The organism is Nonomuraea sp. NPDC059023, from assembly GCF_042740095.1.
GTDB lineage: Bacteria > Actinomycetota > Actinomycetes > Streptosporangiales > Streptosporangiaceae > Nonomuraea.
In genome coordinates this window covers 321,322-434,279 of record NZ_JBHYIO010000002.1, presented here as the reverse complement: position 1 = coordinate 434,279, position 112,958 = coordinate 321,322, and the positions used below count along the sequence as shown (strand labels likewise).

Sequence of the window (112,958 nt, the reverse complement as noted above, 5' to 3'; positions counted from 1 at the left end):
TATCCGCACCGACCAGCCCCGAGAACGCCAGCACCAGCACCGCCAGGATGGTCACCGTCGTACGCTGGCGCACCTCTACGTCCCCCCGCTCCTGATCGTCGGCCAAGCGTGCCAGCTTCCGATCACGCCCCGGTGACGCTTCTCAGCGTGAAACGTGAACGCTTCATTGCTCGCGGCGTCAGAGGCGGTGGCAGTCATCCCCAGCACACCGCTGCTCGTCGTGAAGAAGAACACGAACTCGCAGAAGTACTTCCCCGCGTCCGGGCCGGACTTGAGGACCACCTCCGCGTCGGCGGCCCCGGTCCAGATACCCCGCAGGTCGAGCCATGCACGCGAAGAGCGCCGAAGCCGTCTTCGCGCACACCCCCGCTCTCGCAGGTGAAGGTGGGGGGCGGGAGCGCTTGAGCCGGTACTGCCAGCGTGGAGGTCGCCAGCAGCATCGCGCCCAGGATGGTGGCGAAGCGTTTGACCATGTCCGAACGGTAGGACGGGGGCGATCCGCGGCCTAGAGGCGTTCGTCACCACCGTTCGTGTATTGCTCACACAGCGGGGGCTTCCGCGTCGCGGGTGGGGCCTCTCGGATGCGGCTCAGGCTGACGGTTCCCACGCGAAGCCGTCCGGATCGGTGAAGGGCTCGGCGTCACTGCCGAGGAGCAGCCGGTGCGACCCGCTCCCCTCGGGCGGAACCCCGGCGACCTTGGCCAGGGCCTTGCGCTTGTAGAGCGACAGCGCGAGAGGACTGGACGGCGGCGAGAACTCGACGTACTTGCTCCCGTAGCTCTTCGTCACCTCGAATCCGTGCTCGACGTAGAACCGCTTGGTCGCCGCCACGTCCTGTACGCCCAGTTGCAGCACCATCTCGTCGATCTTCCGTGTCGCCGGGCCGGTGTCCTTCTTCGACGCGCTCGCGATCGTCCAGATCGTGCCGTCCGGGGCCTGCAAGACGCCGCCGTAGCCCCACAGGGACTTCGCGACCGGCTTCAGGGGCGTGGCACCGGCCTCGACGGCGGTGCCGTAGAGGCTGTCGGCGGTGGAGGGCTGGGCGACGACGAGCGACATGGCGAAGCCGCGGAAGCCTGACGTGGGCGCGTCCGAGGCTCGCAGGCGCAGCCGCTCGTCCAGGCCGAAGGCGGCGGCGTAGAAGCGCTCTGCGTCCGCGGGGTCGGGCACCTCTAGGGTGACGAATTCCAGGTGGGCCATGGCGCCCACGTTAGGTGCGCCGGGATGGGCCCGCTTCTCGAATCCTGCTCGATGTGCCGCGCCTCTAGTCCTTGTCCTTGTTGGCTCTGGCCTTGCTGGGCTGGACGCGCATCGGCTCGCCGGGCATCTTCGGGTAGTTGGGCGGGTAGGGCATGTCGCCGCGGTCGTCCTTGGTGTACCACTCCAGGAGCTGGTCCAGAGGGTAGGCCTCGTCGTCGATGGCGGCGTGGACGTCGCCCTTGTCGGCGAAGCGGGCGGGCATCGTACGCAGGTCGAAGTCGGCGGGTTCCGCGTCGGCCAGTTCGTCCCAGGTGACGGGGGCGGAGACGAGCGCCTCCGGGCGGGCGCGGACGGAGTAGGCGCTGACGACGGTACGGTCGCGGGCGTTCTGGTTGAAGTCGATGAACACCCGATCGCCCCGCTCCTCCTTCCACCAGGCGGTGGTGACCAGGTCGGGCGCGCGGTCGGCCACGGCTCTGGCCAGGGCGATCCCGGCGTGCCGCACCTCGACGAAGTCCCAGTTCGGCTGGATACGAACGGCGACGTGGACGCCGCGGTTGCCGGACGTCTTCGCGAACCCGGTCATGCCCAGTTCGTCGAGCACCTCCCGGGTGAGGAACGCGGCCTTCCGCACGGCGTCGAAGGGCAGACCGGGCTGCGGGTCGAGGTCGATGCGGAGCTCGTCGGGGTGTTCGACGTCCTGGGCCCGCACCTGCCAGGGGTGGAAGTCGATGGTGCCGAGGTTGGCGCAGTAGGCGATGGCGGCGACCTCGGTCACCCGCAGCGAGTCGGCCTTTCGCCCGCTCGGAAACGTGACCGTGGCCGTCCGCAGCCAGTCGGGATGCTTGGGCGGCATGCGCTTCTGGTAGATGGCCTCGGTCTGGATGCCGTCGGGATGGCGCTTGAGGTTGGTGGGGCGATCCTTCATGGCCCGCAGGGCGCCTTCGCCCACGCTGATGTAGTACTCCACCAGCTCCCGCTTGGTGAGCCCAATGTCAGGGAAGTACACCTTGTCGGGGTTGGTGACCTTGACGATCCGCTCTCCGACTTCAAGCTCTATGTACGGCGATGCCATGCCCACGACCATACTCGCCACCCCCGTCAAGAAACCGACACCAGGCTCCAGGCACCGGCGGCGGGTTCCCGGTCGGGTGGTCAAGGAAGGGCCGTGGCGGCGCGGTAGGTGTCCGACGTGAGAGGCGATCCCCACGATCGGCGCCCGCGCACGGCGGCGGGTGGCGGGTGGGTGGCGACAGCCGTAACGGAAACTCGCAGTGACAACAGATCGCGGCGGCAAAGCGCCGCGACGACAGCTCGCCGCGAGAAAGGCGACAAAAGAGAAGCATCAGGAAAAGAGATAGGGGCGCCGTCCGGAGCCCGGCCGGTGGCGGGACCGGGGGCTCGACGGACGGACAGAAGATCACTCGACACCGTTCCGGGCGCTGGCGCGTCGCCCGGCCGGCCTTACGGTCGTCGGCGACGCCAGCACGGGCGTGGGCTGTGCCGCTCGGACGACCAGACGGGTGATCTCACCCCAGTACAGGAGGCGATGACGCCCCCCATACTGATAAAGACGCAGATTCGCCCCAGAAAGGATGCTTCCCCCTGCGGAGATCTCTTTTTGCCGGATCTCGTACGCTGGACTCATGGACAAGGTGGTCAAGAGCGAGGCCGAGTGGCGAGTGAAGCTCTCGCCCGAGGAGTTCCACGTGCTGCGCGAGGCCGGCACCGAGCGGCCCTTCACCGGCGAGTACGTCGACACCAAGACCGAGGGTGTCTACTCCTGCCGCGCGTGCGGGGCGGAGCTGTTCCGGTCGCAGGCCAAGTTCGAATCGCACTGCGGGTGGCCGAGCTTCTTCGAGCCGTCGGAGTCGGACGCCGTCACCCTGATCGAGGACCACAGCCACAGCATGGTCCGCACCGAGGTGCGCTGCGCGCGCTGCGACTCCCACCTCGGGCACGTCTTCCACGGCGAGGGCTACGCCACGCCCACCGACGACCGATACTGCATCAACTCCGTCTCGCTCAAACTCGAACCCACCGAGTGATCAGCTGGCGACAGCGCGTACCGACCGCCCGGCGCGGGTAGGGAAATCTATGTGAGCCTTGTCCATTTTCGTCATCGCTGGGTGACGATTGAGGCGATCGGCCGCGTCATCACGCAGCGGTGCGAGGTTTGCCTCAAAACCCGCGTCCGTATCCGCTGAGCCCCCAGGGCAGCACCCCACGGGTTCAGTCGGTGTCGGGGTGGGTGACACGGCAGGTCGTGTCGGCGGGGCCGAGGATGTTGGCGAGGATCGGGTTGCCGTTCTCCCCGAACTCCGCCTGGACGAAGACCACGGGGTCGGTGACGCCCTGCTCGCGGAGGTAGTCGAGGCCGCGTTCGCACAGGGTGAGGGCCTTCTTCGAGTTGTCCGCCTCTTCCGGCAGGTCGGTGTAGATGCGCAGATATCCGCCGACGGTGCGGATGTCCTTGAGGTGTTTGACGGCCGGGTCGCCGGATCCCCAGCGGGTCCGGAAGTGCTCGGCGGCCTTCTTGTCGGTGTGCTGTCCCTCGGCCTTGATCGCGGAGGGCTCCGCCACACTCGCCTGGCTCGCCGCGCCGGTCGCGACCGGCGCGTCCGTCACGACCGGCATGTCCGTCACGACCGGCATGTCCGTCACGACCGGCATGTCCGTCACGACCGGCTTTCCGGCACGACCGGCTTTCCGGCACCGGCCGCGGCGGGCGTGGCCCACGGCAGCGCCCCTCCTCCGCCCGCGTCCGGGCGCTCCAGGGCGAACCACCCAGCCAGGCTCCCGAGCACCAGCACCACCCCACCGGCGCCCGCCCGCCACCGCCGCCGCGGCTTCGCCCGGCGCCGTCCGTGTCTTCCGGGAGTTCTGGAACGTGCCACCCGTACACCCCCGCTCCCAAGGGATTTCCTTCCCGATTGTGACAAGAACCAGGAGATCAGGTATGGGAGACGGAGGTTTTGCCCGGCCAGTCAGAAAACACCGCCTACGGCAGCGCGTTGACCAGTTCCCCGACCGGCTTGCGGACGCCGGTGTAGAAGGGGATCTCGATCCGGGTGTGCTCGCGGGCCTTCGCGCCCCGCAGGTGCCGCATCAGGTCGACGATCCGGTGCAGCTCGTCGGCCTCGAAGGCCAGCATCCACTCGTAGTCGTTCAGCGCGAAGCAGGCCACCGTGTTGGCCCGCACGTCCGGGTAGTCGCGGGCCATCAGCCCGTGCTCGGCCAGCATCGTCCGCCGCTCGGCGTCGTCCAGGAGGTACCACTCCAGCGAGCGCACGAACGGATAGACGCACACGTAGCCCCGGGGCTCCTCCTCGGCCAGGAAGGCCGGGATGTGCGACTTGTTGAACTCCGCCGGCCGGTGCAGCGCCATCGCCGACCACACCGGCTCGCTGCCCCGGCCGAGGCCGGTGCGGCGGAAGCGCGAGTACACGTCCTGCAGGTCCTCCGGCGAGGCCGCGTGCCACCAGAACATGTAGTCGGCGTCCGCCCTGAACCCGGCCACGTCGTAGAGGCCGCGGGTGACGACGCCCTTGCGCGCCTCCTGCTCCAGCAGTTCGGTGACCTCGTCGGCCAGCCCCTCGCGGTTGCCGGGGCACGGCTCGGTGACCTTGAACACCGACCACATGGTGTAGCGGATCACCTGGTTAAGATCGCGGGCCTTCGGCCTCTGCGCACCCTCAGTCATGTGTCAATTCTCCCAGTATCCGGGCGGCCGCCGTGCGAGCCGTGGCGACGCACGCGGGGATCCCGAGCCCGTCGTAGGCCGCGCCGCAGACGGCGAGCCCCGGCTGCACGGCCACCGCCGCGCGAACCCTGGCCACCCGATCCAGGTGGCCCACGTTGTACTGCGGCAGCGCGCCGCCCCACCGGGTGACGCGGGTGTCCACGGGCAGCCCGCGTACCCCCATCACCTCCGCCATCTCCGCCGTGGCCAGGGAGACCAGTTCGGAGTCGGCGCGCTGCAGAAGGTGCTCCTCGCCGATCCGGCCCACCGAGCAGCGCACGATGAGCAGGTCGTCGGACAGGTGCGGCCACTTGACGGAGCTGAACGTGGCCGCCTTGACCGGCCGCCCCTCGACCGGGGGCACCAGATAGCCGCTGCCGGTCGGCAGCTCGGGAAAGGCGTCGGGGGTGTAGGCGAGGGTGACGATGGCCATGCTGGCGTACTCGATCCTGGCCAGCTCGGCGGCGGCCTTCGGGACCTCCTCGCGCAGCAGCCGCGCGGCGGGCGCGGCGGGGACGGCGAGGATCACCGCGTCCGCCTCGATCACCTCGGGCCGCGGCACCGGCCCGGTCACCAGCCGCCATCCCGACTCGGTACGGCGCAGCTCCCTGACCGTCACCCCGGTCCTGATGTCGGCGCCGCAGGCCTTGGCCACCGCCTCGGGCAGGCTGCCCAGCCCGCCGCGCAGCGAGTTGAAGACCGGTCCCGCCGCCTTGGGCGTGTCTCCGACGATCTCGCGGGTCGCGCCGAGCAGGGAACGCTCCGTGCGGGCGGCGATCGCGATGCCCGGCATCGTGGCTTCCAGGGAGAGCCGGTCGGAGCGCCCGGCGTAGACGCCGCCGAGCAGCGGCTCCACCAGCCGGTCGAGGACCTCGGCGCCCATGCGGGCCCGGATGTAGGCGGCGACGGAGACGTCCGTACGCACGAGCGTGGCCGGGAGCACCTGGTCGAGCGGGACCCGCAGGAGCCCGGCCGGCGAGATGATGCCCGACCTGGCCAGCTCGGTGAGATCGGCGGGCACGCCCATGACCTGGCCCTTGGGCATCGTCCGCAGCGCGCCGCGCGAGTAGATGGCGGCCGAGGTGGTGCCGGGGCTGACCAGGTCGTCGCCGAGCCCCACGGCCTTGGCCAGGTCCTTGCCCTCGGGCCGCCTGGCCAGCATCGCCTCGGCGCCCTCGTCCACCCGGACCCCCGCCACCTCGGAGGCGTGCAGCTTGCCCCCGATGCGCGGGCTGCCTTCGAGCACGGTCACCTTGACGCGTTCGCCGCCGTTGTGCCGCAGGTGCCACGCCGCGGCCAGCCCTGAGATCCCGCCTCCGACGATGACGACGTGCGCCCGGTTCCCTTCCACGCCTCCTGACGCTACCGCCTGCCGGCGCCGGTCGGACGCGTGACCCTATCGAGACGCCCCCGTGAGAACCGGCGCCGGGCGCGACCCGTCCTTATGGTCATGAAGACAATGGCGTTGGCGGCGGCACTGGCCGTCGTGTTGCTGTCCGGCTGCGGCGGCAGCGGCGGTGTCGCCCAGAGCGGCGAGGCCTCCCGGCCCGAGAGCGCGGCGGCCGGACCGGCCCGCGCGGATGATGCCGACTACTCGGCGAAGGACGAAGCGGCCGGCAAGACGATCACCTCGGACGTGAAGGTGACCGCCGAGGAACGTCAGATCATCTACGTCGCCACCCTGACCGTGCGGGCCAAGGACGTCACGGCCGCCGCCGACCGGGCCAAGACGCTCGTCACCGGCGCCGGCGGACACCTGTCGAAGGAGGAGTCCAGCGCCGCCGAACAGCAGGAGGCCAGCGCGGTCCTCGAGTTCAAGGTCCCGCCCGCCCGCTACCAGGAGGTCCTGACCGTCCTCGGCCGCGACCTCGGCAAGCGGCTGTCCATGACCCAGGGCACCCAGGACGTGACCATGGAGGTCGCCGACGTCAACAGCCGGCTGAAGTCGGCCGAGGGCGCGCTCGCCTCGCTCCGCTCGCTGCTGGGCAAGGCCAAGACCATCGGCCAGGTGCTCCAGGTCGAGCGTGAGATCCAGAACCGCGAGGCCGAGCTGGAGTCTCTCCAGGCCCGGCAGAAGGAGCTGGCCGCGCAGGTCGGCATGGCCACGGTGACACTGCGGCTCGTGGGCCCGGCCGCCGAGGTGCTGCCGCCCGACGACGACCCGCCCGGTTTCCTGGGCGGCCTCGCCGCGGGGTGGCGGGCGCTCGTGGACTTCCTCAAGGTCGTGGTGACCGTCGTGGGCGTGGCGCTGCCCTGGTTGCTGATCGTCGCGCCCGTGGCGCTGCTCATGATCTTTCTGGTACGGCGCCGCCGTACCGGCGGACCGGCCACCCCGGCGGCGCCGGAGGAGACGCCCGCCGCATAGCTCACACCACGCAGAGCTTGGAGGAGATGGTCCGGCGGCGGCCCATCGGGGAGGCCATGGCGCGGGCCACGGCCTGTTCGCGCAGGCGGGCGGGCACCTCGGCGGCGGCCCGCTCGGCCGCGAACAGCCGGACCAGGTGGTACATCCGGTAGCGCTCCCAGCCCTGCTCGTCGGCGCGCTCGTGGCGCAGGAGCTGCTCGTCGGCGAGGCGGTCCAGCAGCCCGCCGGCCTCCTCGATGCCCGCGCCGAGCATGACGGTGGCCAGCCACGGGGTGCACTCGACGGCCGCGGGCAGCAGGCCGAGCAGGCAGAAGAGCAGGCGCTCGCGCTCGCCGACGGCGTCGTAGCCGGACGCGATGGCGGCGCGGACGTCCAGGTCGCCGGCGCGCAGCTCGTCGAGGCGGCTGTGCTCGGCGCGCATCCGTCCGGCCAGGAGCCCGGCGGTCCAGCCGGGGCGGGTGGCGAGCCGGGCGGCGGCGATGCGCAGCGCCAGCGGCAGCCCGTCGCACAGCTCGGCGAGCCGCGCGAGGCCCTCGTCCCCGCGCGCCGGAGGCGAGGGGACGAGGCGGCGCAGGAGGTCGACCGCCTGGTCGCGGGGCAGCACGTCGAGTCGCGTGGACGAGGCGCCCTCCCCCACCAGGCCCTCGAACCGGCCGCGCCCGGTCACCAGCACCCGGCAGCCGGGCGCGCCGGGCAGCAGCGGGCGTACCTGGGCGGCGCAGGCGGCGTCGTCCAGGACCAGCAGCACGCGGCGGCGGCGCAGCAGCGTGCGGTAGAGGGCGGCGCGCTCGTCGAGGCCGTCGGGGACGCGGGTGACGCCGAGCGCGCGCAGGAACCTGGCCAGTACCTCGGCGGGCGGCAGCGGGCCGGTCCTGGCGCGCAGGTCGGCGGCGAGCTGGCCGTCGGGGAAGCGGGCCGCGCGCGAGTGCGCCCAGCGCAGGGCCAGGCCGGTCTTGCCGATGCCGGCCGGGCCGGTGATGACGGCTGTCGCGCCCGTCTCGAGCGATCGGTCGAGGGCGGCGAGTTCCAGGCGGCGGCCGGTGAAGGCGGCGACGTCCTGCGGAAGCTGGGCGGGGTGCGGTGGCGGCTGGTCGCCGTCCAGGGCCTGGGCATGGGCGGCGCGCAGGTGGCGGCCGGGTTCGACGCCCAGCTCGGCCACCAGGCGCGAGCGGCCCTCGCGGTAGGAGCTCAGGGCCTCGGCCCGGCGGCCGGAGCGGTGCAGGGCGAGCAGGTGGGCGGCGCGCAGGCGTTCGCGCAGGGGCTGGGCGGCCACCAGCGGCGCCAGCTCGGCGGCGGCCTCCGCGGGACGGTCGAGGGCGAGCAGCTTCTCCGCCCGCTCCTCCGCCGCCGCCAGGCGCAGCTCCTCCAGGCGGGCCGCCTCGCAGCTCACCGCGTGCAGGCCGGCGTAGGCCTCGCCGCGCCACAGGGCGAGCGCCTCGCCGTACGTGGCGGCCGCCGTCTCGGGGGAACCTTCCGCGCGGGCCCGCGTGAGCAGGCGCTCGAAGCGGACGGCGTCGAGCTCAGCCGGGTCGAGGAGCAGTGTGTAGGCCTCGCCGCGCCGGGCGACGCGGTCGTCGCCGATCGCCTGCCGTACGTGGTGGACGTGCCAGCGGACCGTGGCCGGGGACGGCGGCGCCTGCCCCCACACCGCCTCCGCGAGCCTGCCGTCGGTGGTGGCCCGGTTGGCCCTGCTCAGCAGCACGGCCAGGATGTTGCGTTGCTTGGCCGAGGTCAGCGCGACCGCGCCGCCGTCACGGACGATCGTCAATTCCCCCAGAACGCCGAACTCCACGCCGGTTCCCCCCGGTTGCCTCGCACCCGACGTCCCCGACCATACTAAGTCGCCCGAAGTATGTCAGGGGGTCATAGCCGGGAGGTATCGGGGTCAAAGGAATGGACCAGATCTGTCAACCTCTTGAGCTGGTCCGGATCGGTGCTGGGCAGGACACCGTGGCCGAGGTTGAAGACGTGGCCCTCCGCCGCGCGGCCCCTGCGCAGGATGTCGAGCGCGCGCTCCTCGACGACCTCCCACGGGGCCAGCAGGATGGCCGGATCGAGGTTGCCCTGCAGCGCCTTGCCTGGGCCGACACGGCGGGCGGCCTCGTCCAGCGGTACCCGCCAGTCGACGCCCACGACGTCGGGACCCACCTCGCCGAGCACACCGAGCAGTTCGCCGGTGCCGACGCCGAAGTGGATGCGCGGGACCTCCGGCACCCCGGCGAAGATGCGGCTGGTGTGGGGCGCGATGAACTCGCGGTAGTCGGCGGGCGCGATGGCGCCCACCCAGGAGTCGAACAGCTGGATGGCCGAGGCCCCGGCCCTGACCTGGATGCGCAGGTGTTCCAGGACGATGCCGGTCAGGCGGTCCATGAGCGCGTGCCAGAGGTCCGGCTCGCCGTACATCATGGCTTTGGTGCGGTCGTGGTTCTTGGAGGGGCCGCCCTCGATCAGGTACGACGCCAGCGTGAACGGCGCGCCCGCGAAGCCGATGAGCGGCGTGGACCCGAGCTCGCCCACCAGCGAGCCGATCGCCTCGGTGACGTAGGGGACGTCGCCGGGCTCCAGGGGGCGCAGGGCCCCCAGGCCCTTGGCGTCGCGGATCGGGTCGGCGATGACGGGGCCGACGCCCGGCTTGATGTCGAGGTCGACGCCGATGGCCTTGAGCGGCACGACGATGTCGCTGAAGAAGATGGCGGCGTCGACGCCGTAGCGGCGGATCGGCTGCAGGGTGATCTCGACGATCAGGTCGGGGTCGGCGCACGCGGCCAGCATCGCCGTGCCCTCGCGCACCTTCAGGTATTCGGGCAGCGAACGGCCGGCTTGCCGCATGTACCACACGGGGGTGTGCGGGACGGGCTGGCGGCGGCAGGCGCGCAGGAAGGCGGAGTCGTCGAGATTCACGCTCCAAGCCTGCCACGGCACTCGCGTGGTCCGTGCACCGGAGCAAGGCGGGAAATTCTGGATCAAGAGTTCGCCAAGCCGCCGCGCGGCATCGATTCGGCAACCACTTTCGGGACACGCCGAGCGCGTTGCGGGGAATTGTCAGCGAGCCGTGTCACCGTCAGACCCACGATCACAAGAAAGGCCCCGTGCGATGACCGCGTTGTGGAGCTCCCTCCGCAGTGAACATTGCCCCGACTGCGCCGGCGAGCGGCTGTTCGAGCAGCCGCTCTGCGTTGACGGGCACGAGCCTGACACGTGCCCCGACTGGGCGTGCACGGACTGCGGGCTGGCCGTGTTCCTCGGGGCGCCACAAGTGCCCGCGCGGACCCGGACGCTGGTGACGGCCGCGGCTTGAGCACATCGTATGAGCACCCCCGTGGTCCCCTTCCGTCCGTCAGCGACCTACGCTTCGACTATGACCGTCGGTGACCGGCCGCCGCCTCCCCCGGCGTTCCTGCGCGCCGCGGAGAGCCTGCGGCCGATCGACGTGCGGCCCGAGATCGAACTCGAGGACCTGCCCGCCCCCCAGCGGCTGGCGCCCTACTCGGCCGCCATCGGCGCGTCCGTCTACCGCGACGACGACGAGCTGGCGGTGGGGCGGCTGATCCTGCTGTTCGACCCCGACGGCCAGCGCGGCTGGGACGGCCCCTTCCGCCTCGTCGCCTACGTGCGGGCCGACATGGAGCCGGAGATCACCTCCGATCCGCTGCTCGGCCCGGTCGCGTGGAGCTGGCTGACCGAGGCGTTGGAGTCCCACCACGCCGCTTACTCCGCCGCTGGCGGTACTGTGACAAGGGCCGTGTCCGAGGGGTTCGGCAACAAAGCGGAAGACCCGGTCACCACCGAGCTGGAACTGAGGGCGTCCTGGTCCCCGACGGAGGAGGACCTCTCGGGTCACGTCGCCGCCTGGTGCGACCTCATGTGCCTGGCGGCGGGGATCCCACCCCTCCCGCCCGACGTGGCCACGCTGCCGCGCCATCGTGAAGATCCGGAGTCCTTTCGGCAGTGACAGAAGAACAGACCGTCGTCCCGCTGCTAGAGCCGCGCGAGGGCATCCCGCAGGTGGTCGCCGACGCCGCGGGGCTGGCCCGCACGATCGAGGCGTTCGCCGCCGGCAGCGGGCCCGTCGCGGTCGACGCCGAGCGGGCCTCCGGCTACCGCTACGGCAACCGCGCCTATCTCGTCCAGCTGCGCCGCATCGGCGCGGGAAGCGCGCTCATCGACCCCATGGGCTGCCCCGACCTGAGCGCGCTCGACGCGGCCGTGTCCGATGCCGAGGTCGTCCTGCACGCCGCCTCGCAGGACCTTCCGTGTCTCGCCGAGATCGGCTTCCGGCCGCTCCGGATGTTCGACACCGAGCTGGCCGGGCGACTGCTCGGGTACGAGCGGGTGGGCCTGGGCACCATGGTCGAGACCGTCCTCGGCCTGCGACTGGAGAAAGGCCATTCGGCGGCCGACTGGTCGACCAGGCCGCTGCCCGAGGACTGGCTGCGTTACGCGGCGCTCGACGTCGAGGTGCTGGTGGAGCTGCGTGACGCGCTCCACGCGCAGCTGGAGGAGAGCGGCAAGCTGGGCTGGGCCCAGGAGGAGTTCGCGGCCGTGCTGGCCACGCCGCCACCGTCGCCGCGGTCCGACCCCTGGCGGCGTACCTCCGGCATCCACAAGGTCCGCAACGTCCGGGCGCTGGCCATCGTGCGCGAGCTGTGGACGATGCGCGACACGATCGCCAGGGAGAAGGACCTGGCCCCCGGCCGCGTCCTGCCCGACGCCGCGATCGTGACCGCCGCGCTGGAGGTGCCGCGCACCAAGAAGGCGCTCACCGAGATCTCCGCGTTCACCGGCCGCAGCGCGCGGCGCTACATGTCCGACTGGCTGTCGGCGGTCAGCCGCGCGCGGGCGCTGCCCGACGGCCAGTTGCCCGCGCCGAGCTCGCCCGGTGACGGCCCGCCGCCGGCCAACCGCTGGGCCGACCGTGACCCGGCCGCCGCCAAGCGCCTGGCCGCGGCGCGCGCGGTCGTGGCGGCGCTGGCCGATGAGCACCGGATGCCCACCGAGAACCTCCTGCAGCCCGACGCGGTCCGGCGCCTGACGTGGGAGCCGCCCGCGGTGCTCGACGACGCGACGGTGGCCGAGCGGCTGCGTTCGCTGGGGGCCCGCGAGTGGCAGATCGGCCTCACGGCGCATCCGCTCACCAAGGCCCTGGACCGGCTGGAGACCAAGGGCGAGGTCTGACGCCGCCTCTGCGGAGGCGGCGCCGCGCTTCTATCCCTCGGTCCAGTGCATGTCCGGACGTTCCGTCGTGCCGTCCCCGTCGATCATGGCGATCGGTGCCTCCTGAGATTCCTCCGGCCAGTCGTCGGGCAACGCTAGGCAGCTCGCGTTGGATTGTTGTTGGCTCCGGGTTGGTTCGCGGCGAGGGGCCGTCAGGCTCGGCCGGTCAGCGCGATTCTGGTGATCCGGTCGAGGGTGGGGCCGGGGCGGAGGTAGTCGGTGTGGCGGCCGTCGCCGCCGTCGATGATCCGGGCGCCGAAGGCCGCGAGGTTGGGGTCGGCGCCGAATCCGATGGGGCCGAGCCGTACTCCCGGGCAGAAGACGTCGTCGCGGCTGGACATTGCCGTCCACACGCGGGCCGGCGTGCGAAGGTCGGCGGCGCCGGCGACGCCCATGCCGGGGCTGCCCAGGGCGATGATGTCGGTGACGGGCAGGGCGGGCGCGGCCTCGCCGCAGACGACCGTGCCGTAACTGTGGCAGACCAGGGAGATCCGCTTGGGCAGCAGGGCGGTCACCAGGGTCCGCAGGGCCTTGGCGCCCTTCGCGGCGGGCAGCGTGGTGATGACGCCCGGGTCGGTCATCTCGGGCGCGTCGTAGCCGAGCCAGCCGATGACCGCGACCTTCGTGCCGGGGGCCAGGGTCCGGGCGCGGGCGTGCAGGGCGCGGGCGGCGCCGCCCGGCGCGGCCGTGCTGTCGTTGAACTGGGCCAGGCCGTATCCGGTGCCCGGCACGAAGATGATCACCGAGTCGGCGGCGGCCAGGTCGCCCACCACCTCGACGGCCCGCCCGTCGCCGGTCCGGTCGAGGGCCAGGAACTGCCGTCCCGACCCGTCCCGCGCGTTGGCGGCGTAGCGTTCTGCCAGGGCGGGCGCGGTGATCGCGGGCAGGTCGAGCGGCTGCGTGCCCGGCTGGGAGGCGGCACCCGCGACGGTGAGGGCGAGCACGGCACCCAACAGGAATCGACGCATGGTTCACGACCGTATGCGACGGCGCGGCTAGCTCGCGTCAACCTCAGGTACCACCCGTCCCCTACCTCCTGGGTACGTGCTTGCCCGGAGCCCCTCTCAGGGTCGCCAGCGCGGCGTCGAGCCGCTCCCAGTCACGGCCGAGGACCTCGGCGAGCGCCGCTCCGGCCTCGCTCGTCCGGTAGAACCGGCGCGGCCTCGACTCCTCCGTACTCCACTCGCTGACCAGGAGCCCCTGCCTCTCCAGCCGCCGCAGCAGCGGGTAGAGCGTGTTGGCCTCGACCGCGAAGCCGCTGCTCGCGAGCTCGTCGAGCAGGGCGTAACCGTAGTTGGGCCGCTCCAGCGCGAGCAGGCAGGCCAGGACGGCGGTGCCCCGCCGGAGCTCCTGGAGGTGGGTGGCGAGCGGCGCTTCGTCGGGCATGGCCGCACGTTATTGTGTGGCACACAGTATTGCAACGGCACCCGCGCCCGCCGTACGGTCCTGGAAAGCGCTTTCCGAAGAAGGGGTCTCGATGCGCAGAATCGGCGTGGTGATGAACGGCGTCACCGGCAGGATGGGCTACCGGCAGCATCTGGTCCGATCCGTCCTGGCCATCAACGAGCAGGGCGGGCTGGCCCTCTCCGACGGCACCCGGGTCAGGCTCGATCCCATCCTCGTCGGCCGCAGCGAGGCCAAGCTGGCCGAGATCGCCGCCAGGCACGGGCTCACCGACTACACCACCGACCTCGACGCCGCGCTGGAGCGCGCCGAGATCTACTTCGACGCCCAGGTCACCCAGGCCAGGGTCAAGTCGGTGCTCAAGGCCATCGAGGCCGGAAAGCACATCTACGCGGAGAAGCCCACCGCGGAGTCCGTCGAGGAGGCCGTCGCGCTCGCCGAGGCCGCCGCCGCCCGCGGCGTCAAGAACGGCGTCGTCCAGGACAAGCTCTTCCTCCCGGGCCTGCTCAAGCTCAAGCGGCTGATCGACGGCGGCTTCTTCGGGCGGATCCTGTCGGTACGCGGGGAGTTCGGCTACTGGGTGTTCGAGGGCGACTGGCAGGAGGCGCAACGCCCTTCCTGGAACTACCGGGCCGAGGACGGCGGCGGCATCATCCTCGACATGTTCCCGCACTGGCACTACGTGCTGGAGAACCTGTTCGGCCGCGTCCAGTCCGTCTACGCCAAGGCCGTCACCCACATCCCGGCCAGGGTCGACGAGCAGGGGGTGACCTATGACGCGACGGCCGACGACGCCGCGTACGGGATCTTCGAGCTGGAGGGCGGCGTCGTCGCGCAGATCAACTCCTCCTGGGCCGTGCGGGTGAACCGGGACGAACTGGTCGAGTTCCAGGTGGACGGCACGCACGGCAGCGCCGTCGCCGGGCTGCGCAACTGCCGGATCCAGCACCGCGCCGGAACACCCAAGCCCGTCTGGAACCCGGACCTCCCGGTCACCGCCCGCTTCCGCGACGACTGGCAGGAGGTGCCGGACAACGCGGAGTTCGACAACGGGTTCAAGATCCAGTGGGAGCTGTTCCTGCGCCACGTGCTGGAGGACGCCCCGTTCCCCTACGACTTCGCCGCGGGCGCCCGCGGCGTGCAACTGGCCGAGCTGGGGCTGCGCTCGTCGGCCGAGGGCCGCAGGATCGAGGTGGCGGGCCTGTGAGAATCCGGCTGCCCGGCGGCGCGTACACACTGCGCGACCCCGTCACCTGGCCCGAGCGCGGCGCCGGACCCACCGGCGCGCGGGTGGTCTACGCGGCCGCGCACGTGGTGGCCGACCCGCTCGGGGACAACACGCCCGGCGCGCCCGCCGCGGTCGACTGGTCCGCCACCCTGCGCTTCCGCCGCCACCTCTGGTCGTACGGCCTGCGCGTCGCCGACGCCATGGACACCGCCCAGCGCAACATGGGCCTGGACTGGGCGGCGACGCGCGAACTGATCACCCGCAGCGCCGCCGAGGCACGCGACTACGGCGACCCGGCCGAGCTGGTCGCCTGCGGCGCCGGGACCGACCACGCGCCAGAGGCGGACACCGTCCAGGCGATCACCGACGCCTACGCCGAGCAGATCGACACCGTCCAGGCCACCGGCGCCGGCGTGATCATCATGGCCTCGCGCCAGCTCGCCAGGACCGCCACCGGCCCGGACGACTACCACCGCGTCTACGGCAAGCTGTTCGGCCTCGCCGACCGGCCGGTGATCCTGCACTGGCTGGGCGAGATGTTCGACCCCCAGCTGGCCGGCTACTGGGGCTCGCGCGACGTCGAGGCGGCCACCGGGTCGTTCCTGGAACTGATCCACGCCAACGCCGCGATGGTCGACGGCGTGAAGGTCTCCCTCCTCGACGAAGATCACGAGGTACGGCTGCGCGCCGCCCTCCCCCGGGGCGTCCGGCTCTACACCGGCGACGACTTCAACTACCCGTCGCTCATCAAGTCGGGCAGCCACGCCCTCCTCGGCATCTTCGACGCGATCGCCCCAGCGGCGGCGGCCGCCCTGCGGGCGCTGACCGCCGCGGAGTCGGCTCCCGACGAGCAGTTCCGCACCCGAAACCTCGCCCTTTACGATGAGATCTTCGGGCCGACGGTGGCGTTGTCCCGCAAGATCTTCGAGACGCCGACGTTCCACTACAAGACCGGCATCGTCTTCCTCGCCTGGCTCAACGGCCATCAGGAGGCGTTCAGCATGGTCAACGGGGCGCAGTCGGCCCGGTCGATCACCCACCTGGCCGAGGTGTTCCGGCTGGCCGACCAGGCCGGGCTGCTGTCGGACCAGGAGCTCGCGGTCCGCCGGATGACGGCGCTGCTGGCGGTGAACGGCCTGTGAACCCGTTGTCGCTCAACCAGCGCACCACCAAGAGCTGGACCGTCGCCCAGGCCGTGGACGGCTGCGTGCGGCACGGGCTCGAGGCCGTCGGGTTGTGGCGGGAGGAGGTGGCCGAGCAGGGCCTGGCCGCGAGCGCCAAGCTGGTGCGCGCGGCGGGGCTGCGGGTGTCGTCCCTGTGCCGGGGCGGCTTCATGACCGCTGCCGCCTCCCTGGACGACAACCGGCGGGCCGTCGACGAGGCCGCCGAGCTGGGGGCCGCCTGTCTTGTCCTGGTCGTGGGCGGGCTGCCGGGAGTGACGCCCGGGCGTCCTCTAGGAGACGGGGCGGGGGTCTCGCGGGATCTGGCCGGGGCGCGGGAGCGGGTGGCCGAGGCGCTGGCCGAGCTGGCGCCCTATGCCGGGGAGCGGAACGTACGGCTGGCGTTGGAGCCCCTGCATCCGATCTACTGCCCGGATCGGGCTGTCGTGTCCACGCTCGGGCAGGCGTTGGATCTGGCCATGCCGTACCCCGTCGAGCAGGTCGGGGTGGTGGTGGACACCTTCCACGTGTGGTGGGATCCGCAGGTGTTCGAGCAGATCGCGCGGGCGGGTGCGCGGATCGCGTCCTACCAGGTGTGCGACTATCTGCATCCGCTGCCTGCCGACGTGCTGCTGGGGCGGGGGATGATGGGCGACGGGGTGATCGACTTTCCGCCGATCACCCGTGCCGTGCTCGCCGCCGGGTACACCGGTGACATCGAGGTGGAGATCTTCAACGCCGACATCTGGGCCGCCGATCCGGACGAGGTGGTGGCTTCGATGAAGCGGCGTTATGCCGAGGTGGTCGGGTAGGCGGGGGTTTGGGCTGGCGCTTGGTCCTTTGCTTGGCCCTGGTTTTGGTCGTGCTCCTGGGTGATCGTGTCCGCGTGTTCTTGAGTGATCGTGCCCGCGGCTTCCTAGGTGGTGATCGTGTCCGCGTGCTCTTGAGCGATCGTGCCCGCCTCGTCTTGGGTGATCGAGTCCGCGGCTTCTTGGGTGATGGTTCCGGCGGCGCCGTCCACCGTGACGGTCTCACCGGTCGTGACGCGCTCGGTGGCACGGGTGACGCCGACCACCGCGGGGATGCCGTACTCCCTGGCCACGACCGCGCCGTGTGACATGGCGCCGCCCATCTCCATCACCAGGCCGCCCGCCGTCAGGAACAACGGCGTCCAGCCCGGGTCCGTGGACGGGCAGACCAGGATCTCGCCCGGCTCCAGGTGCGCGCCGACCGGGTCCATGACCACGCGGGCCGGGCCGGTCGCGATGCCCGCCGAGGCCGGGGTGCCGGTGATGGCGCCCTCGGCGGCGGCGATCGACAGTGCTTCCGGTTCGGTGCCGTCCGACAGCAGCAGGCGGGGGACGTGCCTGCGCCGCGCCTCCTGCTCGTGGGCCGCCCTGCGCTCGGCCACCAGTCCGCGAAGGTCGTCCTTGCTCTTCGCGGGCTGGAGGGCGGTTCTGGCCTCCTGGAAGGTGAGGAAGTAGATGTCGTCGGGGGTGCCGAGGACGCCCTGCGCCACCAGGTGCTCGCCGACGACGCGCATGCTCCGCCGTACCCCTGCCAGGATCAGCACCGCGTAGTACTTGGGCAGCTCGCGCAGCCCGCCGAGACGGCGGGTGCGGTCCAGTGCGCGGCGGACGATCGCGGCGCGCCAGCGGCCCTTGCGCGCGGCGGCGGCCGCGACGCGCTCGACGGCGGCCTGCGCTTCCGCGGCGCCGCGCTCGAACAGGGCGTCGGGCGCGAGGCGGTCGTCCATGCGCAGGTAGTTGGCCAGGACGCCGATGATGTGGGACGGATCGTCCGACCAGCGTTTGACACCGAGGTCGATCTCGGCGACGCCGCGATGGCCGTAGGAGGCGAGGAAGCCGGAGATGGCCTCCTGGGTCACACGGGGCAGTTGTCCCGCCTGGTAGAGGCGGGTGACCTCCTCGACCGACCGGTCACCGAACGGTTCGATGCGCGTGGCCAGCCGCCACAGCTCCATGTCCATCTCGGTGGTCGGATTGTGAGGCATACTCCGCAGGACGTCCTGCATGTCGGAGATCGACACGCCCGAGAGCTTCGACGCCAGCCCGAACATCCCGTACCCCACGAGGACGATCGGCATGATCGAGAAGATCATCGGGAAGGTCGCGCCGAGCAGGCGTTCGGCGTGGTCGATCCGTGCCTGCGGGGAAACGTTCTCCGGGAGTTCCAGGCGCCGCGTGAGCTCGTCGCCGACGCGCCGCGAGTAGGTCAGCGCGCGTTCCGGCCGGGTGAGCGCCCACCGCATCCGCCGCGGCGCGCCCGCCGCCCGCGCGATCCGCCGCGCCGCACGCAGGAACGGCCGCCGCGACGGGTAGATCATCGACAGCCTCGGGTCGTCCATGAGCGCCTTGAACAGCACCGCCGTACGCGCCTCCGCGACAGAGAGCATTCTCGGCAGTACGGCGCGGCCGACGCGGCTGCGTGCCGCCTTGGTCAGGTCGATCCAGAGCCGCTGCCCCGCCTCGACCACCGGGCCGGCGCCCTGATGGGGGTCGGCCGGCGGGTACCCCGCGATCCTGGCCGCGCCCGCGCTCATCAGCTTGATGCCCGCGCTTCCCATCGGCGTGAACGGCCCCATCACCCCCTGCGCCACGTTGATCGAGAAGAACAGGCGCAGCCCGTCCTGTCCGGTCTCAGGCGGGGCCTCGGGCAGGGTCTTGGACGAGGCCTCGGGCGGGGTCTCGGGCAGGGTCTTGGGCAGGGGGTAGAGCGTGGTGATCGGCCGCGCCTGCGTCAGCCAGAGCCGCCCGCCGGCGTCGATCGCCCACTCGGTGTCCTGCGGCGCGCCGTAGTGTCCCTCAACCCGGGCCCCGAGCTCGGCCAGCGCCCGCACCTGCGCGTCCGTGAGGCAGAAGCCGTCGACGTCGGTCTCGACGCGTTCGGTGCCGCCGCCGGGCAACGACCTGATGGCGATCTTCTTGTCACCGGCGTGGCGTTCGCGGATCTCGGCCGTGGCCACGTCGACCACGAACCGGTCGGGATTCACCGCCCCCGACACCACCGCCTCACCCAGGCCGGGACTGGCGTCGATCACCGCTTCCCGCCTGCGGCCGGTGACCGGGTTCGCGGTGAACATCACACCCGCCACCTGCGCGTCCACCATCGTCTGGACCACCACGGCGATGCGGACCGCCGCGTGGTCGATCCCGTTCGCCTCGCGGTAGGCGACCGCCCGGTCCGTCCAGAGAGAGGCCCAGCACTTCCGCACCGCCCGCAGCACGTCCTCCGGCCCCACCACGTTGAGGAACGTGTCCTGCTGGCCGGCGAAGCTCGCGAACGGCAGATCCTCTGCCGTGGCCGACGACCGCACCGCCACCGGGGCCGACTCCCCCAGACCCGCGTAGGCCTTCCTGACTTCCTCGGCCACCTCGTCGGGGATGGTGGTTTCCAGGAGACGTTGCCGCGCCTTCGTCGCCAGGTCGCCGCCTTGGGCGATGATCTCCTGGAGTCCCGCGGTTTCCGCTGCCTGGTGGTAGGCGTCCGTGGTCAGTACCCAGCCCGGGGGTACCGGTAGGCCCGCCCTGGTCAGCTCGCCCAGGTTGGCGGCCTTACCGCCTACTTCGGCGAGCATGCCGGCGTGGATCTCGGAAAACTCCAGTGCGGTTTTCATGCGCCGTCCTCCTGAGAGACACCCTTCGTTCACAGTGTGGCGCGTGGGCGGCGAGAATTCAACAAGTGATGAAAAACTTTGGCAGAAGGCGGCCGCTCCTCCCGTCAGGCGGCCTTTGAACGTGCCCTCACGTGCCAGGCGCCTCCCCGTGGGCTCACCCTCCTTGCGCAGCACGAGTTCGCGGCAGGACGTCTCCCCGCAGCAGGCGCCCACTCATGCGACACGACCAGCACGCCGCACCCCACAGCACGCGACCTTGACGACACGCGCCTTCCCCGCAGCGCGCACCCGCCCTCGTGGCACGTGCCTCCTCGCGGCGCGGGACCTTCGCGCCATGTGCCTCCGCGTGGCGCGCTCCCACCCAGGGGCCTCTGCGGCACGCGGCCCTCTGGCGGGCACGAGGCCTGGGGTGGCGCGTCCACACGCGGAGGCGGGGCCCTGGAGCCCGGGAGGCAGGCGCTCTGGGTTCCCGGGTGGGTTGGCGGGTTCTGGGTGGGTTAGAGGGGGAGGGGGTGGCCGTCCAGGTTCCAGGCGGGGGTGGGGGTGATGCCCAGCTGAGCCAGGGCGGTGGGGGCGATGTCCACCAGGCGGGCCTCGGGGAGGGTGCGGCCGCCGAGGTTCTCGCCCAGGCGGGCGGCGATCACGAATGTGGTGCGTTCCTCGGGAGAGACCCCTCCGTGGCCGCCTTCGTCCAGGTGGCCGTGGTCGGTGGTGACCAGGATGGTCCAGCGTTCCGCAGGGTAGGAGGGGCGGTTCTTGATCGAGGTGAGGACGCGGCCCAGGTAGTTGTCCTGGGCGTGGAGGGCGTCGGCGTACTCCGGGCAGTGGGGGCCCAGGCGGTGGGCCACCTCGTCGGTGTCGCCGAAGTAGACGAAGGCCAGGTCGGGCGCCTGCTCGGCGAAGTGGCGCTCGGCGGCGTCGGCTATCTGCGTGTCGCCCTCGGTGAAGGTGATCGCGAAGCCGTCCAGGGCCACGCGGGTGTCGATCTCCTCCCCGAACGCCCCGTGCTCGGCCAGCGCGGCCCACGAGAACAGGGCTGAGGTGGTCAGGGAGGGGTCGGCCCGCTTGGCCCGCGTCAGGAAGTCCGGATATTTCGTGAATTCAGGAGCGGTGAAGCTGTTATCCACCACCCCGTGCTTGTCCGGCCACACCCCGGTGGCGATCGACGACCACCCCGGCCCCGAGTCGGTCCTGGACGCGATCGCCCGCTCCCCCAGCCGCACGACCTCCCCCTTGGCCCCCGTGGAGACAGCCTCGGCCTCCCCATACGGCAACAGGCTCGTCCCGTGCACGCCGGTGTCGAGCAGTTCCCCCAGCACCTTGGGACGCAGCGCCAGCAACCGGTCGAACCGCAGGCCGTCCATGCCGACGACAAGCACCTTGTCCTTCACGCGACTCCCATCTCCCACCACAACGACACACCGCCGCCGCCACCCTACGCGCGCACCACTCACACCCCCAGCGTCACCCTGCCGACCAGCCGCGGGCCACCACCACGGCATCGGGCCCACGCGTGCCACCCGACCCGCCGTGCCGGCATCCCGACGGGCGGCCCGACCTGGCCACCCGCCTCCGCACCCCGGCCCACGGCCGGCAGGCACCTGGGCGCCAAGCGGCCGGCTGCACGTAGGCGGAGGGTCGGCGGTCGGTGTCCGGTGGGTCAGGGCTGGTAGCGGCGGACCCATTCGGCGGCGCCGGGGAGGATGTCCTCCACCGGGGCGACCTGGGGGTACCAGGTGCGTTCCCACTCCAGCGACACCCACCCGTCGTACCCCGCCGACTGGAGCAGATCCCCGCACTCGTCCAGCGGCACGGAACCCGACCACATCGGCACCGGCGTACTGTCGTTGGCCGACACCGCATCCTTGACCTGCACATACGCCAGGTGCGAGCCCAGGGCGGACAGGGTGTCGGCTGGGGCTTCGCCGTGGCGCCACGGGTGGAGGAGATCCCAGAGGGCGCCGGTGGTGTCCGGGGAGCCGGCGGCGTCCAGGAGTTCGGCGACCTTGACGCCGGTGGCCATCAGGTCGTGGGTTTCGACGAGGACGCGCAGGCCGAGTTCGCGTGCCGTACCCGAGACTGCCTGGAGGCGGCGCGCGCCCACGGCCGGGTCGCCGCCGCGCGGGAACACCCGCACGCCCGGCGCCCCCAGGTCGGCGGCGAGCCTGAGGTCGGCGAGGAGCGCGTCGACGAGGGGTTCGTCGGGACCTGGCTCACATACGCGCACATAGCCAGCCAGAGCGGAGATTTCCAGACCCGCGCTCTCGACCGCCTTGCGCGCCGCCGCGCGCTCGTCGCGGCTCAGTCCCGCGTGTACGCCGGTGTCGGGGTGCAGCCGCAGCTCCAGCCCCTGGCAGCCATGTCCCACGGCCACCTCGATCGCCCGGTCGAGCTTGTCGCCCGGCATTCCCAGCGTGCTGACGGACAGTTTCACTGTGTTCTCCCAAGGGGGTGGTGGGTCAAGCGACACGCGGGAGTACGGCGGAGCCGCCGCCGTACCAGCACAAAAACACAGACCGGGTCGCAACTACGGGCGGGGACATCAGAGGGGACGGACGCTTTCGCGCAGGACCACCTCGCCGCGGACCGGCTCGACCACGGGCTTGTCGGCCGAGGTGAGAGCCAGTTCCAGGGCGCGCGCACCCATGTCGGCCAGCGGCAGCCGCACCGTCGTCAGCGCGGGCGCGTGGTCGCGCAGGGTCGCGATGTCGTCGAACCCCGCCACAGACACGTCCTCCGGCACCCGCACACCCCGCTCCCTGTAGGCGGCAAGAGCGCCCACGGCCATGACGTCGTTCACCGCGAACACGCAGGTCGCGTCGCCCGTCTCCTGCGCCGCCCGGTAGCCGCCGTCGCGGTCGAACGGGCCGTGGACGATCCGGGGCCGCGGGAGTCCGAGTTGTTCGAGGGCGGTGACGAATCCGGCGCAACGGTCCGCGGCGGTCATGAGCCCCGGTGGGCCCGCGAGCACCGCGAACCGCCGATGCCCCAGCTCCGCCAGCGAACGCGCCAGCGCCGCCGCCCCCTCCCCGTTGGCCGGGGCGACGGTGTCGACGCCGAGCAGGTCCTGGCCGACGCAGGCGACACGGCCGCCGCTGGACAGGTAGCGGTCGAGTTCGGCGCGCAGCCGTCCGGTGACCTCGGGGTCGTCGAGCCGCGAACCCACCAGCAGCACCGCCCGCACGCGCTGCGCGTTGAGCGTGGCGACGTAGGCGATCTCCTGCTCGGGGTCGCGGTGGGTGGTACCGACCATGACCAGCAGCCCTTCCCCGGCCGCGGCCCGCATGACCCCGTCGGCCAGCGCCGCGAAGTAAGGGTCGGTGAGATCGTGCACCACGATGCCGATCACGTTGCTGGCACCGCGGGCAAGGGTCTGGGCGGCGATGTTGGCCCGGTAGCCGAGTTCGTCGGCGGCCTGCTCGACGCGGGCACGCAGCCCGGCGCCCACCTGGCGGGTACTGCCGTTCAGCACACGCGAGGCGGTCGCCAGCGAAACACCCGCCTGCCTCGCCACATCTTCGAGGGTGACCACGACACCTCCTGGAAAGCGATTTCCCAGTCTGCCAGACTCTCCCCTCCCCGCGCCTCGGACTCTCACCCCCAAAACCACCACCATCCATTACGGCCAGCCGCACCCCCACCACCCACCGACGCCCGCGGGCGCCGATCGGGGGGATCGCTTCTCACGTCGGACGTGGTCCCCGCCGCTACGGCGATCCGTCAGCCGGCCAAGGGGCAACCCAAGCCGGCCGAGGGGCAACCCGCCGGCCAGCCAAGCCGTGTCCAAGGGAACGGCCATCCAAGGGGACCCATCGGCCGGTTACCGCATCGCCGTAGCGGCGGGGACCACGTCCGGCGTGAGAAGCGATCCCCGCGACACGCACGCTCACGTCGGCGGGTGGCGGTGGGGCGGCTGTGCCGTAGTGGATGGGAGGTTGAAAGGACTGCAACCGAGAGCACCCCCGTGCGACGCCACAACACACCGCAGCCCCCACAAGACGCCACAACACACCGCGACCCGCACAACGACAGCACGGCACGACACCTCGCGGTCCGCACAACACCGCAGAGGCAGTGCCCACACGCGGCGGGCCGCACAACAGCGCAACAGACAGCGGGGCGGGCGGCTGGAGCCGCCCGCGGTGGGGTCCCCCGCGGCTCGTCCTGCCAAGCGAGCCCCGGGGAGATGTCAGCCGAACAGCCAGTCCAGGAGGCCGCCGGGCCTCTTGCTCTCCGTTGGCGCGGGGACCGGGGCGGAGGTGGTGGGGGCCTGGGCGGGCTGGGTGGTCTGCTTGGTCGAGGGGGCTTCGGTGGCGCGCGGTTGCTGGGGGTCGTTGGCGGTGTCGGTGACCGGGTCCTTGGGGTCCGGGGCGCGGGTGCCCTTGGAGGTCGCCTTGGGGGTGGGGTCGCTGTCGCGGGTCGGGGTCACGCGGGGAGCCGGGGTGCGGGTGGCTCGGGCGCGGCTCACCGTGGGCGTCGGGGTGACCGACTCGGACATGTCGGGTTCGGGGGTGGCCTCGATGGGCTGGTCCGCCGGGTCCTCCGTCTCCTCGGCGGGCGGGGCCACCGGGGTGCTCACCTGGCCGGCGCTTGAGCACTGGGCGCCGGTGCAGGGCTCGGAGCCGGAGCCGGTCAGCATCCAGCCCGCGCCCACGCCGATCACCACGATGGCCGCCGCCGCGACGACCAGCATCTTGGTACGGCGCCGCACCTCCCCGTGCCCCTGATCCTGATCGTCGGAACCGCTCCAGCCCGAACCGAGGAAGCCCCGGCGCGGTTCGTCGTCATCGCTGCCGAACGGGCGCTCGTAGGACTTGTCCAGCGGCAGGTATCCGGGCTCGTTCTCGTCGCGGTCTCCGTCGGGCCCCGCCACGGCGTCGTAACCGGCTCCCGCGGCTCCGGCGTCGTATCCAGGTCCCGTCGCGCCGGCCTCATAACCCGTCGTGCCGGCCTCGTAGCCCGCTCCGGGGTCGAAACCCGTACCGGCCTCGTAGCCCGTGCCAGCCTCATAACCCGTGCCGGGCTCGTAGCCGGGCGTGCCGGAGTCGTAGCCCGTGGCGTCGTAGGCGGTGCTTGCCGGGCGGTCCAGGCCGAGGTCGGCGCCGGCGTTCAGGTCCAGCGGGTCGGCCGGGTCGGTGTGGCTCTTGAGGGCGCTCTGGTCCAGGAGGATGTCCTGGTGGACCAGGGCGTCCGGCTCGGGCAGGTGGTAGGTCTCCGAACGCTCCCCAGGCGTGCTCGGGTCGCCCGGCAGGTGGTAGGTCTCGCTGAGCACGACGGCCGGCTGCTCGTCGGTGTCCGCGGCGTCCGTCTCCCACCGGTCGGAGAGCACGTCACCGGTCATGTCCGGGTTTAACGACCTGCCCTGCTCGTCCTCGAATGGTCTGTCCTTCTCGTCGCGCGACACGGTGTACCTCTCTAGCTACCGGGTGTGGATCGCGACCTTCCTAACAGACTCCACCACCTCTTGTCCGGAAATTTCACTCGATCACCACAAATAGTCGTCCGTAACAGGTTTGAACCAGCGTCCCAGTGCTTCACCCAGCGTGTCCACCCCGGCCCGCGAGGTCCACGCCACGTAACCGTCGGGACGGATCAGCAGGGCCTCCGCCTCGTGTTCCGCCCGGCCGCGAACCACCTCCACCGGCCATCCGGACACCGCCTCCACGAGATCGTCCCGCCCGGCCAGGTCCAGGAGAAACGGTCGCCCGCCGCGCAGCAACTCTGTCAGCCGTATCTCGCCGTCCTCGGTCTTGATCGCCAGATCGGGGGCCATCCGCCCCGCCCCAGGCACGCCGACGTCGTAGGCGGTGTCGACGCCGCTGATCATCCCGCTCAGGTAGGTGTTCACCTCGTCGAAGCCCATCAGCTCGGCGAACAGTTCCCGCAGCGGATCCACCGACGGATCCGGATTGGCCAGCGCCGTCTGGGCCCTGACGTTCCAGAGCACCCGCGCCGCCACCGGGTGCCGCTCGGCATGGTAGCTGTCGAGCAGCCCGTCCGGCGCCCGTCCCCGGACCTCCGCCGCCAGCTTCCAGCCCAGATTGACCGCGTCCTCCAGCCCGGTGTTGAGGCCCTGACCGCCCCACGGGAAGTGCACGTGCGCCGCGTCCCCGGCCAGCAGGACCCGGCCGGTCCGGTACCGCTCGGCCTGCAGGGCGGCGTCGCCGTACCGGGAAAGGGCGCGCGGATCGCGCATGGGCACGGGAACGCCCGCGATGTGCTCGGCCGCCTCCCGCAACTCCTCCAGCGTGACCGGCGCCTCCCGGTCGGCGTGCGGCGCACGGAAGTCATAGGTGGTGATCCGGCTATGCCCGGCGGGATTGACCCACGCGATCAGCCAGCCACGGGGCGTGCGGTGGTAGCCGCCAGGAAGCCCGTAGGGATCCTCCAGCCGCACATCCCCCATCAAAGCGGCCACCCGGGCCCCCGTCCCCGTGAACGGGATCCCGGCGGCCTTCCGCACCGCACTCCGCGCCCCGTCGGTCCCCACCACGAACCGCGCCGCCACCTCCCGCCCATTGGCCGTCACCACCACCCGGTCCTCGTGCTGAACCAGCCCCGTCACCTCCTGCCCCCGCCGGATCTCCGCCCCCAGCCCCGCCGCCCGGCGCGCGAACACCTGCTCCGCCCACGCCTGCGGGCTCCCCACCAGGCTCGGCCCGTCCCCGGCCACCGCCCCGAGATCGAGCCCGAACATCCCGGAGAAGTGAAAGCGCAGACTCCCGTAGCTCGCCCTGCCCACCGCCTCCAGCAGTCCGCGCCGGTCGAGGCTCTGCGCCGTCCGCGCGTGCAGCGTCCCCGCCTTGGACTCCCCCGTCGGTACGGCCAGCCGCTCCAGCACCAGCGCCCGCACCCCCTGCAACCCCAGCTCCCCGGCCAGCAACATCCCGACCGGCCCGCCGCCCACGATCACCACGTCGTACATCCGACCCTCCTCAGCCGACTCCCCCACCCGAACACCACAACCCCCACCCCGGTTTCGCGACCCGGGCTCCCCGCCGGACACCGTTTGTCAGTTCGGAATCCTCGTACGGACGTACCGTGCCTGTCAAATCACTGTTCGGGAGATGCGTACAATGGGCCGTATGTTGCATCCGACACGCGACCAGATCGACCTGGTGGATGTGATGGCCGCCATCGGGCACCCGGTCCGCGCCGCGATCGTGCGGAAACTGGCCGCCTCGGAAGAGGAAGAGTTCTGTGGCTCGATCCTGCCGGATGTGCCCAAGTCCACCCTGACCGCCCACTGGCGGGTGCTGCGCGAGAGCGGCGTCATCTGCCAGCGCCCCGAGGGCCGCAAGCTCTTCATCCGGCTCCGCCGCGCGGACCTCGACGACCGCTTCCCCGGCCTCCTCGACCTGATCGTCTACGAAGGATCTAGGGCTCCATCCGAGTAGCCCATTCACCGGCACGAACACGCTCGGTGACGCCATCATGACGTCATGCTTTCGACCGAGATTTCCCCCCTCCCCGGCGCACGGGTGGTGACCGGGCTGCGGACGCACGCCCGGGCCGCGCGCCGGCTCGCGCTCATCGCGCTCTCCGGTTCGATCGCGCTGCCCGCCTCCGTCCAGATGCTCGCCGAACGGGCCGCGACCAGGGAGGAGACACTGCCGTACGCCATAGCGGCGCTCCTGCTCTCCCTGGCCTCCGTGCCCGCGCTCGCGGCGACACAGGCGGTGTGGGGCGTGCGCATGCGCCGGGTGCGGCGGCGCGAGCTGGAGCTCTACGCCGTCACCGCCGCCCCGCTCACCCGCGCGCTGAGCCGTCTCGGGGTGGCCGCGTGCTGGGCCGTGACGCTGCTGCTCGGCTACACGGTGCCGCGCCTGTTCCGCGAGTCCGGCCTGTACGGCACGGCCGACACCCTGACCCGCGCCGTCGAACTCCTCACGCTGGCGGGTTACGTGGCCGCCGTCTTCTTCGCCACCTGGTGGGCCAGAGGCGCCCTGTCCACCCTGGCCGGCATAGCCCGCTCCGGCCACTCCCCGGGCGACCCCTGGGACCCGGACAACGCCAGACACCCCGCCGACCCGAACCAGCCCCGCACCCAGACCCCACATCCCGGCGGCCCCACCACACCCGACGCCCCAACCCTGCCCTTCACGACGCCGACGCCGACAGCAACGGCATCGGCAACGGAAAGGGCGAAGCCGTACCGGATGAAAGCGACGATCAGGACCGCAAGACGCCCCGCGATCACCTGGACCGTCACCACACTGGCCGTGATCGCCCTGCTCGGCGGCCGGGCGCATCTGTGGGAGCCCGCCGCCCTCACGGTAGGCGCGCTCCTGCTCACCGCCCTCGTCTGCGGAGTAGTTACTGGCGAGTAGCATAGGCACGGAAGCTGTCCAGCAACGAGGAGCGAATCCGTGCCTTCCTCTCGTGACGTCGTGTTCGTCGACGGCGTGCGCACGCCTTTCGGCAGGTCAGGGCCGAAGGGACTGTACGCGGAGACCCGCGCGGACGACATGGTCGTCCGCGTCATCCGCGAGCTGATCCGCCGTAACCCCAATCTCCCGCCCGAGCGGGTGGACGAGGTCGCGATCGCGGCCACCACCCAGATCGGCGACCAGGGCCTGACCATCGGGCGTTCCGCCGCCGTGCTGGCCGGGCTGCCCAAGAGCGTGCCGGGCTACGCCATCGACCGCATGTGCGCGGGCGCGATGACCGCGGTGACCTCGGTCGCGGGCGGCATCGCGTTCGGCGCCTACGATGTGGCCATCGCCGGCGGCGTCGAGCACATGGGCCGCCACCCGATGGGCGAGGGCGTCGACCCCAACCCCCGCTTCCTGTCGGAGAAGCTCGTGGACGGCAGCGCCCTGGTCATGGGCATGACCGCCGAGAACCTCCACGATCGCTACCCGGAGATCTCCAAGGAGCGTGCCGACGCCTACGCGGCGCTGTCGCAGGAGAAGGCGGCCAAGGCCTACGCCGACGGCAAGATCCAGCCGGACCTGGTGCCGACCGCGATCCGGACGGCGGAGAAGGGCTGGGGGCTGGCCGTACAGGATGAGGCTCCGCGGCCCGGCACGACCGTCGAGGCGCTCGCGGCGCTGAAGACGCCCTTCCGCTCGCACGGCCGGGTCACGGCGGGCAACTCCTCGGGCATCAACGACGGCGCCACCGGCTGCGTCGTGGCCGCCGCGGACGTCGCCGAGGAGCTCGGCCTGGACGCGAAGATGCGCCTGGTCTCCTACGCCTTCGCGGGCGTGGACCCCGAGGTGATGGGCGTGGGCCCGATCCCGTCGACCGAGCGCGCCCTGCGCCTGGCCGGTCTGAACGTCTCCGACATCGGGCTGTTCGAGATCAACGAGGCCTTCGCCGTGCAGGTGCTGGCCTTCCTCGACCACTTCGGGATCGACGAGGACAAGGTCAACCCCTACGGCGGCGCCATCGCCTTCGGCCACCCGCTGGCCTCCTCGGGCGTGCGGCTGATGACGCAGCTCGCCCGCCAGTTCGCCGAGCGGCCCGACGTCCGCTACGGCATCACCACCATGTGCGTCGGCATGGGCATGGGCGGCACCGTGATCTGGGAGAACCTCGCATGAGCGTGAACGTGACGGAGCTGTTCAAGGACGAGGTCGTCACCAAGGCGCTGGTACGCGACGTCGAGCTGCCCGGCGGCGCCGGGACCATGGCGCTGGTCACCCTGGACAACGGGTTCGACCACACCAAGCCGAACACGTTCGGGCCCGGCGGGCTGACCTCGCTCGGCGCGGCGCTGGACGGGATCGCGGCGCGTACCGATCTGGCCGCGGTGGGGGTGACCGGCAAGCCGTTCATCTTCGGGGTCGGCGCGGACCTCAAGGGCGCGGCGCTGGTCGGCGCGCGCGAGGAGGCTCTGGAGATCGGCCGGCTGGGGCACGAGGTGTTCCGGCGGCTGGGCGAACTGCCGGTGCCGTCGTTCGCGTTCGTGAACGGCGCGGCCATGGGCGGCGGCCTGGAGATCGCGCTCCATTGCACGTACCGGACCCTTTCCTCCGGGGTGCCCGCGCTGGCCCTGCCGGAGTGTTTCCTCGGCCTGGTGCCCGGCTGGGGCGGCACGCAGCTGCTGCCCCGCCTGATCGGCCCGGCCGCGGCGCTCAAGCTCATCATCGAGAACCCGCTGTCGCAGAACCGCATGCTCAAGGGCCGCGACGCGTTCGAGCTCGGGGTGGGCGACGCGATGTTCGAGCCGGCCGACTTCCTGGAGGAGTCGCTCCGCTGGGCATCCAAGGTCCTCAAGGGCGAAATTTCCATCGAACGCGCGACATATCCGGATGCCGACTGGGAGAAGGCCGTCAACGACGCCCGCTTCCTCGTCGACATGAAGCTGCGCGGCGCCTCCCCCGCCCCCTACCGGGCCCTCGACCTCGTCGCCCTGGCCCGCACCGCCACCCGCGACGAGGGCTTCGCCGCCGAGGACGAGGCCCTGGCCGACCTCCTCATGGGCGACGAGCTGCGGGCCGGCCTCTACGCCTTCGACCTCGTCCAGCGCCGCGCCAAGAAGCCCGCGGGCGCGCCGGACACGTCGCTGGCCCGCAAGGTCACCAAGGTCGGCGTCGTCGGCGCCGGTCTGATGGCCTCGCAGATGGCGCTGCTGTTCGCCCGCCGCCTGGAGGTGCCGGTCGTGCTGACCGACCTCGACCAGGCCAGGCTCGACAAGGGCGTCGGCTACGTCCACGCCGAGGTCGGCAAGCTCCTGGCGAAGGGCCGGATCTCCGGCGACCAGGCCAACCGCCTCAAGGCCCTGGTCACCGGCTCCCTCACCAAGGACGCCTTCGCCGACGCCGACTTCGTCATCGAGGCCGTCTTCGAGGACATGGCGGTCAAGAAGAAGGTGTTCGCCGAGGTCGAGGCGCACGTCTCCGCCGAGTGCGTGCTGGCCACCAACACCTCCTCGCTGTCGCTGAGCGAGATGGGCGCCGAGCTGCGGCACCCCGAGCGGCTGGTCGGCTTCCACTTCTTCAACCCGGTCGCGGTCATGCCACTCCTGGAGATCATCCGCGGCGCCGGCACCTCGGACGCGACCCTGGCCACCGCCTTCGCGGTCGGCAAGTCGCTGCGCAAGTCGTCGGTGCTGGTCAAGGACGCGCCCGCGTTCGTGGTCAACCGGCTGCTGACCCGCTTCATGGGCGAGGTCATCGCCGCCGTGGACGAGGGGACGCCGCTGGAGGTCGCCGAGCACTCCCTGGACGACCTGGGCCTGCCGATGTCGCCGTTCGCGCTGCTGCAGCTCGTCGGTCCCGCCGTCGGCCACCACGTGTCGGAGACGCTGCACGCCGCCTTCCCCGAGCGGTTCGGCGTCAGCGCCAACATGGCCAAGCTCGTCGCCTCGGGCAAGCCGGGCGTCTACGCGCCCGACTTCTCGCTCGACCCCGAGGCCGTGGCGCTGTTCGCGGGCGGCACCCGTCCCTCCACCGCGCAGGAGGTACGGCAGCGCGTCCTGTCGGCCCTGTCGGAGGAGATCCGGCTCATGCTGGAGGAGGGCGTGGTGGCCGCCGCCCAGGACATCGACCTGTGCATGATCCTGGGCGCGGGCTGGCCGTTCCATCTGGGTGGCGTCACGCCGTACCTGGACAGGGCGGGCGTCTCCCAGCCCCGCTTCCTGGAGCCCGGCGTCGCCTCCGTGCCGTGAGCGAGGGAAGGGCCTCGTGGCACGGGGCCCTTCCACTCCGGGAAGAAGTAGCGTGTGTGACCTTGCCCGTCCGAGGAAGGGAACACATGTGAAGACGCTCGCGCTCGTCGTGCTGGCCGGTGCCGTGATGCTGGGGAACGCCGCCCCGGCGGCCGCCTCGCAACGGCCCCGCGCGACGTTGAAGATCAGCGTCACCACGGGGGACACCACCAAGGCCGTCCGGCTGACCTGCGACCGGGACGGCGGGAACCATCCGTCGCCGCGGGCGGCCTGCCGGCTGCTGCGCTCGGTCAAGGGCAACCCGGCCAGGCTCAAGAACGACCGGGCCATCTGCACCAAGGAGTACATGCCGCACAAGGTCAGGGTCGCGGGCACGTGGCGGGGCAAGAAGGTCGCCTTCACCCGCACGTTCGGCAACGGCTGCCTGATGAAGGCCGCGGGGCGGGCCGTCTACACCTGGTGAGTGAGGCGGGGCCGTGCCACGCGAGCACGGCCCCGGGCCGGTCAGTGGGGCTTGATCCCCGTGGGCAGGCGCTGGGCGCGGCTGTGGCGGTAGCCGTACAGGAAATAGAGGGCGGCGCCGATCACCATCCAGATCAGGAAGCGCAGCCACGTCTCCACCGGCAGGTTGAGCATCAGGTAGAGGCAGGCCAGCACCGACAGGATCGGCAGCAGCGGGACCAGCGGCGTGCGGAAGGCGCGGTGCAGGTCCGGGCGGGTCCGGCGCAGGATGATCACGCCGATCGAGACGACGACGAACGCGAAGAGCGTGCCGATGTTCACCAGTTCGGCCAGCGCGCCGAGGGAGATGAACCCGGCCAGCAGCGCCGTCACCACGCCGATGATGACCGTGAGGCGGGCGGGCGTGCCGTACTTCGGATGGACCTTCGCCAGGCCACGCGGCAGCAGGCCGTCACGGCACATCGCGAACAGCACCCGGCTCTGCCCCAGCATGAGAATCATCACCACGGTGGTGAGACCGGCGATGGCGCCGATGCTGATCAGCGCGGCTGCCCAGTTCTGGCCCACGGCGGTGAACGCATCGGCGAGCGGCGCCCGCGTGCTGAGCTCGCTGTAGGGCTGCATGCCGACCACGACCAGCGAGACCGCCACGTACAGCACCGTGCAGACGACCAGCGAGCCGATGATGCCGCGCGGCAGGTCGCGCTGCGGCTGGATGGTCTCCTCCGCGGCGGTCGCCACGATGTCGAAGCCGATGAACGCGAAGAACACGATCGCGGCCGCCGAGAAGATGCCGATCACGCCGAAGGCCACCGGCGTGATGCCGAACAGCACCTGGATGAGCGGCGCCTTCAGTCCCTCGACTGCCGGTGTGGAGATCGGGTCGGGGATGAACGGCGTGTAGTTGGCCGCGTTGACGAAGAACAGCCCCGCCACGATGACCAGCAGGATCACCGCCACCTTGATGATCACGATGATCAGGTTGACCCGCGAGGACAGCTTGATGCCGGCCACCAGGATCGCGGTCAGGATCAGCACGATCACCATCGCCGGCACGTTGACCACCGGGCTGTCGCCCGCCATCCAGCCCGGCAGGGTGAGCCCGATCGACTGCAGCAGCGAGGCGAAGTACCCCGACCAGCCGACCGCCACCACGGCCGCGGCCAGCGCCATCTCCAGCATCAGGTCCCAGCCGATCACCCAGGCGGGGAACTCGCCCAGCGTGGCGAAGGAGAACGTGTACGCCGAACCCGCCACGGGCAGCGTGGAGGCGAACTCGGCGTAGCAGAGCGCGGCCAGCCCGCACACGACGGCGGCCACGATGAAGGACAGGGCCACCGCGGGTCCCGCGGTCTGCTTGGCCACCTGGCCCGTGAGCACGAAGATGCCGGTGCCGACGATCACGCCGATGCCGAAGACCGTGAGGTCGGTGGCGGTCAGGCGCTTTCTCAGCCGGTGCTCCGGCGCCTCCGTGTCCTGGATCGACTGCTCGACGCTCTTGGTGCGAAAGATATCCACGATCAGTCAGTGCCCGTTTACCCCGCTGTCATGCCTTCCCCCGCCCATCACGAACAGCGCCGATCCCCCGCCGACCAGGGACTTTCCGGACAACACATACACCTCAGCAGGCGCCCGGGGACCGGGAGGGCAGAGGGGTGGACGCCGCCGTGCGGGTGGCCCTGCGAAACCGTGGGATGCCCCGAGCGCCGCCGTGCGGGGTGGCACGGCGGCGCTTGGGTCAGCGGTGGCGCCCGGCGTCAGTTGCTGGTGGTCGGGCTTTCGATGGGGGCGCCGCGCTTGGCGATCGCCTCGGTGATCTCGCGGGCCAGGTCTTGTCCGGTCAGCCCGATCTGACCGAGGATCTTGGCGCGCTTGGCGTGGTCGAGGAAGCGCTGCGGGATGCCGTAGGAGCGGACGGGCACGTCCACGTCGGCCTCGCGCAGCAGCCGCGAGACCGCGTCGCCCACGCCGCCGACCTTGCCGTTGTCCTCGACCACGGCCACCAGCTTGTGGGCTCCCGCCGCCACCACCAGGGCCTCGTCGAGCGGCTTGACCCAGCGCGGGTCGACGACCGTGGCGGTGATGCCCTGGGCGTCGAGCAGCTTGGCCGCGTCCATGCAGATGTGCGCCATCGGGCCCACGCCGACCAGCAGCACGTCGGGCTCGTCCGAGTCGGCCACCCGCAGGAGGTCCATCTCGCCCAGCCTGCCGACCGGGTCGATCGTCTCGGCGAGCGCGCCCTTCGGGTAGCGCAGCACGGTCGGGCCGTCCGTGGTGGCGACGGCCTCGCGCAGCAGTTCGACGATGCGCTCGCCGTCGCGCGGCACCGCGATCCGCAGGCCGGGGACGACCTGCATGATGGACAGGTCCCACATGCCGTTGTGGCTGGCCCCGTCGTCGCCGGTGACGCCCGCGCGGTCGAGCACCAGGGTGACCGGCAGCTTGTGCAGGGCGACGTCCATCAGCAACTGGTCGAAGCCGCGGTTGAGGAAGGTGGCGTACACGGCGAACACCGGGTGCATCCCGCCGAGCGCCAGTCCGGCGGCGCTGGTCAGGGCGTGCTGCTCGGCGATGCCGACGTCGTAGATGCGCTCGGGGTACGCCTCGGCGAAGGCGGCCAGGCCCACCGGGTGGAGCATGGCGGCGGTGATGCCGACGATGTCGGAGCGCTCGCGGCCGAGCTTGACCATCTCCTCGCTGAACACGTCGGTCCAGATACGGGGCTTGGGCTTCTCCAGGCCGGTCGACTTGTCGAAGGCGCCGGGGCCGTGCATCTGGTCCTCGTCGTGGTTCTCCGCCGGGGAGTAGCCGCGGCCCTTCTGGGTCAGCGCGTGGACGATGACCGGGCCGCCGAAGTCGCGCGCCTTGCGCAGCGCGGCCTCCATGGCCTGCTCGTCGTGGCCGTCGATGGGGCCCAGGTACTTCAGGCCGAGGTCCTCGAACATCACCTGCGGGGCGATGACGTCCTTGACGCCCTTCTTGATGCCGTGCAGGGCGTCGTAGAGGACGGGAACGTTCCCGATCTTGTCCTTGACGAACTCCAGCATGTCCTCGTAGCGGCGGTTGACGCGCAGCGAGGACAGGTGGGAGGCGAGCCCGCCGATGGTCGGCGAGTAGGAGCGGCCGTTGTCGTTGACCACGATGACGACCGGGAGGTCCTTGATCGCGGCGATGTTGTTGAGCGCCTCCCAGGCCATGCCGCCGGTCAGGGCGCCGTCGCCGATGATCGCCACGACCCTGCGATCGCGCTCGCCGCGCAGCTTGAACGCCTTGCCGAGGCCGTCGGCGTAGGACAGCGCGGTGGAGGCGTGGGAGTTCTCGACGAAGTCGTGCTCGGACTCGGCCTGGCTCGGGTAGCCGGACAGGCCGCCCTCCTGCTTGAGCGCCTCGAAGCCCGCGAGGCGGCCGGTGAGCAGTTTGTGGACATACGCCTGGTGGCCGGTGTCCCAGATGATCGGGTCGCGCGGGGAGTCGAAGACCCGGTGCAAAGCGATCGTGAGTTCCACGACACCCAGGTTGGGACCCAGGTGTCCGCCGAAGCGCGCGCACGAGTCGACGAGCTGGTCGCGGATCTCCCCCGCGAGCCTCGGCAACTGCGCCGCCCCGAGCCTTCTGACGTCCTCCGGTCCCTTGATTGAGCTCAGCAGCCCGCTCACGGAATCAGCCCCTCCTGCTCGTGCTCGCCACTGCGCACGAGTCTAGTTCGTGCCCCCGGCGCTGACTGCATCGAGTCAAATCAGCCCACATTTGTCCGATCTTGACCTAGTCTTTCCCTCACTATGAACACTCTCCCCATGAGGAAACTCTCGTCACTCGTGGCCGCTGGGCTGGTGCTTGCTCTGGCGGGCGTGGGTACGGCGACCGCCGAAGCGAAGCCCGCCAACCAGGGGGCGCAGCTGCAGCAGGCAGCGCCGCCCCGTGGCAAAGCAGCCGCGACGGCGAACCCGCTCTACCGGACCGGTCGGCTCGCCGACTCCAACTGTTCCCCCGGCAGCCTGCCCCGTGGCAGCACCGCCGCCTACAAGCGCTTCCTGCAGCGCGTCACCAACTGCCTGAACGCCTCCTGGAGCAGCCAGTTCCGCAAGGCGGGCCTGTCGTTCAGCAAGCCGCGCCTGCGGATCATCACCAAGAAGGTCCGCACCGCCTGCGGCCCGTGGAGCTCGGGGGCCGACGGCCTCTACTGCTCGGGCGACCGCACGATGTACATGCTGATCACCAAGACGCAGCTCCGCAACCCGTACGCCCTGGGCATCACCCGCCTGATGGCGCACGAGTACGGTCACCACGTCCAGCAGATCTCCGGCATCTGGAACTACTACTGGGCGGCCCGCAACAGCTCGGGCAAGTCGATGCAGCTGCAGCTGTCGCGCCGCTCGGAGCTTCAGGCCGAGTGCTTCTCCGCGGTCTTCATGAACACCGTGGCCGACACCCTGCCCGTCAACCCGGACGAGTGGGACCACACGGTCGAGTGGTTCCGCAAGAACGGCCACAAGGCCTGGGCTCAGAACGACCACGGAAAGGGCTCCTCGCAGGCGGCCTGGATGAACCGGGGCTTCAACTCCGGCCAGGTGGGCTCGTGCAACACGTGGAAGGTCTCCGCCCGCTACGTCGCCTAGCCTGCTAGGCCCGAAATATCATGACATTGCGGCCCGTGCCCCTCGCGGCACGGGCCGCAATGTGCTTTACCAACGGCATATGCGCCAAATAAGGTGCCTTCTCATGCGTACCCCCATTTTGGCGCTCATTTCCGGCGCCCTGGCGAGCGTGCTGTTCACCGGTGTGGCCCACGCCGCTCCCCCCTCCTACTCACCGGTGCTGACCAAGAACCCGGTCTACAAGACAGGTGCGCTGGAGCTCAAGGAATGTGACGAGCAGCCGGTCCAGAGCGGGGACCTGGACGACGCCCGCGTCTACCTCGAGTTCCTCATGGACTGCCTGAACGAGTCCTGGAGCAGGCAGCTGGCCAAGAAGAACATTCCCTTCGCCAAGCCGGGCTTCGAGGTCATCGCCAAGCCGGGCGCGCGGACCTCGTGCGGCAAGTTCCCCGCGGGCGCCCAGGCCATCTACTGCCCGAAGAACAAGAAGATCACCTTCCTGCTCGACGAGGCGATCCTGGCCGAGCCGTTCGAGCTGTTCCTGATGGAGGTGCTGGCCCACGAGTACGGTCACCACATCCAGCAGCTCACCGGCATGCTGAGGATCGTCGACAACCTCAAGGGCAAGAGCAAGGCCCGCGTGTACGACGAGAGCCGCCGGGTCGAGCTGCAGGCCGAGTGCCTGTCGGGCGCGTTCATCGGCTCGGTCTGGCACTCGCTGGGCCGGCGCGAGTTCGACTTCCGCTACATCGTGAAGGTCGCCGAGAACGGCTACGACTTCCGTTCCCACGGCAAGGCCAAGAACATCGCCTGGTGGCTCAAGCGCGGCTTCGACGCCGAGTCCCCCAGCGCGTGCAACACCTGGGCGGCGCCGAAATCCCGGGTCTCCTAACCGGAGCGCCCCGAACTGGTCTAGGATCCGCGATCGTGCGACTTCCCCTTATTGCGGCATCTGTGTGCATGATCGCGGGTCTGACCATTTCCGGTACGGCCAGCGCCTCGGCAGAACCGGCGGCCGCCGTGCCGCCCGCCGTACTGACCCAGAACAAGATCTATCGCTCCGGCACCACGTCGGCGCTCTCGTGCGCCATTCCGGAGATCCGCCGGGGAAGCGCCGCCTCGCTCCGAGCCTTCCACACCGGGATGGCCCGGTGCGCCGACCGCTTCTGGACGGCCAGGTTCAAGGCCGCGGGGCTGCGGTACACGCCGCCGAAGATCCAGGTGACGACGGGCAGCCGGTCTGTCTGCGGGAAGATCACCAGCAACGGCGCGCAGTACTGCCCGCAGCAGCGCACGGTCGCCATCCGGATCATGAAGCGTGACCTGACCGACCCGTTCAAGATGAACATCGCGCACTCGGTCGCCCACGAGTGGGGACACCACGTCCAGCACCTCACCGGCATCCTGACCGCGCAGAACGCCATGTACTGGCGCGCGTCGGGCGGCGCGCGCACGATCCTCAGCCACCGCCTGGAGATGCAGGCCGAGTGCTTCGCCGGCGCCTTCTACAGCTCCACCCTCGAATCCATCGATCCGGGCATCACCTGGGACCAGTGGATGGAGTCGGTCAGCAGGGCCGGGGAGAGCAAGACCCACGGGCGGCCGGTCAATCTCGCCTATTGGCAGAACCGCGGGTACGGCGGCCGTTCGGCGCAGTACTGCAACACGTGGAAGGCGGGAAAGTCACGCGTTCTCTGAATGGCAATTGATTGTTAAGCAGGACGTATCACACTTTCTCCATGAGGTTCCCCCTTTATGCCGTGGTGTCAGTCCTCCTGGCCGGGGTGGCCCTGGCCGGTTCGACGGGCACCGCGGCCGCGTCCGCGTACCCGATCAAGAGTGCCGTCCTCACCCAGAACAAGATGTACCGGACCGGTGCGCTCGCGCCGGGCGCCTGCGTGGAGAAGCCGGTCGCGGCGGGGAGCGTCGCGCAGGCCAAGGCCTACGTGCGCACCGTCCACACCTGCCTCAACAAGGCGTGGCGCGCGCATTTCACCGGCGCGGGGCTGGCGTTCGGGCAGCCGTCGCTGACGTTCGTCACCAGGAAGGGCACCCGCTTCTGCGGCGAGAAGTGGGCCGACCAGGCGGGCAGCTACTGCGTCAAGACGCGGCGCTTCGCCATCAGCCTTGACGACAAGATGCTGGAGGACCCCTCCGATCTGTTCCTCATGGACGTGGTCGCGCACGAGTACGGTCACCACCTGCAGAACATCGCCGGCCTGCACCACGCCTACCTCTACGAGCCGTACCGGAGCAAGAAGGAGGAACTGGAGCAGACGCGCCGGTTCGAGCTCCAGGCAGAGTGCCTGGCCGGGGTCTTCATGGGCAGTGTGTGGGAGTCGCTGGACCGTACCGAGGACGACTGGGACTACCTGCTGGACATCGTCAAGAGCTCGGGCGACGAGACCACGAAGATCAAGGACCACGGCAAGGGCAGGAACCAGCGCTACTGGCTCGACAAGGGCTTCACCGCCGCCGCCCCGTCGGCCTGCAACACCTGGACCGCCCCCGCCTCACGGGTCGCCTAGGACGTCAGGACGCGCACAGCGCGCGGTCGATCAGGTCGCCCGACGCCTTCTCCTGCTTCAGCGACCGCTCGTCGCCGATCTGCGTGGACATGAAGACCACCACGCTGCGCCGGCCGTCGGCGCTCACGCCGGTGCGCGTCTTGTAGCCGTAGTCGTCGCCGCCGTGGTGCCAGTAGACGCCGCCGCAGGACAGCGGGCGCGAGCTGAGCCCGAGCCCGTAGCGCGCGCCCGGCCACACGGCCTCGTGGGCGGGCGCGCGCACGGTCTTCTTCATCTGCGCGAGTTGCTCGGCCGGCAGCAGCCTGCCGCCCAGCAGCGCGCGCAAGAACCGGCCGGTGTCGGCGGTGGTCGAGATCAGCCCGCCCGCCGCGTCGCCGTCGAACTTCGAGGTGAGGTCCACGGGCTTGGCCGGCGGCATGATGAGGTAGCCCCTGGCGTGCGGCTTGGGCACCTCGTTCGACGCGCCCGACCACACGGTACGGCTCAGCCCCAGCGGCCCGCTCACCCGGGCCGCCACCTCCTTGTGCCACGGCCGGCCCGTCGCCTTCTCGATGATCAGGCTGATGAGCAGGTAGCCCGTGTTGTTGTAGCGCCACTCGGCGCCCGGCCGGAACTCCGGCTCGTGCTTGACCGCCTTCGCCACGATCTCCGCCTCGGTGAAGCGCTCGTAGCGGTGCTCCAGGATCTCCTCGATCGAGGCGTGGCCCGGGTAGGCGTCGTACAGGCCGCTGGTGTGCTGGAGCAGCATGCGGAGCGTGATCGTGTTTCCGTCGTTGCCGTTGCCCTGGACGACGCCGGGCAGGAGCTTCTCCACGGTGTCGTCGAGCGACATCCTGCCCTCGGCGACCAGTTGCAGCGCCACGGTGGCCACGAACGTCTTGGTGGTGCTGGCGATCCGGCTGTAGCCGTCGGCGGGGACCGGGCGGCGCGTGCCGAGGACGGCCGTGCCCGCCGTGGCCACCAGGTCCCCGCCTCGGCCGGTGACTCTCGCCTGGACGCCGATCGTGCCCACGTCCTTGATGGCGTTGACGTCGCGTTGCAGGTCGGCTCTGCCGTACGCGGGGCGGGCGGTCGTGGCGGCCCCGGCGGGCAGCGCGACGGACATGACGGCCGCGGTGACGGCGGTGAACAAGATGTGGCGCATGAACTCTTCTCCGTGTCTGACGCTGGTGCATCCGACACTAGGAACGGGATCATGGCTTGTGATCGGCCGTGCGTCCGGTCTTGCCCTCGGCCAACGGGACGATCCGCCCGGGGTCCTGGCAACTTTGGATGCGCTCAGCCGCCCGCGCGGGCCAGGACTTCCAGCGGGTCGGCCAGCACGTGGGCGAAGGCCAGTTCCGCGGCGCCCACGAGGGTCGCGTCGTCGGCCAGCGCGGAGGTACGCAGGCGCAGCTTCTCCCGCTGGGGGGCCAGGGCGCTGACCGCCAGCCGGCTGCGCACCTGGGCGGCGGAGCCGAGGTAGACCTCGCGCAGCATGCCGCCGAAGATCACCATCTCCGGGTTGAACAGGTTGACCAGGTTCGCCACGCCCAGCCCCAGCCAGTCGCCGACCTGGCGCAGCGCCTCCTGGGCGACGATGTCCCCCCGGTCGGCGGCGTCGACCACGTTGCGTACCGCGTCGCGGCCCTGGTGGCCCTCCTCCGGGCTCCTGCCCGCGGCCTCCAGCAGGGCACGCTCCCCCACCTCCGCCTCCAGGCAGCCGCGGGAGCCGCAGGCGCACTGCCCGCCGCCCGGGTTGATCACCATGTGACCGATCTCACCGCCGTAGCCGTCGTGGCCGCCGAGCAGGTGGCCGCCGGCGATGATGCCGCCGCCCACGCCGACGTCGCCGTGCAGGTAGACCAGGTCGCGCACGCCCACGCCCACGCCGCGGCTGTGCTCGGCGAGGGCGGCCAGGTTCGCGTCGTTGCCCACGCTCACCGGCAGCCCGAAGGCGAGCCTCCTGCCCAGTGCCTCGCCGAAGGGCGCCTCGTCGGCGTGCAGGTTCGGGCCGAACCTGATCACGCCGTCGCTTCTGCGCACGCCGCCGGACACGGCGGCGCCCGCCCCGACGCAGACGGCGTCGTGGCGGGCCTTGCGCCGCATCTGCCGGGCCGCCGCGGCCAGGTCCCCGGTCAGCTCCGTCAGGTCGAACGGGCCGCGCCGCCGTACCGACTCCCGGCGGTCGAGTATCACCCCGCCCAGCCCGACGCGCGCGACGGCCAGCCGGTCGGGACCCACGTCGAAGGCGAAGACGTAGACGCGCGCCGACTCGGGACGCACCACCAGCGACGGCCGGCCCGCACGGCCCGTCTCGCGCGGCAGTTCCTCGCGCACCAGGCCCGCCGCGGTCAGGTCGGAGGTGAGCGCCATGATGGTGCTGCGGTTCAGGCCCATGCGCGAGGTCAGCTCGGCACGCGAGATCGGCCCGCCCAGATGGACATGGCGCAGCAGCGTGCCGAGGTTGTGCCGCCTGATGTCCTCCTGGGATGGCCCCGCCCGCATCACCTCAGACCCGCTGCGGCCGCCCGCCTGCGCGCCAGCGCGTCGACGCCCGCGGCCAGCAAGAGGACAGATCCGGTGACCAGGTATTTCACGCTGGAACCGTACTGCATCAGGCCCATGCCGTTTTCGATGACGGCCACCACGGCGCCGCCCAGCACGGCGTCGAGGACCCTGCCCTTGCCGCCGAACAGGCTCGTCCCGCCGATCACCGCAGCTCCGACGGCATACAGCAGGACCGTGCTGCCTCCGGTGTTCGGGTCGACGGAGTTGGCACGGGAGGCGGCGATGATCCCGCCGACCGCGGCCATCGAAGAGCAGATCACGAACGCGCCGACCTTGATGCGGTCGACGTTGATGCCGGCCCTGCGGGCCGCCTCCGCGTTCCCGCCGACCGCGTAGACATGCCGCCCGAAGGGCATACGGCGCAGCACGAACGTCCACAGGACCAGCAGCGCCAGGATGACCGGCACGACGATGGGCACGCCGGTGAGCGAGATCGTCAGCGGGTTGCGGCTGCGCTCCAGGTTCAGGACGTAGACGGCGAGACCGGCGAGGACCGCCAGGCTGCCGACCCGCGCGGCGATCAGCGAGAACGGGTCGGCCACCAGCCCGCGCGCGGCCCGCCGGCGGGCCCGGGTGAGCTGGATCGCCGCGTAGATCACCACGCCGGCCGCGTAGAGCGCCCAGCCGAGCGCGGGCGTCATGTTCTTGGTCGCGATGGCGACGATGACCGGGTCGGCGATGGAGATGTTGGTGCCCTCGTCCAGCATGATCAGCACCACGCCCTGGAAGGCGAGGAACGCCGCCAGCGTGACCACGAAGGACGGGATGCCGACCTTGGCCACCAGCGAGCCCAGGACCACCCCGATCGCCGAGCCGGTGAGGATGGCCGCGATCACCGCCACGTACCAGGGTTGCCCGAGGTCGGTGAGCGTCACGGCGAGCACCGCCGCGCAGACGCCGCTGGCGAAGCCGGCCGACAGGTCGATCTCACCCAGCAGCAGGACGAAGACCAGGCCCATGGCGATGACGGTCACCGCGGCGCCCTGGGTGAACAGGTTGGCGAAGTTGATGGCGGTCAGGAACGAGGGCCGGGCGATCGCGAAGACCGTGCAGAGCACGACCAGGCCGATGACGGCGGGCAGCGCGCCCATGTCGCCGCCGCGGACCCGCTCCCCGTAGGCGCGGGCGCTGTGCCCGATCGACGGCGCCTGCACCGCCGCGATGATGGCCTCTTTGTCCTGCACGAGCTTGCTCATGGCGCGATCCCCAGTTCTCCGCTGCGACCGGAGGTGATCAGTTCGACGACCTGCGCGTGCGTCACGTCGGCGGTGCGGACCTGGGCCGCCATCCTGCCGAGGTAGAGCGCCGCGATCCGGTCGGAGACGGCGAACACGTCGTTCATGTTGTGCGAGATGAGCACCACGGCCAGGCCCTGGTCGGCCAGCCTGCGCACCAGTTCCAGCACCTGGGCGGTCTGGGCGACGCCGAGCGCCGCGGTGGGCTCGTCGAGGATGACCACCCGGGAGTTCCAGAGCACCGCCTTGGCGATGGCGACGGTCTGCCGCTGGCCGCCGGACAGGCTGGCGACCTGCTGCCGGATGGATTTGACCGTGCGTACCGACAGGCCGGACAGCGTGCGCTCGGCCATCTCCTCCATCGTCGCCTCGTCCAGGACCAGGCCGCTGCGGCGTTCGCGGCCGAGGAACATGTTCTGGACGATGTCGAGGTTGTCGCAGAGCGCGAGGTCCTGGTAGACGATCTCGATGCCGAGCGCTCCGGCGTCGCGCGGGGTGCTCACCTGGACGTCGTCGCCGTCGAAGAGGATCCGGCCGGCGTCGACGGGATGGATGCCGCCCACGCACTTCACGAGCGTCGACTTGCCGGCGCCGTTGTCGCCGACCAGGGCGGTGACCTCGCCGGCGTAGGCGGAGAAGGCGACGTCGTGGAGCACTTGGACGGGGCCGAAGCTCTTGTCGAGGCCGCGTACTTCGAGAAGTGGGGTCGTCATGGGGCTCCCTCGGAGGAGGGTACGGCAGGCCGCCTTGTGGGCTGCTTGCCGTACCTTAAGCCGAAATTTCGGGATCTAGAGGGGGTTGGCTTAGCTGATTCCGGCTTCTGTGCACTTGGCGGCGAAGTCGCCGGTGCACAGTTCGTCCTTGGTCACGTAGCCGTCGGCCACGACGTCCTTGACGGTGTCGAAGGTGATGGGCTGGGGGTCGAGGAGTTCGGCGGGGACGTCCGCGCCGGTCTGGGAGTCCTTGACGGTGCCGCTCGCCGTCGGCTTCTCGCCCTTGGCCAGGGCTACCGCGAGCTTGGCCGCGGCGTCGGCCTCCTTCTTGACGGCCTTGTAGACGGTCATGCACTGGTCGCCGGCCAGGATGTTCTGCAGGCCCTGGACGGTGGCGTCCTGGCCGGTCACCGGGACCTTCCCGTTGAGGTTGTTCTTCTTCAGCACGGTGATGGCGGCGTTGCCGAGCCCGTCGTTGGCGGCCAGCACGCCGGCGATCTTCGGCTGGCTGGTGAGCATCTGCTCGAACAGCGTGCCGGCCTTGGTGTTGTCCCACTCGGGCACCGACTCCTCGGGGCCCTTCACGTACTCCCCGGCGTCGAACTTGGGCTTCAGGACGCCGTCGTAGCCCGCCTTGAACAGCGTCGCGTTGTTGTCGGTGGGCGAGCCGTTCAGGTAGGCGACGATGGGCTTGTCGGCCTTCTTCTCGGCCAGGCACTTGCTCAGGCCCTCGCCCTGCAGGGTGCCGACCTTGGTGTTGTCGAAGCTGACGTAGTAGGCGGCGTTGCCGCCGAGTGTGAGCCGGTCGTAGTCGATCGTGGGCACGCCCTGCGCCTTGGCCTTGTCGATGACGGTCTTGCCGGTGCCGCTGTCGAGGTTCACGATCATCAGCACGGTCGCGCCGTTGGTGATCATCTGGTCGGCGATGGTCTGGAACGCGGACTTGTCGTTCTGGGCGTTCTGGATGTCGAAGGCGACCCCGGCGGCCGTGAAGGCCTCTCCCAGGAACTTGCGGTCCGCCGTCTCCCAGCGGGCCGAGGACTTGCTGTCGGGCAGGATGACGCCGACCTTGCCGGGCTTGGCGGTGGCGCCTCCCGTCGTGGCAGTGGCGCCGGTGGTGCCGGTGGTCGTGCCGCTCTCGCCCCCGCAGGCGGCCAGACCCAGGATGAGCGCGGCGGCGCCCAGGATCCCCTTGCGCATGGCAGACCTCCCTGAATGTTGTTTGCGGCAACGTATTCCGCCGGGGACCTCTTGGGAAGGGGTCCTGAGGGCGGAGTTTGTTGTTCCGCATAACAATCGTGAAACGTGGGTCTTGCTCGGGTACGCGCTGTCGCGTTGTCTGGGCCCATGGACGATCACTGGGCCATCGGCGACCGCCTGGCCACCTACGCCTACGCGCTGGACAGCGGCGCCTGGGACCTGCTCGACGAGGTGTTCACGCCCGACGCCGTGCTCGACTACACCTCCGCCGGGGGGATCAAGGGGCCGTTTCCCGAGGTCAAAGCCTGGCTCGCGGACGTGCTGCCGCACTGGCCCGGCCGACTCCACCTGATCGGCGCCACCCGGGTCGCGGTGCGCGGGGACGCGGCGGAGGTCTCGGCCTCGTTCACCGACACGCTGGCGCCCAGCCGGGAGCTGGCCAAGCCGGCCGGGATCCTCCAGGGCGGCGGCTGGTACCACCACCGGATGGCCAGGACGCCCGCCGGGTGGCGGAGCCGGGAACTGGTGGAGGAGCAGACCTGGCGGACCATGCACTGAGACCCTCCCCTGTCCTAGGTCACGGGTGCTACGGTGAGCTCCGCCGTACCGGATAAGGGGGCATATGTTCGGGATTGTCCGGCCATGTCGGCACGGCATGTGCGGGGGGATGTTCAAGGACTGGCTGGGGCATCTGTGCGGTCTGTGCCTGGCCCTGCGCGACGAGCACGGGCAGGCGGCGCGGCTGGCGACCAACTACGACGCATTGCTCGTGTCGGTGCTGGCCGAGGCGCAGACGGACGCGCCCGCGCGGCGGCGTACCGCCGGGCCGTGTGCTCTGCGGGGGTTCAGGACGGCCGGGGTCGTGGAGTCGGAGGGGGCCCGGCTGGCCGCGTCCGTCTCCCTCATCCTGGCCGGGGCCAAGCTGCGCGACCACATCGCCGACGGCGACGGACCCTACCGGCGCCGGCTCGTCGCCGCGACCGCCGGGCGGCTGGCCGGACGCTGGTCCGGCGCGGGCGCCTCGACGGCCGCCGCCCTGTCCTTCGACCCCGCCCCGCTGACCGGCGCGGCCCTCGCCCAGGTGGAGCTGGAGCGGTCCGGCGGTCGTACGCTCGCCACGCTCACGGCGCCCACCGAGGACGCGGTGGCCGCCGCCTTCGCGCACACTGCGGTGCTGACGGGGCGGCCGGGCAACCGCGAGCCGCTCGTACACGCCGGGCGGGCCTTCGGGCGGCTGGCCCACCTTCTGGACGCCGTGGAGGACCTGGCCGAGGATCGTGAGCGGGGGGCCTACAACCCGCTGCTGGCCACCGGTACGGCGCTCGCGGACGCCCGTTCGCACTGTGAGCGCGCGCAGGCCGAGCTGCGGCAGGCCGTGGACGAGCTGGAGCTGCCCCGGCCCCGGCTGGCCACGGCGCTCCTGGTCCATGAGACGTCCCGGGCGATCACCCGCACCTTCGCCGAGACCACCGCGCCATCCGAGCCGCCGCCGCACTCGCCCCCTGAGCCTCATCCCCGCAAGCCGGATCCCGGCGGGCTGATCTCGCTGGCCTGTGCCGCCTTCTCCTGCTGCACCTGCGGGCTCTACCAGCCTCCGTGGGAGGAGGAGGACTCCCGGTGCACCACCTGCGCCAACTGCGGGGACGTCTGCTGCCATCTGCCCGACTGCTGCACGAACTGCGACTGTTGCTCGGACTGCGACTGCTGTTCCGGCTGCGACTGCTGCTCGGCCTGAACCGTCACCGCATCACGCTCTGCCCGATGAGCACCAGCGCGGAGACGGCCGCCACGATCAGGATCGCCGCGCGCACCTTCCCGCCGTCGAGGTAGCGCCGCAGCGGCCCCGACACGAGAAATCCGGCGATCATGGGTACGAGCAGCGCCGCCCCCGTGGCCAGCGCCTTGCCGGGCAACCGGTCCACGAAGGCCAGGACGGCCAGCGACTGGGCGGCGCTCAGGGCGAAGAACATGGCCAGTGTCGCCCGGATCTGCGGCCCCTTGGCGCTCTGGTACACCAGGCCCATGGGCGGGCCGCCGATGCCTGTGGCCGTACCGGTGACGCCGGAGACGAACCCGGCGGTGGCGAGCGTCGCGCCGTTGCGCGGCACGCTCAGCGCCCGCGCCGTCAGCCCCACCGCGATCAGCACCATCACGCCGACGAGCACACCGAGCGTGTGGGCCGACACGTAGACGACGACGAATCCTCCGATGACCGTGCCGGGCAACCGGCCGAGCACCGCGAACCCCAACCCCCGCCAGTCCACCTTGCGCCACTCGGCGGCCAGCGTGAACAAGGGCAACGTGAAGTTGACCACCTGGATCGCGCCGGGCATGACGCCGGGGTCGAGGATCGTGAGCACCGGCGCGGCGATCAGCCCCAGCCCGAACCCGACGCCTCCCTGGACGATTGCCCCGATGAAAACCGCCAAACTACCAATTGTCAGGACAAGCGCCAGTTCATTCATGCCGGAGAGTCAACCACCGCCCCGCCCGTCCCATCCCACCGCCCTGGTCACCGCTGAGCCCTATGATCCGTGTTTGTGCCCCTCATGCAGACCGTTGCCGTGCTGTCCGTACTGACCCTCACCACCGCCCCGGCCGCCGATCCGTGGGCGGGCACCGGCAGGCTCGCCGTCCAGTCGTGCGAGGAGCCCGAGCTGATCACCGGCGGGGTGGCGCGGCCCAGGGAGTATCTAGTCGCGATGGTGAAATGTCTGGATAAGGCGTGGGGCGGGCATTTTGCTCGAGCGCGGATGCCGTTCAGCAAGCCCAAGGTGCGCTACTTCGACGCGCCGCAGGATCGGATCTGCGGGTTCGACTGGCCGGACGGGACCGCCGCCTTCTACTGCCCGGGGCCGCGCACGCTGGTGTTCCCGCTGGCCGGCGACTGGATCGAGGGGCGGACCGATCTGCTGCCGCTCAAGATCGCGGCCCACGAGTACGGGCATCACCTGCAGAGCCTGACCGGCATCCGGGCCGCCTACGAGCGCGGCAAAGCCACCGCCGAGCGCGGGCGCCGCTACGAGTTGCAGGCCGACTGCCTGGCCGGGGTGTTCCTGGCCGGAGTGTGGCGGTCGCTGCCCCGGGACACGAAGGACTGGGCGGCCCTGGTCGAAACGGTACGGGCCAGCGGCGACGACCTCTACCGCACCCACGGCAGCGGCGCCAACCGCGTCTACTGGCTGAAGCGCGGCTTCACCGGCGCCCGGCCCGCCTCCTGCGACACCTGGTCGGCGGCGCGCTCCCGGGTGTCGTGACGGCCGGCCGTACCCCATGAGAAAGCCCCGCCGCGAGCGGCGGGGCCTTCTCGTGCGGGCTACTTGGCCAGCAGCGAGCGGAGCACGTACTGCATGATGCCGCCGTGCCGGTAGTAGTCGGCCTCGCCGGGGGTGTCGATGCGGACGACCGCGTCGAACTCGACGTCGCCGGCCTTCACGTGCACGGTCGGCGGGATGCCGCCGTCGTTGAGCGCCACGACGCCGGTGATCTCGAAGGTCTCCTCGCCGGTGAGCCCCAGGGACGCGGCCGAGGCGCCCTCCGGGTACTGCAGCGGCAGGACGCCCATGCCGATCAGGTTCGAGCGGTGGATGCGCTCGTAGGACTCGGCGATGACGGCGCGGACGCCGAGCAGCGCGGTGCCCTTGGCCGCCCAGTCACGCGAGGAGCCGGAGCCGTACTCCTTGCCCGCGAGGACGACCAGCGGCGTGCCGCTTGCGGCGTAGTTGACGGAGGCGTCGTAGATGAACGACACCGGCGCGCCGGCCTGGGTGAAGTCGCGGGTGTAGCCGCCCTCGGTGCCGGGGGCGATCTGGTTGCGCAGGCGGATGTTGGCGAACGTGCCGCGGATCATGACCTCGTGGTTGCCGCGGCGCGAGCCGTAGGAGTTGAAGTCCTTGACCGCGACGCCGTGCTCGTCGAGGTACTGCGCGGCCGGGGTGCCGACCTTGATCGCGCCGGCGGGCGAGATGTGGTCGGTGGTGACCGAGTCGCCCACCTTGACCAGCACGCGGGCGCCGGAGATGTCGGTGACCGGCTCCGGCTTGACCGGCATGCCCTCGAAGTAGGGGGCCTTGCGGACGTAGGTGGAGTCCGGGTCCCACTCGAAGGTGTTGCCGGTGGGGATCGGCAGCGAGCGCCACGTGTCGTCGCCCTTGAAGACGTCGGCGTAGTCGCGCTCGAACATCTCGCGGCCGATCGAGGAGTTGACGACGTCCGCGACCTCCTCGGGCGAGGGCCAGATGTCCTTGAGGAAGACCGGCTCACCGTCGTTGCCGACGCCGAGCGGCTCGGTGTCGAGGTCGAGGTCCATCGTGCCCGCGAGCGCGTAGGCGACCACCAGCGGCGGCGAGGCCAGGTAGTTCATCTTCACGTCGGGGTTGATGCGGCCCTCGAAGTTGCGGTTGCCGGACAGCACCGCGGTGACGGCCAGGTCGTTGTCCTGGACCGCCTGGGAGATCTCGGGGATCAGCGGGCCCGAGTTGCCGATGCAGGTGGTGCAGCCGTAGCCGACCAGGTTGAAACCGATCTTGTCGAGGTACGGCTGCAGCCCCGACCGCTCGAAGTACCCGGTGACGACCTGCGAGCCGGGAGCCAGCGAGGTCTTGACCCACGGCTTGCGGGTCAGGCCCTTGTCGACCGCGTTGCGGGCCAGCAGCGCGGCGCCCAGCATCACGTAGGGGTTGGAGGTGTTGGTGCAACTGGTGATCGCGGCGATGGTGACGATGCCGTGGTCGATCTCGAACGTGGTGCCGTCGGCCAGCGTCACCGGGCACGGCTTGTGCGGCCGGCCGTTCGCGCTCTGCGCGGGCGGGTCGGAGGCCGGGAAGCTCTCCTGGCCCGTCTCGTCGTCGGCGACGAAGTTGGCGACGTCGTGGCGCCAGGTGTCCTTGGCGGCCGACAGGGCGATGCGGTCCTGCGGGCGCTTCGGCCCGGCGATCGACGGGACGACCGTGGCCAGGTCGAGCTCGATGTACTCGGAGAACTCGGGCTCGGCGCCGTCCGGGTCGAGCCAGAGGCCCTGGGCCTTGGCGTAGGCCTCGACGAGCGCGATCTGCTCCTCGGAGCGGCCGGTGAGGCGCAGGTAGTTGGTGGTCTGGCCGTCGATCGGGAAGATGGCGCAGGTGGAGCCGAACTCGGGGCTCATGTTGCCGATCGTGGCCCGGTCGGCCAGCGGCACGGAGGAGACGCCTTCGCCGTAGAACTCGACGAACTTGCCGACCACGCCGTGCTTGCGCAGGATCTCGGTGATCGTCAGCACCAGGTCGGTCGCGGTGGCGCCGGCGGGGAGCTTGCCGCTGAGCTTGAAGCCCACGACGCGCGGGATCAGCATGGAGATCGGCTGGCCGAGCATCGCGGCCTCGGCCTCGATGCCGCCGACGCCCCAGCCGAGGACGCCGATGCCGTTCTCCATCGTGGTGTGGGAGTCGGTGCCCACGCAGGTGTCCGGGTAGGCCTTGCCGTCGCGCGTCATCACCACGCGGGCCAGGTGCTCGATGTTGACCTGGTGCACGATGCCGGTGCCGGGCGGGACGACCTTGAACTCGTCGAAGGCGGTCTGGCCCCAGCGCAGGAACTGGTAGCGCTCGCGGTTGCGCTCGTACTCGCGATCGACGTTGCGCTGGAAGGCGTCGGGGTGACCGAAGAAGTCGACGATGACGGAGTGGTCGATGACCATCTCGGCCGGGGCCAGCGGGTTGATCTTCGTCGCGTCGCCGCCGAGCTCGCGTACGGCCTCGCGCATCGTGGCCAGGTCGACGACACAGGGCACGCCGGTGAAGTCCTGCATGATCACGCGGGCCGGCGTGAACTGGATCTCGACGCTCGGCGCGGCCTTCGGGTCCCATCCGCCCACGGCGCGGATGTGGTCGGCGGTGATGTTGGCGCCGTCCTCGGTGCGGAGGAGGTTCTCCAGCAGGATCTTCAGGCTGTACGGCAGGCGCGCCGAGCCCTCGACGGCGTCCAGCCGGAAAATCTCATACGACGCGTCGCCGACGCGTAGCGTGTCACGGCTGCCGAAGCTGTTCGCGGACACGGTGAATCGCCTCCTCGGTGGACCAAATACTCAGTCAAATCCTGCCGCACCCGGGGACCGGACAAGACGTTAGGTAACCCTAACCCGCAGGTTGCAGCGGATATCTCGACATCAAGATATCCCTAAAGTATCTCGACATCAAGTTAAACCGCGCTCACAGGGGCGCGAGCCGCCAGAACAGCAGCCCGACGATCGCCACCGACAACACCGGCGCCAGGATCTTCTGCTCGAACTTCTTGCCCGTCTTGATCCCGATCTTCCACGGCAGCACCCACCGGGCAGCCAGCGGCCACAGCACCGGGCACCCCCTCTCGGTCATGCAGTCGCCCACGACGTGGACGAAGCACCCGATCCCCACCGCCAGCCCCAGCCACGCGTAACCGACCCCGAGCGACATGAACACGACGAACAACCCCGCGGTCAGGCCGATGTTCACCATCGCCGAGCCGGTCTTGTTGCCGGGAATGCCGATGCCGATGGCTCGCAGGGCCAGGCCGATCAGCAGGACGACCATGATGTCGCGCCCGATCGGGTACGTGTTCGCCAGCCAGTGCGCCCCGAACCCCACCGCCACCGCGAACGCCAGCGAGTGCGTCATCCCCCGGTGCCCGCCGCTGATCCAGGCGACCACCTTCGACAACGCCCACGTCACCGGCCCGAACGTCTGGGCGATGGTCGCGCTCGGATGGTCGAGGTCGGGCAGCATCGCCGCCCCCGCGCACACCAGCGCCCCGGCGATGAGCTCGGACGGCGTCAGCGCGCTGGCCATGATCCCGGTCTCGATGAACCGGCTCGACTCGTTCAGCAACGGCAGCGCCGCGAACGCCGGCGCCAGTCCCAGCCACGCGATCGCTCCGGTCATCGCGTGCGAATGCCCCATCATGCGAAGATCACAAAGAGTTACTGTAATGCAAAATCCCGCTCTGGCGGAGGTATCCCCAAGGCCACTGGCGCTCCAGAAAGTCCGCCAGAACCGGCGAAGCCGCCCCGCCCCGCCCACTCCGGCTCGCAGCACTGAGCATCGACCAATTCACATGAGCCCTGTTCACATTTCCGGAATCTTGGGGTTACTTGTGAGTATCACTCACGACTGCCGGAGGTACCCCCCAATGCGCTTACCCCTGGCCCTGCTGGCGGCACTGACCGTGCTCGTCACACCGGCCCAAGCCCAGGCAAGCACCGCCAACCCCCTCCCGCCCCACCTGGAGACCATCCGCAAGGCCGAGGCGATCAAGCTCTACGGCGACGACGCCATCCGCCCGCTGCCCCAGCGCAAGACCTCCCTCGCCGCACTCGGCGACAGCGAGATCTCCGGTGAGGGCGCCGTAGACCGCTCCCTCTACGAGCCCGGCACCGACGGCCCCGACAACTGGTGCCACCGCTCCACCAAGGCGGCGGTGCACGTCACGCAGATCCCCGCCGACGTCACCTACAACCTGTCCTGCTCCGGCGGCGCGACCAACGACATCACCATCGGCGGCACCCACCAGTACGAGGAGCTCAACCAGGGCGAGAACCTGTCGATCAAGGCCCGCAACACCCGGATCAAGATGATCACCGTGGTGGCCGGCGCCAACGACGGCGGCGGGCCCGAGTTCGGCCCCACGATGACCGACTGCGTCACGCGCCGGATCCTCTTCCAGGGCAACTGCTGGCCGAACCAGGACCCGACCTGGCAGCAGCGCGTCGACTTCATCGTCCCGCGCGTGGCCAAGGCGCTGACCGACGTCAAGCAGATCATGGCCGAGGCCGGGTACGCCCCCGGCGACTACCAGCTCGTCGCCATGTCCTACCCGGGCCCGGCCAGCCCCGACGTCGAGGACAACCCGAACTTCCCCGGCTGGTACAACGGCGGCTGCCTCGGCTACCTGTCCGACCTGGCCTTCGCCCGCAACAAGGCGGTCCCGATCTTCGAGCAGGGCATCCGCGCCGCCGCCCAGCAGGCCGGCGCGCGCTACCTGGACGCCAGCCGCCTCTTCCACGGCACCGAGCCCTGCCAGGACACCACCTGGGTGACCGGCCTGCACGCGGTCAACGGCGACTTCTTCAACCCGAACGCGGTCCGCCAGTCGTTCCACCCGAACACCTCCGGGCACGCGGCGTTCGGCGCCTGCCTGACCCAGTTCTTCAACGCCGGCACCAACGCGGCCACCTGCATGAACCCGGCCGGCTCGCTGAGCCCGCGGCTGTACGCGGGACTGCCGGAGTTCAAGCAGCTCAGGCATGCGGCGACCGGTACCTGCGTGGACGTGGAGGGCAATTCCTCGCGCAACGGCCGCAAGCTGCTCAACTGGCCGTGCGAGGCCACCAGGAACCAGGCGTTCTGGTACGACCCGTCCACCCAGGCCGTCCACTCCCAGCTCTCGCAGGACCGGTGCGCCGACATCAACGGCGGCAACCTGGTGGCCGGCACCGCCGTACAGGTGTGGAACTGCAACGCGAGCCCGGCGCAGCGCTGGACCTTCGACGGCGCGCGCCTGCACGCGGCCGGAGCGCCGTCGCTGTGCGCCACCTTCCCGGGTACGGCCCGCGCCCTCGGCGACGGAATGGTCCTGGCTCCGTGCGACGGCGGCGACCAGCGCCAGGTGTTCACCTGGGAGGCCAAGACGGCGGTCGTCTACCAGCAGCTGAAACTGTCGGGCAAGTGCCTGGACGTGCCGGGAACCAAGCCGGCGAGTGGCGCGAACCTGCTGCTCTACTCCTGCGACGGCAGGGCTGACCAGTTCTGGGGGTTCAACACGGTCTCCGGGCAGCTGCACAACCTGGCCGACCCCGGCCTGTGCGCCGATGTCGAGGGGGGCACGGTGGACCAGGGCCGGCCGGTGCAGGTGGCGAACTGCTCGGCGGCGATCGGCCAGTACTCGGCCTCGATGCGCTGGAACCTGTCCGGCGGGGGCTATGCCTCCCGCAAGGACCCGTCATGGCTGATCGGCGCGGCGGGCTCGGCCGACAACACGCCGGTGACCTTGCAGAGGACGGGATCCTGGACCCCGGGCGAGAGCCGCAGGCCCGACCCGTGGAAGTTCATGACCGTCGACATCTACTGAAAACCCACTGAAACTTACGGAAAACGCAGACGAGGTCGTTTCCAGCGGCGACAGCACCCCCCAGCCCTGCCGACGCGGAACGACCTCGTCTGCTCTAGATAACGGCCGTCTTTCCCGTGCTGTTCCCGGATTCCGCAACTTTTTCGTGATCTGTCTCACTCTCGGCCAGTGCGGCCGGGGTGACCGCCCGGAAGAAGGGCACCACGATCACCAGAGCGAACGCGGCGAACACCGCGAAGGCCACCCGGACCCCGGCGAACTGGGCGACGAGCCCGGCCACGAGGGAGGCGACCGGCATCGCCCCGTAACCCAGCATGCGCCCGGCCGCGGTGTAGCGGCCGAGCAGCCGGTCCGGCACGACGCGCTGCGCGATCGTGCGGGAGTTGACCGTCCACAGCGTGCCGCCCATGCCGCCCACGAAGGCGGTGACGCCCACCGCCCACGCCACGGGCAGCACGGCCGGGACGAGCAGCATGAGGAACGTCCCGGCCAGGTCGGCGAACAGGGCCCAGCGCACGCCCAGCAACCGGTTGATCAGCGCGACCGTCAGGGCCCCGGCCAGGCCGCCAAGGCCGATGGCGCTGATGAGCAGGCCGTATCCGGCCGCGTCCAGCCGGAGCTCCTGGATCGCGTAGATCGGCAGCAGCGCCAGCCAGGCCGCCCAGCTCGCGCCGAGCACGGTGACGGCCAGGTTGAGCGTGCGCAGGAGCCGGTGGTTCCACAGGAAGGCGAGCCCCTCGCCGATCTCGCCGCGGACCGACGTCCGGCCGGACGCGGGCGCCGCCACGGCGCGGAAGCGGCCCACGAGCAGCGCGAGCAGGACGGCGCCCAGCGCGAAGCCGGCTCCCGCCGAGCCGAGCGCCACCGACAGGCCGATCCCGACCAGCAGGCCGCCGACCGCGGGACCGGCGAACTCGTTCATCAGCGTCTCGGCCCCGGCGATCCAGGCGTTGGCGCGGGTGAGCCGCCTTGCCGGTACGGCCGCGGGGACCAGGGCGCCGATCGCCGCGCTGGCGACCACCTCGGCGACGCCCAGCGTGAGACCGGTGGCGTACAGGAGGGGAATGGACAGCCAGCCGGCCAGCGCGGCGGCGAGCAGGACCCCGACGGCGCCGAGGCGGACCAGGTTGGCCACGACGGCCAGCCGCCGCCGGTCGCCGCGGTCGGCGAGGACGCCCGCGTGCAGCGAGACCAGCAGCCACGGCAGGGTCAGCGTCACGCCCACACCGGTGATCAGCGCCGGTGAGGAGGTCAGCCCCACCGCGGCCATCGGCAGGGCGATCCGGCCGATGCCGTCGGCCAGGTTCGTGACCGCGGTGAACCCGACCAGGGCGCCTTCGTTTCTCATTCCAACCACCTATCGCATTAGAAGGTTAGATATTAACCGTCTAGGTGGTTAGATGGAAGGCATGATGGAACCGTCTTCCGCGACCCTTCTCATCGAGGCGTTCGCGAACACGATCGACGTCGAAGAGGGCACCGATCTGCTGTCCGAGCCAGGCGGGCTGCGGAGCTGGCTGGCCGCCCACGGCCTGCCCGGCAGCGTGGACGAGCGCGCCTTCCAGCAGGCCAGGCTGCTGCGGGCGGGGCTCAGGGAACGGCTGCTCGCCAACAACGGCGAGGAGCCGGACGAGCGGGCCATCGCCAAGGCCGAGGAGGTACTCGACTACCTGCCGGTGACGGTGAGCCTTCGCGCCGAGGCGCCGCTGCGAGCGGAGGGACCGCTGGCGGCCATCGCCGCCGCCTGGGCGAACACCGCCGCGACCGGCGAATGGCAGCGGCTGAAGAGGTGCCCGAACCACGCCTGCGCCTGGGTTTTCTGGGACGGGACGCGCAGCCGTACCCGGAAATGGTGCTCGATGCGGGTGTGCGGAAACCGGGCGAAGGTGCGCGCGCACGCGGAACGGCAGCGGACGACGTAGGCTTGTCATCGACCGGTTGTCGATATATCTTTGAAGCATCGACAGCATTCGACGATAGGAGCACGACATGTCTTCCGCACAAGCGTCAGGTGGCCCTTGGCCCGACGCACACGAGATCAAGCGCGCCGCCCGTGAGGCGATCAGGAACATCTCCGAGGCCTTCGAGCAGGGCGCCGAGCACCACCACCGTCATCGGGGCGGCGGTCCGCACGAGCACCGAGGCCGCGGCAGGCGCGGCGGTCCCGGCCCGTTCGGCTTCGGTCCCGGCGGCCCCTGGGGCCAGGGCGGTCCCTTCAGCGGGGGCCGCGGCGGCTGGGGCGGCTGGGGCGGCCGGCCCCGCAAGGCCAAGCGCGGCGACGTCCGTTCCGCCATCCTCGCCCTTCTGGCCGAGGAGCCCCGCAACGGCTACCAGATCATCCAGGAGATCGCCGAGCGCAGCGAGGGCGGCTGGAAGCCCAGCCCCGGCGCCGTCTACCCGGCGCTCCAGCAGCTCACGGACGAGGGCCTGGTCGTCGCCGACGAGAGCGAGGGCCGCAAGACCTTCCGCCTCACCGACGCCGGCCGCGCCTACATCGAGGAGCACGCCGACGAGGTACGCGCCCCGTGGGACGAGATGCGCCCCGACATTGACGACAACACCGCAGATTTGTGGGATATCGCCCGCCAATCCGCCTTCGCCATGATGCAGGTATTGCAGACTGGCAGTGAGGCGCAGATCCGCGAGGCCCGCAAGGTGCTCACGGAGACGCGCCGCAAGCTCTACCAGATCCTGGCAGACGGCGACCCTGGCGAGGAGTGACCTGAGTGGACGCGCACGACCTCCGGATCGGCGATGCCGAGCGTGAGCGGACGATGGCTTCCCTGCGCGAGCACTTCGCGCAGGGCCGCCTGAACCATGAGGAGCTCGACGAGCGACTCGACCGCACGCTGGCCGCCCGCACCGCACGCGACCTGACCGCGATCACCGCGGACCTCCCCTCCTCGGAGTACGGCTACGCGCCACCCGCTCCGGTCAAGGAGGGAGCCTGGGACGACCGGCACGCCTACCACGACATGATGCGCGCCCACCGTGACCAACTGCGCGAGGCGCGTCACCAGATGCACGACGCGCACCGGCAGTGGCATGACATGCGCCACAAGATGCGGCACCAGGGCCGCACCCACCACCATCACGGACCGGGGCCGATGGTGCCGTTCCTGGTGGTGTTCGGGATCGTCGCCATGATCGTGGGCGGCTTCGGGGCACTGAAGTTCGTGCTGCTCTTCGCGATCGGCGCGATGATCTTCAGTTCCATCCGCCGCGCGGCCATCCGCCGGTCCCTACGCTGACGCGCCGGGCTCCCCGCCCGGCGCCAGCGACTCCCTCAGCCTGCGCAGCTCGGCCGCGATCGCGTCGAGGGTCCAGTGCGCGTTCAGCCCGCTCGGGTTGGGCAGCACCCACACGGGCGTGTCCGCGATCTTCCGCTCCTGCGCCCCCATCGTCGCCTTGGGTACGGCGAAGGCCGTGCGAAAGGCCGACACCCCGAGCACGGCCAGCGTTCTGGGCCGGTGCTCGCTCAGCAGCGCCGCCAGCCGTACACCCCCCTGCGCGAGCTCGGCCCGCGACAGCTCTGCGGCCTTCGCGCTCGCTCTGGGCACGATGTTGGTGATCCCCAGCCCGTAGGACGGCAGCAGGTGCTGCTCGGCCGGCGCCAGCAGGCGCGGCGTGAACCCCGACAGGTGCAGCGCGGGCCAGAACCGGTTGCCCGGCCGGGCGAAGTGATGCCCGGTGGCCTCCGACATGAGCCCGGGGTTGATGCCGCAGAAGAGCACGTCGAGATGGGGGCCGAGCACGTCGTCGATCACAGCGGCGAGATTAGCCCATGTCTTCGAGCTTGCGGCCCTTGGTCTCCTTGACCCACTTGGTGACGAAGAGGAAGGACAGGACGGCGAACGCGGCGTACATCGCGTAGGTGAACGGCAGGTTCCACTCCGACAGCGCCGGGAACGAGACCGTGATCAGCCAGTTCGCGATCCACTGGGCCGCGGCGGCGACGCCGAGGGCGGCGGCGCGGATCCGGTTCGGGAACATCTCCCCCAGCAGCACCCAGACCACCACGCCCCAGGACAGGGCGAAGAACAGCACGAACACGTTGGCGGCGACCAGCGCGATCGTGCCCTGCGGGTTCGGCAGCGTGACCGCGCCGCCGACCGTCTGGGCCGCGCTGAACGCCCACGCCGCCGTGCCCAGCGAGATCGCCATGCCCGCCGAGCCGATCAGCAGCAGCGGCCGGCGGCCGATCCGGTCGACCAGCGAGATGGCGATGAACGTGCCGATGATGTTGATGACCGAGCTGGAGAAGCTGATCAGCAGCGAGTTGCTCTGGTCGATGCCGACCGACTGCCAGAGCACCGACGAGTAGTAGAAGATCACGTTGATGCCGACGAACTGCTGGAACACCGACAGGATGATGCCGATCCAGACGATCGGCAGCAGGCCGAGCGCCCGGCCGCGCAGGTCCTTCATCGTCGGGCGGGCCTCGGTCTTCAGCGAGTGCTGGATCTCGGCCACGCGGGCGTCCAGGTCGATGTCCGGGCCCTCGACCTCGGCCAGCACCTTCCGCGCCACCGTCGAACGTCCGGCCGCGATCAGGTAGCGCGGCGACTCGGGGATGGTGGAGGCGAACAACAGGTACAGCAGCGCCGGCACCACACACGCGCCCAGCATCCACTGCCACGCCTGCAGGCCCCACAGCGGGTTGTTCACGTCGCCGCCGGCCACCCGCGCCAGCACGTAGTTGACCAGCTGCGACACCGCGATGCCGAGCACGATCGCCAGTTGCTGGAACGACCCGAGCCGCCCCCGGTAGGCGGGCGGCGCCACCTCCGCGATGTACGTCGGCCCGAGCACCGAGGCCATGCCGATCGCCACGCCGGCCAGCACCCGCCAGAACGCCAGGTCCCAGATCGCGAACGGCAGCATCTGGCCGATGGAGCTGATCGCGAACAGCGCCGCGGCGACCTGCATGGTGCGGGTCCTGCCCCACCGGTCGGCCAGCCCGCCGCCGACCCACGCGCCGATGGCGGAGCCGAGCAGCGCGATCGCCACCACGAAGCCGGTCTCGACCGAGCCGACCTGGAAGTGTTTCTGGATGCCGGTGACGGCGCCGTTGATGACGGAGCTGTCGTAGCCGAACAGGAAGCCGCCGATGGCGGCCGCGGCCGTGATGAAGACGACGTGCCCCAGGTTCTCCTGCTGCGACTGCGGTGTGGCCATGTTTCCGGACGTACCCGGAGATTGATCAATAAACGGCTCCACTTAGGCAAAGAGAGGGAGCTACGGCACTTTGGCGGCGCGGACCCCTCGGATTTGGCCCAATAAGAAAGAGGGAAAGCGGCGCTTATGCCGGGCTAAGTCTGGCGATTAACGTACCTGCATGTCACGGATCGTCCCGCCCGCCGGGCCTGCCCGGACCCTCGCGCTGGCACAGCTCACCAACTCCCTCGGCGACGGCGCCTTCTACGCCACCTCCGCGCTGTTCTTCACCCGGGTCGTCGGGCTCTCGGCCGCGCAGGTCGGCGTGGCGCTGACCGTGGCGTGGGCCTGCGGCATGCTGGCCGGGGTACCGCTGGGACACGTGGCCGACCGGTGGGGACCGCGGCGTACCGCCGTCGTGCTCGCGGTGGCGACCGCGCTGGCCCTCAGCGCGTTCCTGGTGGTGCGCGCCTACCCGCTGTTCATCCTCGTGGCCTGCCTGTACGCCTGCTGCCAGGGCGGACTGACTTCAGCCAGGCAGGCGCTGCTCGCCGGCCTGGTGCCCCCGGAGGAGCGCACCGCCGTCCGCGCCCACCTGCAGTCGACGCTGAACGCCGGGCTCGCGGTGGGCGCCGGAATCGGCGGGCTGGCGCTCTCCTTCGACACCGCGCCCGCCTACCTGGCCGTCTTCGCCCTGGACGCCGTCGCCTTCCTGCTGGCCGCACTCATGCTGCGCCGCCTGCCGGAGGTGCCCCCGGTCCCCGCCGCTCCGGCCGGGACCCGCGCGCCACGCCTGGCCGTCCTGCGCGACCGCCCGTACGCGCTGATCACCTTCCTCAACGCGATCATGTACCTGAACATGCCGCTGCTCAGCCTCGGCCTCCCCCTCTGGATCGTCGAACGCACCGACGCCCCCAAACCCGTCGCCGCCGCGCTGCTCGTGGTCAACATGCTCTCGGTGGTGATCTTCCAGGTACGGGTGGCCCGCCAGGTGACCGACCTCCCCAGCGCCGCCAGGGTGGGGGGCCGATCCGGCTGGGTCTTCCTGGCCGCCTGCCTGGTGTACGCGGTGTCCGGCGCCAGCATCGGCCCGTGGGCGGCAGTGGCGGTGCTGGTGAGCGCCGCCCTGATCCAGGTGTTCGGCGAGATGATGCAGGGCGCCGCCGCCTGGGAACTCGGCTTCGCCCTGGCCCCGGCCGACAAGCAGGGCCAGTACCAGGGCTTCTTCGGCATGGGCCCGCAGATCGCCCGCATGCTGGGACCGGTGCTCATGACCACGCTGCTGATCGGCTGGGGCACGGCGGGCTGGCTCGTCCTGGGCGTCTTGTTCCTGACCGCCGGCCTGGCCCTGGGCCCCGCCATCCGCCACGCCCAGCGCACCCGCCAACCCCTCCCCGCCCACCCCTGACCCACAGTGAGGGTCAACCTCCCGGGTCCAGAGGTCCCGGAGAGTTCGGGAGTCTCGAAGTCCAGGGGTCAGTCGAGGATGAGCATGAAGTGTTCCTCGCCGTCGTGGACGATCGTGCCCGCGTGCCGGAAGCCGAGCTTCTCCAGCAGCCGCACCGAACCGGTGTTGCCCTTGTGCGGGTCGGCGTGCAGCGGGCGGGCCTTCTCCTCCTGGAGGTAGAGGGTCAGCGCCCGCGTGCCGACGCCCTTGCCCCAGTGTTCGCGGCCCAGCCAGTAGCCGAGGAAGCGGCGGCTCTCCTCGGTCCAGGACACGATGTTGCCCGCCGTCACGCCGTCCACGGTGACGGTCCTGACCAGCACGTCGGGGTCGCCGAGGATGTTGGCCCGCCAGTGGTTCATGAACCGCTCGCGCGGGCGGGAGGGGAAGTTGGCCCGCGCGCTGGCCTCCTCGTCGTGCTCCTGCTCGAAGAACACCTCAAGGTCGGCCTGCTCCACGGCCCGCAGCCGCACATCTACGCTCATGCCGCAGGAGTCTGGCACCCGCCACCGACATTTCACGGACGCTGGTCGGTGGGGATCGTGGCGGTCACCACGAAACCACCCTGACCGTCGCCCTCGGCCGCGAACTCCCCGCCCAGCAGCGACACCCTGCGGCGCAGCCCGGTCAGCCCCATCCCGGAACCGGCCGCGGCCAGTTCGGGCGCGGGGGAGGACAGGGGCGCCTGGTTGCGGACCTCGACCTCCACCCGGTCGGCAAAGTAGGCGAGCGAGACCGTCACCGCGCCGCCGGGCGCGTGCTTGCGGGCGTTGGTCAGCGACTCCTGAACCACCCGGTACGCCGCCCGTGCCACCACCGCGGGCACCGCCGAGGCGTCACCCGAGACCGCGAGCGTGACCCCCTCGCCCGAGGCCAGCTCCGCCAGGTCGCCCCCGGTGTCGTGGTCGGGCGGCCGGCCGCCCACGCTTTTGCCCGGCAGTTCGTCACCGGCGACCACCTGCATCAGCTCGCGCAGTTCGTTGAGCGTGCGCGCCCCGGCCCGGCGGATCTGGTCGGCCGCGGTGCGGGCGGACTCCTCGCGGGCGGTGACGCGCAGCGCCTCGGCGTTCAGCACGATCTCGGTGACGTGGTGGGTGACGATGTCGTGCATCTCGGCGGCCAGCCGCCGCCGCTCGGCGACCTCGGCGCGTTCGGCCAGCAGGCGGCGTTCGGCGTCGGCCAGTTCGGCCCGCCGCCGCAGCGAGCCGATCAGCTCGTAGCGGGTCTTGAGCCAGAGCGCCACGACGGCGGGCAGCGCCGTGGCCGACAGGGCGAAGTACAGCGCGGTCCAGGCCGGCGCCCAGATCGGGATCGCCAGCAGGGCCAGCGCGGCGGCGAAGGCGAACGCCTGGCGCCACGGCAGCAGGTACACCAGGAACGACACCACGAGCGGCGCCGCCAGCGGAGCGGACGCCTGCGTGGTTCCCGCGCTCAGGGCCAGCGCCGCCGTGGCGGCCAGGGTGAGCGCGCCGACGGTACGCGGGAGCCGTACCACGCCGAGAAGACAGACGTCGACCAGGAGGTTCACGACCAGCTCCGCGACCTGACCGCCGCCCGCGAACAGGAAGACCTGCGTGATCGCGCACACGACGGCCGCGCCCCACGAGGCCAGCACCACGGTACGGCGGTCGCCCGCGGTGAGGTCGGGCCTGGTCACGGCGGGTCACCCGGCAGCAGCCCCGCCCGGTGGGCCAGCAGCGCGGCCTGGGTGCGGTGGGTGAGGCCGAGCTTGGTCAGCAGCCGCGAGACGTAGCTCTTCACGGTCGTCTCCGACAGGAACAGTCGTTGCGCGATCTCCGGGTTCGTGAGCCCTTCGCCCAGGCAGACGAGCACCTCGCGGTCGCGCTCGGCCAGTTCCTCGACCCTGGCGCGGGCGCTCTCGCCGCGCGCGGACTGTGTCACCAGGCGGCGCGCGGCGATCGGCGACATGACCACGTGCCCGCCGGCGGCGACTCTGATGAGGTTGAGCAGGTCCTCGGCGGGCGTGGTCTTGACCAGGTATCCGCTCGCCCCGGCGGCCAGCGCGGCGCGCACGTGGGTGTCGGAGTCGAAGGTGGTCAGCGCGATCACGGTGGGCGGGCCGGCCAGCGCGGCGATCTCCCCGGTGGCCGTGACGCCGTCGACGCCGGGCATCCGCAGGTCCATGAGCACCACGTCGGGCCGCCCCCGCAGGACCTCCTCGACCGCCTCCGCCCCGTCGCGCGCCTCCCCCACGACCTCGATCTCCGGGCTGGAGCCGAGGATGGTCCGCAGGTGGCCGCGGACCATCGGGTCGTCGTCGACGAGCAGCACCCTGATCATGCCTGCCGAGTCTGTCATCACCTCAGTGTCCCGCTCCAGAACCCGCACTGGTGCGCCCGGTCCAGGTCGACGGGTCCGATGCCGCCCTGCTCGGCCGGTTTGAGACTGACGGCGCGCCCGCCGGTGAAGGCGGGCCAGCCGTACGGCCGGCCGGTGCGGGCGAAGGAGGTCCAGGCGTCGATCATCTGGTCGGCCAGGCGCCACTGCCCGGCGGTGAGGTCGTCCCAGGGCTGCCCGCCCAGGTCGAACAGGTACGGCAGCTCACTGGCATGCTGCGCGCCCGGCGGGAAGCCGGCCGGCACCCGCCCGATGTTGGGCGCCTTCTCGTCGGCGAACTCGTAGGCGTAGACCCGGGTGTGCTCGGCCATCTCCCGGTCCGCCCAGAGCGTCGGGCAGGCCCAGGCCCGGTCACTGGCCACGGTGGCCCAGGCCAGGGCCGGGCTCCGGTAGGCCGACAGCGGGTACTTCCTCATCGCGGCCTCGGCGTGCGTGCCGAAGGCGCCCTTCATGAGCCGCGGGTAGTTCTCCGCCGTCACAGGGAATCCGGCCTGGGCGGCGCCGGATACGAAGCCGTTGCCCTCGTCCCTGGTGCCGCCGGACAGCACCGGGATCTTCAGGAACCTGCCCTGGCGCAGCGCCTCGGCGGGTTCGCGGGGCAGCAGCGGCGTGCCGTACGCGAGACTGCTGGAGAAGCTCTCGTTGACCGGCATCAGCGCATCGGCGGGCTTGGCCCGCAGGCACTCCAGTTCGCGGCCCGCCGGGCAGCCCAGTTTCTTCGCCGCCTCAAGGCCCGTGGCGTGGTTGGCCTTCAGCGGGACATAGGGCGTGAAGGACGGCATGCCGGGGATCGGCAGGTACGTGCCGCTGACCCACTCCAGCATGCAGGAGCCGGACTGGATGATCGCCCGGTCGGCCAGCCCGCGCATGGCCGGGGAGGTGAGCAGGGCGCAGGTGCTCATCCCGCCGGCCGACTCCCCGAACACCGTCACGTTGCCCGCGTCGCCGCCGAAGGCCGCGGCGTTGCGCTTGGTCCAGCGCAGCGCCTCCAGCTGGTCGGCCAGGCCGAAGGTGCCGGAGCCGGACAGGCCGGGCAGGCCGAGGTAGCCGAACGCGCCGAGCCGGTAGTTGACCGTCACCACCATGACGCCGCCCTTGGCGGCCAGGCGGCGGGCGTCGTAGTCGGCGCCGGAGCCGGTGGTGAAGCCGCCCCCGTGGAGCCACACCATCACCGGCAGCCGCTTGCCCGTGCGCTTGGCCGGGACGGTGACGTTGACGAACAGGCAGTCCTCCGCGCCGACCCGCTTGCCCGCCTCCGCCTGCGTGCACTGCTCGCCCGGCTTGGTGGCGTCGGCCACGCCCGTCCACGGCTCGGGCCTGACGGGTTCCTTCCAGCGCAGCGGGCCGACGGGGGCACGCGCGTACCGGATGCCGCTGAAGGTGGTGACCGCGGCTTCGGTCTGGCCGCGGATCCGGCCGGAGTCCAGTTCGACCACGGTGGTGGTCTCGGGGACCGCGGCGTGCGCGGCCCCCGAGACGAGGAGCAGGCAGAGCCCCGCGAGCAGGGACGATCTCATGACGACTTCCTTCCGAACGCCGTTGGGACCGCCACCGTACGATCGGCGCCACGGCCCCCGGCACCCGCGGAAGTTGCGACCCGGCGACCGGAAGTTGTCAGAGGCGCGGGTCCACGGGCTCGGTCTCCATCGCCAGCACGGCGAAGACGGGCTCGTGCACGCGCCACATCGCCTCGCCCTCGGCCAGCCGCGACAGCGCCTCCAGACCCAGCGCGTGCTCGCGCAGGGCCAGCGATCTCTTCTTGCCGAGGAAGCGCCGGCGCAGCACCTCCAGCGCCTCGGTGTAGTCGGGGCCGTAGATGATGCGCAGGTACTCCCGCCCGCGCACCTTGACGCCGGGCTGCACCCGTCCTGGCGTGTACGCGGCGGGCTTGACCACCATGCCCTCGCCCCCGGCCGCCGTCAGCGACTCCCACCAGGCCGTCGCCGCAGCCCGCGAGTCGTCCGAGTCGAGCGACACGAACACGTGCCTGGTCGGCGTGATCAGCTCGGAGTCCAGGCGGCCCAGCGCGGACAGGTGCCACGCGTGCGGCTCCAGCGCGGTGTTGCGGCCGCTCTGCCCGTCCCCGCAGGCCAGGATCTGGAACGGCGCCAGCCGTACCCCCTCCAGGCCGTCCACGGGCCAGCAGTAGCGCGCATAAGCCTCGCGGAAGCGAGCGGCGTTGTCCTGGCGGCGCCGGGTGCGGTCCAGCAGATCGCTCACATCCAGGCCGCGCCCGGCCGCCGCCTCCAGGACCGAGGTGGCCATGGGCAGCGCCGTGCGCGCCGCCGCGCCGACGGAGGCGTACTGCGACCTGATCAGCTCGCCCGCCTTCGCCGACCACGGCAGCAGCTCGCAGTCGAGCACCACCCAGTCGGCGCCGAGCTCGTCCCACAGCGGCGCCACGGCCGCGCGCAGCCGCTCCACCAGCGGCGCGGTGTCGTCGAAGAAGCGCCGCCCGGTGCGCGTGAAGATCTCCCCCGCGCTGCCGTCCGTCACGCCGAAGCGCGCCGCCGCGGCCTCGGGCGTCCTCGCCAGTACGGCCACCGCCCGCGAGCCCATGTGCTTCTCCTCGCACACCACCTCGGTGACCCCGGCGGCGGCGAACTCCTCGAACGCCTGCGCCGGGTGCTCCAGGTAGCCGTCGAGCTGGGAGGTCTCCGGCGGCGCCATGGTCGGCGGCAGGTAGATCAGCCAGCGCGGGTCCACCGCGAAGCGGCTCATGACCTCCAGCGCCGCGGCGGCGTTGGTGTCGAACACCTTGACCCGCGGGCCGAAGCGCGTCTCGACGTAACGGGTGCCCTGGACGTCGTTGATGTCGAGCTGGCCCGGGTCGCGGGTGTAGCCGCCGAGCGGCTTGACCGGGGCGTACCAGACCTGCTCGGCGGGCACGGAGACGAGCTCGCGCGAGGGGTAGCGCAGCGCGGTCAGCTCGCCGCCGAACACGGCGCCGGTGTCGAGGCAGATCGTGTTGTTGACCCACTCCGGCTTGACGGTCGGGGTGTGGCCGTAGACGACCATGGCCCGGCCCCGGTACTCCTCGGCCCACGGGTAGCGCACGGGCAGGCCGTACTCGTCGGTCTCGCCCGTGGTGTCGCCGTAGAGCGCGAACGCGCGCACGCGCCCGGAGGCGCGCATGTGGTAGGCCTCCTTGAGGCCGGCGTGCGCCACGACGAGCTTGCCGTCGTCGAGGACGTAGTGGCTGAGCAGGCCGTCCATGAACGTCCGCGCCCGCTCGACGAAGGCCGGGTCGCTCGCGGCGAGCTGGTCGAGCGACTCCTGCAGGCCGTGCGCGACGCGGACCTTGCGGCCGTTCATCGCGCGGACGAGCTTCTGCTCGTGGTTGCCGGCGACGCAGATGGCGGTGCCCGCCTCGACCATGTCCATGACGATGCGCAGCACGCCGGGCGTGTCGGGGCCGCGGTCGACCAGGTCGCCGACGAAGACCGCGGTGCGGCCCTCCGGGTGGTGCGTACCCTGCCAGCCGAGCTCGGCCAGCAGCCGCTCCAGCTCCGCGCGGCAGCCGTGCACGTCGCCGATGATGTCGAACGGCCCGCGCAGGTGCCGCAGGTCGCTCCACGCCTTCTCGTAGGTGACCTGCGCGTTCTCGATCTCGTCGAGGCCGCGCAGCACGTGGACCTTCCTGAAGCCGTCCTTGTTGATCTTGCCGAGCGAGCGGCGCAGGTCCTTGCGCTGCCGGATGACGACGCCGGGGCCGAAGTCGCGGTCGGGCCGCGTCTCGTTGCGCGCGATCGCCACCTCCTCGGGTACGTCGAGGACGACGGCGTCGGCCAGCACGTCATGCCGCCTGGCCAGCTCGATGAGGCTCTTGCGGGCCTGGTACTGCACGTTGGTGGCGTCGACCACGGTGAACAGGCCGCGGCTGAGCCGTACGCCCACGATGTGGTGGAGCAGGTCGAAGGCGGCGGGGGTGGAGCTCTGGTCGTTCTCGTCGTCGGAGACCAGGCCGCGGCAGAAGTCGGAGGAGATGATCTGCGTCCGCTTGAAGTGCTTGGCGGCGAACGTCGACTTCCCGCTGCCCGAGACCCCCACCAGCACCACGAGAGACAGCTCGGGAACGCTAACCACGAGTGAAAACCCCCATCTGAGTCGAGGGCCCCAGCTCGGGGTCCTCCTCGCCGACCGGCCTGATGCCGACGGTGTAGCCGAACCGCTCGCACACGCTCGCGCACCAGGCGGCGAACTCCGCCCGCGTCCACTCGAAGCGGTGGTCGCGGTGGCGCAATCCGTCCAGGAACTCGTAGCGCACGTTGTACTCGACGTTCGGCGTGGTCACGAGCACGTGCTGCGGCTTGGCCGCGCCGAACACCACCCGCTCGAGCGCGGCGAGCCTGGGCGGGTCGACGTGCTCGACGACCTCCATGAGCACCGCGGCGTCGTAGCCCGCGAAGCGCTTGTCGGTGTAGGTCAGCGCGCCCTGGAACAGGGTGAGCCTGGCCCGCTTGCTGTCGGACATGCGCTCCAGGCGCAGCTTGCGGGCGGCGATGGCCAGCGCCAGCGGCGAGACGTCCGTGCCGGCGACACGGGCGAACCGCGGCCTGGCCAGCAGCGCGCCGACCAGCTCGCCCTGGCCGCAGCCGAGGTCGATCACGCTGGTGGCGCCCAGCTCCTCCAGGGTCGCCAGGACCGCCTCACGGCGCAGCACGTTGAGCGGCCGCGCCTTCGCCTTCCCCGGCTCGCCGGACTCCGCCCGCGTCTCCTGTGTCTCCTGTGTCTCCTGTGTCTCCTGTGTCTCCGGCGTCTCGGCCAGGGCCTCTTCGGTCTCGGCCGCCACCGCCTCGTCCGCTGCGGTCTCGTCCGGCGCGGCCTCCTCCGACACCGCGGGCTCCAGTTGCTCCTCGGTCTCGTCGCCGAGCTCGGCCAGCCGGGCCAGCGCCGAGCGGGCCAGCGTCCAGCGCCGCCCCAGGTACCGGCGGGCGATCACGCCGCGCAGCGGGTGCTCGCGCAGCCATCCCTCACCGGCCCGCAGCAGCTTGTCCACCTCGTCGGGCGCGACCCAGTAGTGCTTGGCGTCGTCGAGCACCGGCAGCAGCACGTACAGCTGGTTGAGCGCGTCGGCCAGCCGCAGCGTCCCGCGCAGCGTCAACCGCACGTACCGCGAGTCGCCCCACTCGGGAAACCCCTCGTCCAGCGGTACGGCCTGCGCCTCCACCGCCCACCCGAGCGGCTCGAACACCCCGCGGGCCAGATCCGCCCCACCCCTGCAGACCAGCGCGATCTCCAGCGGCAGCGGCGTCCCCGGCAGCTCGGGCCGTGCCTTGCACCGCCCGGCCCGCGCCGTCCTGAACACGTCCGCCAGCGCCACCGCCATCAGCGACGAGGCGGCGTACGGCCGGTCGTTGACGTACTGCGACAGGCTGAAGTCGGGCGAGCTCTTGCCGCTCGACCTGACCAGCGCCACCGGGTCCACTTCCAGCAGCAGGGCCACGGTGCATCGTCGCTCGTCCGCTTCTGGATAGAAGACCGTCGCCGTTCCCGTCGATTGACGGAACTCCTGCACCCGGTCGGGGTGCTTGTGCAGCAGGAAGCCCAGGTCAGTGGCCGGCTCGGCGGTGGTCGAGATCGTCAGTAGCACTCCGGAAGTCTGACTTATCCGGTACGGGCGGCGCCAATCAAAATCGCCGCCCGCCCGCGGCTGCTTCACACGTGGGGCAGGATCTCGGCGGCGATCAGCTCCAGGTGGTCGAGGTCGGTCAGATCCATGACCTGCAGGTACACGCGCTCGGCGCCCACCTTGGAGAACTGCTCCAGTTTGCCCAGCACCTCGGCCGGCGTCCCGGCCAGGCCGTTGGCGCGCAGCTGGGCCAGGTCGGTGCCGATCGCCCCGGCCCGGCGCTCCAGCCCGGCCTGGTCGGCGGCCACGCAGACGGTCTGGGCCACCGACATGCGCACCGTGCGACCGGCCGCGTCGGCGGCCTGCCGTACCGTGTCGAAGTGGGTGCCGCTCTCGTCCACGGTGCGGAAGGGCACGTTGAACTCGTCGGCGTACTTCGCCGCGAGGCGGGGCGTGCGCTTGGCGCCGAAGCCGCCGATGATGATCGGCGGGTGCGGGCGCTGCGCCGGCTTGGGCAGCGCGGGCGAGTCCTTGAGCTGGTAATGGGCGCCGTCGAAGGAGTAGGGGCCCTCGGCGCTCCACAGGCCGGTGACGATGCGCAGCTGCTCCTCGAACCGGTCGAAACGCTCCCCGACCGGCGGGAACGGGATGCCGTAGGAGGTGTGCTCGTTCTCGTACCAGCCGGTGCCGAAGCCGAGCTCGACCCGGCCGCCGCTCATCTGGTCGACCTGGGCGACGCTGATCGCCAGCGGGCCAGGCAGGCGGAAGGTCGCGGGCGAGACCAGGGTGCCGAGCCGGATGCGGGAGGTCTCCCTGGCCAGCCCCGCCAGGGTGATCCAGGCGTCGGTGGAGCCGCTGCCCGGGTCACCCTGGCCGATGCGCTGATAGTGGTCGGAACGGAAGAACGCGTCGAACCCCAGCCGCTCGGTGGCCCGCGCGACGGCCAGCAGCTCGTCGTAGGAGGCGCCTTCCTGCGGTTCGGTGAAGATCCTCAACTTCATAGGCCCATTAAATCCGGAGAACGGCCCCGCGCCCGCGTGTACCCTTGCTAGTTTCACTTTCGGTAGCTGCCCAGCCACGAAGGGTCGCTTATGCCGAACAGCCGGCGCAACAGAGAGCCGGGCACTCCCCCGCGCTCCATCGTGATGGCGGCGGCCCTGGCTCTGGCCGCCGCCACCGGCGTGGCCGTATGGCTGCTCCCGGCCCAGGCCACCCCCGAGACCCCGGTGGCCGCCCCCGTCAAGCCCCCGTCGCCGACGGTCACCGCCACCCCGCGGCCTTTAGCCGCCGAGGCGCCCAGCGCGTTCCTGGCGTTCGTCGACACCGCCCGCACGCCCGAGTTCGACCTGCCCGACCACAGCCGCCGCACCGGCGTGCGCTGGTACGCGCTCGGCCACGTGGTCTCCGGCGGCGACGGCTGCGTGCCCAAGTGGGGCGGCAAGCTCGACCCCGGCAGCAACCCGGTCGCCAACCGCATCGGCAAGCTGCGCGCCGGCGGCGCCGACGCCGGCCTGTCCTTCGGCGGTCCCGCGGGCAGGGAACTGGCCGACGCCTGCGACGGCACCACCTCACTGACCGCCGCCTACCGCCGGGTGGTGAGCGCGTTCGACGCCCGCTTCGCCGACTTCGAGATCCGCGACAGCGCCAACGCCGACGTGGTGCTGCGCCGGGCCAGAGCGCTGCGCGCGCTGCAGCAGGAGCGGCCGCTGCACCTCACCTTCACCTTCCCGCTGGGGCCCGGCGGGCTGTCAGAACGCGACGCGGCGCTGCTCAAGCTCACCCACGACGCCGGTGCCCGGATCTCCACGGTGAACCTGCTGGCCGCCATCGAGCCCCGTGACGCGCCCGAGGGCCGGATGCGGCGGGTGGCGGAAGCCGTACGGGCGGCTCATGGGCAGGTCACGCGGACGCTGGGGATCACCGACCCCGCCCAGGCGTGGCGAAGCCTAGCGCTCACCTCGGTCCTGCGCGGCCCCGGCGACCTCGGCGAGATCGACGCGCGCAAGCTGACGACGTTCGCCGCCCGCTACGAGCTGGCCTGGCTGTCGCTGCGCGGAGCCGCCCCACCGCAGGCCGTGTCCCGAATCCTCTGGCGCACCCGTGCGTGAACAGTAGGATTCTCCGGTCAGGGGGTATTTGCCGGAGGAGGAGCGTTTGATGGCGGCCCGGCCGGAGCTGGCCAGGAAAGTGCTGCTCTACTGGATGGACGGCATGATCGCGTTCATCGCGGTCGCCTTCGTCTTCATGCTGCTCGGCCTCGTCGGCAACCGCACGATCTCCGCTGGACACGCGCTGCTGGTCATCGCGCTCCTGCTGACGCAGTTCGCCCTCTTCCCGTTCATCCTGCGCGCCGCCTACGACGACAAGCCCAGGCCCACCGTCCTGCTGGTCGTCTCGGGGGTGGCCATGCTGGCCGCGGTCGCGCTCATCCCGCCGGGGCTCGGTGTCAGCACCTGGGAGATCGTCGCCGGTCTGTGGCTGGCCGGCGTGGCGATCCACTTCCCGTGGCGGGTGAGCGTCGCCGTCGGTACGGCCCTGGCCGCCATCACCATCCCCGTAACCATCCTCGTCGCCCAGATCTCCGTGCCCTTGGCCGTGCTGGGCGAGGCGGTCACCCTGGTGCTGACCCCGCTGGCCATGTGGCTGTGGGTGTGGCTCGGGCGCACGATCAGGGAGGCGCACGAGAGCCAGACCGCCAAGTCCCGCCTGGCCGTCGCCGAGGAACGGCTGCGCTTCGCCCGCGACCTGCACGACCTGCTCGGCCACAGCCTGTCGGTGATCAGCCTCAAGAGCGAGCTGGCGGCGAAGCTGTCGGCCAAGGACACCGGCCGCGCCGCGGGCGAGATGGCCCAGGTCCGCGAGCTGGCCGGGGGCGCGCTCGCCGAGGTCCAGGCCGCCGTCGAGGGCTACCGCTCGCTCGACCTGTCTCGCGAACTGGCCACCGTACGCGCCGCCCTGGAGGCCGCCGGCGCCCGCTGCACGATCGAGGCCGGCACCGACGACCTGTCACCCGCCGCCCGCTCGCTGCTCGCGTGGGCGGTACGCGAGGGCGCCACCAACATCCTCAAGCACAGTACGGCCACGCGCTGCTCCATCACCATCGACCGGGGCGTGCTGGAGATCCGCAACAACGGCGTGAAGGGACCCCAGCGCATGACCGGCAGCGGCCTGCGCGGCCTGTCGGAACGGCTGACCGCCGCCGGCGGCACGTTCTCCGCCTCGGCCACGGGCTCGGACGAGTTCCTCCTGCGCGCGGCGGTGCCGGCATGATCCGGGCCAGCAAGCTCGACAGGATCCGGTGGCTGGTCCTGTACTCCTGCGACTTCATCAACCTGACCGCCTTCCTCAGCCTCGCCCAGCTCGGCCTCGCCTTGGAGGAGAACTGGGCGCCCAAGCCCGCGATCATCGCCTTCCTCGTCGTGCTCGTGGTCTTCTACGCCCTGTCCACCCGGCCCTTGCGCATCGCGACCCGCGGCGGGCGGCGGCCGACCCTGCTTCTGGCGGTCACCGCCGTCATCGCGCTCGTGTTCACCGCCTTCACCATGTTCTGGCTGGTGCCGGTGTGGCTGGCGATCGCGTCGCCGTTCCTGAGCAGACGCGTCTTCTGGACCACGGCCGCCGTCGTCGCCGCCCTGACCGGCGTGTTCGTGGCCGTTCTCGGCGGTCTCCCGGCCCTGGGCATCCTGCTGGTCCTGCTGGTGATCGTGACCGGCGGCACGCTGGCCAACGTCCGGATCTGGCGGATCGCCCAGGAGGCCCACGAAGGCCAGGAGGCCAAGGCGGCGCTGGCCGTGTCGGAGGAACGGCTGCGCTTCGCCCGCGACCTCAACGACCTGCTCGGGCAGAGCCTCGCCGACATCGCCGCCGGGGTCGGGCGGGCCGAGACCACGCTGGGCGCCGACCCCGAGCGGGCGGCGGCGGAGATGTTCGAGGTACGGGACCTGGCCAGGCGGTCGTTGCGGGAGGTTCGCACCGCCGTACAGAACTATCGGGCGCTCGACCTCGGCGAGGTGCTCGCGAGCGTGCGCGCCGTGCTGGAGGCGGCGGACGTGCACTGCGCGATCGACACCGACGACACCGGCGACCTGCCCGCCGAGGCCCGCACGCTGCTGGCCGCGGTGGTACGCGAGGGTGCCACCAACATCCTCAAGCACAGCACCGCCCAGCGGTGCACGATCACGATCAAGAATGGGGTGCTGGAGATGTCCAACGACGGGATCTCGGCGGACGCCGGCGAGCCCGGCGGGCTGCGCGGCCTGTCCCAGCGGTTGAGCGCGGCGGGCGGCACGCTGAGCGCCGGCGCCGCCGACGGCGTCTACCTGCTGCGGGCCGCGGTATGACCACGCGCGTACTGCTCGCCGACGACGAGCACCTGATCCGCGGCGCCCTCGCCGCCCTGCTCGACCTTGAGGACGGCATCGAGGTCGTCGCCCAGGTCGGCCGCGGCGACGAGGTGGTCCCCGCGGTCCGGGCCCACAACCCCGACGTGGCCGTCCTCGACATCGAGATGCCCGGCATGGACGGCCTGACCGCCGCCGAGCAGATCAGCGACCAGTGCAAGATCGTCATCCTGACCAGCCTGGGCCGCCCCGGCTACCTGCGCCGCGCGATGGCCGCCGGAGTCAGCGGATTCCTGGGCAAGGACGCCTCCGCCGAAGAGCTGGCGATGGCCATCCGCAAGGTGATGGCCGGCGGCCGCTACCTCGACGCCGAACTGGCCGCCGCCGCGATGGCCGCCGGCGACAGCCCGCTGACCGAACGCGAACGCGACGCCCTGCGCCTGGCCGGCGACGGCGCCCCCATCTCCCGTATCGCCACCGAACTCCACCTGACAGAAGGCACCGTCCGCAACTACCTGTCCAGCGCCATGACCAAACTCAACGCCCAGAACCGCCTGGAGGCCATCCGCACCGCCCAGCGCATGGGCTGGCTGTAGCCCTGGCATGACGGCGATCGAGAAGGTCCTCGTGGCGATCGCGACGGCGCTGCGGCCTCCGGCCAGGGCGTTCGCCTGGTGGCATCGGCAGCTCACGCACCACCCCCTCGTGACACTTGTCGCCTCCGGGGCGGCGTTCTTCTCCCTCTATGTGACGGCGGCATGGATCACCGGAGAACGGCCCATGCCCTGGGCCGTCGCTGGCTTCTTGGCCGCGGGCATGACCGCCGCGGCCGGGCTGCGATCGCTGATCATCACATGGCGCCGCGTGCCGATCGAGCCACCCGGCTCCGACGGATTCCGGCTACGGCGGGTTCTCGAACACCCCTCCCAGCCCGAGCACCAGCGCGATCACCATGGCGGCTAGCAGCGCCGTCAGCACGATGAAGTGAATCTTCCTGCCCAGCCGGACAAGGTTCTGAGTTTTTCGCCATTGCCGCTGGTGGGCTCGCTGGGCCCGTAGCTGGGCGATCTGCCGGCGGCTCGTGACCTTGAGCCTGCTCCGGTCGATCTCCTGCCGCTTCATGATCGTGCGTCACTCATGCGTCGTCAGCGCCCCCTTCTGGCCTGGATCCTTCGACGTAGTCGTGTCGATCGCCGGTCAGGGCGGCGATGCGCCGTAGGAAGCCCGTCCCCGGTGCCGCACGGAGGGGACGGGCTCTTGCCGGGACCTACGCGCGGCGCGTGTGGTCTCGAATGCCTTGCTGACTAGCAGATGTAATGAACGCCGTCCGTGGTCGGGGGCGCCGGGAGGAAGCTCTCGCCGCCGTTCCTAGGCACCTGGGTGATGTGTACCCAGGCGCTCCCGTTCCAGTTCGCGAGATTGACCGGGACCGTGGTGTTGTTCCTGGCCGCGCGGGCACGGTCGCCTAGACCTTGGGCTCCGATGTTGACGAACGCGCAGATCAGAGGCACGGAATAGAACCTGACACCGTTGCCATCGTAGAGGCAGAAACTTCCACTCGGGCAATCGAGGGCTGCCTTGGCCGACGCCTGCGCGGGCAGGGCGCCGGTTGCACTCACCGCGATCACGGCCGCAGCCGCGACGAGCATGATCTTGCGCATGCACACTCCCTTGTGGAACGAGGGCAGCCTTTGCCGCCCCCCCTGACAGTTGCTGACTCCCAAGGTCTACCGTTGGACGATTGATTGGATTCGGGTCCGCAACGCTAATCAATCAATGGTGAACAATCGTCAAGGGGTCCGCCCCGACCTATGGCCCCGCCCCCGAGACGGCCAGAGTGGGGCTCCCGGCCGCCTGGGCGTCTGCAGTCGCTCTGCCCAGGTGATGGGCAGAGCTGTTCCTGTATCCAGCTGGTCCGTGATGGTCGCCGGCCCACAGGAACCCCCACGGCCCGGGTCGACGCCGGGGTTGAGTGTTGTTGCGTACCTGCTGGTCAAAGCCTCTTTCTAGGCCTTGACCAGCAGGGCCACGCACTCCACGTGGTGGGTCATCGGGAAGGCGTCGAAGGCGCGCAGGTCGGTGAGGGGGTAGCCGCGTTCGTCCAGCCAGGCCAGGTCGCGGGCCAGGGTCGCCGGGTCGCAGGAGACGTAGACGATCCTGGCCGCCTCCAGCGAGGCGATGCGGTCCACCACCTCGCGGCCCAGGCCCGAACGGGGCGGGTCGACGACCACCAGGTCGGCGCGTTCGATCTGGAAGCGGTCCAGGGCCTCCTCCACCCGGCCTCTCTCCACCCTGGCCTGGGGGAGGTCGCGCAGGTTGGCGCGGGCGTCGCGGACGGCGGCGGCCTCCGATTCGAGGCCGAAGACGGCGCCCTCGTCGCCCACCCGCTCGGCCAGCGCGGCGGCGAACAGGCCCACGCCGCAGTACAGGTCCAGCGCCCATTCGCCGGGTTCGGGCTGGCCGTAGGTGAGGACGGCGTCCAGGAGGGTCTCCGCGGCGCCGGGGTGCACCTGCCAGAAGCCGCTGCCCGTCACCCGGAACTCGCGGTCGTCCGCCCGCTCGTGGAGGTTGCCGGAGCCGTGGCGGGCGTCGCTGCGACCCTTGCCCTGGTTGACGAGGATGGAGGCGGGCGCCTCCAGGTCGGGGACGGCGACGGTGCGGCGCGGGCGGGGCGCGATGACGACGTTGCGCTCGCCGCTCGACGACGCGATGACCTCCACCCCGGCGGCGCCCTTCCAGTTGTGCGCCTCGGCGCCCACCGCCTCCACCTCGGGGTGGGCGATGAGGCAGGCGTCGACGACCTCGATGTCGTGGGAGCGGTGGTGGCGGAAGCCGAGCTCGCCGCCGGGCGTGGCGGCGAACTGGACGCGCGTACGCCACCCGAGCCCGTCCTTGGCCCCAGGAACCTCCTCCACCACGATCTCGCGCTCGATCCCGGCCAGGCGGCGCAGTTGCTCGGCGACCACGTCGGCCTTCATGGCCCGCTGGGCCTCCAGCGTGACGTGCTGCCAGTCGCACCCACCGCACCGGCCGGGACCGGCGTACGGGCACGGCGGCACGACCCGGTCGGGCGAGGCCTGGAGGATCTCGACGGCGTCGGCGCGCAGGAACCGGGTCGTCTCCTCGGTGACCCGGGCACGGACTCGCTCTCCGGGCAGTGCGTGGCGTACGAACACCACCCGCCCCTCATGGCGTGCCACGCACCAGCCGCCATGCGCGACCGGGCCTACCGTCAGCTCGAGAGTTGCCTGTTCCACAGCAGTACAGCCTAGGCCCTCACCCGGCCGACTCCACCGAGCACCACCTTAACTACGCTATGTAGCCATGCACGAGGGGCGGGTGGTACGACGGCGGCTCGGGTTCGGGGGCACGCTGGCCGCCACGCTGTTCTTCTGCGCCTCGCTCACCCCGACGCTGCTGCCCAGGCCGTGGGTCATGCAGGGCGCGATGGGCGGGGTCACCGGCATCATCGGCTACGCCGTGGGCGCGAGCGCGGGCGCGGCGGGACGGGCGCTGATCGGCTACCGGCTGCCCGAGCGGGGGCGGGTGCTGGCCTGGCGGGTGCTGATCGCGGTGTGCGCCACGCTGGCGGGCGTGACGCTGTGGTACAGCCTCGGCTGGCAGGGCGACCTGCGCGCGCTCATGGGGATGACCAGGCAGATCACCTGGTTCCCGCCGGCGATCCTGGCGCTGAGCGTCGCGCTGTTCGCGCTCTTCCTGCTCCTGGCCCGGTCGGTACGGCTCGGCGGCCGCAAACTGATCACCTGGCTGGACCGCTTCGTCCCGGTGCCCATCGCCCAGGCCACCGCAATCGTCATCGTGACCGCCGTCGTCGGGGTGCTGGCCAACGACGTGCTGTTCTCGGGGTTCGTCAACGCGGTCAACGACGCCTCGTCGGTCGCCAACGGCACCACCGATCCCGGGGTGCGGCGGCCGGGTTCGGTGAAGGTGTCCGGCGGCGCGGGTTCGCTGGTGGGCTGGGACGCCCTGGGGCGCGAGGGCCGCAACTTCACCGGGAGCGCTATCGCGACGCCCCGGCTGCGCGCCTTCTCCGGGAAGCGGCCCGCCGAGCCGATCCGGGTCTACGTGGGCCTGCAGGCGGCTCCCACACCGGCGGCCCAGGCGGCGCTGGCCGTACGGGAGCTGGAAAGGACGGGCGCGTTCGCGCGCCCTGTGCTCGCGGTGCTGGGGACGACGGGCACGGGGTGGGTGGACGAGCAGATCGCCGACAGCCTGGAGTACATGTACAACGGCGACAGCGCGATGGTCGCCCTGCAGTACTCCTACCTGCCGAGCTGGGTGTCGTTCCTGGTGGACCGCGGCAAGGCGGCGCGGGCGGGCGCGGCGCTGTTCGACGCGGTGCGCGCACGGTGGGAACGGCTGCCGCCGGGCGAACGGCCGCTGCTGGTCCTGTCAGGGGAGAGCCTGGGCAGCTTCGAGCTCGAAGGCGCCTTCCGCGACCTGCCGGATCTGGTGAGCAGGGCCGACGGGGCGTTGTTCGTGGGACCGCCGGACGCCAACCCGATCTGGCGGGCGGTGACCGCGGGGCGTGAGCCGGACAGCCCGGTGTGGCGGCCGGTGTACGAGCAGGGCAGGACGGTGCGCTTCGGGCAGTATCCGGATGACCTGTCCTGGCCGCCGGGGCCGTGGGAGCGGCCGCGCGTGGTGTATCTGCAGAACGCCTCCGACCCGGTCGTGTGGTGGTCGACCGACCTCATCTACGCCAAGCCGGAGTGGCTGACCGCGCCGCGCGGGCCGGACGTCAATCCGCAGATGAACTGGTTCCCGCTGGTGACGTTCTGGCAGGTGCTGGGGGACATGTCGGTCGCGCTGAACGTCCCGGCCGGGCACGGCCACGTCTACGGCGCGAACGTGGTGGGGGGCTGGGCGGCCATCGCCGCGCCGGCCGGTTGGAGCGCCGCCGACACCGCCCGCCTCCACGCGCTGGTCAGCGCTCGTTCTTCCCCGTGAGCTGCTCGTCCTTGATGACCTGGTGCCAGGGACGGCGTACGGAACCCGGCGCGAACGGCTCGGGACGGCCCTTGAGCCGGTCGGAGGAGTGCAGCTGCCACGGGACGCTGGTCACCATCACGCCCGGCTTGAACAGCAGGCGCGCCTTGAGCCGCAGCGCGCTCTGGTTGTGGAGCAGGTGCTCCCACCAGTGGCCGACGACGTACTCGGGGATGAAGACGGTGATGACGTCGCGGGGCGAGCGGCGGCGCAGCGTCTTGACGTAGTCGAGGATGGGCTGCGTGATCTCCCGGTAGGGCGAGTCGAGCATCTTCAGCGGGACGGGGATGCCTCGCCGTTCCCACTCCTCCTGCAGGCGGCGGGCCTCGTCGCCCTCGACGCCGACGGTGATGGCCTCCAGCGTGGACGGGCGGGTGGCGCGGGCGTAGGCGAGGGCGCGCATGGTCGGCTTGTGCACCTTGGAGACGAGCACGATCGCGTGGTTGCGGGCCGGGAGCATCGACGGCTCGTACTCCTCGGTGATCTCCAGCTCGGCGGCGACGTTGTCGTAGTGGCGGCGGATCGCCTTCATCATCAGGAACAGGATCGGCATCGCGATGCACACGATCCACGCGCCGACCAGGAACTTCGTCAGCAGCACCACGATCAGCACCAGGCCGGTCATGATGCCGCCGAAGAAGTTGATCGTCCGCGAGCGGTGCATCTGGTGGCGTACGCGGGGATCGGTCTCGGTCTTCAGGTGGCGCGTCCAGTGGATGACCATGCCGGTCTGGCTGAGCGTGAACGAGACGAAGACGCCGACGATGTAGAGGTTGAGCAGGCGGCTCACGTCGGCCTGGAACCCCCACAGCAGCAGGCAGGCGCCCAGCGCCAGGATGACGATGCCGTTGGAGAAGGCCAGCCGGTCGCCGCGGGTGTGCAGTTGGCGCGGCAGGTAGCGGTCCTGGGCCAGGATCGAGCCGAGCACCGGGAAGCCGTTGAAGGCGGTGTTGGCCGCCAGGAAGAGGATCAGCGCGGTCACCGCCGAGATCACCACGAACAGCACCGAGCCGCTGCCGAAGACGGCGTCGGCCACCTGGGAGATGATCGGCTGCTGGTAGTAGCTCTCGCCGGCCGGCTTGCCGTCGATGAGGATGTCCAGCGCCGGGTGCTCGGAGACCTTCACGCCGGAGACCAGGCCGAGCGCGATGATGCCGCCGAACATCGTGATCGCGACCAGGCCCATCATGAGCAGCGTGGTGGCGGCGTTCCTGCTCTTGGGCTTGCGGAAGGCGGGCACGCCGTTGCTGATGGCCTCGACGCCCGTGAGGGCGGCGCAGCCGGAGGAGAAGGCGCGCAGGATCAGGAAGGCGGCGGCGAAGGAGGTCAGGTTCGTCTGCTCGGCCACGATCCCGTAGTCGGCGGTGGGGGCCTTGAGGTCGTCGTCGAGGACCAGCAGCCGGATGCCGCCCCAGACGATCATGCCGATGACCGCGGCCATGAACGCGTAGGTCGGGATGGCGAAGGCGGCGCCCGACTCCCTGATGCCGCGCAGGTTGACGACCGTGAGCAGAATGACGATGGCGATGGCGACCGTGGGCTTGTGCTCGGCCACGAACGGCACCGTCGCGCCCACGTAGTCGACGCCGTTGGCGACCGAGACGGCCACCGTCAGCACGTAGTCCACCATGAGCGCGCTGGCCACGGTCAGGCCGGCGTTCTTGCCGAGGTTCGTGGTGGCGACCTCGTAGTCGCCGCCGCCGCTGGGGTAGGCGTGGACGTTCTGCCGGTACGAGGCGACCACCGTGAGCATCACGATGATGACGGCGATGGCCACCCATGGGCTGAAGTGGTAGAACGACACACCCGCCAGCGAAAGGATGACCAGAATCTCCTGTGGCGCGTAGGCCACCGAGGACAGGGCGTCACTCGCGAACACGGGGAGTGCGATGCGTTTGGGAAGCAGCTGTTCATGCAGCTGACCGCTGCGCAGCGCCCTGCCGACCAGGACGCGTTTCAGGAGATCCGTTACCTTCGCCACGTAAACCGATGCTAGCCCTCTCCTCCCGCCCGGCAGTTACGGCGCTCCCTTATCAGGCCATACTGATACACGAGACCTGCCAACCCGCGGACGGCGGAGAGTATGCATATAGTGATCATGGGTTGTGGCCGGGTGGGATCGACCATCGCCCACATCCTTGAGGACAACGGCCACTCGGTCGCGATCATCGACCGGGACCCGCAGGCGTTCCGCCGCCTGCGCGCCGGATTCCGCGGCCGCCGCGTCACCGGCGTCGGCTTCGACCGCGACGTCCTCATCGAGGCCGGCATCGAGTCGGCCGCCGCCTACGTGGCGGTCTCCAGCGGCGACAACTCCAACATCATCTCCGCCCGCGTCGCCCGCGAGACGTTCGGCGTCGACAACGTCGTCGCCCGCATCTACGACTCCCGCCGGGCCGAGATCTACCAGCGGCTCGGCATCCCCACGGTCGCCACCGTGCGCTGGACCGCCGACCAGATCCTGCGCCGCGTCCTGCCCGAGGGCGCGGAACCCCTCTGGCGCGACCCCACCGGCACCGTCATCCTGGCCGAGGTCACGGTGAACGCCGCCTGGGTCGGCACCCGCGTCGTCGACCTCGAAGAGCGGGCCGGGGCCCGGATCGCGTTCGTCAACCGCATGGGCGAGGCCCTGGTCGTCAAGCGCGAGACCATGGTCCAGGAAGGCGACATCCTGCACGTCATCGCCGCAGAAAACGACATGGACCGGATCAACAAGGTGCTCGCCGCGGCGCCGGAACAGGACCACTGATGCGCGTCGCCATCGCCGGCGCCGGAGCCGTCGGCCGCTCCATCGCCGCCGAACTCCTGGAGAACGGCCACGAGGTCCTGCTCATCGACATCGACCCCAAGGCCATCAAGATCGACACGGTGCCGCGCGCCGAATGGCTGCTCGCCGACGCCTGCGAGATCTCCTCCCTCGACGAGGCCGGGCTCAACAACTGCCACGTCGTCGTCGCCTCCTCCGGAGACGACAAGGTCAACCTCGTGGTCTCACTGCTGGCCAAGACGGAGTACGGCGTGCCGCGCGTCGTGGCCCGCATCAACCACCCGTCGAACGAGTGGCTGTTCAACGAGTCCTGGGGCGTGGACGTCGCCGTCTCCACGCCGCGCCTGCTGTCCGCGCTGGTGGAAGAGGCGGTGAGCGTGGGCGATCTGGTGAGGTTGATGACGTTCCGCCAGGGGCAGGCGAACCTGGTGGAGCTCACGCTGGCCGACGACGCCCCGGTGGTGGGCCAGCGCGCCGGCTCGGTCCCCTGGCCCACGGACTCGGCCCTGGTCGCCATCCTCCGCGAGGGCCGCGTCCTCGTCCCCACCGCCGACGACCCGCTCGAAGCCGGCGACGAGCTCCTCTTCGTCGCCAACCAAGAAGTCGAGCAGGACCTGGCGCACCTGCTGTCCTCTCACTGACTTTCCCTTCAAGCCCCACCATCCGTTACGGCAAGCCGCAGCCACCCCCACCCGCCGCACGTGGCCGGCCTCTGTCCAGGGACACGGCCGTCCAGCGTGCGGGGCGGGCCACCATAACGCCCGCCCCGAACCCGGCTACCGCTGACAAGCACGTGTGCCCGGGGTTTCCCGAGCAGCGTCGGGTGGCCGGCGGGGCGGCCGTAGCGGCGGCCGGCCACGCACGCTGGACGGCCGTGTCCCTGGACGGGGCCCGGCCCTGTGCGGCGGGTGGGGGTGGCTGGGGCCGGCCGTAACGGAAAAAGGGCCGGAAAGAACCGCCACACACCCCTAGCCGCACACAGCAACCAGAAAAAGAAGATCAGGCAATCGACGGCTTGATGGGCGTGCGGCCGCGGCCCAGGAGCCAGAGCATGGCGGCCAGGGCGGCGACCTGGAGGGGCCAGCCCATCAGGATCTTGGTGATGCCCAGCGCCGCCACCGCCTCGTCGCCTCCGTACAGGTAGACGGGCAACTGCACCGCCACCCGCACCACGCACGGCACCATCAGCAACCACGTCAGCCGCGTGCACAGCCGCACGATCCCCGGGTCCTTGTGCCAGGCCGTCGGGTCACCCGTGACCGAGCCGATGAGGAAGCCCACGACCGGCCAGCGGGTCACGATCGAGATGAGCATCGCCACCGAGTAGCCGGCGTTCCAGAGGATTCCGGGGAGAAAGTACGCCTTCGCGTCACCCGAGCGGCTGGCGAAGAAGGCGCCGATGGCGATGCCGATGAGGCTGTTGATCACGAACTGCGGCGTGGAGCGCTGCACGAGGCGCGCCAGGAGCAGCAGCACCGCCAGCGCGATGCTGACGATGAGCGAGGTTTTCAGCTGCTCCGTGGTGATCCACGTGACGGTGAAGGCGATCGTGGGCACCGCGGCCTCGATCATGCCACGCACGCCGCCCAGTGCCTTGCTGAGCTGGGCGCGCACCGCCGACTCGACGGTGTCGTGGGCGACTTCCTCGGCCTCGGCGCTCACCTGATCAGCTCCCTGGACGCAGTTCGTATCGTGGATTGAACATCACCTTGCGCCCGTCCTGCATGCTGACCAGGCCCTCGGCCTTGACGATGCGACCGGGTTCGATGCCCGCGATCCTTCGGCGGCCGAGCCAGACGAGGTCGATCACGTCGGACCCGTCGTAGAGCTCGGCCTCCAGCGCGGGCGCCCCACCTCGGGGACGCAGCGTCACGGTACGTAGCGTACCGGCTACGCAGAAGCGGCGTCGGCCGCCGCACCTGACGATGGGAGTGGCGCCGGCCTGGTCGGCGTCCTCCCGCAGTTCCTGAGCTTCGATCTCGGACTGCGGGGAGGCAAGCCGGCTGAAGAAGCCGCGCAATCCCCCGCGTTTGTGGGGCTCTGCCGTACTCGTCATGATGACTCAGCTTATGTGATGAGAGGCGTCAGCGAATCTCACTGATTTCAGGTCCTCGCTGGAACGGGTTGAGCCCGGGGTCGGGCGCGTCCTGTTCCGGGGTGTTCTCGTTGGGACGGCGCAGCGGGATCGCCTCTTCCCTGGCCATCGGGTCGCTGCCGCGCACCACGACGATGTCCCTGATGAAGTCGAGGAACTCCTCCGCGACCTTCTCGTCGAGGGCGGCCCGGCCGCTGATGATGGCCAGCAGCAGCCAGCGCGGGCCGTCGACGCCGAGGTAGCGGATCTGGCGGCGTTCGCCGTCGGACTCGACCTCGCCCCTCAGCTCGGCACCCAACGGGCCCTCGCTCACGGACAGGCCGCTCGCGGTGCTGGTGATCTTGGTGCGTACCTCGTCCCACAGGCCGGAGGACTTGGGCGCGGCCATCGCCTGGACCTGCAGCGTGCTCTCCTCGTAAAGGGCGATCACGCTGACGTGCTGGTCGCCCATGGCGGCCAGGCGGATGTCGAAGGCCGGGTGGTGCGGGACCCGCAGGCCACCCAGGTCGATCCGGTCTGACTCCGGGTGCGTCTCGTCGGCGTCCCAGGGACCCGACTCGCGGCCGGGCTCGCGTGCCGCCGATTCCTCGGCGACCGGCTCCTGCTCGCGACGCTTGCGTCGGAACACGTTCCTCACTCCTTAACGTCCGGTAGAACCAAAGCCGCCGTTGCCGCGTGCCGATCCGGGCAGGCGCTCGACCTCGGCGAAGGCGGCGCGCTCCACACGCTGGATGACCAGCTGGGCGACCCGGTCGCCGCGGCGCAGGCGGAAGGCGTTCTTGGTGTCGGTGTTGATCAGCGTCACCTTGATCTCGCCACGGTATCCGGCATCGACGGTGCCGGGGGCGTTGACGAGGGTCACGCCGTGCTTGGCGGCCAGGCCGGAGCGCGGGTGCACGAACGCGGCGTAGCCGTCGGGCAGCGCGATCGCCAGTCCGGTGCCGACCATCGCGCGCTCGCCGGGCAGCAGTTCGACGTCCTCGGCGGCGTAGAGGTCGGCGCCGGCGTCGCCCGGATGGGCATAGGACGGCGGCGGCAGCTCGCGGTCGAGCCGCTGGATCAGGACCTCCGTGTCCGTCGGGCGCGCGAGGCTCGCGCGCCTCCCGTCCACTGCGCCGGACTCGCTCCCGCTCACGGGTTCACCTCGTACTCGTGATGTTCGGCCGCCATGGCCTCGGCGTCGCCGTGCCGCGCGAAGTGCTCCATGTTCACCTCGACGAACAGCGCCGCGGCGCGGACGGCGACCGGGCCGTCGGGGGCGCCCACGCGCCCCTCAGCCTCAAGGTACGCCTTCCGCCCCGCCACACCGGTGCACCAGGCACGCAGGTGGAGTGTCGTGCCCACGGGAACCGGGAGGAGGTGGTCGGTCTCCAGGCGGGCCGTGACATACGGCTTGTGGAACAGCCAGATGGACATTCCGATGACTTCGTCCATCGCCGCGGCGAGCACGCCGCCGTGCGCCAGCCCCGGCGCTCCCTGGTGGGCCGTGCCGACGGTGAACTCCGCCTCGACCGTGGCCCCGTCGGGCGTGCGGGCGGCGAGGTGGAGTCCGGTCGGGTGGTCGGCGCCGCAGCCGAAGCACCGGCTGTAGTGGGAGCCGAGCGCCGAACCCGGCGGGGGCGCGTTGAGGTGCGCCTTCGGCTGGTCCGCGCCCTCGGGAGGCGTGGTCAGGGAGGAACGTGTCACGGGTGACGAGGTTACTCCTTGCCGGAGGCCGCCACGTCCTCGGCGGCCGCGCCGGGCTCGGCGGACGCTTCCGGCGCGGGGGCGCCAGGCTCCGTGGGCGCTTCCGGTGTGGAGGCGCCGGGCTTGCCGGGAGTGGGCTTCGCGGGCGCCCGCGGCGTGGACGGGTCGGCCGGCGGGAGTTCCTGCGGCGGATCGTGGCGCAGCTCGGGCAGCGCCCGGTAGATGACGGCGGCCACCGGGACCGCCACGACCGCGCCCGCGATGCCGCCCATGATGCCGCCGATCGCCAGCACCAGGATGATCGCCAGCGGGTGGAAGTTGAGCGCCCGCCCGACGATCAGAGGCTGCAGCACGTGGTTTTCCAGCTGCTGCTCGACGATGAGCACGATGAGGAAGACCAGCGCCTTCCACGGCTCGACCGAACCGAGCGTGACCAGCGTGGCCACGGTGCCGGCGAAGAAGATGCCGACGATCGGGATGAAGCTGGCCAGGAAGATCAGTACGGCCAGCGCCGCCCAGAGCGGCACCCCCAGCCCGGCCAGCACGATGCCCATGATCACGCCGTGCACCGCGGCGACCGCGACCGTGCCCTGGACGTAGTGGGAGATCGTGACCCATGCGGCGGTGCCGGCCCTGTCGACCCGCGGCGCCATGCTGCCGAAGCCCTTCAGGAACCAGCCCCAGATCCGGTCGCCATCCTTGAGCAGGAAGAACGTGACGAACAGCAGCAGCACGATCGAGGCCAGGATCTCCACGAAGACCTGACCGGCGGCCAGCGCGGTGCTGGTCAGCGCCGCCTGCTGCTGGGTGATCCAGCTCGTGATCTGCCCGGTCCACTTGCTGAGCTCGGCCTCGCTGAGATGCAGCGGCCCCACCAGCATCCAGTCGCGCACGTTGTTGATCGTCGCGGTGATCTGCTTGGCGAGCTGCGGGAACTCCTCGCTGGCCCGCGTGCCCACCAGCCAGCCGGTGCCGCCCAGGATGGCCAGCGCCACCAGCATCGTCAGCCAGGTGGCGTAGATCGGGCGCAGCCCGACCCCGCGGAAGAAGCGCGTCAGCGGATAGAGCAGGGCGGCCAGCAGCAGCGCGATCGCCACCGGCAGCGCCACGAAGCTCAGCCTGGCGATGACCTGCGCGAAGACGTAGACGACCACGCCGACGAGGATCAGGCAGGCACTCCACGCCGCCATGCGGGCCAGGACGGGCGGCACGAGTTTCGTCAGTCGGTCGGAGAACACGTGTTCAAGACTGGCACGTCCCACCGACAGATGCGCGCAGATATTCGGGCCTGGGCAAGGTCAGCGGCCCATGTCACGTTCGACGCATGAAGGCTGTCCCGATCTTAGTGGCGCTCCTCATGGCGCTGTCCGGTCTCACCGCCCTGCCCGCCCACGCGGGCGGCGGCCTCGCGCTGGAGGTGCTCTCCAGCCGCGCCGACCAGGTGAGCGGCGGCGACGCCCTGCTGAGGGTAAGACTCGCCCCGCGGCTGAAAGTGCTGCGCAACGGCGAGGACGTGACCTCGGCCTTCGCCCCCGACCCGGGCGGCAGGACGGCGACCGGCCTGGTGACCGGCCTGCGCTCGGGCGAGAACCTGGTCACCGCGACGGCGCGGCCGTACCGGGACGTGCTGCGGCTGCGCAACCACCCGATCTCGGGACCGATCTTCTCGGGCCCGCAGCAGTACCCGTTCGTCTGCAAGACCGAGCGCACGGGCCTCGGCCCGCCCGTGGCCGACAACCAGGACCGGCAGGGCTACCGGGTCGAGGGCGGCTGGAGCAAGGACTGCTTCGCCCCGTCGGTCACCGACCGGATCTACCGCTCGACCGGCGGCCAGTGGAAGCCGATGCCCGCCGAACGCCCGGCCGACATGTCCACGACGAAGCTGCTCGACGGGCGCACCGTCGACTTCGTGGTCAAGCGCGAGCGCGGCGTCGTCAACCGCTTCCTCTACTCGATCGCGGTCGTGGAGGGCGGCTGGAACCAGCGGGCCATGTACCGCTTCGACGGCGGCGTCGCGATCGGCCGCGACCAGGGCACGCTCGGCGGCAGCGCCCTCGACCCGCACGGCCTGGGCCTGGGCTACGCGATCCTGCACTCCTCCGGCACGCGTACCTCGACCCACTACAACCTGATCGTCGGCGGCGAGACCGCCCTGATGGTCAAGGAACGCTTCATCGAGCTGTACGGCAGGCCGCTCTACACCGTGGGCGTGGGCGGCTCGGGCGGCGCCATCCAGCAGTACGTCTACGCCCAGAACCACGGCGACCGGATCATCGACGCCGCCATCCCCCAGTACTCCTATCCCGACATGGTCACCCAGACCATCCACATCGGCGACTGCGAGCTGCTCGAACGCTACATGGACGCCACCCCGCGCTGGGCGAACTGGAACTCCAGGACCGCCCTGATCGGCCTGAACGCCAGCGACACCGTCGCCAACCCCTACACGAGGCAGCCGGGCGCCAGCGAGTGCGTGATCGGCTGGCGCGGCCTGACCCCGCTGGCCATGAACCCGAAGTGGACCGACGACAACGACCCCGAGTGGGCCAAGATGGACCCGCCGGGCGTCAAGGACACCGTCCACTGGACCCACTGGGAAGACCTCAAGAACGTCTACGGCGTCGGCCCCGACGGCTACGCCCGCTCCCCCTGGGACAACGTCGGCGTGCAGTACGGCCTGAAGGCCCTGCGCGACGGCGTCATCACGCCGGAGGAGTTCCTGGACGTCAACGAGAAGGCGGGCTCGTGGAAGGAGTCGCGCGACATGGTCCAGGAGGGCTGCCCGTTCGTCCCGGCCGCCTGCCCGGCCGACTGGGACCCGTGGAGCGCCCGCAACATCGGCCCCGGCCGCAGGGCCGGCGACCCGGTCGCGATCCGCAACGTCGAGCGCAGCGGCCTGGTCTTCAGGGGCGACATCGACATCCCGGTCATCGACTGGCGCCACTACCTGGAGGACCAGCTCGACATGCACAACAGCCACCAGTCGTTCGCCTCGCGGCGGCGGATGCTCGACCATGACGGCGACGCCGGCAACCAGGTGATCTGGTTCACCGACGCCCGGCCTGACGGGCCGCGCTTCGACCAGACGCCGCAGGCGCTGGAGGTCATCGACGCGTGGATGGCCAACATCCGCGAGCGCCCGTGGCGCGGGGTGTCCGGCAACAAACCGCCGCTGGCGGTGGATCGCTGCTTCGCCACCGACGGCACGCAGATCGCGGCCGGCCGCGGCGTGTGGAACGGCATCCTCGACCGCCGCGAGCCGGGCGCCTGCACGAAGGCGTTCCCGCTGTACTCGACGAGCCGGATCGTCGCGGGCGGCCCGATCGAGGGCGGGGTCTTCAAGTGCCGGCTGCAGCCGGTCGCCAAGGCGATCGCCCGCGGCCTGTACGGCACGTGGAACCCGGCCCCCGCCGAGCGCGCCCGGCTGGACGCGGTCTTCCCGGCGGGGGTGTGCGACTACTAGCCGAGCGCCACCTCGACGGTGAGCGACTCTCCCGGTTCCAGGACGAACTCCTCGACGTTGCCGGCGCCGCAGAGGTCGTCCTGGGCCAGCCGTACCAGCGCCACCTCGGGGCCGGTGACGGTCAGCCTGGACACCTCGGCCCGCATCGACTGCTTGGCCTCGGACTTGGCCTTGCGCACCCGGCGCAGGATCTCCGAGGCCACGGTCAGCACGGCGGGGTCGCCGGCGCCGGGGGCGGCCTGCGGCCACGCGGCCCGGTGGACCGAGCCCTCGCGCCACCACGACCAGACCTCTTCGGTGACGAACGGCAGGAACGGCGCGAACAGCCGCAACTGCGTCTCCAGCGCCCGCCGCAGCGCCACGATCGCCGAGGCGTCCCCCTCGTACGCCCGCGCCTTGACCAGCTCCAGATAGTCGTCGCAGAACGACCAGAAGAACCGCTCGGCGACCTCAAGGGCCCTGGTGTGGTCGTAGGACTCGAAGGCCCGGCCCGCCTCGCCGACGGCCTCGTCCAGCGCGGCCAGCATGGACAGGTCCAGCGCCTCGGTCACCTCGCCGCCGACCTCGCCGAAGCCGAGCACGAACTTCGAGGCGTTGAGGATCTTGATGGCCAGCCTGCGGCCGACCTTGAGCTGGCCGGGGTCGAAGGCGGTGTCCACGCCGTAGCGGCCGTTGGCGGCCCAGTAGCGCACGGCGTCGGAGCCGTACTGCTCCAGCAGCGCCATCGGGGTGACGACGTTCCCCTTGGACTTGGACATCTTCTTGCGGTCGGGGTCGAGGATCCACCCCGACACCGCCGCGTCGCTCCACGGCAGGCCGCCGAACTCCAGGTGCGAGCGGGTCACCGTGGCGAACAGCCAGGTGCGGATGATCTCGTGCGACTGCGAGCGCAGGTCCATGGGGAAGACCCGGCGGAACAGGTCGTCGTCGGTCTCCCAGCGGCCGGCGAGCTGCGGCGTCAGCGAGGACGTGGCCCAGGTGTCCATGACGTCGGTGTCGCCGGCGAAGCCGCCGGGCACGCCGCGCTGGTCCTCGGTGTAGCCGGGCGGCACGTCCGAGGACGGGTCGATCGGCAGCATCTCCTCCGGCGCCAGGATCGGCTCGTCGTGCAGCCGGTTGCCGGAGCCGTCGAGCTTGTACCAGACGGGGAACGGCACGCCGAAGAAGCGCTGCCTGGAGATGAGCCAGTCGCCGTTGAGCCCTTCGACCCAGTTGTCGTAGCGCACCCGCATGTGCGGCGGATGCCACTTCAGCTCCCGCCCGCGCTCCAGCAGCCGCTCGCGCAGCGCCTGGTCGCGCCCGCCGTTGCGGATGTACCACTGGCGGGTGGTGACGATCTCCAGCGGCTTGTCGCCGCGCTCGTAGAACTTCACCGTGCGCTGGACGGGCTTGGGCTCGCCGTCGAGGTCGCCGGACTCGCGCAGCATCTCCACGATCCGCTCGCGGGCGCTGTGGACGGTCTTGCCGGCCAGTTCCTTGTACGGCTCGCCGTCCACGCCCTCCGGCGGCTCGGGCAGCAGGCGCCCGTCCCAGCCGATGACCGACCGCGTGGCCAGCCCCAGCTCGCGCCACCAGGTGACGTCGGTGACGTCGCCGAAGGTGCAGATCATCGCGATGCCGGAGCCCTTGTCCATCTCGGCCAGGCGGTGGGCCACGATCGGCACCTCGACGCCGAACAGCGGCGTGAGCACACTCGTGCCGAACAGCGGCTTGTAGCGCTCGTCGTCGGGGTGGGCCACCAGCGCCACGCAGGCGGGGATGAGCTCGGGCCGGGTGGTCTCGATGAAGACCGGCCCCTGGTCGCCGTAGAAGGAGATCCGGTGGAAGGCGCCAGGCCACTCGCGATCCTCCAGTTCCGCCTGGGCGACGGCGGTGCGGAAGGTGACGTCCCAGAGCGTCGGCGCCTCGGCGAGGTAGGCCTCGCCGCGCGCGAGGTTGCGCAGGAAGGCGCGCTGCGACACCGCGCGGGAGTCGTCGCCGATCGTGGTGTAGAGCAGCGACCAGTCGACCGACAGGCCGACGCGCCGCCAGACCTCCTCGAAGGCCTGCTCGTCGATGGCGGTCAGCTTGTGGCACAGCTCGACGAAGTTGCGCCGCGAGATGGGGATCTCCCGCTTGCCCGGCTTGTCCGGTGGAGCGAACTCCGGGTCGTAGGGCAGGGAGGCGTCGCCGCGCACGCCGTAGACGTTCTGCACCCGGCGTTCGGTGGGCAGGCCGTTGTCGTCCCAGCCGATCGGGTAGAAGACCTCGTAGCCCGCCATCCGCTTGTAGCGGGCCATGATGTCGGTGTGGGTGTAGGAGAAGACGTGTCCGACGTGCAGCGAGCCGGAGACGGTGGGCGGCGGGGTGTCGATCGAGAAGATCTCCGGCCGCTCACGGGTACGGTCGAAGCGGTAGACGCCTTCGTCCTCCCAGCGGGCTACCCATACCTGCTCCAGGCCGTCGAGAGTCGGTTTCTCCGGCATGGCGGCATGGCGTAGTCGCTGTTGAGTCATGCCTCCTTATGGTACGGCTTCGCACGGCTCGCAGAAGCTAGAGACTAGTGTTCGTTACATAGGCGAAGGAGTGATCAGGATGGCGGACGACAAGCCGGATGTCGCGTGGCGGGTGATCGGCGGTCTGGTGGGTCTGGTGACGGCCTGGGCGGCCAGGAAGCTGCTCGGGATCGTCTGGGTCAAGGCGACGGGCAAGGAGCCCCCGATCGACTCGGAGTCCCCCGAGGTCAGCATGGGTGAGGCCATCGGCTACGCGGTCGTGATGGGCGTCGGCATGTCGGTGGCGCAGATCGTGGTCAACAAGACCGCGAAGAAGCGCTACGACGCCTGGAAAGCGCTCAAGACTCCAAAGCCGTGAGAAACTCGCTGGCCCAGCGGTCGACGTCGTAGGTGGCCACCCGGCGCCGCATCGTGCGCATGCGCCGGGCCAGCTCGTGCGGCGAGGCGTTCATGGCGGCCATCATCTCCCGTTTGAGTCCCTCCACGTCGTACGGATTGACCAGGTACGCCGAGCGCAGCTCGGAGGCGGCCCCGGCGAACTCGCTCAGCACCAGCGCGCCCTGCAGATCGTGGTGGCAGGAGACGTACTCCTTGGCCACGAGGTTCATCCCGTCGCGCAGCGGCGTCACGACCATGATGTCGGCGGCCAGGTAGAGCGCCGCGAGTTCCTCCCGGTCATAGGACTGGTGGAAGTACTGGACCGGCTGGGCCCCCAGCACCGAGTGCTCGCCGTTGATCCGGCCGACCTGCAGCTCGATGTCGTCGCGCAGCCGCCGGTACTCCTCGACCCGCTCCCTGCTGGGCGTCGCGATCTGCACGAACACCGCCTCGCCCGGGGCCAGGCTCTCATCGCGCAGCAGTTCCCCGAAGGCTTCGAGCCGCTGGCCGATGCCCTTGGTGTAGTCGAGCCGGTCGACGCCGAGCAGCACGTGCTCGGGGTCGCCGAGCTCGACCCTGATCTCCTTGGCCCGGTGCATGATGTGCGGCTCGCGCACGAGCGTGTCCAGCTCGGAGAAGTCGACGGAGATCGGGAACGCCTGGGTGGTGACGACCCGGTCCTCCAGGAAGATCTCGTTGCTCTTGTACGGCAGGCCGAGCAGCCGCCTGCACAGCATCCGGAAGTTGGCCGCCCCGCCGGGGAGCTGGAAGCCGACCAGGTCCGCCCCGAGCAGCCCTTCGACCAGCTCGCGCCGCCACGGCAGCCGCCAGAACAGCTCGACGGGCGGGAACGGGATGTGCAGGAAGAACCCGATGCGCAGGTCCGGCCGCATCTTGCGGAGCATCGCGGGCACCAGCTGCAGCTGGTAGTCCTGCACCCACACGACCGCGCCCTGCTCGGCGACCTCGGCGGCGGCCTGCGCGAAGCGCTCGTTGACGGTGCGGTAGGACTCCCACATCTCGCGTTCGAACACCGGCGGTGCGACCACGTCGTGGTAGAGCGGCCAGAGCGTCGAGTTGGAGAAGCCCTCGTAGTAGAGCTCGACCTCTTCCGAGGTCAGCGGGACGGGGATGAGGTCCATGCCGTCGTTCTCGAACGGCTCCAGGAGTTCGTCGGCGGCGCCGTGCCAGCCGAGCCAGGCGCCTTTGCGGCGCTGCATGACCGGGGCGATGGCGGTGACCAGTCCTCCAGGGCTTCGACGCCACGATGCCGTTCCGTCAGGCCCTACCGTGCGGTCCACCGGCAGGCGGTTCGCCACGATCAGGAACGAGCTACGGCTGGTCACCAAGGATTCCCTCCTACGACTCACTGTACGCAAGCCGCAAGGCACGGCTCACGGCGGCCGCCACCTCTTCGGTCCCCGCATGGGGGATCATCGCGGCGATGTGGGCGTCGGGCCTGACGAGCCATACCTCATCCGGCGCCGCACCGAGAGTCTCGGCCAGGGCTCCGGTCCCATCGATCTCCGCGAGCTCGCGAACGGCGAGCGGCGCCGTAGTCACCTTCCCCGGGATCTGGGCAAACAAACTCGAATCACACATTTCACCCAGGAGTAGCAGGAAACCGCTCCTGCACATCTCGCGCAGCCGTCCGCCCGGCACGGGGCAGTCGGGAAGGATCACCCCGGGCGCCGGAGCCGGGCTCTGTCCCCTGGGCGGACGCCCGGCGAAGGGGCGGCCCGGCGTGGTGAGCGGGGAGTCGACGTACCAGTACGGCTCGGCGAAGCGCCCGGAGTCGACCTCCTCGATCGCGCCCCGCTCCAGCACGTCGCGCCGGTGGGCCCGCCCGGCCTCGTCCGTGGGCACCAGGAAGCGCATGGTGGCCGTGGTGACCTCCAGGTTCTCCCGGGCGGCGGCGTGCCGTTCGTCGTGATAGGTCTCCAGCAGTTCCTCCGGCGCCCAGCCACGCAGGACTGCGGCCAGCTTCCAGGCGGCGTTCTCGGCGTCGGGCACGCCGGAGTTGAGCCCGCGGGCGCCGAACGGGGCCACGAGGTGGGCGCAGTCCCCGGCCAGCAGGACCCGTCCCACGCGCATCCGGGAGGCGATCCGGGAGTGGAAGCGGTAGACCGACTGCCAGACGAGCTCATACGGCCGGTCACCGATGATTTGCCTGATTTTTCGCGAAATATCATCTGATGTTGCGAGGTAGCCGGGCGGGACCTGCCAGTCGATCCGATACGTCGAGCCGGGACACGGGTGGATGAGGACCTGGCGGCCGGGGTTCCACTCCGGATCGAAGTAGAAGCGGCGCTCCTGCTCCCAGCCCGGCAGATCGGCCCGGATGTCGCAGATGAGGAACTGGTCGTCGAAGGAGTGCCCGTCGAAGGTGACGCCGAGCGCCTGCCGTACCCCATGGGCGCGGGCGCCCGCGCAGGCCAGCACATAGGGCGCGCGCGTCACCCGATCGCCGCAGCGGACCGTCACCTCCTCGCCGTCCTGCTCCAGGCCGGTCACCTCGTGGTCCCAGCGCACCTCGATCAGCGGCTCGGCGGCGATGGCCGCGTCGAGCAGTTCCTCGGTGCGGGCCTGCGAGATGTTGACGAACGGCGGCAGCGGGCCCTGCGCGCCGAAGCTCCACGAGAACAGCTCGCGGTCGCGGTAGTAGGTGCGCGCGGTGGTCCAGGTCAGGCCCTCCTCGGCCACCTGCGGCACGCCCAGCCACGACCAGAGGTCGAGCACGTCGCGCTGCTGGCAGATCGAACGCGAGCCCTCCAGGTCACGCGCCGGCCTGCGGTCCAGGACCAGCACCCGCAGCCCCCAGCGGGCCAGCAGCAGCGCCGCCGTCTGGCCGACCGGGCCCGCGCCGACCACTATGACTGCAGGGCCGCCCATACGTCCCTGTCCCTCTCGGCGGTCCAGATGACCGGGCGCTCGATCCCGTGCAGCTCGTCCCACAGCCGCGAGACGTCGAACGGCAGGCAGTGCTCGAAGATCGGCCAGCGTCCGTAGCGGGGCGCGAGCGCCGCGTGGGTGCGCTCGAAAGCCTCCTTGAGCGTACGGCTGCCGCCCACCTCCCTGATCATCACGTCCAGGAACTCGCGGGTCTGGGCGATGGCCGCCTCGACCCCGTCCTTGCCCGTCGCGACCGCGCCCCTGCCACCGACCAGCGCCTCCGCCCCGAACGCCGCCACCCGGTCGAGCGTGCCCGACGCCCAGTCGCGGTGGAAGGCGTCGCCGGTGTACAGGGCGGCCTGCGACTCCACGAGGTCGCCGGCGAACATGATCCGATGCTTCGGCAGCCACATCACCAGGTCGCCCTCGGTATGGCCGCGCCCGCAGTACTGCAGGACCAGCTCGCCCCTGTCGCCGCCCAGTTCGATGGTGAAACGGTCGCTGAACGTGGCGGTGGGCCAGGTCAGGCCGGGGATCGAGGCGGGTTCCTTGAACAGGCGTGGCATCCTGCCGTACTCGCTGGCCCAGTCCTGCTCGCCGCGCTCGGCGATGAGCTCGCGGGTCTTCTCGTGCGCCACGATCACGTCCGCGCCGAACGCCGACGCGCCCAGGACCCGCACCGCGTGGTAATGGGACAGGACCAGGTAGCGCACCGGTTTGTCCGTGTGCTCACGCAGCTTCGCCAGCCACTCGCGGGCGGCGACCGGGGTGGCCAGCGCCTCGAAACACACCACGAAATCCTCGCCCTCGACCGCGCCCACGTTGGGGTCGCCTTCGGCGGTGAGCGCGTAGACGCCCTCGGCCAGGACATGCAGCGTCTGCCGCTTCTCGCCCAGATCCTCCGATGAGGCGAACGGCTTGGCCATCTTCTTCCGCTCCTTCACAACAGGCGCTTCCCCGGCTCTTTCCGGCTTTCCGCTTCCCCAGCTTTTCCGCTCCCCCGCTCCCCCGCTCCCCCGTTTTCCGCTTTTTCGGGTTTTCGGGTTTTTCGCCTTTTCAGGCGTCGAAGTCCGCTGTGACGTGCTCGGTGACGGGGTGGCTCTGGCAGGCCAGCCGGTATCCGGCCGCCAGTTCTCCGGGCTCCAGCGCGTAGTTCTGGTCCATCGTGACCTCCCCCCTGCTCACCCTCACGCGGCAGGTGCCGCAGACGCCGCCCCTGCACGCGTAGGGCGCGTCCGCGCGCACCCTCAGCGCGGCGCCGAGCAGGCTCTCGTCGTCGCGCAGGTTCACGCGCGTGGTGCGGCCGTCGAGCGTGAAGTCGAAAACCGCCCCATCCGGTACGGCATGCGCCCTCGCGACCGGCTCCCCCGCGTAGAACAGCTCGTAGTGGACCCGTCCGCCTACCAGCATCCCCCTGACCGTTTCGACCAGGCCGATAGGGCCGCACAGGTAGTACTCGTCGGCCTCGCCCAGCAGGGGCAGCAGGGTGCGCATCTTGTCCGCGTCGATGCGGCCGCTGGCGATCGGCGCCTCCTGGGGCTCCTGGCTGAGGACGTGGAGGAGGTTGAGCCGGCTGCCGTAGACGTCCTTCAGGTCGGCCAGTTCCTCGGCGAACATGACCTCCCTGGCGGTTCTGTTGCCGTACACGAGGGTGAAGCGGCTGAGTGGCTCGACCTCCAGCGTGGTCGTCAGCAGGGAGATGACGGGGGTGATGCCGGATCCGGCGGCGATGGCCAGATGATGCCGCGATTTTTCCGGATATAGCGGGGTGGTGAACCGGCCGAGTGGCGGCATCGCCTCCACCATGTCGCCCGGCTTGAGCATGGAGTTGGCCCACTCGGAGAACGCCCCGCCCGGGAGCCGCTTGACCCCGATCCTGAGGGGGCCGCCGGCCGGGGAGCAGATGGAGTAGCTGCGCCGTACCTCCAGGCCGTCGAGGAAGACGCGCACGGTGAGATGCTGCCCCTGCACGAACGGCAGCCGCTCCTCGAACGTCACCGCCACCGCGTCGTCGGTCAGCCGGTCCACGGCCGCGACCGTGAGGGGCCGGAAGCGGCTCACGTCAGATCTCCTTGAAGTGGTCGAACGGCTCCAGGCACACGCGGCACGTGTAGAGCGCCTTGCAGGCGGTCGAGCCGTACCGGCTGACCAGGCGCGTCTCCGGCGACCCGCACCGGGGACACCGCGCGCTCAACTCCAGCGCGACCGCCCCCCACTCGCTCAGCTCCAGCGCGACCGCTCCCCTCTCGCTCAGCTCCAGCGCGACCGTCCCCCGGCCGCGCAGGCGGCCCGGCGGCGAGATCCCGTGCTCCCGCAGCTTCTCCCTGCCCTCGTCGGTGATCCAGTCCGTGCTCCAGGGCGGCGACAGCACCGTCGTGACCACCGCGCCGGGCAGCGCCCGGCCGATGTCCTCGCGGATGGCGTCCATGGCCGGGCAGCCCGAGTACGTGGGCGTCACCACCACCTCGAACCCACCGTCCGCCCTCTGCCTGACCTCCCTGACGATGCCCAGATCACCAAGGGTGAGCACCGGCAGCTCAGGGTCCGGCACCGCCGCGACCACCGCTCTGGCCTGCGCGAGCGTCACCATGTGGCGCCCTGGTGCTCGCGGTGCAGTGCCTGCATCTCGGCGAGGAGGGCGCTCAGGTGCTCGCTGTGCACACCTCTGCGCCCCCCATACCGCTGCCCAGTACCCTCCGGCACCGCCAGCCCCGCCTCATTCAGCACCGCCCCCACATACTCCGCCCAAGGCTCCCTGAGCACACTCACGCCCACACCCCAACCGCCCCCTTCACCCGCGTCTCCGGCATCCCCGGCGCCCTCGGCGCTCCCGGCGTCTTGGGTGTCTTGGGCGTCTTGGGCGAACAGCTCCCCGGTGAACGGCCAGAGCGCGTCCAGGGCGGCCGTCATGCGGCGGTGGCTCTCGTCGGTCCCCAGTCCGAGACGCCTGGTCCAGAGGGCGGCGTAGTCGCGGTGGTAGGCGATCTCCTTGACGCCCTTGGCGGCCACCCCGTCCTCGGGATGCGCGCCGTACACCTCGAACAGGAAGCTCGCGTACAGCAGGTGCCGCACCACCGTGTGCGCGAAGTCCCCGTTGGGCTGCTCCACGAGCAGGCAGTTGCGGAACTCCCCAGGACCGCGCAGATACGCCAGCTCGTCCTCATCGCCGACCCGCGACAACAAGGAGCGGGCCTGCCCGAGAAGGTCGAGCGAGAGGTTGGCCAGAGCGACGTCCTCCTCAAGGGTGGGCGCCCGCGTCACCCACTCGGCCAGCCGCTGCGACAGCACGAGGCAGTCGTCACCGATCTCCAGGGAGTTCACAGGTGCTTCACCCCCTCGGGCAGGTCGTAGAAGGTCGGATGCCGGTACGGCTTGTCCCCCGCCGGATCGAAGAACGCGTCCTTCTCATCCGGCGACGAGGCGGTGATCTCGGCGGCCGGGACGACCCAGATGCTCACGCCCTCCTGGCGGCGGGTGTACAGATCCCGGGCATGCCGCAACGCCAGCTCGGCGTCCTCGGCGTGCAGGCTCCCGGCGTGCACATGCGAAAGCCCACGCTTGGGCCGCACGAACACCTCCCACAACATCACCCCACCTCCCCAACCCCGGAACCGCCTTCCCACGGCACCGCCCCAGATCCCGCCACCCCATCCCCCGGCACCCCACGCGCCGCCGGCCCACGGTCCGGCAACCCCTGGTCTGACAACCCGCGGTCCGACAGCCCCAGGTCTGACAACCCCCGGTCCGACGACCTGTGGGCTGACATTTCGGGATCCGACAACCCCCGGTCTGACAACCTGCGGTCCGACACTTCGGGGTCCGACAACCCGTGGTCCGACAACCCGAGGGCCGACAACCCGGGGTCCGACAACCCGGGGGCTGACGGCCTAGGGGCTGACATTTCGAGGGCTGACTCCTCGGAGGCCTCACGGTCCGGCAGCCTGGAACCCGACGCCCCAGAGGTGAATGGGCCCGGGGTGGATGGGTGGGTGGTGGGGCGGGTCGCGTAGGCGGTGGCGGCTTCGCGGACCCAGGCGCCCTCCTCGTGGGCGCGGCGGCGGTGGGACATGCGTTCGGCGTTCATGGGCCCGTCGCCCGCCAGCACGCGCTTGAACTCCGACCAGTCGATCTCGCCGTGGTCGTAGTGGCCGCGCGCGGGGTTCCAGCTCAGGTCGGGGTCGGGGAGGGTGAGGCCCAGGATCTCGGCCTGCGGTACCAGCATGTCGATGAAGCGCTGCCGCAGCTCGTCGTTGGAGTGGCGCTTGATCTTCCAGGCCATCGACTGCGCGGAATGGGTCGACTCGGTGTCCGGCGGGCCGAACATCATCAGCGACGGCCAGTACCAGCGGTCCACCGCGTCCTGGGCCATGCGCTTCTGGGCGGGCGTACCGTGGGCGAGCGTGTAGAGGAGTTCGTAGCCCTGCCGCTGGTGGAAGCTCTCCTCCTTGCAGATCCGCACCATCGCCCGCGCGTACGGCCCGTACGAGCACCGGCACAACGGCACCTGGTTGACGATGGCGGCGCCGTCCACGAGCCACCCGATCGCGCCCATGTCCGCCCAGGTGGGGGTCGGATAGTTGAAGATCGAGGAGTAGCGCTGGCGGCCCTCGTGGAGTGCGTCGAGCAGTTCGTCGCGGTGGACGCCGAGCGTCTCGGCGGCGCTGTAGAGGTAGAGCCCGTGCCCCGCCTCGTCCTGAACCTTGGCCAGCAGGATCGCCTTGCGCTTGAGCGAGGGCGCCCGGGTGATCCAGCTGCCTTCCGGCTGCATGCCGATGATCTCGGAGTGCGCGTGCTGGGCGATCTGCCGGATCAGCGTCTTGCGGTAGGCGTCGGGCATGTCGTCGCGTGGTTCGATGCGCTCGTCCGCGTCGATGACTTCCTGAAATATCCCGCTCATCGATCCTCCTCCCACGTATAGAACCCTTTCCCCGACTTACGCCCCAGCTCCCCCGCGGCGACCTTCTCCCGCAGAATCCGGGGCGGCTCGAACCGTTCGCCGAGCTTCCGGTGCAGGTACTCGGCGATGGCCAGCCGCACATCCAGCCCCACGAGGTCCCCGAGCTTGATCGGCCCCATCGGGTGCCGGTAGCCGAGCTCCATGGCGGTGTCGATGTCCTCGGGCGAGGCGACGCCCTCTTCGACCATCCGCATGGCCTCCAGCCCCAGCAGCACCCCCAGCCGACTGGACGCGAACCCCGGCGAGTCGTTGACCACCACCCCCGTCTTCCCGATCAGCTCCACCCACCGTTGCGCCCGCCCGAGCACCTCACCCGGAGTACCGGGCGTCACAACGATCTCGACCAGCTTCTGCACCGGCACGGGGTTGAAGAAGTGCAGCCCGATCAGCCGCTCGGGCCGATCAAGCCCCGCCGCCAGTTCACCGATCGACAGCGAACTCGTATTGCTCGCCAGTACGGCCCGCTCCCCCGCCCGCGCCTCCGCCTCGGCCAGAACCTCGACCTTGAGCTTGGGATCCTCCGGCACCGCCTCGATCACCAGATCCACACCACGCGGCACCGGCCCCATCACCAGCCGACCCAACGCCTCCCCCGCACTGACCCCACCACCCCCAGAGCCGACAACCCCCGGACCAACAGACCCAGGGATGACAGACCCCGGACCGACCGCCCTTGAGCTGACCAACCCCGGGGTGTCCGTCCCTGGGCCGACAGACCCCGGACCGACAGACCCCGGACCGACAGACCCGGGGCTGACAGACCCCGGACCGACGGAGCCAGGGGTGACAGACCTCGGGTTGACCGAGGCGGGGTTGGCGGGCTGGGGGCTGGGTGGTGTGGTGGTGGGTTGACCGGTGGATTTGGATGCGGCTATGGCCAGGCCCTTGGCTATGCGGGCATAGGCGGCTTCGGATTCGGGTTCTTGGACGGTTACCTCGGCTCCGGCCGTAAGGAAGACCTGGGCTATGCCGGCGCCCATCCGGCCGCCGCCGATGACGGCCACCCGCAGGCGGCGGGGTTCCTCTGGGGGTGCGTCGGTCATCTGTTGTCCTTCCTGTTCCGGTCCAGGAATTTCCGCATACGGGCATGCTTGTCGGGGTCGTCGAACAGCACGGCCTGGGCCAGGTGGTCGGTGACCGGGTGGGCGGCAGGCGGGGCGTCCAGGACGAGCTTGGTCAGGCGGAGTGCGGCGGGTGACGTCTTCACCATGCGATCGATCAGGGCGTGGGCCGCGGCCTCCAGGGACTCTTGCTCGTGCACGGAGGCGACGAGGCGTGACGACAGCGCTTCCTGGGCGTCGATGGTGTGCCCGGCCAGCAGTACCAGCTTGGCCAGCGGCTCCCCGACCAGTTCCTTCAGCCGCCAGCACGCTCCGGCGCCGGCGATGATGCCCAGACCGGGCTCCGGGTTGCCGAACTTCGCCTGGGTACTGGCCACCCTGATGTCGCAGGCGTACGCCAGTTCCGCGCCGCCGCCCAGCGCGTAACCGTCGACCGCGGCCACCGTCGGCATCGGCAGGCGGCGGATTCGCTCGAACAGCGTGCTGTTGATGCCCTGGAGCGCCTGGTCGCGGCCGCGTTCGAGCAGTTCGGCGATGTCGGCCCCGGCGGCGAAGAACCCGTTGCCGCCGGTCAGCAGCAGTGGCCTGGGGTCGCTTTCCAGCAGGCTGCAGACCGCGTGGAGGTCGCCGACCATCTCGGCGTTGATCGCGTTGCGGGCCTCGGGCCGGTGGAGCCGCACCACGAGCCGGTCCGGCTTCTCCTCCACGAGCACGGTGTTCACCGTCGGCCCCCGGCGGCCGGGTGGATGTCAGTCATGCGGGCTCCTCACGGTTCGCGGCACAGGCAGGGGCATCGGTCAAGGCAGCGGCGACAAGGGCAAAACCTCAGAGGGGGACGATGCGGGCCGCCGCTAGAGGACGTCAGGTGCGAGAACGGGCCCGGTGGTGGTTGCGCTGGTCGATGGTGTGCTGCGGGCGGCGGCCCCAGGGCCTGACCGGGTGACAGCGGCCGGACCGGGTACCGAGGGCCGGACGGGGTGACAGGAGCCGGACGGGATGGCAGGGGCCGGACCGGGTACCCGGAGGGCCGGAGCGGGTGGCCCGTTCCCCGGCCCGGCCCCCAGGCATCACATGGCACAAGAACGGAGTGTCAGGCCGGGCGGCGGGATTGGACGATGTGGAAGCGGCCCGCCACATACCCCGGATCGGTGAGGGAGGCCGTCGCCGCCGGGTTGGCGCCGGAGCCGTGGAAGTCGCTGAACGCCGCCGACTGGTTGACGAAGATGCCGCCGGTCAGGTTGCAGGAGAGGTTGACCCCGGCCTCCAAAGCCGCCTTCTCCGCCCGGTCCAGCACATCGGGCGAGGTCGAGTACACGGCCGCCGTCAGCGCCCCGTGCGCCGAGACGGTCTCGCCGAGCAGGTTCAGCGCCGCCTCGGTCGACTCCACCGGGATGACGAAGGAGATGGGCCCGAAGTGCTCGCTGGTGTAGACGTCGGATCGCGCGGGGTCCACGCGCACGATGACGGGCGTTCTGACGGTCGCCTCCGGGAAGGTCGGGTGCTTGAGCGCCCGTGATTCCAGGACCACCTCGCCCAGCGCGGGCGCGTTGTCGACGCGGGCCAGCACGTCGGGGTTGGCCAGCGCCCCGGTCAGTTCGACCGCGCGGGCGTCGTCGCCGAGGAGTTTGCCGACCGCGGCGGCGATCCCGGCGGCGACCTCGTCGAAGCTCTTGTGTCCTTCGTCGGTGTCGATGCCGGCGGCCGGGATGAGGATGTTCTGCGGCGCGGTGCACATCTGGCCGCTGTAGAGCGACAGGGAGAAGGCGAGGTTGCCGAGCATGCCCTTGTAGGCGTCGGTGGAGTCGAGGACGACGGTGTTGAGTCCGGCCTTCTCGGTGTGGACGAGCGCCTGGCGGGCGTTGGCCTCCAGCCAGTCGCCGTAGGTGGTGGAGCCGGTGAAGTCGACGATGCGTACGCCGGGATGGACGGCCAGGTCGGTGGCCAGGCCCACGCCCTCCTCCACGGCCAGTTGCACGAGGCCGGGGTCGAAGCCCGCCTCGGCCAGCACCTCGCGGGCGATCTGGACGGAGATGGCCAGCGGCAGGATGGCGCGCGGGTGGGGCTTGACGATGACGGGGTTGCCGGTGACGAGCGAGGCGAACAGGCCCGGGTATGAGTTCCAGGTCGGGAAGGTGTTGCAGCCGATGACGAGCCCGATGCCCCGCGGCACGACGGTGAACTTCTTCTCCATCACCAGCGGGTCGCCCTTGGCCGGCTTCTCCCAGCGCGCCGCGGTGCCGGAGGCGGTCATGGCGGCGTAGCCGTACGCGATGGCCTCGAGCGCGCGGTCCTGGGCGTGCGGGCCGCCGGCCTGGAAGGCCATGACGAACGCCTGGCCGCTGGTGTGCTGCACGGCGTTGGCGAGCTCGAAGGAGCGCTTGTTGATCCGGCTGACGATCTCGACGCAGGCGAGCGCGCGCGCCTCGGGCCCGGCGTCGCGCCAGGCGGGCAGCGCCGCCTTGGCGGCGGCGATCAGGGCCGCGACGTCCGGCCGCGGGTAGGTGACGCCGAGTTCGATCCCGTACGGCGAGCGTTCCGCCCCGACCGGGTCACCGGAGGACGGCTGGTCGGTGGGGAAGGGTCTGCCCAGATAGCCCTCGAACGCTTCCTTGCCCCGCTCGGCGGCACCCTCTCCGTAGACGCGGGGGCTCGGCGACTCGGGATAGGCGCTCCAGTAGCCCCGTTCCGAGATCGCGGAGAGCGCCTGGTCCAGGGTCTCGCGGTTCTGCTCGAACATGTTGTCCCTCTCTTGACAGGGATCCGCCGGACGTGAAGTGTTTACCGAACATTCGGTCAGTTGACAAGGGAGACTTCCGTTGGAAAGCGCGCGTCGTATGCTCGCCGCCGACACGGCCTCCAAGGCACTGGGCATCGAGCTACTCGATCTGGCGGAGGGCCGGGCGACCTGCCGGATGGCGGTGACCGCGGAGATGGTCAACGGGCACGGCCTGTGCCACGGCGGATACGTCTTCCTCCTGGCCGACACCGCCTTCGCCTGCGCGTGCAACACCTACGGCCCGGTGACGGTCGCGGCCGGGGCGGAGATCACCTTCGTCTCCCCCGCCCGGGAGGGCGACGTGCTGACCGCCGCGGCGGCCGAGCGCACGCGTTACGGACGCAGCGGAATCTACGACATCACGGTGACGGGTTCCGGCGGCCGGGTGGTCGCGGAGTTCCGCGGCAGAAGCAGGGAGCTGCGGTGAAGCAGGAAGATGCGGTGAAGCGGGGAGATGTGGTGAAGCAGGGAAATGCCGTGAAGTGGGGAGATGCCGTGAAGCGGGGAGATGCCGTGAAGCGGCCCATGGACACGGCCGGAGCGCCCGCGCCGGAGGACCTCGATCCCGCGGAACGGCTTTCGCGTGACGAACTGGCCGCGTTGCAACTGGAGCGCCTGCAGTGGACGCTCAACCACGCCTACCAAAACGTCCCGTTTTATCGTCATAAATTCGACGAACAAGGCGTCCACCCCCGCGACTGCAAAGAACTCGCCGACCTCGCGCAATTCCCCTTCACCACCAAGCAGGACCTGCGCGACACCTACCCGTTCGGCATGTTCGCCGTCCCCCGCGAGCAGGTCGTCCGGATCCACGCCTCCAGCGGCACCACCGGCAAGCCCACCGTCGTCGGCTACACGCGCGACGACATCGACACCTGGTCCGGCGTCATGGCCCGCTCCATCCGCGCCGCCGGCGGCCGCCCCGGCCACATCGTGCACGTCGCCTACGGCTACGGCCTGTTCACCGGCGGCCTCGGGGCCCACTACGGCGCCGAGCGGCTCGGCTGCACCGTTGTGCCGGTCTCCGGCGGCATGACGCCCCGGCAGGTCCAGCTCATCAACGACTTCCGGCCCGAGGTCATCATGGTGACCCCGTCGTACATGCTGGCGCTTCTCGACGAGTTCGAGTCGCAGGGCCTCGACCCGCGCGCCAGTTCGCTCAAGGTCGGGATCTTCGGCGCCGAGCCGTGGACCGAGGAGATGCGCAAGGAGATCGAGGAGCGCTTCGACCTGCACGCGGTCGACATCTACGGCCTGTCGGAGGTGATGGGGCCCGGCGTCGCGCAGGAGTGCGTGGAGACCAAGGACGGCCTGCACGTCTGGGAGGACCACTTCTACCCGGAGACGGTCGACCCGTTCACCGGCGAGGTCGCCGAGGCGGGCGAGCTGGTCTTCACCTCGCTGACCAAGCAGGCGCTGCCGATCATCCGCTACCGCACCCGTGACCTGACCAGGCTGCTGCCCGGCACCGCGCGGCCGGCGTTCCGGCGCATGGAGAAGGTGACCGGACGCACCGACGACATGATCATCCTGCGCGGCGTGAACGTCTTCCCCACCCAGATCGAGGAGATCGTGCTGCGCACGCCCGGCCTGTCGCCGCACTTCCAGGTGCACCTGACCCGGCCGGAGCGGCTGGACGTGATGACCGTCAAGGTCGAGGCCAGGCCGGGCTTCGAGGGCCGCGGGGAGGCCGCCGCCGCGCTGCGCGGGGCGGTCAAGGACACGGTCGGGGTGAGCGTCGAGGTGGAGATCGTGGAGCCGGAGACGTTGGAGCGATCCGTCGGCAAGCTCAAACGGGTCATCGACAGACGGGGTAAGACGGGATAATTGACCATATGGCCACCACATCCCGTCAGCGGAAGCGCGGACACGACCCCGAGTCCGTCTTGTCCATCGCCGTGGGCGTCTTCAACGAGCGCGGCTTCGACGGGACCAGCATGGAGGACCTGGCCCGCGCGCTCGGCGTCACCAAGTCGGCCATCTACTACCACGTGCCCGGCAAGGAGCAACTCCTCGCGCGGGCGCTGGACCGGGCACTGGACGGGCTGTTCGAGGTGGTGGCCGACGAGCGGGCCGGCACCGGTCCCGCGATCGAGCGTCTCCAGTGGGTGGTACGGCAGAGCGTCCGCATCCTGGTGGACCGCCTGCCGTACGTGACACTGCTGCTGCGGGTGCGCGGCAACAGCGCGACCGAGCAGCAGGCGCTGGACCGGCGGCGCGAGTTCGACCGGTTCATCGCGCACCTGGTGAAGGAGGCGGCGGCCGACGGCCAGATCCGGCCCGACCTGGACCCGGCGCTGGTGACGCGGCTGTTGTTCGGGACGGTGAACTCCATCACCGAGTGGTACCAGCCCGGCAGGGGCGGCACGGCCGACGAACTGGCCGACGCGGTGCTGAAGATGACGTTCGACGGCCTGCGCGTCTGAACGCGGCTCAGGGGTCCAGGGCCCGCTTGCCGGGCGTCGGCAGCGCCTGCTTGCCCCGCAGGTCGTTGCGGATCGCCTCGCTCAGCCGCTTGGTGGCGGCCCGGTTGAGCGCGCCCCCGGCGACGGCGCCGGTGAGGAACGGCCCGAGCGTGGTCAGGTGCCGTCCCAGGACCTTGAGCAGCCGGTTGCGCAGCGCGGTCTTGGTGGCGGCGCCGATCGCCAGCGTCACCGTGGCCGGCGCGAAGGGGTCGATTCCGCGCTGCCTGGCCCAGGCCGCGGTGAAGGCGACGGCACGCTGGGTGCCGGTTCCCTCGACGCGGACGCCGTAGACCTCGTGCAGCTCGGCCAGAAGTTTGACTTCGACGGCGGCCACGACGATCGTCTCGGCGACCAGCTGGGCCGGCGCGGAGAGCAGGAGGGGTGGAGCGGCGAACTCGGCGGCGGCCAGTGCCCCGCCGATGGCGCCGACGGTCATGGTGGCCTTCTGGGCGGTGCGCACCAGGTCGTCGGCGAGTTGCTCACCAGTGAGGCCGTGATGGTGCTCGGAAAGTGTCTGCAGGTCCCTGATGGGGATGCGGGGCGCGATGCTGAGGAACACGTCGGCGAGCCATCGGCCTCGGCTCTCGCCGCTCTTGCGTGCCTTCCTCGCGCCTGCCGCGAGAGATTGGGCTAGTCGGCCGAGCAGCTTGCGCCGCTCGGCCGGCTCCAGCTCACCGGGTTGGGAGAGCTTGCCCACGATCTCGCCGATCTCCCTGTCGGGCTCGGCGTTCTCCTTGTCAGGTGCTGCCACGGTGCCTCCCAACTAGGCGGCGCACTCCCGGCAGACCTGCTGGCCGTTCCGCTCGGAGGCCAGCTGGCTACGGTGGTGCACCAGGAAGCAACGCGAACACGTGAACTCGTCGGCCTGGCGCGGTATCACGCGCAGGGAGAGCTCCTCGTTGGACAGGTCGGCACCGGGCAGCTCGAGCGACTCGGCGAGATCGGTCTCGTCGATGTCGATGCTGCCGGACGACTTGTCCGTGCGCCGCGCCTGGAGTTCCTGGAGGCTGTCCTCCCCCAGGTCGTCATCGGTCTTGCGCGGGCTGTCGTAGTCGGTAGCCATTGTGCTTACTCCATCCCCCTCATCTATATGTCTTCGCGCTCGTCGCGCGTGGTCTAACGTCCGGGACGTTCATCTTGTGCCCGTTCCTCGCGGGAGATTTTGCATCGGATACCCGCGAGAAGAGGTCGACGAACCTCCCAACACGTCATGACGCGCCGCCGACGGCAATGGTTAGCCAAATATGGCTAAACCCACAGCCTTGGCGTCTTGCGCCACCGTGTTCGACGGCACATCCAACCACATGTACGGCGCGAACGAGACGCCCGCGGTGGATCAACACGCCGGGATCAACGACCAGGAAGCCGAATGGTCACGACAAGTCCCCCACCATCACGTGGAACAGCGGCGACGTTTCCGCCGTGCGCCTGCACCACAGCACGGACGATCGAAAGCCCGAGTCCCGATCCCTTCGCCGAATCCACACGGTCCGCATGGAGCCTCCTGAACGGCTCGAACAGGCTGTTCACCTCGTACGCCGGGACGTGCTGCCCGGTGTTGGCCACCTGAACAACCAACGCCCCGTCCGCCATTCCCGTTCGGATCCAGACTTTTCCGTTATCGGGAAGGTTGTACTTGACCGCGTTCTCCAGCAGATTGCTCACGCACCGCTCCAGCAACACCGGATCCCCCACGGCGCCCGCCGGACTCAGTTCTGTGGTGACTGTCACACCGTGTTCCTCGGCGAAGGGCATCACCTGCTCCACCGCGGTCTGCGCCACGTCCTTGATGTCGAGCGGCTTGCGCACGGCCAGCTCGCGTTCGCTCCTGGCGAGCAGCAGCAGCCCCTCGATGAGCTTCTCGTTGCGCGCGTTGACCTCCAGGAGGGTACGGCCCAGCGCCTTCAGATCCTCCGAGGCCCCCGGGTCGCCCAGGGCGATCTCCAGGACCGTCCTGTTGATGGTGAGCGGCGTGCGCAGTTCATGGGAGGCGTTGGCCACGAAGCGCCGCTGGGTGTCGAAGGCGACGTTGAGCCGGGTGAGCATGTCGTCGAAGGTGTCGGCCATCTCCTTCAGCTCGTCGTCGGGGCCCTGCAGGGCGATGCGCTGGTGGCTGAGGTTGCCGTCGGAGAGCTTGCGGGCGGTGGCGGTCATCTTGCTGACCGGCCGCAGCGCCCGGTCGGCCACGAAGTAGCCGATGATCACGGCGAAGATGCCGACGCCGACCAGGGCCATGATGCTGCTGCGCAGCATCGCCTCCTGGATGTTCTGCCTGGTCTGGGTCTGCACCGCCCGCCACTGCGCCTCGGCGATGGTCGCCTCGATGGGCGCCACGCCCCGCAGGTTCAGGTTGGGCCACTCCGTGTCGACCGTGGAGCCGGCGATCGTGTACAGCGACATCACCACGACGGCGGCGGCGACGAAGAACATCCCGCTGTAGGCGATCGTGAGGCGCCAGCGGACGCTGACCTTGCCGGGCAGGTCCCAGAGGGACCCCTGCGGTGCCGAACCGAGGTACTCGGGAGGAGGCGGACCATCCCACGACGGCGCCCCGCTGGGCGAGGGCGCCTTCCTGCCTTCGGCCCGCTCCGAGTGCGGGCTGATCATGGGGTGGGTCGGCACCGGTTCGCTCACAGCTTGTATCCCACCCCGGGTACGGTCTCGATCACCTGCGGCTCTCCCAGCTTCTTGCGCAACGTCATCATGGTGACCCGCACGACGTTGGTGAACGGGTCGATGTTCTCGTCCCATGCCTTGTCCAGTAGGTCTTCCTGCGAGACGACGGCGCCCTCGGCTCGCATCAGCTCTTCGAGCACCGCGAACTCCTTCTTGGTGAGCACGACCTCCTTGCCGTCGCGCTCCACCAGCCGCTTGCCCGGGTCCAGCCGGATGCCTCCCCGCTCAAGGACCGGCGGCAGCGCCGGCGCGGAGCGCCGGCCCAGGGCCCGTACCCTCGCCACGAGCTCCACGAACACGAACGGCTTGGCGAGATAGTCGTCGGCGCCCAGCCCGAGCCCTTCGACCTTGTCGTCCACGTCGCCAGAGGCGGTCAGCATCAGGATGCGCGACGCGGTGCGCTGCGCCACCAGACGGCGGCACACCTCGTCCCCGTGGACGACCGGAAGGTCACGGTCGAGCACGATCACGTCATAGTCGATGTAGGAGGTACGCTCCAGCGCTCCGCCCCCGTCGTAGGCCACGTCCACGGCCATGGCCTCGCGGCGCAGCCCGGTCGCGATCGCGTCGGCGAGCACCCGCTCATCTTCGACCACCAGCACTCGCACGGTGTGCACACCTCTCTCCGGTCCCGGCTCACATTCTCCGCACACGACGATAAGCGCACGGTAAGGCATGTGTGAGCACGCGAGCCGCAAGCCGCGGCCAAATCCATGTTTCGGGAACGGAGGGTCCGGGGTATGCCGTCGGGACCACCCGCTGACGTGTGCTCGCGGGTTTTCGCGCGCTCTTTGCGACCCCCCTGAGAGAGAAGGTGAGATGGGCGAGTTCACCACTACGATCGAACGCCGCCTCGACCAGGCATATCGTGGCCTGAAGGAGGCCAAGTGCTCCGGCGACGACTACCTCGCCGACACCCTCAACGCCGAGATCGAGGACCTGCGCCGCCTGGCGGACGACCACGGGGTGCCGTTGCCTCGCTGACCACCGGAAGCACGAATCGGCCGGAGCCCCGCAGCGGGGCTCCGGCCGTTTCACGTGCGCGTCAGGCGTCCCGCTCCGGGTTCAGGGGCGCGAGCAGGCCGTGCAGGTCCTCGAACAGGCCGGGGCCCGCGCACAGCGTCAGCTCGGTGTTCGGAGCCTTGCCGCGCAGGCCGCCGATCCTGGCGCCGGACTCGGCGGCGACGAGCCCGGCCGCCGCCCAGTCCCAGTAGTTGACGCCGCGCTCGTAGTAGGCGTCCACGCGGCCGGCGGCCACCGAGCACAGGTCCGTGGCGCAGGAGCCGCCCCGCCGGATGTCGCGCACCCTGGGCAGCACCGCCGCGAGCACCTCCCCCTGTACGGCCCGCCGCTCCGGCGAGTATCCGAACCCGGTGGCGACCAGCGCCCTGGACAGCGGCACGTCCCGATTGCAGGCGAGCCGGGAGCCGCCGAGCCAGGCGCCCTCGCCGAGCGCGGCGGTGAACACCTCGCCCCTCGGCACCACGTTGACGACCCCGGCGACGATCTCGCCGTCCACCTCGACCGCGATGGACACGGCCCAGTCGGCCAGGCCGTACAGGAAGTTCACGGTGCCGTCGATGGGGTCGACGACCCAGCGCACGCCGCTGGAGCCCGGGGTGGCGCCGCCCTCCTCGCCGAGGATCATGTCGTCGGGGCGGGCGGCCAGGATGCGGGCCCTGATGAGCTCCTCCGAGGCCTTGTCCAGCGCCGTGACGACGTCGGTGGGGCTGGACTTGGTCTCGACCACCGCGGACATCGCGGGCCGCTCGGCGAGCAACATGGCGCCCGCCTCCCTGGCGATGTCCTCGGCAAGCTTGAGGAAATCAGTCCTGAAATCAGTCATGCGACCGAGTCCGGGCGCTTCCACTCCTGGCCGAGGACGTGCTGGGCGAGGAAGGCCAGGACGGTCTCGTACCAGGCGACGGCGTTGCCGGGCTTGAGGATCCAGTGGTTCTCGTCGGGGAAGTACAGGAACTTCGACTCGACCTCGCTGCGCTGCAGGTCCCACCACAGGCGCAGGGCCTCGCCGATCGGCACCCGGTAGTCCTTGTCGCCGTGGATGACGAGCATCGGGGTGCGGATGTCCTTGAGGCCGTGGTGCGGGGAGAGCTTGGCGTAGCGCTCGGAGCCGGGCTCGCCGAACTCGCGCTGCCAGTACATGGCGGCGTCGGTGGTGCCGGCGAACTGGTCGAGGTTCCACAGCGAGGCGTGGGTGACGACGGCCTTGTAGCGGTCGCTGTGGCCGGCGACCCAGTTGGCCATGTAGCCGCCGTAGGAGCCGCCCATCGCGCCGGCGCGCTCGCCGTCGACGTCGGGGCGGGCGAGGGCGACGTCCACGATCGCGTCGAGGTCGGCGAGCGTGCGCGGGCCCCAGTCGCCCCATCCGCGGTCGATCATCCGCTGGCCGTAGCCGGTGGAAAGGCACGGATCGGGCAGCAGTACGGCATAGCCGTGCTCGGCCATGATCCACGGGTTCCAGCGCCACTGCCAGTCGTTCCAGGAGGCGACGGGTCCGCCGTGGATCCAGAGCATGAACGGCGCGGGGTCGTCGGCCGAGGCGCCCTCGGGCAGCACCAGCCAGCCGCGGATGGTCGCGCCGTCGTCGGCGGTGGCGGAGATCTCGGTGAGCGTGCCCTTGACCTCGGGCCGCTCGGCCGGCGAGGGCAGGTCGGTGACCTGGCCGCCGGGCAGGTCGATGCGGGCGGGCCCGGCGGGGAAGGACACGGAACTGCGCAGCGCGTAGACGGAGCGGCCGTCGGCGGCGGGGTTGAGCGCGAGGTAGGCGTCGTCGTCGCGGGTGAGCCGGGAGGCCGCGCCGCCGATCGGCACCAGGAACGCCGGGCGGCGGCCCTGGTGGTCGGCCACGATGTACACGGACGCGGAGTCGGGCGCCCAGGCCACGTCCGCCGGGAACAGGTCGGGGGCGTGGGTCTGGCCCTGGCCGGTGGCCAGATCGCCGATCCACAGCTCGGTGCGGGCCGACAGGTCGAGCGCGGTGTGCCGGTCGCGGGCGGCGGCGACCTTGATGCCGTCGGGCGAGACGGCCAGCGGGCCGGTGAAGTCCTGGCCCTCCTCGGTCACGACGGTGCGCCGCTCGCCGGTGGCCACGTCGATGGCGACCAGGTCGGTGCGCTGCTGCCCGCCGGGCAGGTACGTGGTCCAGGTGCTGACCACGGCGGCGCCGTCGGGGGTGAGGTCGAAGGAGGCGTTGACCAGCGCCCGTCCGGCGTCCGGCGTCAGGTCGCGCACCTCCGCCAGGCGGTCGCCGCTCAGCCGGCCGGCGAACAGCCGGGGGCCGCCGGGGCCGAGGTCGTGATCCCAGTAGCGGACGGGGTAGCCCTCGTGCAGGATCGCGCTGATGCCGGCGTCCTTGCGGGCCTTACGCCGCTCCTCCTCGGTGGACTCCTCGCCGGTGAGCACGTCGGCGGAGAAGACGACCACGTCGCCGGCGGTCTTGAAGGCGCCGATGCCGCCGGGCCTGTTGGCGATCTGGCGGGCCTCGCCGCCCTCGCGCGGCAGCAGCCACAGCGCCGGGACCTCCTCCTCGCCGTCCTTGACCGTCGGGTCGGGGCGGGCGGAGGTGAACAGCACGTCGCCGGCGGCGGTGAAGTCGGCCGAGCTCTCTCCCTTGGCCGAGCGGGTCAGCCGGTAGGGGGCGCCGTCGACGGGGATCGCCCAGAGCGCGGTGCCGAAGGATTTGCCGTCCGGATTGAGCGACTGGACCACCGACACCAGCCGCGAGCCGTCAGGGGACAGCTTGAGCGAGAGAACCCGAGGGATGGCAACATAGTCGCGAATGTCGTTGAATGCGCTCACCCGATCGAACCTACCTCAGCGCCCCCTAGGCTTGCCTACGTGGGAAACTACGACGCACTGCTGATCCTGTCCTTCGGCGGACCTGAAGGTCCCGGCGATGTCATGCCCTTCCTGGAGAACGTCGTGCGCGGCCGTAACGTGCCGCGCGAGCGGCTCAAGGAGGTCGCCGAGCACTACTACCACTTCGGCGGGATCAGCCCGATCAACCAGCAGAACCGCGACCTGATCGAGGCCGTGCGGCCCACGCTCGACGTGCCCGTCTACTGGGGCAACCGCAACTGGGCGCCCTACGGCGAGGACACCGTGCGCCGGATGCGCGCCGACGGCGTGCGCAGGGCGGCGGTCTTCGCCACCTCGGCCTTCGCCGGCTACTCCTCCTGCCGGCAGTACTACGAGGACATCGCGCGCATCTCGCTGCCCGGCGGGCCCGAGCTGGTCAAGCTGCCCCACTACGGCGACCACCCGGGGTTCGTGACCGCCATGGCCGACCGGGTCCGCGACGCGCTGGCCGAGCTCGGCCGGCCCGACGCCAGGCTCGTCTTCACCGCCCACAGCATCCCGCTGGCCCACGCGAAGAGCGCCTACGAGAGCGAGCTGCGGCGCAGCGCCGAGCTGGTCAACAAGGCGCTGGGCCGTACCCAAGACTGGGACCTCGTGTGGCAGTCGCGTAGCGGCCCGCCGCAGGTGCCGTGGCTGGAGCCGGACGTCTGCGACCATCTGCGCACGCTCGACGGGCCGGTGGTGCTGGCGCCGATCGGGTTCGTCTCCGACCACATGGAGGTCGTCTACGACCTCGACACCGAGGCCGTGGAGGTGGCCGCGGAGCTGGGGCTGCCGATGGCGCGGGCGGCCACGGTCGGCACCCACCCGGCGTTCGTGCGCGTGGTGGGCGAGCTGATGGCCGGTCCCGAGCCGGTGCCGTGCTCGACGGAGACGTGTCCTCAGGTGTAGGCGCGGGCGTAGGCCTCGGCGTAGCCCATGACCTTGTTCACGTAGTCCCACGAGTGGTTGTAGAACCAGATCGCCTTGCGGAGCTTCTCGCCGCCCTTGCCGGCGCCATTGGCGCACAGGTAGTTGGCGGCGCCCGGCACCGCGTCGTACGGGCTCCAGATGTCCTTCTTGCCGTCGGCGTCGCCGTCCACGCCGTAGGCCCGCCACGTGGCGGGCATGAACTGCATCGGCCCCAGCGCGCCCGCGCTCGACGGCCCGTTGTTGCGCCCGTGCCCGCTCTCGACCTGCCCGATGGCGGCCAGCACCGTCCAGGACAGCCCGGGGCAGCGGGTGGCCGCCTGCTTGTAGAGGTCGAGGTAGCTGCCCGGCCGTCCCACCGACGCCACCCGCTGTTCCTGCGGCGCCGGGGTACGGCTGCCGCCCAGCCCGATCACCTGGGCCCCCTTGCCGAGGAGCTTGGCGACCCCGGCGGTGCCCACCTTGCCCTCCTTGCCGTGCAGCAGCACGGCCACGCCCGGGGCGACGCCGAGCGCCTTGCCGGTCTCGGCGCTGACGATGCCGTCGATGCCCTTGAGCCCGAGCCCGGCCGAGGCGGCCAGCCGGAGCCTGGGACCGCCGTCCACCTGGTAGTCCGCGCCCAGCACCATGCCGAGCCTGCGGGTGGCGGC

The 112,958-nt window shown here is 70.8% G+C and carries 102 protein-coding genes and 3 pseudogenes (2 of these 105 only partly in view); 39 read left to right on the top strand and 66 right to left on the bottom strand.

The window, feature by feature from the left end; genetic code table 11:
- The 3 genes from ACFWYW_RS05335 to ligD all read right to left on the bottom strand — a co-directional run.
- On the bottom strand, positions 1 to 55 hold the beginning of the coding sequence (locus tag ACFWYW_RS05335) for a hypothetical protein (protein ID WP_379613818.1). It extends 212 nt beyond the left edge of the window; 55 of the gene's 267 nt are visible here — the first part of the coding sequence; the start codon lies at positions 53 to 55; its stop codon lies off the left edge, out of view.
- A 533-nt stretch (positions 56 to 588) separates the two neighbouring features.
- Positions 589 to 1,200 (bottom strand): glyoxalase, encoded by a 612-nt coding sequence (locus ACFWYW_RS05330; RefSeq protein ID WP_379613820.1) that lies wholly within the window; start codon positions 1,198 to 1,200, stop codon positions 589 to 591.
- A gap of 64 nt (positions 1,201 to 1,264) precedes the next feature.
- Entirely contained in the window at positions 1,265 to 2,275 is a 1,011-nt protein-coding gene (gene ligD / locus ACFWYW_RS05325) for a non-homologous end-joining DNA ligase (RefSeq protein WP_379613822.1), read from the bottom strand.
- Positions 2,276 to 2,846: 571 nt separating this feature from the next.
- Between ligD and msrB the strand changes: the two genes are divergently transcribed.
- Positions 2,847 to 3,248 carry a peptide-methionine (R)-S-oxide reductase MsrB gene (msrB, locus tag ACFWYW_RS05320; protein ID WP_379613824.1) on the top strand — a complete coding sequence of 134 codons (402 nt, stop codon included), beginning with the start codon at positions 2,847 to 2,849 and terminating at the stop codon, positions 3,246 to 3,248.
- Between the two features lie 184 nt (positions 3,249 to 3,432).
- Here the strand turns inward: msrB and ACFWYW_RS05315 are convergent, their stop codons facing one another.
- The 4 genes from ACFWYW_RS05315 to hemG all read right to left on the bottom strand — a co-directional run bounded on the left by ACFWYW_RS05315 (position 3,433) and on the right by hemG (position 6,293).
- Entirely contained in the window at positions 3,433 to 3,882 is a 450-nt protein-coding gene (locus ACFWYW_RS05315) for a hypothetical protein (protein ID WP_379640915.1), read from the bottom strand.
- A complete protein-coding gene (locus ACFWYW_RS05310) occupies positions 3,879 to 4,097 on the bottom strand; it encodes a hypothetical protein (protein WP_379613828.1) in 219 nt (72 codons plus the stop codon). Before ACFWYW_RS05310 ends, ACFWYW_RS05315 begins: the two co-directional genes overlap by 4 nt.
- A 104-nt stretch (positions 4,098 to 4,201) precedes the next feature.
- Positions 4,202 to 4,903 (bottom strand): hydrogen peroxide-dependent heme synthase, encoded by a 702-nt coding sequence (gene hemQ / locus ACFWYW_RS05305; protein ID WP_379613830.1) that lies wholly within the window; start codon positions 4,901 to 4,903, stop codon positions 4,202 to 4,204.
- Positions 4,896 to 6,293, bottom strand: a complete 1,398-nt coding sequence (gene hemG / locus ACFWYW_RS05300) for a protoporphyrinogen oxidase (protein ID WP_379613832.1) — start codon at positions 6,291 to 6,293, stop codon at positions 4,896 to 4,898. The genes hemQ and hemG overlap by 8 nt, the downstream gene beginning before the upstream one ends.
- 99 nt (positions 6,294 to 6,392) lie before the next feature.
- Here hemG and ACFWYW_RS05295 point away from each other — a divergent pair, with 99 nt between their 5' ends.
- Positions 6,393 to 7,307 (top strand): DUF4349 domain-containing protein, encoded by a 915-nt coding sequence (locus tag ACFWYW_RS05295; RefSeq protein WP_379613834.1) that lies wholly within the window; start codon positions 6,393 to 6,395, stop codon positions 7,305 to 7,307.
- A 1-nt stretch (position 7,308) separates the two neighbouring features.
- Here the strand turns inward: ACFWYW_RS05295 and ACFWYW_RS05290 are convergent, their stop codons facing one another.
- Both ACFWYW_RS05290 and hemE read right to left on the bottom strand, forming a co-directional pair.
- On the bottom strand, positions 7,309 to 9,099 hold the full coding sequence (locus ACFWYW_RS05290; protein ID WP_379613838.1) for a BTAD domain-containing putative transcriptional regulator: 1,791 nt from the start codon (positions 9,097 to 9,099) through the stop codon (positions 7,309 to 7,311).
- Between the two features lie 71 nt (positions 9,100 to 9,170).
- A complete protein-coding gene (gene hemE / locus ACFWYW_RS05285) occupies positions 9,171 to 10,184 on the bottom strand; it encodes a uroporphyrinogen decarboxylase (protein WP_379613939.1) in 1,014 nt (337 codons plus the stop codon).
- Positions 10,185 to 10,665: 481 nt separating this feature from the next.
- On the opposite strand from hemE, the gene ACFWYW_RS05280 reads away from it, so the two are divergent.
- Together ACFWYW_RS05280 and ACFWYW_RS05275 are read left to right on the top strand one after the other, a co-directional pair.
- Positions 10,666 to 11,259: a DUF3000 domain-containing protein gene (locus ACFWYW_RS05280; RefSeq protein ID WP_184971719.1), complete on the top strand. Its 594-nt coding sequence runs from the start codon at positions 10,666 to 10,668 to the stop codon at positions 11,257 to 11,259.
- Positions 11,256 to 12,482, top strand: coding sequence for an HRDC domain-containing protein (locus tag ACFWYW_RS05275; protein WP_379613841.1), 1,227 nt, complete (start codon positions 11,256 to 11,258; stop codon positions 12,480 to 12,482). Before ACFWYW_RS05280 ends, ACFWYW_RS05275 begins: the two co-directional genes overlap by 4 nt.
- Positions 12,483 to 12,673: 191 nt before the next feature.
- On the opposite strand, the gene ACFWYW_RS05270 is transcribed toward ACFWYW_RS05275, so the two are convergent.
- Both ACFWYW_RS05270 and ACFWYW_RS05265 read right to left on the bottom strand, forming a co-directional pair.
- Positions 12,674 to 13,489 carry an alpha/beta hydrolase gene (locus ACFWYW_RS05270; RefSeq protein ID WP_379613843.1) on the bottom strand — a complete coding sequence of 272 codons (816 nt, stop codon included), beginning with the start codon at positions 13,487 to 13,489 and terminating at the stop codon, positions 12,674 to 12,676.
- A gap of 61 nt (positions 13,490 to 13,550) precedes the next feature.
- The gene (locus tag ACFWYW_RS05265) at positions 13,551 to 13,907 is read right to left on the bottom strand and encodes a PadR family transcriptional regulator (protein ID WP_379613845.1); all 357 of its coding nucleotides are present in this window, start codon (positions 13,905 to 13,907) and stop codon (positions 13,551 to 13,553) included.
- 91 nt (positions 13,908 to 13,998) lie between these two features.
- On the opposite strand from ACFWYW_RS05265, the gene ACFWYW_RS05260 reads away from it, so the two are divergent.
- Genes ACFWYW_RS05260 through ACFWYW_RS05250 form a run of 3 tightly spaced genes read left to right on the top strand, consistent with a single transcriptional unit; the run spans position 13,999 to position 17,125 of the window.
- Positions 13,999 to 15,132, top strand: a complete 1,134-nt coding sequence (locus ACFWYW_RS05260; protein WP_379613847.1) for a Gfo/Idh/MocA family protein — start codon at positions 13,999 to 14,001, stop codon at positions 15,130 to 15,132.
- Positions 15,129 to 16,295, top strand: coding sequence for a dihydrodipicolinate synthase family protein (locus tag ACFWYW_RS05255; protein WP_379613849.1), 1,167 nt, complete (start codon positions 15,129 to 15,131; stop codon positions 16,293 to 16,295). The genes ACFWYW_RS05260 and ACFWYW_RS05255 overlap by 4 nt, the downstream gene beginning before the upstream one ends.
- A complete protein-coding gene (locus tag ACFWYW_RS05250) occupies positions 16,292 to 17,125 on the top strand; it encodes a sugar phosphate isomerase/epimerase family protein (RefSeq protein ID WP_379613851.1) in 834 nt (277 codons plus the stop codon). The genes ACFWYW_RS05255 and ACFWYW_RS05250 overlap by 4 nt, the downstream gene beginning before the upstream one ends.
- A 104-nt stretch (positions 17,126 to 17,229) precedes the next feature.
- Here ACFWYW_RS05250 and ACFWYW_RS05245 read toward each other — a convergent pair whose 3' ends face one another.
- The 6 genes from ACFWYW_RS05245 to ACFWYW_RS05220 form a co-directional block, all read right to left on the bottom strand.
- The gene (locus ACFWYW_RS05245; protein WP_379613853.1) at positions 17,230 to 19,950 is read right to left on the bottom strand and encodes a PEP/pyruvate-binding domain-containing protein; all 2,721 of its coding nucleotides are present in this window, start codon (positions 19,948 to 19,950) and stop codon (positions 17,230 to 17,232) included.
- Positions 19,951 to 20,447: 497 nt separating this feature from the next.
- The gene (locus ACFWYW_RS05240) at positions 20,448 to 21,341 is read right to left on the bottom strand and encodes an alkaline phosphatase family protein (protein ID WP_379613855.1); all 894 of its coding nucleotides are present in this window, start codon (positions 21,339 to 21,341) and stop codon (positions 20,448 to 20,450) included.
- Between the two features lie 269 nt (positions 21,342 to 21,610).
- Complete coding sequence (locus ACFWYW_RS05235) at positions 21,611 to 22,384, bottom strand: sugar phosphate isomerase/epimerase family protein (RefSeq protein ID WP_379613857.1); 774 nt, start codon at positions 22,382 to 22,384, stop codon at positions 21,611 to 21,613.
- A 108-nt stretch (positions 22,385 to 22,492) separates the two neighbouring features.
- On the bottom strand, positions 22,493 to 23,482 hold the full coding sequence (locus tag ACFWYW_RS05230; protein ID WP_379613859.1) for a LacI family DNA-binding transcriptional regulator: 990 nt from the start codon (positions 23,480 to 23,482) through the stop codon (positions 22,493 to 22,495).
- Positions 23,483 to 24,139: 657 nt separating this feature from the next.
- Positions 24,140 to 25,354, bottom strand: coding sequence for a hypothetical protein (locus ACFWYW_RS05225; protein WP_379613861.1), 1,215 nt, complete (start codon positions 25,352 to 25,354; stop codon positions 24,140 to 24,142).
- Between the two features lie 81 nt (positions 25,355 to 25,435).
- Positions 25,436 to 26,875, bottom strand: coding sequence for an FAD-dependent monooxygenase (locus tag ACFWYW_RS05220; protein ID WP_379613863.1), 1,440 nt, complete (start codon positions 26,873 to 26,875; stop codon positions 25,436 to 25,438).
- A 160-nt stretch (positions 26,876 to 27,035) separates the two neighbouring features.
- Between ACFWYW_RS05220 and ACFWYW_RS05215 the strand changes: the two genes are divergently transcribed.
- From ACFWYW_RS05215 to ACFWYW_RS05195, 5 genes are all read left to right on the top strand, one after another.
- Positions 27,036 to 27,347 (top strand): ArsR/SmtB family transcription factor, encoded by a 312-nt coding sequence (locus tag ACFWYW_RS05215; RefSeq protein ID WP_379613865.1) that lies wholly within the window; start codon positions 27,036 to 27,038, stop codon positions 27,345 to 27,347.
- A gap of 45 nt (positions 27,348 to 27,392) precedes the next feature.
- Complete coding sequence (locus ACFWYW_RS05210; protein ID WP_379613867.1) at positions 27,393 to 28,280, top strand: hypothetical protein; 888 nt, start codon at positions 27,393 to 27,395, stop codon at positions 28,278 to 28,280.
- A gap of 60 nt (positions 28,281 to 28,340) precedes the next feature.
- Positions 28,341 to 29,498, top strand: a complete 1,158-nt coding sequence (locus ACFWYW_RS05205) for a thiolase family protein (RefSeq protein ID WP_379613941.1) — start codon at positions 28,341 to 28,343, stop codon at positions 29,496 to 29,498.
- On the top strand, positions 29,495 to 31,567 hold the full coding sequence (locus tag ACFWYW_RS05200) for a 3-hydroxyacyl-CoA dehydrogenase NAD-binding domain-containing protein (RefSeq protein ID WP_379613869.1): 2,073 nt from the start codon (positions 29,495 to 29,497) through the stop codon (positions 31,565 to 31,567). The genes ACFWYW_RS05205 and ACFWYW_RS05200 overlap by 4 nt, the downstream gene beginning before the upstream one ends.
- An 88-nt stretch (positions 31,568 to 31,655) precedes the next feature.
- Entirely contained in the window at positions 31,656 to 32,030 is a 375-nt protein-coding gene (locus ACFWYW_RS05195) for an SSI family serine proteinase inhibitor (protein ID WP_379613871.1), read from the top strand.
- 41 nt (positions 32,031 to 32,071) lie between these two features.
- Here ACFWYW_RS05195 and ACFWYW_RS05190 read toward each other — a convergent pair whose 3' ends face one another.
- Positions 32,072 to 33,547 carry an amino acid permease gene (locus ACFWYW_RS05190; protein WP_379613873.1) on the bottom strand — a complete coding sequence of 492 codons (1,476 nt, stop codon included), beginning with the start codon at positions 33,545 to 33,547 and terminating at the stop codon, positions 32,072 to 32,074.
- Positions 33,548 to 33,786: 239 nt separating this feature from the next.
- Positions 33,787 to 35,685 (bottom strand): 1-deoxy-D-xylulose-5-phosphate synthase, encoded by a 1,899-nt coding sequence (gene dxs, locus ACFWYW_RS05185; protein WP_379613875.1) that lies wholly within the window; start codon positions 35,683 to 35,685, stop codon positions 33,787 to 33,789.
- 138 nt (positions 35,686 to 35,823) lie between these two features.
- On the opposite strand from dxs, the gene ACFWYW_RS05180 reads away from it, so the two are divergent.
- From ACFWYW_RS05180 to ACFWYW_RS05165, 4 genes are all read left to right on the top strand, one after another.
- A complete protein-coding gene (locus ACFWYW_RS05180) occupies positions 35,824 to 36,645 on the top strand; it encodes a neutral zinc metallopeptidase (RefSeq protein ID WP_379613877.1) in 822 nt (273 codons plus the stop codon).
- Positions 36,646 to 36,748: 103 nt separating this feature from the next.
- Entirely contained in the window at positions 36,749 to 37,516 is a 768-nt protein-coding gene (locus ACFWYW_RS05175; protein WP_379613879.1) for a neutral zinc metallopeptidase, read from the top strand.
- Positions 37,517 to 37,584: 68 nt separating this feature from the next.
- Positions 37,585 to 38,322: a neutral zinc metallopeptidase gene (locus ACFWYW_RS05170; protein ID WP_379613881.1), complete on the top strand. Its 738-nt coding sequence runs from the start codon at positions 37,585 to 37,587 to the stop codon at positions 38,320 to 38,322.
- Positions 38,323 to 38,363: 41 nt separating this feature from the next.
- Positions 38,364 to 39,152 carry a neutral zinc metallopeptidase gene (locus tag ACFWYW_RS05165; protein ID WP_379613883.1) on the top strand — a complete coding sequence of 263 codons (789 nt, stop codon included), beginning with the start codon at positions 38,364 to 38,366 and terminating at the stop codon, positions 39,150 to 39,152.
- 4 nt (positions 39,153 to 39,156) lie between these two features.
- Here the strand turns inward: ACFWYW_RS05165 and ACFWYW_RS05160 are convergent, their stop codons facing one another.
- From ACFWYW_RS05160 to ACFWYW_RS05140, 5 genes are all read right to left on the bottom strand, one after another.
- On the bottom strand, positions 39,157 to 40,296 hold the full coding sequence (locus ACFWYW_RS05160; protein ID WP_379640914.1) for a serine hydrolase domain-containing protein: 1,140 nt from the start codon (positions 40,294 to 40,296) through the stop codon (positions 39,157 to 39,159).
- Positions 40,297 to 40,430: 134 nt separating this feature from the next.
- On the bottom strand, positions 40,431 to 41,639 hold the full coding sequence (locus ACFWYW_RS05155; protein ID WP_379640912.1) for an ROK family protein: 1,209 nt from the start codon (positions 41,637 to 41,639) through the stop codon (positions 40,431 to 40,433).
- Positions 41,639 to 42,898, bottom strand: coding sequence for a sugar ABC transporter permease (locus tag ACFWYW_RS05150; protein WP_379613893.1), 1,260 nt, complete (start codon positions 42,896 to 42,898; stop codon positions 41,639 to 41,641). The genes ACFWYW_RS05155 and ACFWYW_RS05150 overlap by 1 nt, the downstream gene beginning before the upstream one ends.
- Positions 42,895 to 43,650 carry an ATP-binding cassette domain-containing protein gene (locus tag ACFWYW_RS05145; protein WP_379613895.1) on the bottom strand — a complete coding sequence of 252 codons (756 nt, stop codon included), beginning with the start codon at positions 43,648 to 43,650 and terminating at the stop codon, positions 42,895 to 42,897. The genes ACFWYW_RS05150 and ACFWYW_RS05145 overlap by 4 nt, the downstream gene beginning before the upstream one ends.
- A gap of 90 nt (positions 43,651 to 43,740) precedes the next feature.
- Positions 43,741 to 44,850, bottom strand: coding sequence for a sugar ABC transporter substrate-binding protein (locus tag ACFWYW_RS05140; RefSeq protein WP_379613897.1), 1,110 nt, complete (start codon positions 44,848 to 44,850; stop codon positions 43,741 to 43,743).
- Between the two features lie 147 nt (positions 44,851 to 44,997).
- On the opposite strand from ACFWYW_RS05140, the gene ACFWYW_RS05135 reads away from it, so the two are divergent.
- Both ACFWYW_RS05135 and ACFWYW_RS05130 read left to right on the top strand, forming a co-directional pair.
- Positions 44,998 to 45,408 carry a nuclear transport factor 2 family protein gene (locus ACFWYW_RS05135; protein WP_379613899.1) on the top strand — a complete coding sequence of 137 codons (411 nt, stop codon included), beginning with the start codon at positions 44,998 to 45,000 and terminating at the stop codon, positions 45,406 to 45,408.
- A 64-nt stretch (positions 45,409 to 45,472) separates the two neighbouring features.
- Entirely contained in the window at positions 45,473 to 46,585 is a 1,113-nt protein-coding gene (locus ACFWYW_RS05130; RefSeq protein ID WP_379613901.1) for a DUF5685 family protein, read from the top strand.
- A gap of 4 nt (positions 46,586 to 46,589) precedes the next feature.
- Here the strand turns inward: ACFWYW_RS05130 and ACFWYW_RS05125 are convergent, their stop codons facing one another.
- Positions 46,590 to 47,279, bottom strand: coding sequence for a sulfite exporter TauE/SafE family protein (locus tag ACFWYW_RS05125; protein ID WP_379613903.1), 690 nt, complete (start codon positions 47,277 to 47,279; stop codon positions 46,590 to 46,592).
- 120 nt (positions 47,280 to 47,399) lie between these two features.
- Between ACFWYW_RS05125 and ACFWYW_RS05120 the strand changes: the two genes are divergently transcribed.
- The gene (locus ACFWYW_RS05120) at positions 47,400 to 48,107 is read left to right on the top strand and encodes a neutral zinc metallopeptidase (RefSeq protein WP_379613943.1); all 708 of its coding nucleotides are present in this window, start codon (positions 47,400 to 47,402) and stop codon (positions 48,105 to 48,107) included.
- Positions 48,108 to 48,166: 59 nt separating this feature from the next.
- Here the strand turns inward: ACFWYW_RS05120 and acnA are convergent, their stop codons facing one another.
- Positions 48,167 to 50,881 carry an aconitate hydratase AcnA gene (acnA, locus tag ACFWYW_RS05115; RefSeq protein WP_379613905.1) on the bottom strand — a complete coding sequence of 905 codons (2,715 nt, stop codon included), beginning with the start codon at positions 50,879 to 50,881 and terminating at the stop codon, positions 48,167 to 48,169.
- Between the two features lie 154 nt (positions 50,882 to 51,035).
- Positions 51,036 to 51,764: a metal-dependent hydrolase gene (locus ACFWYW_RS05110; protein WP_379613907.1), complete on the bottom strand. Its 729-nt coding sequence runs from the start codon at positions 51,762 to 51,764 to the stop codon at positions 51,036 to 51,038.
- A gap of 226 nt (positions 51,765 to 51,990) precedes the next feature.
- Between ACFWYW_RS05110 and ACFWYW_RS05105 the strand changes: the two genes are divergently transcribed.
- Positions 51,991 to 53,928: a ricin-type beta-trefoil lectin domain protein gene (locus ACFWYW_RS05105; protein ID WP_379613909.1), complete on the top strand. Its 1,938-nt coding sequence runs from the start codon at positions 51,991 to 51,993 to the stop codon at positions 53,926 to 53,928.
- 94 nt (positions 53,929 to 54,022) lie between these two features.
- On the opposite strand, the gene ACFWYW_RS05100 is transcribed toward ACFWYW_RS05105, so the two are convergent.
- Positions 54,023 to 55,276 carry an MFS transporter gene (locus ACFWYW_RS05100; protein WP_379613911.1) on the bottom strand — a complete coding sequence of 418 codons (1,254 nt, stop codon included), beginning with the start codon at positions 55,274 to 55,276 and terminating at the stop codon, positions 54,023 to 54,025.
- Between the two features lie 52 nt (positions 55,277 to 55,328).
- Between ACFWYW_RS05100 and ACFWYW_RS05095 the strand changes: the two genes are divergently transcribed.
- The 3 genes from ACFWYW_RS05095 (at position 55,329) to ACFWYW_RS05085 (ending at position 57,179) form a co-directional block, all read left to right on the top strand.
- Positions 55,329 to 55,850, top strand: coding sequence for a CGNR zinc finger domain-containing protein (locus ACFWYW_RS05095; protein ID WP_379613913.1), 522 nt, complete (start codon positions 55,329 to 55,331; stop codon positions 55,848 to 55,850).
- A gap of 67 nt (positions 55,851 to 55,917) precedes the next feature.
- Positions 55,918 to 56,649 carry a PadR family transcriptional regulator gene (locus ACFWYW_RS05090; protein WP_379613915.1) on the top strand — a complete coding sequence of 244 codons (732 nt, stop codon included), beginning with the start codon at positions 55,918 to 55,920 and terminating at the stop codon, positions 56,647 to 56,649.
- Positions 56,650 to 56,654: 5 nt separating this feature from the next.
- Entirely contained in the window at positions 56,655 to 57,179 is a 525-nt protein-coding gene (locus tag ACFWYW_RS05085) for a DUF1707 domain-containing protein (protein WP_379613917.1), read from the top strand.
- Here ACFWYW_RS05085 and mug read toward each other — a convergent pair.
- Together mug and ACFWYW_RS05075 are read right to left on the bottom strand one after the other, a co-directional pair.
- Positions 57,171 to 57,695 carry a G/U mismatch-specific DNA glycosylase gene (mug, locus tag ACFWYW_RS05080; protein ID WP_379613919.1) on the bottom strand — a complete coding sequence of 175 codons (525 nt, stop codon included), beginning with the start codon at positions 57,693 to 57,695 and terminating at the stop codon, positions 57,171 to 57,173. The genes ACFWYW_RS05085 and mug overlap by 9 nt on opposite strands.
- Before the next feature lie 10 nt (positions 57,696 to 57,705).
- Positions 57,706 to 59,106 (bottom strand): sugar porter family MFS transporter, encoded by a 1,401-nt coding sequence (locus tag ACFWYW_RS05075; RefSeq protein WP_379613921.1) that lies wholly within the window; start codon positions 59,104 to 59,106, stop codon positions 57,706 to 57,708.
- Between the two features lie 160 nt (positions 59,107 to 59,266).
- On the opposite strand from ACFWYW_RS05075, the gene ACFWYW_RS05070 reads away from it, so the two are divergent.
- Positions 59,267 to 60,493: an MFS transporter gene (locus ACFWYW_RS05070; RefSeq protein ID WP_379613923.1), complete on the top strand. Its 1,227-nt coding sequence runs from the start codon at positions 59,267 to 59,269 to the stop codon at positions 60,491 to 60,493.
- Positions 60,494 to 60,561: 68 nt separating this feature from the next.
- Here ACFWYW_RS05070 and ACFWYW_RS05065 read toward each other — a convergent pair whose 3' ends face one another.
- From ACFWYW_RS05065 to ACFWYW_RS05035, 7 genes are all read right to left on the bottom strand, one after another.
- Positions 60,562 to 61,014, bottom strand: coding sequence for a GNAT family N-acetyltransferase (locus ACFWYW_RS05065; protein WP_379613925.1), 453 nt, complete (start codon positions 61,012 to 61,014; stop codon positions 60,562 to 60,564).
- Between the two features lie 32 nt (positions 61,015 to 61,046).
- Positions 61,047 to 62,186 (bottom strand): sensor histidine kinase, encoded by a 1,140-nt coding sequence (locus ACFWYW_RS05060; protein WP_379613927.1) that lies wholly within the window; start codon positions 62,184 to 62,186, stop codon positions 61,047 to 61,049.
- Positions 62,183 to 62,830 carry a response regulator gene (locus ACFWYW_RS05055; protein ID WP_379613945.1) on the bottom strand — a complete coding sequence of 216 codons (648 nt, stop codon included), beginning with the start codon at positions 62,828 to 62,830 and terminating at the stop codon, positions 62,183 to 62,185. Before ACFWYW_RS05055 ends, ACFWYW_RS05060 begins: the two co-directional genes overlap by 4 nt.
- Positions 62,831 to 62,847: 17 nt before the next feature.
- Positions 62,848 to 64,404: a carboxylesterase/lipase family protein gene (locus ACFWYW_RS05050; protein WP_379640910.1), complete on the bottom strand. Its 1,557-nt coding sequence runs from the start codon at positions 64,402 to 64,404 to the stop codon at positions 62,848 to 62,850.
- Between the two features lie 97 nt (positions 64,405 to 64,501).
- Positions 64,502 to 66,973, bottom strand: coding sequence for a polynucleotide kinase-phosphatase (locus tag ACFWYW_RS05045; RefSeq protein WP_379609739.1), 2,472 nt, complete (start codon positions 66,971 to 66,973; stop codon positions 64,502 to 64,504).
- Positions 66,966 to 68,480 carry a 3' terminal RNA ribose 2'-O-methyltransferase Hen1 gene (locus ACFWYW_RS05040; RefSeq protein WP_379609738.1) on the bottom strand — a complete coding sequence of 505 codons (1,515 nt, stop codon included), beginning with the start codon at positions 68,478 to 68,480 and terminating at the stop codon, positions 66,966 to 66,968. Before ACFWYW_RS05040 ends, ACFWYW_RS05045 begins: the two co-directional genes overlap by 8 nt.
- A gap of 65 nt (positions 68,481 to 68,545) precedes the next feature.
- Complete coding sequence (locus tag ACFWYW_RS05035; protein WP_379609737.1) at positions 68,546 to 69,460, bottom strand: LLM class F420-dependent oxidoreductase; 915 nt, start codon at positions 69,458 to 69,460, stop codon at positions 68,546 to 68,548.
- Between the two features lie 90 nt (positions 69,461 to 69,550).
- On the opposite strand from ACFWYW_RS05035, the gene ACFWYW_RS05030 reads away from it, so the two are divergent.
- From ACFWYW_RS05030 to ACFWYW_RS05010, 5 genes are read left to right on the top strand one after another with little or no spacing between them, the layout of a single operon-like run.
- Positions 69,551 to 70,567 carry a hypothetical protein gene (locus ACFWYW_RS05030; RefSeq protein ID WP_379609736.1) on the top strand — a complete coding sequence of 339 codons (1,017 nt, stop codon included), beginning with the start codon at positions 69,551 to 69,553 and terminating at the stop codon, positions 70,565 to 70,567.
- 49 nt (positions 70,568 to 70,616) lie between these two features.
- On the top strand, positions 70,617 to 71,729 hold the full coding sequence (locus ACFWYW_RS05025) for a sensor histidine kinase (RefSeq protein WP_379609735.1): 1,113 nt from the start codon (positions 70,617 to 70,619) through the stop codon (positions 71,727 to 71,729).
- Complete coding sequence (locus ACFWYW_RS05020; RefSeq protein ID WP_379609734.1) at positions 71,726 to 72,799, top strand: sensor histidine kinase; 1,074 nt, start codon at positions 71,726 to 71,728, stop codon at positions 72,797 to 72,799. Before ACFWYW_RS05025 ends, ACFWYW_RS05020 begins: the two co-directional genes overlap by 4 nt.
- Positions 72,796 to 73,395, top strand: a complete 600-nt coding sequence (locus ACFWYW_RS05015) for a response regulator transcription factor (RefSeq protein ID WP_184971824.1) — start codon at positions 72,796 to 72,798, stop codon at positions 73,393 to 73,395. The genes ACFWYW_RS05020 and ACFWYW_RS05015 overlap by 4 nt, the downstream gene beginning before the upstream one ends.
- A gap of 7 nt (positions 73,396 to 73,402) precedes the next feature.
- Positions 73,403 to 73,762 carry a hypothetical protein gene (locus tag ACFWYW_RS05010; RefSeq protein WP_379609733.1) on the top strand — a complete coding sequence of 120 codons (360 nt, stop codon included), beginning with the start codon at positions 73,403 to 73,405 and terminating at the stop codon, positions 73,760 to 73,762.
- Between the two features lie 341 nt (positions 73,763 to 74,103).
- On the opposite strand, the gene ACFWYW_RS05005 is transcribed toward ACFWYW_RS05010, so the two are convergent.
- Entirely contained in the window at positions 74,104 to 74,460 is a 357-nt protein-coding gene (locus tag ACFWYW_RS05005) for a peptidase inhibitor family I36 protein (protein WP_379609732.1), read from the bottom strand.
- Positions 74,461 to 74,805: 345 nt separating this feature from the next.
- Positions 74,806 to 76,035 (bottom strand): class I SAM-dependent RNA methyltransferase, encoded by a 1,230-nt coding sequence (locus tag ACFWYW_RS05000; protein WP_379609748.1) that lies wholly within the window; start codon positions 76,033 to 76,035, stop codon positions 74,806 to 74,808.
- 88 nt (positions 76,036 to 76,123) lie between these two features.
- Between ACFWYW_RS05000 and ACFWYW_RS04995 the strand changes: the two genes are divergently transcribed.
- Complete coding sequence (locus ACFWYW_RS04995; protein ID WP_379609731.1) at positions 76,124 to 77,770, top strand: alpha/beta hydrolase; 1,647 nt, start codon at positions 76,124 to 76,126, stop codon at positions 77,768 to 77,770.
- Here ACFWYW_RS04995 and ACFWYW_RS04990 read toward each other — a convergent pair.
- Positions 77,748 to 79,790 carry an APC family permease gene (locus ACFWYW_RS04990; protein ID WP_379609730.1) on the bottom strand — a complete coding sequence of 681 codons (2,043 nt, stop codon included), beginning with the start codon at positions 79,788 to 79,790 and terminating at the stop codon, positions 77,748 to 77,750. The two genes, ACFWYW_RS04995 and ACFWYW_RS04990, sit on opposite strands and share 23 nt — an antisense overlap.
- Before the next feature lie 102 nt (positions 79,791 to 79,892).
- Between ACFWYW_RS04990 and ACFWYW_RS04985 the strand changes: the two genes are divergently transcribed.
- Both ACFWYW_RS04985 and ACFWYW_RS04980 read left to right on the top strand, forming a co-directional pair.
- Positions 79,893 to 80,558, top strand: a complete 666-nt coding sequence (locus ACFWYW_RS04985) for a potassium channel family protein (protein ID WP_379609729.1) — start codon at positions 79,893 to 79,895, stop codon at positions 80,556 to 80,558.
- Positions 80,558 to 81,217: a potassium channel family protein gene (locus ACFWYW_RS04980; protein WP_379609728.1), complete on the top strand. Its 660-nt coding sequence runs from the start codon at positions 80,558 to 80,560 to the stop codon at positions 81,215 to 81,217. Before ACFWYW_RS04985 ends, ACFWYW_RS04980 begins: the two co-directional genes overlap by 1 nt.
- A 358-nt stretch (positions 81,218 to 81,575) precedes the next feature.
- Here the strand turns inward: ACFWYW_RS04980 and ACFWYW_RS04975 are convergent, their stop codons facing one another.
- Genes ACFWYW_RS04975 through ACFWYW_RS04950 form a run of 6 tightly spaced genes read right to left on the bottom strand, consistent with a single transcriptional unit; the run spans position 81,576 to position 85,595 of the window.
- Positions 81,576 to 82,238: a DUF3159 domain-containing protein gene (locus ACFWYW_RS04975; protein ID WP_379609727.1), complete on the bottom strand. Its 663-nt coding sequence runs from the start codon at positions 82,236 to 82,238 to the stop codon at positions 81,576 to 81,578.
- A 4-nt stretch (positions 82,239 to 82,242) separates the two neighbouring features.
- Positions 82,243 to 82,632, bottom strand: a complete 390-nt coding sequence (locus ACFWYW_RS04970) for an OB-fold nucleic acid binding domain-containing protein (RefSeq protein WP_184971835.1) — start codon at positions 82,630 to 82,632, stop codon at positions 82,243 to 82,245.
- 28 nt (positions 82,633 to 82,660) lie between these two features.
- On the bottom strand, positions 82,661 to 83,299 hold the full coding sequence (locus tag ACFWYW_RS04965) for a DUF3710 domain-containing protein (RefSeq protein WP_379609726.1): 639 nt from the start codon (positions 83,297 to 83,299) through the stop codon (positions 82,661 to 82,663).
- A gap of 12 nt (positions 83,300 to 83,311) precedes the next feature.
- A complete protein-coding gene (gene dut / locus ACFWYW_RS04960; RefSeq protein WP_379609747.1) occupies positions 83,312 to 83,782 on the bottom strand; it encodes a dUTP diphosphatase in 471 nt (156 codons plus the stop codon).
- Between the two features lie 20 nt (positions 83,783 to 83,802).
- Positions 83,803 to 84,357 (bottom strand): PaaI family thioesterase, encoded by a 555-nt coding sequence (locus ACFWYW_RS04955; protein WP_379609725.1) that lies wholly within the window; start codon positions 84,355 to 84,357, stop codon positions 83,803 to 83,805.
- A gap of 11 nt (positions 84,358 to 84,368) precedes the next feature.
- Complete coding sequence (locus ACFWYW_RS04950) at positions 84,369 to 85,595, bottom strand: AI-2E family transporter (protein WP_379609724.1); 1,227 nt, start codon at positions 85,593 to 85,595, stop codon at positions 84,369 to 84,371.
- Positions 85,596 to 85,681: 86 nt separating this feature from the next.
- Here ACFWYW_RS04950 and ACFWYW_RS04945 point away from each other — a divergent pair, with 86 nt between their 5' ends.
- Positions 85,682 to 87,820, top strand: a complete 2,139-nt coding sequence (locus tag ACFWYW_RS04945; protein ID WP_379609723.1) for a DUF6351 family protein — start codon at positions 85,682 to 85,684, stop codon at positions 87,818 to 87,820.
- Here the strand turns inward: ACFWYW_RS04945 and valS are convergent.
- Complete coding sequence (gene valS, locus ACFWYW_RS04940) at positions 87,817 to 90,315, bottom strand: valine--tRNA ligase (protein ID WP_379609722.1); 2,499 nt, start codon at positions 90,313 to 90,315, stop codon at positions 87,817 to 87,819. The genes ACFWYW_RS04945 and valS overlap by 4 nt on opposite strands.
- A gap of 79 nt (positions 90,316 to 90,394) precedes the next feature.
- Here valS and ACFWYW_RS04935 point away from each other — a divergent pair, with 79 nt between their 5' ends.
- Positions 90,395 to 90,673 (top strand): DUF4235 domain-containing protein, encoded by a 279-nt coding sequence (locus ACFWYW_RS04935; RefSeq protein WP_379609721.1) that lies wholly within the window; start codon positions 90,395 to 90,397, stop codon positions 90,671 to 90,673.
- On the opposite strand, the gene ACFWYW_RS04930 is transcribed toward ACFWYW_RS04935, so the two are convergent.
- The 12 genes and pseudogenes from ACFWYW_RS04930 to paaN form a co-directional block, all read right to left on the bottom strand.
- A complete protein-coding gene (locus ACFWYW_RS04930; protein ID WP_379609720.1) occupies positions 90,654 to 92,039 on the bottom strand; it encodes a trehalose-6-phosphate synthase in 1,386 nt (461 codons plus the stop codon). The two genes, ACFWYW_RS04935 and ACFWYW_RS04930, sit on opposite strands and share 20 nt — an antisense overlap.
- 13 nt (positions 92,040 to 92,052) lie before the next feature.
- A complete protein-coding gene (locus ACFWYW_RS04925) occupies positions 92,053 to 93,585 on the bottom strand; it encodes an FAD-dependent monooxygenase (RefSeq protein WP_379609719.1) in 1,533 nt (510 codons plus the stop codon).
- Positions 93,564 to 94,511 carry an MBL fold metallo-hydrolase gene (locus ACFWYW_RS04920; RefSeq protein WP_379609718.1) on the bottom strand — a complete coding sequence of 316 codons (948 nt, stop codon included), beginning with the start codon at positions 94,509 to 94,511 and terminating at the stop codon, positions 93,564 to 93,566. The genes ACFWYW_RS04925 and ACFWYW_RS04920 overlap by 22 nt, the downstream gene beginning before the upstream one ends.
- A 130-nt stretch (positions 94,512 to 94,641) precedes the next feature.
- Entirely contained in the window at positions 94,642 to 95,646 is a 1,005-nt protein-coding gene (locus ACFWYW_RS04915; RefSeq protein WP_379609717.1) for a 2Fe-2S iron-sulfur cluster-binding protein, read from the bottom strand.
- Between the two features lies 1 nt (position 95,647).
- Positions 95,648 to 96,175: a 1,2-phenylacetyl-CoA epoxidase subunit PaaD gene (gene paaD / locus ACFWYW_RS04910; protein ID WP_379609716.1), complete on the bottom strand. Its 528-nt coding sequence runs from the start codon at positions 96,173 to 96,175 to the stop codon at positions 95,648 to 95,650.
- Entirely contained in the window at positions 96,169 to 96,906 is a 738-nt protein-coding gene (paaC, locus tag ACFWYW_RS04905; protein WP_379609715.1) for a 1,2-phenylacetyl-CoA epoxidase subunit PaaC, read from the bottom strand. Before paaC ends, paaD begins: the two co-directional genes overlap by 7 nt.
- Complete coding sequence (paaB, locus tag ACFWYW_RS04900) at positions 96,903 to 97,172, bottom strand: 1,2-phenylacetyl-CoA epoxidase subunit PaaB (protein WP_379609714.1); 270 nt, start codon at positions 97,170 to 97,172, stop codon at positions 96,903 to 96,905. The genes paaC and paaB overlap by 4 nt, the downstream gene beginning before the upstream one ends.
- A 410-nt stretch (positions 97,173 to 97,582) precedes the next feature.
- A pseudogene (paaA, locus tag ACFWYW_RS04895) lies at positions 97,583 to 98,482 on the bottom strand (1,2-phenylacetyl-CoA epoxidase subunit PaaA); the annotation flags it as partial.
- Positions 98,479 to 99,093: pseudogene (locus tag ACFWYW_RS04890) on the bottom strand (3-hydroxyacyl-CoA dehydrogenase family protein); the annotation flags it as partial. The pseudogenes paaA and ACFWYW_RS04890, both read right to left, overlap by 4 nt.
- Positions 99,094 to 99,447: 354 nt before the next feature.
- Positions 99,448 to 99,585, bottom strand: a pseudogene (locus ACFWYW_RS04885) (3-hydroxyacyl-CoA dehydrogenase NAD-binding domain-containing protein); the annotation flags it as partial.
- Positions 99,582 to 100,325, bottom strand: coding sequence for an enoyl-CoA hydratase/isomerase family protein (locus tag ACFWYW_RS04880; protein WP_379609713.1), 744 nt, complete (start codon positions 100,323 to 100,325; stop codon positions 99,582 to 99,584). The gene ACFWYW_RS04880 and the pseudogene ACFWYW_RS04885, both read right to left, overlap by 4 nt.
- Before the next feature lie 368 nt (positions 100,326 to 100,693).
- Positions 100,694 to 102,340: a phenylacetic acid degradation protein PaaN gene (gene paaN / locus ACFWYW_RS04875; RefSeq protein ID WP_379609712.1), complete on the bottom strand. Its 1,647-nt coding sequence runs from the start codon at positions 102,338 to 102,340 to the stop codon at positions 100,694 to 100,696.
- Between the two features lie 97 nt (positions 102,341 to 102,437).
- Between paaN and paaI the strand changes: the two genes are divergently transcribed.
- The 3 genes from paaI (at position 102,438) to ACFWYW_RS04860 (ending at position 104,805) form a co-directional block, all read left to right on the top strand.
- A complete protein-coding gene (gene paaI / locus ACFWYW_RS04870) occupies positions 102,438 to 102,806 on the top strand; it encodes a hydroxyphenylacetyl-CoA thioesterase PaaI (protein WP_379609746.1) in 369 nt (122 codons plus the stop codon).
- A gap of 98 nt (positions 102,807 to 102,904) precedes the next feature.
- The gene (gene paaK / locus ACFWYW_RS04865; protein WP_379609745.1) at positions 102,905 to 104,206 is read left to right on the top strand and encodes a phenylacetate--CoA ligase PaaK; all 1,302 of its coding nucleotides are present in this window, start codon (positions 102,905 to 102,907) and stop codon (positions 104,204 to 104,206) included.
- Positions 104,207 to 104,214: 8 nt separating this feature from the next.
- Positions 104,215 to 104,805, top strand: a complete 591-nt coding sequence (locus ACFWYW_RS04860; RefSeq protein WP_379609711.1) for a TetR/AcrR family transcriptional regulator — start codon at positions 104,215 to 104,217, stop codon at positions 104,803 to 104,805.
- A gap of 7 nt (positions 104,806 to 104,812) precedes the next feature.
- Here the strand turns inward: ACFWYW_RS04860 and ACFWYW_RS04855 are convergent, their stop codons facing one another.
- The 4 genes from ACFWYW_RS04855 to ACFWYW_RS04840 form a co-directional block, all read right to left on the bottom strand.
- Positions 104,813 to 105,595: a hypothetical protein gene (locus ACFWYW_RS04855; protein ID WP_379631957.1), complete on the bottom strand. Its 783-nt coding sequence runs from the start codon at positions 105,593 to 105,595 to the stop codon at positions 104,813 to 104,815.
- Positions 105,596 to 105,607: 12 nt separating this feature from the next.
- Positions 105,608 to 105,907 carry a DUF4193 domain-containing protein gene (locus ACFWYW_RS04850; protein WP_090929286.1) on the bottom strand — a complete coding sequence of 100 codons (300 nt, stop codon included), beginning with the start codon at positions 105,905 to 105,907 and terminating at the stop codon, positions 105,608 to 105,610.
- A gap of 287 nt (positions 105,908 to 106,194) precedes the next feature.
- The gene (locus tag ACFWYW_RS04845) at positions 106,195 to 107,478 is read right to left on the bottom strand and encodes a sensor histidine kinase (protein WP_379609709.1); all 1,284 of its coding nucleotides are present in this window, start codon (positions 107,476 to 107,478) and stop codon (positions 106,195 to 106,197) included.
- Entirely contained in the window at positions 107,475 to 108,128 is a 654-nt protein-coding gene (locus ACFWYW_RS04840; RefSeq protein WP_184971867.1) for a response regulator transcription factor, read from the bottom strand. Before ACFWYW_RS04840 ends, ACFWYW_RS04845 begins: the two co-directional genes overlap by 4 nt.
- A 211-nt stretch (positions 108,129 to 108,339) precedes the next feature.
- Here ACFWYW_RS04840 and ACFWYW_RS04835 point away from each other — a divergent pair, with 211 nt between their 5' ends.
- Positions 108,340 to 108,504: a hypothetical protein gene (locus tag ACFWYW_RS04835; protein ID WP_184971869.1), complete on the top strand. Its 165-nt coding sequence runs from the start codon at positions 108,340 to 108,342 to the stop codon at positions 108,502 to 108,504.
- 61 nt (positions 108,505 to 108,565) lie between these two features.
- Here the strand turns inward: ACFWYW_RS04835 and ACFWYW_RS04830 are convergent, their stop codons facing one another.
- Both ACFWYW_RS04830 and ACFWYW_RS04825 read right to left on the bottom strand, forming a co-directional pair.
- Positions 108,566 to 109,366 (bottom strand): inositol monophosphatase family protein, encoded by an 801-nt coding sequence (locus tag ACFWYW_RS04830; RefSeq protein ID WP_379609708.1) that lies wholly within the window; start codon positions 109,364 to 109,366, stop codon positions 108,566 to 108,568.
- Positions 109,363 to 111,339, bottom strand: coding sequence for a prolyl oligopeptidase family serine peptidase (locus ACFWYW_RS04825; RefSeq protein ID WP_379609707.1), 1,977 nt, complete (start codon positions 111,337 to 111,339; stop codon positions 109,363 to 109,365). The genes ACFWYW_RS04830 and ACFWYW_RS04825 overlap by 4 nt, the downstream gene beginning before the upstream one ends.
- A 39-nt stretch (positions 111,340 to 111,378) precedes the next feature.
- Between ACFWYW_RS04825 and ACFWYW_RS04820 the strand changes: the two genes are divergently transcribed.
- Positions 111,379 to 112,290, top strand: a complete 912-nt coding sequence (locus ACFWYW_RS04820) for a ferrochelatase (RefSeq protein ID WP_379609706.1) — start codon at positions 111,379 to 111,381, stop codon at positions 112,288 to 112,290.
- Here the strand turns inward: ACFWYW_RS04820 and ACFWYW_RS04815 are convergent.
- Positions 112,281 to 112,958: the 3' portion of a lytic murein transglycosylase gene (locus ACFWYW_RS04815; protein ID WP_379609705.1), read on the bottom strand. Its footprint extends 480 nt past the window's final position; 678 of the gene's 1,158 nt are visible here — the last part of the coding sequence; its start codon lies beyond the right edge, outside the window — the gene reads right to left on this strand; it ends in the stop codon at positions 112,281 to 112,283. The two genes, ACFWYW_RS04820 and ACFWYW_RS04815, sit on opposite strands and share 10 nt — an antisense overlap.

Excerpts from the sequence above, each read along its gene's own strand:
- ACFWYW_RS04980 (WP_379609728.1), top strand. The coding sequence starts at position 80,558 with ATGCGCGTCGCCATCGCCGGCGCCGGAGCCGTCGGCCGCTCCATCGCC.
- hemQ (WP_379613830.1), bottom strand. The coding sequence starts at position 4,903 with ATGACTGAGGGTGCGCAGAGGCCGAAGGCCCGCGATCTTAACCAGGTG.
- ACFWYW_RS05145 (WP_379613895.1), bottom strand. The coding sequence starts at position 43,650 with ATGACGACCCCACTTCTCGAAGTACGCGGCCTCGACAAGAGCTTCGGC.
- ACFWYW_RS05015 (WP_184971824.1), top strand. The coding sequence starts at position 72,796 with ATGACCACGCGCGTACTGCTCGCCGACGACGAGCACCTGATCCGCGGC.
- ACFWYW_RS05105 (WP_379613909.1), top strand. The coding sequence starts at position 51,991 with ATGCGCTTACCCCTGGCCCTGCTGGCGGCACTGACCGTGCTCGTCACA.
- ACFWYW_RS05245 (WP_379613853.1), bottom strand. The coding sequence starts at position 19,950 with ATGAAAACCGCACTGGAGTTTTCCGAGATCCACGCCGGCATGCTCGCC.
- ACFWYW_RS05175 (WP_379613879.1), top strand. The coding sequence starts at position 36,749 with ATGCGTACCCCCATTTTGGCGCTCATTTCCGGCGCCCTGGCGAGCGTG.
- ACFWYW_RS04835 (WP_184971869.1), top strand. The coding sequence starts at position 108,340 with ATGGGCGAGTTCACCACTACGATCGAACGCCGCCTCGACCAGGCATAT.
- ACFWYW_RS04850 (WP_090929286.1), bottom strand. The coding sequence starts at position 105,907 with ATGGCTACCGACTACGACAGCCCGCGCAAGACCGATGACGACCTGGGG.
- ACFWYW_RS05210 (WP_379613867.1), top strand. The coding sequence starts at position 27,393 with ATGCTTTCGACCGAGATTTCCCCCCTCCCCGGCGCACGGGTGGTGACC.
- ACFWYW_RS04985 (WP_379609729.1), top strand. The coding sequence starts at position 79,893 with ATGCATATAGTGATCATGGGTTGTGGCCGGGTGGGATCGACCATCGCC.
- ACFWYW_RS05180 (WP_379613877.1), top strand. The coding sequence starts at position 35,824 with ATGAGGAAACTCTCGTCACTCGTGGCCGCTGGGCTGGTGCTTGCTCTG.
- ACFWYW_RS05070 (WP_379613923.1), top strand. The coding sequence starts at position 59,267 with ATGTCACGGATCGTCCCGCCCGCCGGGCCTGCCCGGACCCTCGCGCTG.
- paaB (WP_379609714.1), bottom strand. The coding sequence starts at position 97,172 with ATGTTGTGGGAGGTGTTCGTGCGGCCCAAGCGTGGGCTTTCGCATGTG.
- valS (WP_379609722.1), bottom strand. The coding sequence starts at position 90,315 with ATGACTCAACAGCGACTACGCCATGCCGCCATGCCGGAGAAACCGACT.
- ACFWYW_RS05050 (WP_379640910.1), bottom strand. The coding sequence starts at position 64,404 with ATGAGATCGTCCCTGCTCGCGGGGCTCTGCCTGCTCCTCGTCTCGGGG.
- ACFWYW_RS05055 (WP_379613945.1), bottom strand. The coding sequence starts at position 62,830 with ATGATCAGGGTGCTGCTCGTCGACGACGACCCGATGGTCCGCGGCCAC.
- ACFWYW_RS04970 (WP_184971835.1), bottom strand. The coding sequence starts at position 82,632 with ATGACGAGTACGGCAGAGCCCCACAAACGCGGGGGATTGCGCGGCTTC.
- ACFWYW_RS05270 (WP_379613843.1), bottom strand. The coding sequence starts at position 13,489 with ATGCGTCGATTCCTGTTGGGTGCCGTGCTCGCCCTCACCGTCGCGGGT.
- ACFWYW_RS05140 (WP_379613897.1), bottom strand. The coding sequence starts at position 44,850 with ATGCGCAAGGGGATCCTGGGCGCCGCCGCGCTCATCCTGGGTCTGGCC.
- ACFWYW_RS05100 (WP_379613911.1), bottom strand. The coding sequence starts at position 55,276 with ATGAGAAACGAAGGCGCCCTGGTCGGGTTCACCGCGGTCACGAACCTG.
- ACFWYW_RS05010 (WP_379609733.1), top strand. The coding sequence starts at position 73,403 with ATGACGGCGATCGAGAAGGTCCTCGTGGCGATCGCGACGGCGCTGCGG.
- ACFWYW_RS04920 (WP_379609718.1), bottom strand. The coding sequence starts at position 94,511 with ATGGCCAAGCCGTTCGCCTCATCGGAGGATCTGGGCGAGAAGCGGCAG.
- ACFWYW_RS05120 (WP_379613943.1), top strand. The coding sequence starts at position 47,400 with ATGCAGACCGTTGCCGTGCTGTCCGTACTGACCCTCACCACCGCCCCG.
- ACFWYW_RS04935 (WP_379609721.1), top strand. The coding sequence starts at position 90,395 with ATGGCGGACGACAAGCCGGATGTCGCGTGGCGGGTGATCGGCGGTCTG.
- ACFWYW_RS05200 (WP_379613869.1), top strand. The coding sequence starts at position 29,495 with ATGAGCGTGAACGTGACGGAGCTGTTCAAGGACGAGGTCGTCACCAAG.
- ACFWYW_RS05165 (WP_379613883.1), top strand. The coding sequence starts at position 38,364 with ATGAGGTTCCCCCTTTATGCCGTGGTGTCAGTCCTCCTGGCCGGGGTG.
- ACFWYW_RS04860 (WP_379609711.1), top strand. The coding sequence starts at position 104,215 with ATGGCCACCACATCCCGTCAGCGGAAGCGCGGACACGACCCCGAGTCC.
- paaN (WP_379609712.1), bottom strand. The coding sequence starts at position 102,340 with ATGTTCGAGCAGAACCGCGAGACCCTGGACCAGGCGCTCTCCGCGATC.
- ACFWYW_RS05170 (WP_379613881.1), top strand. The coding sequence starts at position 37,585 with ATGATCGCGGGTCTGACCATTTCCGGTACGGCCAGCGCCTCGGCAGAA.
- ACFWYW_RS05020 (WP_379609734.1), top strand. The coding sequence starts at position 71,726 with ATGATCCGGGCCAGCAAGCTCGACAGGATCCGGTGGCTGGTCCTGTAC.
- ACFWYW_RS05220 (WP_379613863.1), bottom strand. The coding sequence starts at position 26,875 with ATGTACGACGTGGTGATCGTGGGCGGCGGGCCGGTCGGGATGTTGCTG.
- ACFWYW_RS05330 (WP_379613820.1), bottom strand. The coding sequence starts at position 1,200 with ATGGCCCACCTGGAATTCGTCACCCTAGAGGTGCCCGACCCCGCGGAC.
- ACFWYW_RS04995 (WP_379609731.1), top strand. The coding sequence starts at position 76,124 with ATGCACGAGGGGCGGGTGGTACGACGGCGGCTCGGGTTCGGGGGCACG.
- ACFWYW_RS05025 (WP_379609735.1), top strand. The coding sequence starts at position 70,617 with ATGGCGGCCCGGCCGGAGCTGGCCAGGAAAGTGCTGCTCTACTGGATG.
- ACFWYW_RS05065 (WP_379613925.1), bottom strand. The coding sequence starts at position 61,014 with ATGAGCGTAGATGTGCGGCTGCGGGCCGTGGAGCAGGCCGACCTTGAG.
- ACFWYW_RS04925 (WP_379609719.1), bottom strand. The coding sequence starts at position 93,585 with ATGGGCGGCCCTGCAGTCATAGTGGTCGGCGCGGGCCCGGTCGGCCAG.
- paaI (WP_379609746.1), top strand. The coding sequence starts at position 102,438 with ATGCTCGCCGCCGACACGGCCTCCAAGGCACTGGGCATCGAGCTACTC.
- ligD (WP_379613822.1), bottom strand. The coding sequence starts at position 2,275 with ATGGCATCGCCGTACATAGAGCTTGAAGTCGGAGAGCGGATCGTCAAG.
- ACFWYW_RS05130 (WP_379613901.1), top strand. The coding sequence starts at position 45,473 with ATGTTCGGGATTGTCCGGCCATGTCGGCACGGCATGTGCGGGGGGATG.
- ACFWYW_RS05155 (WP_379640912.1), bottom strand. The coding sequence starts at position 41,639 with ATGCGGGCGGGGCCATCCCAGGAGGACATCAGGCGGCACAACCTCGGC.
- paaD (WP_379609716.1), bottom strand. The coding sequence starts at position 96,175 with ATGGTGACGCTCGCGCAGGCCAGAGCGGTGGTCGCGGCGGTGCCGGAC.
- ACFWYW_RS05265 (WP_379613845.1), bottom strand. The coding sequence starts at position 13,907 with ATGCCCGACGAAGCGCCGCTCGCCACCCACCTCCAGGAGCTCCGGCGG.
- ACFWYW_RS04945 (WP_379609723.1), top strand. The coding sequence starts at position 85,682 with ATGAAGGCTGTCCCGATCTTAGTGGCGCTCCTCATGGCGCTGTCCGGT.
- ACFWYW_RS04830 (WP_379609708.1), bottom strand. The coding sequence starts at position 109,366 with ATGACTGATTTCAGGACTGATTTCCTCAAGCTTGCCGAGGACATCGCC.
- ACFWYW_RS05215 (WP_379613865.1), top strand. The coding sequence starts at position 27,036 with ATGTTGCATCCGACACGCGACCAGATCGACCTGGTGGATGTGATGGCC.
- ACFWYW_RS05090 (WP_379613915.1), top strand. The coding sequence starts at position 55,918 with ATGTCTTCCGCACAAGCGTCAGGTGGCCCTTGGCCCGACGCACACGAG.
- ACFWYW_RS05135 (WP_379613899.1), top strand. The coding sequence starts at position 44,998 with ATGGACGATCACTGGGCCATCGGCGACCGCCTGGCCACCTACGCCTAC.
- ACFWYW_RS05295 (WP_379613834.1), top strand. The coding sequence starts at position 6,393 with ATGAAGACAATGGCGTTGGCGGCGGCACTGGCCGTCGTGTTGCTGTCC.
- ACFWYW_RS05005 (WP_379609732.1), bottom strand. The coding sequence starts at position 74,460 with ATGCGCAAGATCATGCTCGTCGCGGCTGCGGCCGTGATCGCGGTGAGT.
- paaK (WP_379609745.1), top strand. The coding sequence starts at position 102,905 with ATGGACACGGCCGGAGCGCCCGCGCCGGAGGACCTCGATCCCGCGGAA.
- ACFWYW_RS05110 (WP_379613907.1), bottom strand. The coding sequence starts at position 51,764 with ATGATGGGGCATTCGCACGCGATGACCGGAGCGATCGCGTGGCTGGGA.
- ACFWYW_RS05280 (WP_184971719.1), top strand. The coding sequence starts at position 10,666 with ATGACCGTCGGTGACCGGCCGCCGCCTCCCCCGGCGTTCCTGCGCGCC.
- ACFWYW_RS05075 (WP_379613921.1), bottom strand. The coding sequence starts at position 59,106 with ATGGCCACACCGCAGTCGCAGCAGGAGAACCTGGGGCACGTCGTCTTC.
- ACFWYW_RS05150 (WP_379613893.1), bottom strand. The coding sequence starts at position 42,898 with ATGAGCAAGCTCGTGCAGGACAAAGAGGCCATCATCGCGGCGGTGCAG.
- ACFWYW_RS05260 (WP_379613847.1), top strand. The coding sequence starts at position 13,999 with ATGCGCAGAATCGGCGTGGTGATGAACGGCGTCACCGGCAGGATGGGC.
- ACFWYW_RS05095 (WP_379613913.1), top strand. The coding sequence starts at position 55,329 with ATGGAAGGCATGATGGAACCGTCTTCCGCGACCCTTCTCATCGAGGCG.
- ACFWYW_RS05160 (WP_379640914.1), bottom strand. The coding sequence starts at position 40,296 with ATGCGCCACATCTTGTTCACCGCCGTCACCGCGGCCGTCATGTCCGTC.
- ACFWYW_RS05030 (WP_379609736.1), top strand. The coding sequence starts at position 69,551 with ATGCCGAACAGCCGGCGCAACAGAGAGCCGGGCACTCCCCCGCGCTCC.
- msrB (WP_379613824.1), top strand. The coding sequence starts at position 2,847 with ATGGACAAGGTGGTCAAGAGCGAGGCCGAGTGGCGAGTGAAGCTCTCG.
- ACFWYW_RS05035 (WP_379609737.1), bottom strand. The coding sequence starts at position 69,460 with ATGAAGTTGAGGATCTTCACCGAACCGCAGGAAGGCGCCTCCTACGAC.